Genomic DNA, 95,588 nt, shown 5'->3' on the forward strand with positions numbered 1-95,588 from the left:
GGAAGCTGTAGTACGATGAACAATACCGCAAAAGGCGGTGTGATTGGTGGTGGATCAGGCGCAGCAGCCGGTGCTATCATTGGCGGACTTATCGGTAAAGGTAAGGGCGCAGCTATCGGTGCGGCTGTCGGTGCGGCAGTAGGTACAGGTGCCGGTGTTGCCATTGGCCATAAGATGGATAAGAAAGCTGCCGAAGCTGCCAAAATTGAAGGTGCACAGGTAGAGAAAGTAACCGATACCAACGGACTTGCTGCTGTAAAAGTAACTTTCGAATCAGGCATCCTGTTTGGTTTTAATTCATCAGCATTGAGCAATACATCAAAAGCTTCTTTGCGCGAACTGGCCCAGATTCTGAAGGAAGACCCTACAACGGACATTGCTATCGTAGGACATACAGATAAAGTAGGTACTTATGAAGCAAACATGAAAGTTTCAAAAGACCGTGCATATACTGTAGAAAACTATCTGCAGGATTGCGGCGTTTCTCCTGCACAATTCAAGCAAGTGGAAGGCGTAGGCTACAATCAGTATGATGACAGCATGACAGCCAGTCAAAACCGTCGTGTGGATATCTATATGTATGCCAGCGAACAGATGATTAAGAACGCAGAAGCAGGTAAATAAGCTACAAACTACGAGCTACAAGTTACTGCGCTACCAGTCCGAAAGTACTCGTAGCTTGTAGCTCGTAGCTTGTCGTTACTAACCAACAAAAGCCACGACAATAAATATGAAGAAGATTTTGCGAATCCTACGCAATCTGATACTCTTTTTCTTTATCTCCACTATTCTCACGGTGGTGATTTATCGTTTTATTCCCGTTTACTTCACTCCCCTTATGGTTATCCGTAGTACCCAACAGATTTTTAAAGGCGAAAAACCGGTCTGGCATCACAGTTGGGTTTCTTTTGATAAAATCTCTCCTCACCTGCCGATGGCGGTAATCGCTTCGGAAGACAATCGCTTTGCTACTCACAATGGTTTCGATTTCATAGAAATAAAAAAAGCTATGAAAGAGAATGAAACACGAAAGCGGAAGCGAGGAGCCAGTACCATCAGCCAACAGACTGCAAAAAATGTATTTCTTTGGCCCCAATCTTCATGGACGCGAAAAGGACTTGAAGTTTACTTCACCTGGCTTATTGAACTCTGTTGGTCGAAAGAACGGATCATGGAAGTATATCTTAACTCTATCGAAATGGGAAAAGGTATTTATGGAGCAGAAGCTACCGCCAAATACAAGTTCCACACCACTGCTGCTAAACTGACAGCAGGTCAAAGTGCATTGATTGCAGCAACCCTTCCCAACCCCATACGTTTTGATTCCGCACACCCGTCAGCTTACATCCTGCGCAGACAGTCACAGATATTAAGGTTGATGAAGTTAGTTCCCAAATTTCCTCCGGTAGAAAAAGCAGAAAAGAAATGAAGAAAGCCTTGCCATTGTTCTTAATTTGTATACTTATCTGTTGTGGAGCACACGCCCAACGTACAGAAGTTTATAATCCGCATATACATACGGTGCAGGTCATCGCTAACAACGACTATATGGCTCCTGCCGTCATCCGGTTGGGTGAAGGTGAAACTGTAGAAATCTCATTCGACCACCTCACGCACGATTACCATCGTTATCAGTATGTCCTCACACATTGCAATGCAGACTGGACCCCGTCCGACCTTTCCGAAACAGAATACCTGGATGGTTTCAATGATAATCCGATAGAGGATCACGATATTTCCGTCAACACTACTCTGCCCTACACACACTATCGCCTGACGCTTCCCAATGAACAGGTACGTCCCAAACTTTCCGGTAACTATCGTCTGTTGGTTTATGATGATGCAGAGAGCAAAAATAAACCCGCTTTCAGCACTTGTTTCCGGATATTGGAGAAAGAGGTAAATATATCAGCACAAGTCAGCAGTGACACAGAGATAGATCGTAACAAGACCCATCAGCAAGTCAGCTTCAGTATCCAGCATAAGGGATATCCCATTCGTAACCCTCAGAATGAAATCAGAGTACGCGTTTTACAGGATAATCGTACAGACAACGAAGTTACCAATCTTCAACCTTCTTACGTTGGTCCTGACCAGTTACGCTACGAACATAACCGTGCGCTAATATTTCCAGCAGGAAACGAATACCGCCGTTTCGAAATGGTAAGTACACGATATGCCTCACAAGGTGTGGAAAGTATCCGCTATCATGCCCCTTACTATCACGTCACGCTGCAACCGGACCAGCCACGCCTACTAAATTATAGTTATGACCAGGATCAGAATGGGCGTTTTGTAATACGGTATGATGAAGCAGTGGATAACACTACGGAAGCAGATTACTTCTTTGTACATTTCTCTCTGTTATGGGAGAACCCGCTTACAGAGGGAAAGTTTTATCTGCAAGGAGCTTTCACGTACGATGATTTTAATGAAGAGAATCTGTTGAAATACAACCCGGAGACTCACGCTTATGAGTGTGCCCGATTGCTGAAGCAGGGAGCATATAATTATCAGTATCTGTATGTAGCACCCGGAAGTACGATAGGAAGCACCGCACAGGCAGAGGGGAATTTCTATGAAACGGAGAATGAATATCTGATACTTGTTTACCACCGACCCTTTGGAGAGAGGTATGACCGGCTGATCGGTATGCAACAGGTTAGTTATAAATAAGAAGCTAACTAAACAGGTATTTGCCCAGCTCATTTTGCATCTTTACAGTAAGTCTTATAGAGTGTTGACCTTGGTTAACAGGCTTGTCAACGTAGGTTAACAGAGCCGTCAACCAAGGTTGACAGGCCTGTTAACCAAGGTCAACACCCTGTTATTCCTAAGGGCAAACGTTATATTCATTAGTCCTGAACAAAACAATCCCTTATATAAAACAAATGAATCAATAATCTCTTAGTACGAATGCCCTCCGTCCTTCATCTCTTTCTCATCGATCTTATGTATATCAATGCTTCTCCAAGCATAGAAGATATATGCGAGCACAAACGGAACCAAGAAAGAAACATAGAACATCACCCTCAATGTAAACTCACTGGAACAACTGTTTGCGAGCGTCAGTGAACTTTGCAAATCACTTGTAGAAGGATAATAAGCCGTATTATTGTAGCCCGCAACAAGCAGTAATGCCAACACTGCAAGCACCGTACCGATACCTGTAAACCAAATACCCTTATCAAATTTAGGCTTTAACAAACTCTTCCCAATACCAAAAAGCACCAGTACCACCCCAATAAGGAAAAGCACCAACACCATCGGCATTTCAATAAAGTTCGTCAGATACTTATAAGGCTCCATGAAGATTTCTCCCGTCTCCGGTTTCACAGCATATCCATCCGCCAACAGTGTACGGATAACGAATGACAAAAAGAATACCAGGAACAACACCGAATTTCCTATCAGGGAACGACGGCTACGTGCCACCAAATCTTTATCATCAATATTATTAATGAAATACAGAGCACCCAGAATGCGTGAAAGGAAAAATACAGCCAATCCCAACACTACATTCCACGGGTTAGTCAATGCATCCAGTCCGTGCCAGCCATTTGCCCACTGACTGATAACGGGCATCACCGTATTCGTAATGTTGGCTTTATTGACATAGAACTCCGAACCTGTAAAGAACGTAGCTACTGCACCACCCAGCAGCACCGGCCCTACTACACCGTTAATCACCAGAAAAGTGCGATATGTATTCTTTCCTAACAAATTCCCCGCCTTGCTCTGAAATTCGTAACTGACAGCCTGCAACACAAAGCTGAACAGGATAATCATCCACAACCAGTATGCACCACCGAAACTCGTACTGTAGAACAACGGAAACGATGCAAAAAATGCACCACCAAACGTAACCAACGTCGTAAATGTAAACTCCCATTTCCGTCCTGTGGAGTTAATCATCATCTTCCGGTGTTCTTCCGTCTTACCCAGACAGAAGATAAGCGAATTACCTCCCTGCACAAACAGCAGGAATACAAGAAGGGCCCCCAGCAATGATACCACGAACCACCAATATTGTTGTAGAAATATGTAAGACATGAACTTTAATTTTTAATTATTAATTATTAATTATTCTCCGGTCCTTTCTTTATTGCCTTCAACATAATACCGATTTCTGCTATCAGCATAATAGTAAACAGCACCAGGAAGATAAAGAATGTAGCTTGTACGGAACCGACATCCAGCTTAGAGATAGCCGCATTCACAGGCAACATATCCTGTATGGTCCACGGCTGACGTCCGCACTCAGCAACTACCCATCCGGCTTGTCCGGCCAGATAACCCAACGGAATGGTCAGCAATGCCACCCAATGCATCCACTTCATCTTCGACAAATCACGCTTATACGCCAGAAACAGTATTACAATAAAGAATAATATAAAGTAACCGCCCAGCATTACCATCACACGGAACGCATAGAATGTCAATGGTACATTAGGTACCAGATCATTCACATCTTTAATATATCCATAACCGAAATAAGCTACATTTTCTTTCAACGTTTGGGCCGCTACTTTCGCATCTTCCTCGTTACCTGCCGACTTGGCATCACGATAAGCCTCAAACGCACCAATCGCTATCTTTCCACGCTCTATCTTCTCTTCTGCAGAAAGTGCTTTGGTACCATCTTTCAATTCATATCCACCCTCCAGCAGATCTGCAATACCGGGTACAAACGCATCCATCTTTCTTTCAGCAAGCAAAGAGAGCATCTTTGGTATCTCCATCCTGAACAGGAAAGGATCCTGTCCGTCATTGTATGTCTTCTTTTCAGGGTTCAGCATACCAATTGCTACCAATCCGGCCCCTTGCTGTCCCTCGTAGTAACCTTCCATTGCTGCCAACTTCATCGGCTGCGTTTGTGCCACCTGATAGCCCGAACCATCACCGGTCCATGCGGAAAGCACGGCCGAAACCAAACCTACCCAGGCAGCTATCTTTATGCTTGACAATGCAAATTTCTTATCCCGCTTCTTTAGCAGGAACCAGCAGGCAACACCCACCACAAATACAGCACCCAGTACCCAACCGGACAACACGGTATGGAAGAACTTATTTACCGCTGTAGGTGATAATGCTACTGCCCAGAAATCCACCATTTCATTTCTTCCCGTATCAGGATTGAACTCCATCCCTACCGGATTCTGCATCCATGCATTTGCCACAAGTATCCACCAGGCAGAGATCGTCGCACCAAGTCCTGTCAGCCAGGTAGATGCCAGATGGAACTTTTTACTCACTTTATCCCAGCCGAAAAACATGACCGCAATAAAGGTAGCCTCCATAAAGAAAGCCAGAATTCCCTCAATGGCAAGCGGTGCTCCGAAGATGTCGCCCACAAACCAGCTGTAGTTACTCCAGTTGGTTCCGAACTCAAATTCGAGAATCAGACCCGTGGCTACTCCTATGGCAAAGTTGATGCCAAATAGTTTCATCCAAAACTTGGCGGTGCGTTTCCAAAACTCATCCCCCGTACGATAATACATGGTCTCCATGATACCCATGATGACTGCCAGCCCCAATGTGAGCGGCACAAAAATCCAGTGATAAATGGCGGTCAGTGCGAATTGCGCCCTCGACCAGTCAATCAGAGAAGTGTCGATGTGTTCAAGCATAAGAAATCAAGTTATTAATTATGAAATTATAAGCAATTACCAAGAGCACGGTCAATAAGTTCCCTACTCACATACTCCTCCTTATCTTCGCCTACCGCAGATGAGTTCAGATAATTGGGGAAGAAGAATATACGCAATATGAAAAACATGATGAACAGTTTCACCAGAATAATGAGCCACAGAGTTTTCCCGAGCGTCATACCCCGGAATCCATCGACGTAAAACCGCCAGATTTTCTGGATTGTATTCTTCATAATAGAGAATTTATAATCATTACAAATATAAAACTTTTATATTTTAAATAACAAATAAAAGAGCAAAAAGTTAGTCATCGACACAAAAAAGCATTCTGGCGTCGAAAAAATCCGAACCGTCTATCTATTTTGCAGGGCATTTTACGACACCGTATCTTCGCAATCGTAAAACAATATAGTATAACGAAGATATGAGAAACGTAAGAAGATTGACAGTGATAACACTCAGTGTGGCAAGCGCCTGTGTCGGCAGCACGACACTGCAGGCACAGGATGCGACTCCCACTGCAGCGCAGGAAATCACAGTACAAAGTACTTCATCGCAAGATGATGCGGCGCTCCCCTCTCAGTGGGACTTGCAAACCTGTATTGACTATGCCCTGCAACACAACATCACCCTGAAGCGTAACCGTATCAGTGCGGAAAGCGCCGAAGTGGATGTGAAAACTGCGAAAGCAGCCCTGTTTCCCAGTTTGTCGGCAAGTGTCAGCCAACGTATCGTGAACCGCCCCAACAGCGAGACGAATACGATTATCGATGGTGACAACATCACCAGTAGCACCAGTAAGACGTCGTACAACGGTAGCTATGGTATTGATGCCAGTTGGACCCTCTACAATGGTAGCAAGCGCCTGAACACCATCAAGCAGCAGAAGTTGAACAACCGCATTGCCGAACTCAATGTAGCCGAAAGTGAAAATTCTATCGAAGAGAGCATTGCACAAATATATGTGCAGATACTCTACGCTGCCGAAGCTGTTAAAGTGAATGAGAACACTCTTGCCGTCAGTCAGGCCGAACGTGATCGCGGACAGCAGTTGCTGGAGGCCGGAAGTATCGCCAAGAGCGACCTCGCACAGTTAGAATCACAGGTCAGCACTGATAAATATCAGTTAGTGACAGCACAAGCCACCTTGCAAGATTACAAATTACAACTGAAACAACTTCTGGAGTTGGATGGTGAAAGTGAAATGAATCTCTATCTGCCTGTCTTAGGTGATGAAAATGTACTGACACCCCTGCCCACCAAAACAGATGTGTATCGAGCTGCTCTCACTTTCCGTCCTGAGATAGAATCGGGCAAGCTGAATGTACAGGCTTCCGATTTGGATATCAGCATTGCCAAAGCAGGATATATCCCTACACTGAGCCTCAGTGCCGGTATCGGTACAACGAACGCCAACGGCAATGATTTCTCCTTCTCCGAACAGGTGAAGAATAACTGGAACAACTCATTAGGTCTGACCGTGAGCATTCCTATCTTCAACAACCGTCAAACCAAAAGTGCGGTACAGAAAGCCCGCCTGCAAAAACAGACCAGCGAACTGGACTTGCAGGATCAGCAGAAGACATTATACAAGACTATTGAAAGTTTATGGTTAGATGCCAATAGTGCACAACAACAATATGTCGCAGCTGCCGAGAAACTACGTAGTACACAGACAAGTTACGATCTCATTCAAGAGCAGTTCAACCTGGGCATGAAGAATACAGTAGAACTGCTGACAGAGAAGAATAACCTGCTCAATGCGCAACAGGAAACATTGCAAGCCAAATATATGGCTATACTGAATGCACAGTTATTGCGATTCTACCAGGGAGAAGGAATACAATTATAAGTGATTAGTGATAAATAAAGAAACGATATGAGTAAGAAAAAAATTATCATCGTAGCGGTCGGCATCATCATTGTGGCCGGCATAGCTATCTGGATATTTGGTGGAGATGCCAAAAAACGGAAAGTGGTATACGAGACGGCTACCGTAAGTCGTAGCGACATTTCCAACTCTGTGACTGCCACAGGCACCATTGAACCGGTGACCGAAGTGGAAGTAGGTACACAGGTCAGTGGTATCATTGATAAGCTGTATGCAGATTATAATTCGGTAGTGACCAAAGGGCAACTCATTGCCGAAATGGATAAAGTGACCCTGCAAAGTGAACTTGCTTCACAAAAGGCAACCTATGATGGTGTCAAAGCCGAATATGAATATCAACAGAAGAATTACGAACGCAACAAAGGCCTGCACGAGAAGCAACTCATCAGCGATACGGATTATGAGCAAAGCCTCTACAACTACCAGAAAGCCAAAAGTGCCTATGACAGTAGTAAGGCATCTCTTGCCAAGGCAGAACGTAACTTGTCGTACGCCACCATCACCTCTCCTATCGACGGCGTTGTTATCAGCCGTGATGTAGAAGAAGGACAGACAGTAGCTTCCGGCTTCGAAACTCCGACCCTCTTCACCATTGCTGCGGACTTGACACAAATGCAGGTAGTGGCCGATGTAGATGAAGCTGACATAGGCGATGTAGAAGAAGGACAACGTGTGAGCTTTACAGTAGATGCTTATCCGAATGATGTATTCGAAGGTAAAGTTACACAAATCCGTCTTGGAGCAACCAGCAGTTCAAGCAGTACCACTACATCTACCACTGTGGTAACTTATGAAGTAGTGATCTCCGCCCACAACCCGGATTTGAAATTGAAACCGAGATTGACAGCAAACATTACGATCTATACACTGGATAAGCAAGGAGTACTGAGTGTTCCTGCAAAGGCTTTACGCTTTACACCGGCAGCTCCATTGGTAGGCAAGGATGCCGTAATCAAGGACTGCGAAGGAGAGCATAAGGTGTGGACCCGCGAAGGAGATACGTTTACTGCACATCCGGTCAGCATCGGTATCTCTAACGGAATTATGACGGAAATTACAGGTGGCATCAATGAAAATACGCAAGTCGTAGCAGATGCGGTAATCAGCACAGGCAGCGAACAGGCAACTGTAACCGAAGGACAGGGAGACAACGAAAGAAGTCCCTTCATGCCTGGTCGTCCGGGAGATAACAAGAAGAAAAAGTAATATCAAAACAATATGAGTAAAACAGTCATAGAATTGCAAAATATCCGGCGTGATTTCCAGGTGGGCGAGGAAACGGTACATGCCCTGCGCGGCATCTCCTTTTCCATTGCCGAAGGAGAGTTCGTCACCATCATGGGTACGTCCGGTTCCGGTAAATCGACACTGTTGAATACCCTGGGCTGCCTGGATACTCCCACCAGTGGAGAATACCTGCTGGACGGTATATCCGTACGTACCATGAGTAAGCCTCAACGCGCCATATTACGAAACCGAAAAATCGGTTTCGTATTCCAAAGCTACAATTTGCTGGCAAAGACAACTGCCGTGGAGAATGTAGAATTGCCTTTGATGTATAATGCTTCCGTCTCAGCAGCCGAACGCAGACGCCGAGCCATAGAAGCTCTGCAAGCCGTAGGACTGGGCGACCGTCTGGAACATAAATCGAACCAAATGTCGGGTGGACAGATGCAACGTGTAGCCATTGCCCGTGCCTTGGTAAACAACCCTGCCGTAATCCTTGCCGATGAGGCAACAGGTAATCTGGACACGCGTACTTCTTTTGAGATATTGGTTCTTTTCCAAAAACTACATGCCGAAGGACGCACCATTATATTCGTTACCCACAATCCCGAAATAGCCCAGTACAGCAGCCGGAACATTCGTCTGCGTGACGGGCACGTGACGGAAGACACGGTAAATACGAAAATTCTCTCGGCAGCAGCGGCACTGGCAGCATTGCCGAAAAATGATGAAGACTAAGAAATATAAATTATGAACGGAACAAACCTTTTCAAAATAGCCCTCCGCGCCCTTGCCAACAACAAGCTTCGCGCCTTCCTCACCATGCTGGGTATCATCATTGGTGTGGCCTCCGTTATCACCATGCTTGCCATCGGACAGGGTTCGAAGAAAAGTATCCAGGCACAGATATCGGAAATGGGCTCGAACATGATCATGATTCACCCGGGCGGTGATATGCGTGGTGGTGTCCGTCAAGATGCTTCTTCCATGCAGACTTTAAAACTGACCGATTACGAAGCACTACGGGATGAGACTAACTTCCTGGCAGCTGTCAGTCCAAACGTATCGTCCAGCGGACAGCTTATTGCCGGAAACAACAACTATCCTGCCTCCGTAAATGGTGTAGGTACCGAATACCTCGATATTCGTCAGTTAAGTGTGGAAAGCGGTGAAATGTTCACCGAAGCCGACATTCAGAATGCAGCAAAAGTCTGTATCATAGGTAAGACTATTGTAGACAACCTCTTCCCTGACGGACAGGACCCTATCGGACATATTATCCGCTTCAATCAGGTTCCCCTACGTGTAGTAGGTGTGCTCAAAGCGAAAGGATACAACTCCATGGGTATGGACCAGGATGAAATCGTGCTGGCCCCCTACACCACCGTAATGAAACGTATGCTGGCCGTTACCTATCTTCAAGGTATCTTTGCCTCTGCCCTCTCCGAAGATATGACAGATTATGCCACGGACGAAATTACCACCATCCTGCGCCGTAATCACAAGCTGAAAGAAAGTGATGACGATGACTTCACCATCCGTAGCCAGCAAGAACTCAGTACGATGCTGAATTCTACCACTGACTTGATGACCACACTTTTGGCATGTATTGCCGGTATTTCTTTGGTAGTAGGTGGTATCGGTATCATGAACATTATGTATGTCAGTGTAACCGAACGTACCCGCGAAATCGGTCTGCGTATGTCCGTAGGAGCACGTGGCGTGGATATTCTTTCACAATTCCTGATTGAGGCCATCCTTATTAGTATTACAGGTGGTATCATTGGAGTCGTCATCGGCTGCGGTGCCTCATTCATTGTGAAGAACGTAGCCCACTGGCCCATCTACATCCAGGCATGGAGTGTATTCCTCTCCTTCGCTGTCTGTACCGTCACTGGTGTATTCTTCGGCTGGTATCCGGCTAAGAAAGCAGCTGATCTGGATCCGATAGAGGCAATCAGATACGAGTAACAGTGATTAGTGGTTAGTGATTAGTGAATTTAACTACGCTGCATAGCAATTAATCACTAATCACTAAACGCTAATCACTAAATTTACCTATTTTTGTAATATGATTATGCAAGAGCCCAAAACACGCCGGATTGTAGAAATCCTTATTCATATCATCGGATGGGGCATCGTTTTTGCCTTTCCATTTCTACTGATGAACCGCAGTGGATTCACAGTTAGCTGGGTAGACTACCTGCGTCATGGCAGTGCAGTGCCGGTATCGTTCCTTATCGTGTTTTATATAAACTACTGCTTCTTTATTCCTCGCTTTCTGTTTGAGGGACGAATTAAACAGTATATCATACTGAACTTCCTACTTATACTTTGCACTGCTATTGGTGTACACTTCTGGCAGGATTTCATCTTCCATACCTATGTGAAATCCACTGCTCCCAAGCGTCCCGGACCTCCCAGTTGGATATTTATCCTGCGCGATGTATTCTCAATGGTTCTCACTGTTGGTCTGGCGGCTGCAATCCGCATGAGTGGTCGTTGGGTAAAAGTGGAGGCTGCCCGTCGTGAAGCAGAGAAAAGCCGTACAGAAGCTGAATTGAAAAACTTGCGTAATCAACTGAATCCGCACTTCCTGCTCAATACCCTGAACAATATCTATGCCCTTATCGCTTTCGATAGCGATAAAGCACAAGCTGCTGTCCAGGAGTTGAGCCGTCTTTTGCGCCATGTTCTCTACGATAACCAGCAAAACGTCGTTGCCTTGGGTAAAGAAATGGACTTCATCCGCAACTATATCGAGCTGATGCGTATCCGTCTTGCCTCCAACGTGACTGTAGAGACCCAAATCGATGTCCGTGCCGATAGCCGTACGGAAATAGCCCCACTCATTTTCATCTCCCTCATAGAGAATGCCTTCAAACATGGCATCTCCCCTACTGAGCCCAGCTTTATCCGCATCCATTTCAGCGAAAGTCCCGGTCAGGTGTGCTGTGAAATAACCAACAGCTACCATCCCAAAAGCCAAGCTGATAAAAGTGGAAGTGGTATAGGGCTGGAGCAGGTACGGAAACGTCTGGAACTGACCTATCCCGGTCGGTATGAATGGAAGCAGGGAGTGAGTGACGACGGGAAAGAATATAAATCAATATTGGTGATAGGGTTATAGAGTGATGAAGCAATATCACATTATCACTTTATAGCTCTATCAACCCTAAATATTCAACATTATGAACCTGACTTGTGCCATAGTAGACGATGAACCGTTAGCTTTAGACCTATTGGAAAGCTACGTCAATAAGACCCCGTTCCTGACATTGAACGGAAAATATTCCAGTGCTGTACAGGCTATGAAAGAACTACCGGAGAAGCGAGTTGACTTGCTTTTCCTCGATATACAAATGCCAGAACTTAATGGCCTCGAGTTCTCTAAAATGGTAGATCCGCATACCCGTATCGTATTTAGTACTGCTTTTGAGCAATACGCTATCGATGGTTATAAAGTAAATGCCCTGGATTATCTGTTAAAACCAATCTCCTACGTAGATTTTTTGCAGGCAGCCACCAAAGCAGTGCAATGGTTTGAGCTATTACAGCAACCCAAAGAAGAAATTGAAAGTATATTTGTAAAAAGCGACTATAAGCTAATGCAAATAGAGCTTAAAAAGATACTTTATGTGGAGGGTTTGAAAGATTATGTTAAGATTTATACAGAAGATAGTGCCCGGGCTATATTATCCCTTATGAGCATGAAATCAATGGAGGAATTATTACCAGCTTCCCGTTTCATGCGGGTTCACAGATCTTATATTGTCCAGAAAGAAAAAATAAGAGTTATTGACCGCGGACGAATTGTGTTCGATAAAACGTATATCCCTGTCAGCGATAGTTATAAACAGGTATTTCAGGCATTCCTGGATAAAAGGAGTTAGAATATAACATTCATTTGTCGATAAAATATCCGAATCCGTCGACAAAACATAATTTCCTATTGCATATTAAAAAATGTTTTTTTACCTTTGCATCGAACAGATAAAGGAAGTTGTGAAACTTCCCCCAATAGAATAGTTTAGTTAAGTCTAGTTTAGTTTTTGTGTGAAGCACTTCCTCCGTGAGCGAACGACAGGAAGTGCTTTTGTTTTCCACAATACCCATCTCAAGCAAAGTATCAAATAGTTGATTTACATACTCCTGACACTTTTATTAATAACAACTGAAAATTAAATGAGAATGCTTTTTTATTTAATCATTTAATTTGTTTTCGTTGTTAATAGTCTAAATAGACTGGGAAGATAAAAATTAGGCGTTTATTTTGCGAAAATGCACCTTTAATCAGGGGTGCATTTTCTTTTTGTTCTTTTTAAATTATTTTATCCCTAAGAACTGGAAAGGCTTGGTAGTAACAAACTCTTTAGCAGTATTTCCCGCATACGTCTTACCATCAAGGAGGTTCAACTTCTTGACGGGTGCTTTCTCTGAAAAATCCACATCCTTGAAGTCAACCCAGAATACATTAGGATATAAAGTAGATTCATAGTAATAAACCTTATCCTTTTGATCGGAAACTGTTCTCCAACGTGTTGAAGATATGTTCGGCTGATCAGGAGTACTAATGCCAAACGGAACAGAAGTATTACGTATCACGCTGAAAACACTGGCCAGTGCCGTACGTGTATCTTCGGTCTTAGGAATTGCATTAATATAGAATGAAGCCCTCACAAAACGGTCGGCAGCCCGGTTAGTGCCGGGTAAGAAGGTCGTTCCTCCAATAGTCTTCCAATAATCATCAAGTGCCAGTTGCTGGTCGAAAACGGGTGAATTGGTCATCACCTGATAGGACCTGCTATGATGTATATTCAGCTTTCCATCTATATATTCAAAGATAGCATTATCACCCGTAGCATCTGAAATGGAGAGATGAAGAGTAGCCATACGTGTACCGTCAGGCATCATATCCGATACCACATCGAAAGTATTCTTTTCTATTTCGGAAACCGCTTCATTCACCGTTGCAAAATTATCAAGCATATATTGTACCCAGGCAGCTATGGACAAAGCCGGTTTTTCACCATTCCATTGAGGATAAGACGATTCTGCCAGCCATAATAAATTAGCAACGAGTCCTTTTTCATTCATGCCGTCAGTGCTGCATATATCATAAGCCGAAGTAACGACACTACCATATTTAGATTTCCAATGCATCGGGTCCTTTCCCACTTCTCCATTACGCTCCATGCCTCGTGGAAAGATCCAAATATTACTACGGGTATCTTCCTTCCAGTCCATGGTACGACCTGTTATCACCATATCTTTGTTTCCTTGATAAACTACACGTGTACAAGCTCTTACACGTTTTTGAGGTATTACTGAAAATATAATCACAAGCGCTGTGATTAAAAATACATTTGTCTTACACATAATTATCTAATATTAAGTTGTTAGTAAGTATGAATACTAACAAAAGTACAGGCTACAAAGTTCTTAAAAGAACCGGGAGACTATTTACCGGAAATAAATAAATATTAAAATTGAAAACAAACCACAAGAAATGCTGTTGGAAGGGAAAACTTAAAAACGATAACAGTTATGAATTACGGTATTAGTATCCTTTTCAGGGCTATCCCACTGCTGATGGCCCTCTTCTGTTTTGGCTACGGAGCCTTTGTGCTCGACATGGGGACGGACGTAAACCGATTTGTTGCCGGGCCCGTAGTATTTTCATTAGGAATGATATGCATTGCATTGTTTGCTACTGCAGCTACCATCATCCGGCAACTCATCCACACATACAGTACTGCGGCAAAATACGTATTGCCTATTCTCGGCTATCTGGCTGCAATAGTATGTTTCATCGGTGGAATGACTTATATAAATGACGGTATTACTGCCGCCCATTTCGTAGCAGGACACGTCATCTGTGGAGTAGCATTTATCACCGCATGCGTAGCTACTACTGCCACTGCATCCACCCGTTTCACTCTAATCCCGCAAAATTCAAAACGAACGGATCATACCGTACCGGCAAAAGCTTTCTCATCTGCACAGGGAGATGCGCTGATTATTCTTGCAGTCATCTTTGCTGTAATTACATGGGTATGGACTTTCTGGCTATTAGGACAAAGCAGCACTCATGTTGCTTATTTCGTAGCCGGACATGTTATGGCAGGATTAGCTTGCATATGCACCAGCTTAGTGGCACTTGTGGCTACCATATCACGCCAGATACGGAACACTTATGCCGGTTCGGAACGAAAATGGTGGCCTGCCCTTGTATTGGCAATGGGTACACTTAGTATCCTCTGGGGACTTTGGATACTGACTGACATCGATCCTGATAAGTCCTCCATCGGATATATAATGATAGGTCTGGGTTTGGTTTGTTACAGCATTTCCAGTAAAGTGATCCTACTGGCAGTTATCTGGCGGAATGTCTTCAAACTGGCGAATCGCATTCCACTTATTCCAGTACTCACTGCACTGACCTGCCTTTTCTTATCTGCTTTTATGTTTGAAATGGCGACACTGGACGACGTTTACTTTGTCCCTGCACGTGTATTGGCCGGATTAGGAGGCATCTGCTTCACACTGTTCTCCATCGTCAGCATCCTCGAAAGCGGGACATCCAACTAATAAATCACCCTCTCAATAATTGCTTTTATGGATGGGCTAAGGTTTTGCCAGCTCATCCATAAATACTTCTACATTCCATGCATGATGGGCTACATAGGCAGCCGGACCGGTATCACCCGAGTCCAGAATATCCTGCACGACATTAGCCTTATTTCTGCCTGTAACGAAGAAGATCAGTTGCTTGGCATTGAATAACAAACAGCCCGTCATAGCAATACGCTTCTGACCGTTGTAAGGATTCACACTCACCTCATAAGGATGAAAGGAAGAAAGTAAATACTCCTGTCCTGGAAAAATAGACGAGGTATGACCGTCTTCACCTGCACCGAGCAACACAATGTCGAGAGCCGGGAATCCATGCCAAAGAGATGCATGACAACGCACTACACTGGAGTAACGCTTCGCCTCATCGTCGGGACGGTTACTGCCGTCAATAGGAAAAATATATTCCTCCGGCATATGAACTTTATCCAACAACAAACGGCGCATAGTGCCATAATTACTTTCCGAATCTTCGGCAGGCACACAACGTTCATCCACCCAATAGATGCGCATACGCAACCAAGGAGTGGTATCCTTGAACTCATCCGCCCACAAATCGAACATGAGCGAAGGCGTACTGCCTCCGCTGAATGCTATGTGGAAAATCTTTTGCGGCTCTGCCTCCATCAGACTTATAATGTGTTTGATAAGAGCTCGTGCCGTTTCAACAGCTGTACTATAGATATAAGTTTTCATAACTCACAATATTGATCAGTGTTCGTTAGGTTTTTACACGGATTGGTCCAGTCAGCACCATGTTCGTGCATCATAGCTTCACTCTCCAGAGGTCCCCAGGTTCCGACGGGATAGCCATAGAGAGGTGCATCCGGATATTCGTTCCAATAGCGCAATACCGGGTCGAAGAAACGCCAGGAAGCTTCGACAGCATCACTACGAGTGAAAAGGGTCGGATCACCCTGAATACAATCTTCTATCAGGCGGGCATAAGCATCACCTGTAGCCTTTCCGCCCAATTGGTCATAACTGAAATCCATCATCACCTGCTTCACATCGAATCCCGGACCGGGCACTTTCATACCAAACTTCAGTACGATACCCTCATTGGGTTGCAAGCGAAGGATAAGTTTATTAGCCCGCGGACAGTGTCCACCATGGCAATGAAACATTTGATGCGGAGTCTCACGGAAATGCACTACAATCTCCGTCACCTTCGTAGGCATCTGCTTTCCTGTGCGGATGTAGAAAGGTACACCACTCCAGCGCCAGTTATCTATACCGATTTTCATGGCGATGTAAGTTTCAGTGCGCGAGTCGGCAGGAACGTTCTTTTCTTCACGGTAGCCCTTTTTAGAACCGGAAGCCGTATATTGCCCGCGGACTATATGTTCATTCAAATCTTCATCCGTCAGAGGTTTCAAAGATTCATAGACCTTCACCACCTCATTACGGAAATTGTCAGCCGTAAAAACTGCAGGAGGTTCCATAGCGGTAAGAGCTACCAACTGGATAAGATGGTTCTGAACCATATCCCGCAAAGCTCCTGTTCCATCATAGAAACCGCCACGCTGTTCAATACCCAGATTCTCTACTGCAGTAACTTCTACATAATCGATATAATTACGGTTCCACAGCGGTTCGAAGATGCCGTTGGCAAAACGGAAAGCAAGAATATTTTGAGCTGTTTCTTTACCGAGAAAATGATCGATACGATAAATCTGGTGCTCCTCAAAGACGGAAGCATATATTTTGTTTAGTTCTTGTGCTGACTTCAGGTCGTAACCGAAAGGTTTCTCAACGATGATACGGGTATGTTTACGATTCAATCCGGCTTTTTTCAGATGCAGGGGAATAACTCCATAAAGTGAAGGAGGCGTAGCAAGATAGAACAGCAAATTATCCGGAGCTTTCTCACCTGTGATTTCCTGTAAACGCTTGCCCAACATTTCATAGCCTTCTTCTTTGGCAGGATCTATGCTGAGATAATGTAAATGAGTACAGAACTCCTTCATCCCTACTTCAGCGGGAGTGACAAAATGTTCCAGTTCATTCAATATATAGTCACGGTAAGTATCATCCGCGTAGTCTGTGCGCCCGATTCCTAAAATGCTAAACTCTTCCGGCAACCGATTATCTTTATAAAGAGAGTAGAGTGCCGGCATTAGTTTGCGCTTCGTCAGGTCACCCGAGGCGCCAAATATGATCATTACAAATTTACTCATTTAATTTAGTGATTAGTAGTTAGTGACAAGTGGTTAGTGATAAGTGGTTAGTGATAAGTGATAAGTACCATGCGGTGTGACAGCGCAGCCCACTAATCACTTATCACTAACCCTTAATCACTACTTACACATTATATGTACCTGATTTTGTATCTCCGCCATGTCCGGTCCAGTTCTCATGGAAGAATTGCCCGCGAAGTTCATCAGTACGTTCGAAAGTATGTGCACCAAAGTAATCGCGTTGTGCCTGAATCATATTGGCAGGTAACTTCGCAGATACCAGTGAATAGAAATAGTTCAGTGCAGAAGAGAAAGCAGGAACTGGTAGTTCTTCTTTCATGGCATGAGCCACAAGATGCTTCCAACCCGAAAGAAGTTCTTTAATTTCGTCCCGGAAGTAAGGAGCAAGCAGCAAGTGCTTTGGTTTCTGTAATGCTTCGAAAGCAGCAGCTATGTCATTCAGGAATATACTGCGGATGATACAACCACCACGCCACATACGGGCAATGGATGCCAGATCAAGGTCCCAACCGAAAGTTTCGGATGCCTTTTGCAATACAGCAAAACCTTGTGCATAAGATACCAATTTGGAAGCATACAAGGCCGAATAAATATCCTTCACCAGTTCCGGCTTATTATATACCACTTGTGAACGTTGGCAAACGAATTGCTTGGAAGCCGCTTCACGCAGATTTTTCTGTGCCGAAAGGCTACGCTCAAAAACAGCCGTAGCAATCAGCCCCAAGGGCATTCCCAGTTCCATAGCATTGATAACAGACCATTTACCAGTACCTTTCTGTCCGGCAGTATCCAAAATCTTATCAATCAGATATCCACCTGCCTTATCTTTATGACGCAAAATGTTTGCAGTGATTTCTATCAGATAACTGCGCAATTTGCCCTCATTCCAATGAGCAAATACAGAAGCCATTTCTTCATTATCCAGTTGCAATAGATTCTTCATCACCCAGTAGGCTTCGGCAATCAGCTGCATATCGCCATACTCGATACCATTATGTATCATCTTAACAAAGTGCCCCGAACCAGCCGGACCAATCCAGTCACAGCAAGGAGTGCCATCGGCAGCACGTGCAGCGATACTTTGCAGAATGGGTTTCACTTCATCCCAGGCAGTAACAGAACCACCCGGCATAATAGAAGCACCATTCAGCGCTCCTTCTTCTCCGCCGGAAACACCTGCTCCGACAAAGCGAAAACCTTTCTGTTCGGCCAATGCCACACGGCGATTGGTATCTTCGTAATTTGAATTTCCACCATCTATTAGTATATCTCCCGGAGAAAGATACGGAAAAAGCTGTTCCATCAGCTCATCTACCGCATTACCCGCACGAACCATCATCATGATTTTGCGCGGTGTAGAAACGGACTCCACAAAGTCGGGTATTTCAGTATATCCTTCAATAGTCTTTCCTTTGGCACGACCATTGGTAAAGCGTTCTACTACACCTTCTTCTACTCCCGGAACGGTTCGATTATACACGGATACGTGCCATCCCTTATCTGCCATGTTCAAGGCCAGATTTTCCCCCATTACGGCAAGTCCAATTAAGCCTATGTCTGTCTTTTGTTCTTTTTTGGTCATAACTTGCATTTTTTTTGTTATTGTTTCATTGAAATGGAAACAATATGCCAAGGGCATTTGTTCGTATGAATTTCGAATAAAAATCGTACTTTTGCAAACATGACTACATTTCACCGGAAAAACTTAAATACAGGTTTATGAAAAAACTACATATCGGACTACTGCCGCGTATCATTATTGCTATAGCATTGGGTATTCTTTTGGGTAATTTTCTTCCCGAAGGAATGGTACGCTTTTTTGTTACGTTCAACGGTATTTTCAGTGAGTTCCTGAACTTCTCCATACCACTTATTATTGTAGGGTTAGTGACAGTGGCAATTGCCGATATTGGTAAAGGTGCCGGAAAACTATTATTAATTACAGCACTGATTGCTTACGGGGCAACCTTGTTTTCCGGTTTCTTGTCTTACTTTACCGGTGTAACTGTATTTCCCCACCTGATAGAACCGGGAGTTCCATTAGAAAAAGTCAGTGAAGCGCAAGGTATACTACCTTTCTTTTCAGTAGCCATACCTCCGTTGATGAATGTTATGACAGCCTTGGTATTGGCTTTCACATTAGGACTTGGACTTGCTCAACTAAAAAATGATACGTTGAAGAATGCTGCCCGCGACTTCCAGGATATTATTGTCCGCATGATCAGTGCAGTCATTCTGCCGTTGCTCCCTATTTACATATTCGGTATATTCCTTAATATGACACATTCGGGTCAGGTATTCTCCGTATTAATGGTATTCATAAAGATAATCGGCGTGATCTTCCTGCTGCATATCTTCCTGTTAGTGTTCCAGTATTGCATTGCCGCACTATTCGTCCGTAAGAATCCTTTCAAATTATTGGGACGGATGCTGCCTGCCTATTTTACCGCCTTAGGCACACAGTCTTCTGCTGCCACTATTCCTGTCACATTGGAACAGACTAAGAAAAATGGAGTATCATCTGATATAGCAGGTTTTGTGATTCCACTTTGTGCTACGATACATCTATCCGGAAGTACACTCAAGATAGTTGCCTGTGCCCTTGCCTTGATGATGATGCAAAGCATACCTTTCGACTTTCCGTTATTTGCCGGTTTTATTTTCATGCTGGGAATTACCATGATAGCGGCTCCCGGAGTTCCTGGTGGTGCTATCATGGCATCTTTGGGTATATTACAGTCCATGCTTGGTTTCGATGAATCGGCACAAGCACTGATGATTGCACTCTACATCGCCATGGATAGTTTCGGTACTGCCTGTAATGTGACGGGAGACGGGGCAATTGCGTTAGTAGTAGATAAGATATATAAATGAGAAAAGTTTTGTTTTCTCGTAAAAAACAACGAATTTTGTCCTCTTAAAATCAATTTATAACGAAGCCTACAATATGAAAACAGCTCTAATCTCCGGAATAACAGGTCAGGACGGTTCGTTTCTTGCCGAATTCTTATTACAAAAAGGATATGAAGTTCACGGTATTCTCCGCCGTTCATCCTCATTCAATACAGGACGTATCGAACACCTGTACTTCGACGAATGGGTGCGCGACATGAAACAGAAACGTACTATCAACCTGCATTACGGCGATATGACGGATAGCAGTTCGCTCATTCGAATCATTCAGCAGGTACAACCGGATGAAATCTATAACCTTGCCGCACAAAGTCATGTAAAGGTATCTTTTGATGTACCGGAATACACAGCTGAAGCGGACGCCATTGGTACACTCCGTATGCTGGAAGCTGTCCGCATCCTGGGCATGGAGAAAAAAACAAAGATTTACCAGGCATCTACTTCGGAACTCTACGGAAAAGTACAGGAAGTTCCTCAAACGGAAACAACGCCTTTCTATCCCCGTAGCCCGTACGGAGTAGCCAAACAATATGGTTTCTGGATTACCAAAAACTACCGCGAAAGTTATGGAATGTTTGCCGTAAACGGTATCCTTTTCAATCATGAAAGTGAACGCAGAGGTGAGACATTTGTAACCCGCAAGATTACGCTGGCTGCTGCACGCATAGCACAAGGTTTTCAGGATAAATTGTATTTAGGTAATCTGGATGCACGCCGTGACTGGGGATATGCGAAAGATTATGTAGAGTGTATGTGGCTCATTCTTCAGCATGATACACCGGAAGATTTCGTGATTGCCACAGGAGAAATGCATACTGTTCGTGAATTTGCCACGCTCGCTTTCAAAGAAGTAGGCATTGAACTGCGCTGGGAAGATGAAGGTGTCGAAGAAAAAGGCATTGATGTGAAGACGGGAAAAGTCATTGTAGAAGTAGATTCAAAATACTTCCGTCCTGCCGAAGTTGAACAATTGCTGGGTGATCCTACCAAAGCCAAAACACTTTTGGGCTGGAACCCAAGACAAACCAGCTTTGAAGATCTCGTGAAGATTATGGCAACGCATGACATGAAGTTTGTGAGAAAGCTGTATCTGAGATCTCAAGAGAGTTAATACATAAAACTTAAAATATAATGTTAGACAAAAACGCCAAAATCTACGTAGCAGGTCATCGTGGCCTGGTAGGTTCTGCAATCTGGAAGAACCTGCAAGATAAAGGATATACCAATCTTATTGGCAAAACCCACAAAGAAGTCGACTTACTGGACGCCGTTGCCGTTCGCAGATTCTTTGATGAAGAACAACCGGAATATGTATTCCTTGCTGCCGCATTCGTAGGCGGTATCATGGCAAACAGTATCTATCGTGCCGATTTCATCTACAAGAACCTGCAAATACAACAGAACGTCATCGGAGAAAGCTTCCGCCACAATGTAAAGAAACTCCTCTTCCTGGGCAGCACCTGCATCTATCCACGTGATGCCGAGCAACCCATGAAAGAAGAAGCACTTCTTACCTCTCCTCTGGAATACACCAATGAGCCCTATGCCATAGCTAAGATTGCCGGACTGAAAATGTGCGAAAGCTTCAATCTGCAATACGGTACGAATTATATCGCTGTAATGCCTACCAACCTCTATGGCCCGAACGATAATTTCGATCTGGAACGCAGTCATGTACTTCCTGCCATGATTCGCAAGATACACCTTGCCCACTGTTTGAAACAAGGTGATTGGGATGCCATACGCAAAGACCTGGCTCTTCGTCCCGTAGAAGGTATTGACGGAACTGGCAGCGAAGAGGATATTCTCACCATTCTTGCTAAATATGGTATCAGTGACAATGAAGTGAAACTTTGGGGTACCGGTACACCGCTTCGCGAATTCCTTTGGAGCGAAGAAATGGCAGATGCCAGTGTATTCGTCATGGAACATGTAGACTTCAAAGACACCTATAAACCAGGCGATAAAGATATTCGTAACTGCCACATTAACATAGGTACAGGTAAAGAAATCTCCATCCGCAACCTTGCCGAACTGATTGTTTCTACTGTAGGCTACAAAGGCCAACTGAGTTTCGATAGTAGCAAACCGGACGGCACCATGCGTAAGCTGACCGACCCATCAAAACTACATTCTCTGGGTTGGCACCACAAAGTAGAAATAGAAGAAGGCGTACAACGCATCTATCATTGGTATTTAGAATCGTAAATATTTCAATAGCCCTGGCCATATTTTAATATGCCAGGGCTAAATTATATACATATCCCGCTTTTTTTAGCTAAAAATTTGCTTTCTTTTGATAAAGCCTTATATTTGCACAAATTTCAAATAAATGTGCAATATATAATATCATGGAACAAAGCTTTATCGCCTACATTGAGAATAGTATTAAAGAGAATTGGGACCTTGATGCCCTGACAGATTATAATGGCGCTACCCTACAATACAAAGATGTAGCCCGCAAAATAGAGAAAGTACATTTAATCTTCGAAGCAAGCGGTATTAAAAAAGGCGATAAGATAGCCATCTGTGGACGTAATAGTTCACACTGGGGAGTCACCTTCCTTGCCACACTTACCTATGGAGCGGTTGCAGTTCCTATCCTTCATGAGTTCAAAGCGGACAATGTACACAACATTGTCAATCACTCCGAAGCAAAATTACTCTTTGTGGGCGACCAAGTATGGGAAAACCTCAACGAATCTGCCATGACTATCCTGGAAGGCATCATTCTGATGACGGACTTCTCCATTCTCATCTCACGCACACAGAAACTGGATTACGCCCGTGAACATCTGAACGAACTGTTCGGCAAGAAATACCCCAAGAATTTCCGTAAAGAACACATTGAATATCATAAAGATCAGCCCGAAGAACTGGCAGTCATCAACTATACTTCCGGAACGACGAGTTATTCCAAGGGGGTAATGCTGCCCTACCGCAGCCTATGGTCCAATACTGCATTCGCATTCGAAGTATTGCCATTGAAAGCCGGAGACAAGATTATATCAATGTTGCCAATGGCACACATGTACGGGTTAGCATTCGAATTCCTGTACGAGTTCTCGGCAGGATGTCAGATCTACTTCCTAACCCGCATGCCAAGCCCCAAAATCATTTTCCAGGCATTCTCGGAAGTGAAGCCCCACCTTGTAGTGGCTGTACCGCTCATTATAGAAAAGATCATTAAGAAGAACGTGCTTCCGAAACTGGAAACACCCACCATGAAGCTATTACTGAAAGTTCCCATCATCAATGACAAGATTAAAGCAACTGTACGCGAAGGAGTAGTCAGTGCTTTCGGCGGACGTTTTGCAGAAGTCATCGTAGGCGGTGCCGCTTTCAATCAGGAAGTAGAACAATTCCTGCACATGATAGAATTCCCCTACACGGTAGGTTATGGAATGACAGAATGTGGTCCGATTATCTGTTACGAAGACTGGTCACGCTTCAAACCGGGTTCCTGCGGTAAGGCAGTTCCGCGTATGGAAGTGAAAGTTCTTTCTTCCGACCCGGAAAATATACCGGGGGAAATAGTATGCCGCGGACCGAATGTTATGCTTGGATACTATAAAAATGAAGAAGCCACACGTGAAGCAATCGACCCTGACGGTTGGCTGCATACAGGCGACCTTGCACTAATGGACACCGAAGGGAATATCACCATTAAAGGACGCAGCAAGAATATGTTGCTCGGTTCCAGTGGACAAAATATATACCCCGAAGAAATAGAAGATAAGTTGAATAACATGCCGTACGTTGCCGAAAGTATTATCGTGCAGCAGAATGAAAAGCTTGTCGGACTGGTATATCCGGACTTCGACGATGCCTTTGCACACGGTCTGACTACCGCAGATATAGAACGGGTCATGGAAGAAAACCGTGCCACGCTAAACACCATGCTGCCTGCATACAGCCAGATATTCAAAATGAAAATCTATCCCGAAGAATTTGAGAAAACTCCAAAACGCTCCATTAAACGATTCTTATACCAGGAAGCGAAGGGATAAGATTGTAATTAACTGACTAACCTTTATTAAAGTATTATCTCAAATGAAAAGCGAATTATTAATATCGGCTGCTATGATTCCCATGTGGGGCATGGCAGGAGAAGTGGTTGCAGCATCTCCGGAAAAAGGGGTGCCGAAAGAAAAGCAACGTCCGAACATTGTTTTGTTTCTGGTTGATGACATGGGATGGCAGGATACTTCTCTGCCCTTCTGGACTCAACGGACACACTACAACGACACTTACCACACACCGAACATGGAACGTCTGGCAACACAAGGCAAGATGTTCACACAAGCGTATGCCTGCAGTATCAGTTCCCCTACCCGTGTCAGCCTTTTCACAGGAATGAATGCAGCCCGCCATCGCGTAACCAGTTGGACATTACGTAAAAATACCACTCACGAACAACCCGACTCAATAATGACCTATCCCGAATGGAATGTAAACGGCATTTGCCAGGAACCGGGAATTGAACGTACTACCCAAGTAACTACGTTGGCACAGGTACTTAAAGATAACGGTTACCAGACCATACATTGCGGTAAAGCCCATTTCGGAGCAAATGATACACCCGGAGCCGATCCGTTGACAATGGGGTTCGAAGTGAATATAGCCGGACATGCAGCCGGATCACCTGCCAGTTATTACGGCAAAAACAATTTTGGGAATAAGCCGGATGGCAAAAGTCCGTTAGCTGCCGTTCCCGGATTGGAGCAATATCATGGTACAGATACTTTCCTCAGCGAAGCACTTACATTAGAAGCCATGAAAGCTTTGGATAAGGCACAGCAAAAGGATAAACCATTTTTCCTATACATGGCTCATTATGCCATCCATACTCCCATACAACCCGATTATCGTTTTTACCAGAAATACCTGGATAAAGGGCTTCCTCCTGTAGAAGCAGCTTATGCCACCCTCATCGAAGGCATGGACAAGAGCTTGGGAGACCTGATGGATTATCTGGAGCGTAACCAGCTAACAGACAATACCGTAATCCTATTCATGTCCGACAATGGCGGACTGGCCGCACATACCCGCGCCGGAGAACTCCATACTCAGAACTATCCGCTCAATAGTGGAAAAGGTTCCGCCTATGAAGGAGGTATCCGCGAACCAATGATTGTAAGCTGGCCTGGTGTAGTGGCTCCCGATACGAAATGCGGAGATTATCTTATGATTGAAGACTTTTATCCTACCATCCTCGAAATAGCAGGTATTCAAAAATATACTACCGTACAACAACGGGACGGCATCAGCTTCATGTCATTGCTGACGGGAAAAGGGAAGGTAAAAGACCGCGATATCTATTGGCACTATCCTCATAGCTGGGGACCTTCGGGACCGGGTATCGGAGCAACTTGCTCCATTCGTTCCGGTGACTGGAAACTCGTCTACTACTTTGCAGACGGTAAGCGTGAACTATTCAATGTCCCTGCTGATATCAGCGAGAAAAACGACGTGGCAATGGAAAACCCACGCATTGTAAAGAAATTAGCACAAAAATTAAGTAACTACCTTCGGTCGGTAGATGCACAGCGTCCTACGCTCCGTGCAACCGGTAACTTAGCGCCCTGGCCGGATGAAATTAAAGATTAAAATCAATGAGAAGATTATTTCCATCTATTATTGCATTACTGATAGTTGCAGGAACACTTTCTGCACAGACTACAGACAACAAATCGACTGAAACAACCAAGAAAAACAGAGAACCTGTCGGCATCAATCTCTCCCTGTGGAAGAATATGTCCACACAGCAGACTGATACTGTAGGAAGTACTTGTTTCAACCTCGGTCTATTCTCTTCTATGAACCGTCTGAACGGCGTGGGTATCAATCTACTGGGTAGTGTGGTATACCGTGAGATGAACGGTGTACAGGTTACAGGTCTTGCCAACCTGGTAGGAGGCAGCATGCGCGGTGTTCAGATAGCAGGTATCAGCAATGTGAACGGAGATAATCTCTGTGGTGTATCCTTGTCCGGTTTAGTCGGTATCACAGGAAATCATGCACAAGGTGTTATATTTTCCGGACTTACCAATATTGTAGGAGACAATGCCAGTGGTGTTCTCATTGGTGGCTTGCTGAACATTGCCGGAGAGAATTCTTCGGGAGCACATATTGCGGGATTAGCTAACATTTCAGGCGAAGATTTCATTGGTATCACCGCTTCCGGCTTGCTGAACATTGTAGGCGAAAATCTGCGAGGTGTACAAATCAGCGGTTTGGGTAACATTACAGGGGAAAACATGCAAGGTTTACAGATATCCGGTCTGGGTAATGTGGTAGGTGAACATTTCACAGGAGCACAAGTTGCCCCTTTCAATTTTGCCGGAAAAGGAAAAGGTGTACAGATTGGATTAGTCAACTATTATAAGAATAGTTTCGACGGTTTCCAGTTAGGTCTGGTCAATACCAATCCAGATACTAAAGTGCAGTTAATGCTTTTCGGAGGCAATGCTACAAAACTGAATGTAGGCGCTCGTTTCAAGAACAATCTGTTCTATACCATCTTAGGTGGTGGTACGCACTATCTGGATTTCAGCGATAAGTTTTCAGCCTCTCTCTTCTATCGTGCAGGTCTTGAGCTTCCCCTATATAAACAATTATTTATCAGCGGTGACCTGGGCTTCCAGCACATCGAAAACTTCAAGAACAAAGACTATGGCTTCCCTGCACGCCTTTACGCTCTCCAGGCACGTGTCAATCTGGAATATCGTCTAAATGACCGCTTAGGTGTATTCGTAACAGGTGGTTATGGTGGCAGCCGTTACTACACCAAAGGGGTCACTTATGATAAGGGGGTGATTGTGGAAGGAGGAGTGGTGCTGTTTAAATACTAAATTTAGTGATTAACGGTTAGTGATAAGTGATTAGCACCTTGTAGTATCATAGCGTAGCCTGTTAATCACTTATCACTAACCGTTAATCACTAAAATCACTTTTCCTTTATAAGTCCCGTCCTATACGCCACCAGCAACTTCTTCAAGTCTTGTATCTGCGTCACCAGTACTTTTCCTTTATCCGTATCTTTCACCATCATACGTTGTGAATTGAACTCTACGACAAAGGTATTAGACTTGATATCCTGCCCCTCTTCTATAGCCTTCTGGCGGCTTTGAAACGGTTCGTGTTGCACTAACTGCATGCCATGCGAATGATATACCAATGTATATCCGGCAATACCGGTTTCCGGCTGATATGCCTTAGAAAACCCACCATCAATCACCAGCAACTTGCCATCCGCTTTTATGGGTTTCTCACCCTTAATAATCTTCACGGGCACATGACCATTAATAATGTGTGAATGAGGTCCTGTAACCTCAAACTCCGCAAGAATGCGTTCACAAATATCAGCACGGTTACGCAGAGTATAATAATATCCTTTCGTCTCCTTAGACAAATCTTTGTCTCCAATGAAATAGCGTTCAAAAGTCGCCATCTTATCTTTGTCAAACGATGGAGCATCAGGACCACACCACATATACCACACATAATCCAATGCAAAACTCTTCTCCTCCGTACCGTCTTCATCGAAGTAAGCCGTACGTATCAACTGGTCTGTCTTGCACAATAGTTTCCTGCCCCAATACTCCTTCTTTCCAATACGGACATGTTTGAAACTACCATCCTCATTCAAAGGCATGGAAGCATGGTACAGCAAATTACTGTTACAAACCAGATACATTCCTCCATATGTAAACAAGCAACGCATATGTTTCTTCAACTTCTCACTATTCATGAACGAAGCATGGATTTTATCCATCAGCTCCCGTTCCTCATCAGACAGACGGTATGGATCAGCCGGATCTATGGTCGGGAAGTTTGTATCACGCAATGGATATTCCTTTCCCTCGTATACAAAGACACCATTTTCAAAATCAATCTTATCCAATAACTTCCGGTTCTGCATACCGAACTCCGGACGACGGTCTATAATCTCTGCTTCCAGCTTGAACTGTATCACTGTAATCGCCTTATGCATCTGCGTAATCAACCGTAAAGTCTTCTCATTATAATTACCGTCTGCAAAGTTCATCTTCGGAGCGAAGATTGTACAGGGATCATCCGCATACGTATCCATGGCAAATGTGGCAAGTGGCAACAGATTGATACCATATCCGTCTTCCAGTGTAGCCAGGTTGGCATAACGCATCGACATACGGATCACATTGGCAATACAGGCATCATTACCGGAAGCTGCTCCCATCCACAGAATATCATGATTTCCCCATTGAATATCAAAATTGTGATAATCACAAAGTGTATCCATAATGATGTGTGCTCCCGGACCACGGTCGTAAATATCACCTACAATATGCAGAGAGTCAATCGTTAACCTCTGAATGAGATTACACATTGCAATGATGAAATCATCCGAACGCTTGGTGGAAATGATAGTACTGATAATTACATTGATATAGGCATGCTTGTTTGGCTCTACACTCGATTCATGCAGCAACTCCTGAATAATGTACGAGAATTCTGCCGGAAGCGCCTTACGCACTTTAGAGCGTGTATATTTGGAAGAAACATTCTGGCATACCTTCACCAATTGATTCAGTGTAATCAGATACCAGTCATCCAGATCGGCTTCCTGCTCTTTGATCAACTGCAACTTTTCTTCGGGATAATAAATCAGAGTACATATTTCTTTCTTTTCACTCTCACGCAAAGTATGCCCGAAGATTTCATTCACTTTCCGCTTCACCGCTCCCGAAGCATTCTTCAACACATGTTGAAAAGCTTCATATTCGCCATGAATATCGGTCAGGAAATGCTCTGTCCCTTTCGGGAGGTTCAGAATAGCTTCCAGGTTAATAATTTCTGTACTGGCATCCGCAATCGTCGGAAAACTGCGTGACAGCAACTGCAAATAACGCAAGTCGCTCATGATGCTTTCAGGGGTAATATTACTCATGATATCTAATTACAATTTACAAATTACAAATTATATATGGGCTTGTGTATTCATTTCAAACCTCAACTCTACGTTCCTAATCCTCAACCCTACGTTCCCAATCCTCAACTCTCCACTCTCAACTTAAGAAGAACATCAGCAGCACTTGGGCGATAATCACACGCAGGAACATGCACAAGGGATAAACCGTAGCATAAGAAACTGAAGGATTATCACCGGGAATGGTATCATTAACATAATTCAAAGCCATTGGATTCGCCATACTTCCGCACAGCATTCCGGCTACCGAACCGAAATCGACCTTCATCCAACGGAAAGCAATGACTCCCATTATCAACACAGGAACCACGGTTAGTGCACAGCCGATAGCTATCCACAACAACCCTTCCGGACGGAATACCGTATCAAAGAAATGAGCTCCCGCATCCAGTCCCAAGCAGGCCAAATAGAGTGACAAGCCCAAGGCACGGAGCATCAAGTTAGCACTACGGGTTGTATAGGTCACCATATGCATGCGTGGTCCGAAAGTACCGATAAGAATACCTACGATAATCGGTCCACCCGCCAGGCCCAGCTTTACAGGAGTACTGACACCGGGGATGGCAATAGGTATCGCTCCTAAGGCAAGACCAAGGATAATACCCACGAATACAGCCACTAGGTTAGGTTCCTTCAAACTCTTCACAGCATTTCCCAAAACTCTTTCCACATTTTGTATAGCAGCGGCCTCACCCACCACCGTCAACCGGTCGCCCAATTGCAAGGTAAGTTCCGCCGTAGCCAGCAGCAACACCCCGCTACGATAGACGCGACTGATATTGATGCCATAATGATTACGCAAATGGAGTGAACCGAGTTTCTTTCCATTCAGTTCCGGACGTGTCACCACGATACGCTGGGAGATCAACTGGCTATCAATGGCATTCCAGTCAATATCTTCCTTGTTCCAGTCCGTGTTTTCTTGCTCACCGAACAATACAGTCAAAGCAGGAACATTTCTTTCTGAAGTGATAACAAGCAAGCGGTCGCCTTCTTTAATCACTTTTTCAGAAGTGGGGATGCTGACATTCCCATCCCGCCACAAACGGGAGATCACAAACTTAGGATAACTCAACTGAGCTATATCCTTCACACTCATATTAAAGATTGCCGGATTGTGCACCTGGAATGCAACAATATAGGGTTTATTCACATCGTCTTTCTCCTTGACTTCCAAATCAGCCTTACGTACCAGCACCTTACGTATCATCAGAATACCGAGAATAACTCCCACTACTCCTATCGGATATGCCACCGCACACCCCAGAGCCGGAGTATTCGCTTCGATTCCCATCTGTTTCAGCGTTTGCTGTGCAGCACCCAGAGCCGGTGTATTCGTCGTTGCCCCGCAAAGGATACCTATCATATCCGGCAGAGAGACTCCCAACCCATAACTTCCCAGCAGTGTCATCAGCGTACCGATCAACACCACGCCTACTGCCAGCATATTCAATTGTACACCACCTGTGCGGAACGAACTGAAGAAACCCGGACCTACCTGCAGTCCCAGTGCATATACGAATATCACCAAGCCGAAGCTCTCCGCATAGTTCAGCATCTGCGGGTCTATGGACAATCCGAAATGCCCGGCAAGGATACCTGCAAAGAACACGAACGTCACTCCCAACGATATACCACAGATATGTATCTTTCCCAGTCCCAAACCAATAGCAGAGATCAACGAGAGCACCACAACCGCCTGCAGGGCAGAATGTTCTATGAATAAACTGTATAACCAATCCAATGTATTTACGTTTTATTGATTTCAGTCCGCAAAGATAGGAAGTATTTCCCGGAGTAAGGAAATAATGACACACAAAAAAAGCGGCTGTATACGTTAAACAGCACGCTTGTTAAGTAAAGAAGAAAAAAACTTCTACAATAATAAGATTCTTTTTTTCATAATGCTTCCTATCTGTGTCTTCAGCAGCCGTGCATAAATAGGTTTTGGCATATAGCCATCAAAGCCACTTTCCATTACCCGTTGTTCATCCGAAGCATAGGCAAAAGTTGTGATAGCAATGATCGGAACCCTTGCCGAATATTTCCGTATCTCCTTTGTGGCCTCATAGCCATCCATTACAGGCATATTAATGTCCATCAAGATTATTTGCGGCTCGTATGTTTTAAACATCTCTACCGCCTCCCGTCCATCCCAGGCATGAATCAGTTTATAGTCATTTTTCAAAACCGACATAAACAGCTTGTAGTTACTATCATTATCTTCCGCAATCAATATGGTCAACTTATCTTTTTCTACAATAATAGGCTGATACTGAGGTTCCGGAGTTTCTTCCACTGTCATAGCCTCTTCATATGGAAGCGTAAACCAGAAAGTTGAGCCATGCCCTTCTTCCGATTCCACTCCTATATGCCCGCCCATGTGTTCAACCAGTGTATGGCAGATGGACAATCCCAACCCCGTTCCTTGGGCGAAGCTATTCAGCTTCACGAAACGCCCGAAGATATTTTCCTGCTTGTCCTTTGGAATACCGATTCCTGTATCCGAAACGTAGCAATAGAGTTCTTTTCCATGAAGCTCATAGCCAAAGCGGATACTCCCTTCCGTTGTAAACTTGATCGCATTGGTCACCAAATTAATAAATAGCTGCGAAATTCGGTTTTTCTCTGTACGGACATGGCATACCTCCATTGGCGAAACGAATTCCAACTGCACAGCATCCGTTTTTATCCTTAATTGCAACGTATCCCTCAAATCCTTCAGTAGATGGTTCAATTCAATGTTGGAGTACGTAAACTCGAGCGCTCCTGCTTCTATCTTCGACAAATCAAGGATATCACTGATTAATTGCAGCAATAAAGTATTGTTATTCTCAATGATATTTACATATTCCTGTTTCTCCTGTTCTTCTTCTGTAGATGCCAAGATACCTGAAAAACCGACGATGGCGTTCAATGGCGTACGTATCTCATGGCTCATATTGGCCAGGAAAGCGGATTTAAGCCGGTTCGACTCTTCCGCCCGGTCTTTTGCAGTAATCAGTTCCAACTCCATCTTCTTGCGATTGGTAATGACAAGCGACGACCCGACCAGTGCCAACGGTTTTCCGTTTTCATCACGTTTTTCAACGGCTGCCTGTGCTTCCACCCATTCTATCTTATGTATATGGTTCTCAATACTCACCACCCTGTATTCCTCTTTCACTTTCTCCGAACGCCCTTCCAATAAGTCCTGATAAGCCTGTCTCACCCTTTCACGATCTTCTTTAAATATCTTCTGGAAGTATTGATCATCGGGCACAGCCAGTTGTTCCTCAGTCACATCCCCTCCTTCCATACTTAACTCAATCGGGCGATTGATATCGCAAAGAATGGTTTTATTAGTCAGGTCCCACTTCCAGGGTACAATACTGGCTACATCCAGCGCCATCGCAAGTTTATTGTTAGTAGAGCTCAGTTTCTGCTGCGCCTTATGCAGTTCAGTGCTGTCAAGACAGAACACGTCTATCACGTCATCATCATTGGTTCTGCTCAACACCACATCATAAAAAGTGTCTATCCTTTTGGAATAATATGGAAACGTAATGGTTTTATTTTCACTCAACGCTACCTGTATGAAAGGCAAGAATTCAAACAATGACTCCGGGAAAACTTCACTCGCTTTTCTGTCAATAACTTTTTCTTTAGGAAGAAAATACTTCTCGAATGTAGTATTTACATTCCGGTAGATCAGGTCGACAACCGCCCCGGCTTCATTCCTCACCACCTCTTCCTGCATATAAATGATGGGCATACAGCTAATCAGGTTCTTATACTTAGCCATCGTCTCTATCTCTTTCTGCTGCAACCTCTTATACCGATCAAACATATACATGCGGTACAGAAAGAAAGCGGTAATAAAGATAAAGACAAGTATCCAGACCACATATTTATATTGCTCCCAGAAAGTTGGCGGTTTGTTGATAAACAGAGTATCAGCGGGGCATATCGACAGAGGTATACCTTTTTGAAGCATCACCTTGTAATTAAACACAGGCTCACCGTCCGAAGGCAAATAAAAAGGAATATCACGTGCTTGTTTACCATTAATTATTGCCTTCAATGTTTGTGTCAGTACCTCCTTAAAGTGATCGCCATCATAACTATATCCTCCCAACATACCGGCTTCATCATCCATCGCATCCATCTTCAGGGCAAACAAAGGAGCAGAAGTAGTGGCGATAATCCGGTAAGAGTTTGTCACTAAAGATGTGTTCCCCTCTTCCATCTTAGGTTTGAAGAACCAAGAACCGAAGAGTACACCGGTTGTTTTCGGATCGATAGAATTCAGCGAATCGAGCAACTGGTTTACAGACAAATCTTTAGGTGAGAAAAACTGATATTTTACTTGCGGATGATTCTTCGCCAGTTCTTCTTGTATTTCAGCATCATTCGCCTGATTAACGTACCGCTGATCACCAACGAATATAAACTTTTTCATTTCCGGTATCATCCTGAACATCATTTCCACATTTTTCGGGATGAACAAATCGGCATACAGAAAGGTCATATTATTAGCCTGAGCCAGACTTGCAATCGAAATACGGTCAACAACCGGGATAATTTGTTTTTTAAGATAAGCCTCCTTGGGTCCTGTATAATCTCTCTCAGCACAAAGGACAATGGGAATATCCCCCCACTTGGCTCTGAAATCATCGAGCATCATCAATGGTGAGTTTCCCAACAGCAACAACATACGTGGAGGATGGGCACTATATTTCGCAAATATCCCCTTACTGAGTTTTTCCAAAGCAACGCTGTCTTTCACATCCAGCATATTCATATGTTCAGCATAAATAGAGAGATTAGAAGATTCTCTCACGTAATTGGTGGCTTGTGAAAACCAATAATTGCTCCAGGCGGAGCCCTCCGTATATGTATTGATAACTAAGATATAATCTCTGTTCTTCTCTCTATCTGTTTGTGCCACTGTAAAGACTACAGGTAACAAACAAACAATAAATAACAATCGTAGTTTTGTAACGATTCCATTGCAAAATTTTGCACCAAGCATGACAACCATACTCTTTCCTATTAAGATACGTGAATTACTTTGTTGATATGCGCTGCAAAAGTATTAATAAAAATCAGATAAAATCAAATCAAGTCATTTTTTTATTGAAAAACGTATTTTCTTGAACAAAACTGTTTCCCGATAGGTATAAAAGAAAACTGCTCCCGAAAATCATGAAATGTTTCATTCTTTTCGGGAGCAGTTTTCTTATTCTTCGTACACCCTCAGGGACTCGAACCCTGGACCCATTGATTAAGAGTCAATTGCTCTACCAGCTGAGCTAAGAGTGCATTAAAAATTTTCCGTAGTGGATACGAGAATCGAACTCGTATTACATGCGTGAGAGGCATGTGTCCTAACCGTTAGACGAATCCACCGGCTGTTTGCGGAAGCGGGGGGATTCGAACCCCCGGTACAGTTACCCGTACGTCAGTTTAGCAAACTGGTGGTTTCAGCCACTCACCCACACTTCCTTAAACCTGCATTGTTTCTCAAATGCGGTGCAAATGTATGGGAAACTTTTGGACTATGCAAATCTTTCCATCATATTTTTTTCTGACTTTTTTCATGAAAAGAGGTAATCTGTTAAAAGTCAAAAGCAAAGGTCGAAAAAAAAATAATTTATTTGACTCATATCAATTCTTCCCTCCCTCCCATTCCGTACCTTTGCGCGATTTTTCATCACCGGATTTCAAACACATACGAAATGATACATCAGGAAAGCTTAAAAAAGCGACTTGCCAAACTCGCTGCCCCTATCTTTATAGAGACCTTGCTCATCATGATGCTGGGTGCTGTAGATACTATTATGTTGAGCCGCCACTCAGATAGTAGTGTTGCCGCCGTAGGAGTGGTCAACCAGATCATCATGCTTACTTTCCTTGTATTCGAGGTTATCAACCTTGGCACCTCTGTTCTTTGTTCCCAATACCTCGGTGCACGCCTGCAGAAGAAAGTAGTCCAAGTAGTCGGCGTATCCATCCTTGTGAATATAATGATCGGCGTCTCTGTCAGCTTGTTCCTTTTTTCCTGTGCCGGACCGATACTACGCCTTATGGGACTCACTCCCGACTTGATGACAGACGGTATGGACTATATGCGCATCGTAGGTGCCTTCGCTTTCTTCCAAGCTATCTCCCTAACCCTTTCCGCCTCCCTGCGCAGTGCCAACAAAGCCATCTATCCAATGCTGGTAACCGTCGTTGTCAACATACTTAATATCATAGGTAACTACTCCCTTATCTTCGGTCGCTTCGGCTTCCCGGAACTTGGTGTAGAAGGTGCTGCCATTTCCACAGCTTTCAGCCGCGGAGTTTCCATGGTACTACTATTCATTATCCTGTTCCGCAAGCATATCCACCGTTTCCCTGTCGCTTATTTCCGTCCATTCCCGTGGCCAGAGCTGAAGAACCTGATGAAAGTAGGTCTACCCTCCGCCGGAGAACAACTCTCGTATAGCTCATCACAAGTAGTGATTACCTTTTTTATCAATATGCTAGGAGTCGAAGCACTGGCTACACGCACCTACTGCGTCAATATTATCATGTTCGCCTACCTCTTCAGTATTGCCATGGCACAAGGAGGAGCCATCTGCATCGGACACCTCATCGGAGAAAAGAAACCTCATGCCGCCTTCCTCATGGGAAAGTACGTGATGAAAAAATCCGTAATGATCACCGTCATACTTTCTACGGTTCTTGCCATCTTTGGAAACACCATTTTCCACTGGCTGACCTCCAACGAAGAGATCATCCGGCTGGGCACCACCATCCTCATCATCGACGTTATTCTCGAAATCGGACGACCTATCAATATTTTTGCCACGAACGCCCTACGTGCAGCCGGCGATGTCAACTACCCGTTCTACGTCGGACTGGTGGTTCAGTGGAGCATTGCCGTCGTACTAGGATACATCTTTGGTATTCCTTTGGAATGGGGCATCTGCGGCATGTGGGTTGCCTTCCTACTAGATGAAAATATCCGGGGAGCCATCTTCGTGCGACGCTGGTATAGCATGAAGTGGACGACAAAAGGGTTTGTTAAGATTTGATTTAAATCAAATCTTTCGTACCTTTGTGCCCGGAAACGGTTATAAATACCAGCGAACAATTATGGATACATTATTAAAAGAAACAGTTAATGCCACTGTGAACTCCCGTTATCCGGGTATGGCACCTGAGGGTAGAAAACTGATAGAAGATATTCTGATCCGCAAAGAGCTGGAAAAGGGTGAACTCCTATTCAAGGAAGGGCAAGTCTGCCACCACATGGTATTTGTGGGTAAAGGTATGATGCGTCAGTTCTATTACAAAAACGGTAAAGACGTCACCGAACACTTTTCCTACGAAGGCTGTGTCATCATCTGCATAGAAAGTACATTGAAGCAAGAACCTACCCGCCTGATGGCAGAAGCTCTGGAACCTTGCACGGTATACCTCCTCCCCTACGATAAATTCATGAGATTGACAGAAATCTCCTGGGAAATCAATATGTTCTACCGTAAGATACTGGAGTACTCACTCATCGTATCCCAAGTGAAAGCTGACTCCTGGCGGTTCGAAACAGCACGCGAACGCTACAACATGCTGATGCATACCCATCCGGAAGTCATCAAACGGGCACCATTGTCACATATCGCATCTTATTTGCTGATGACGCCCGAAACCCTCAGCCGGGTACGCTCGGGCATACTGTAAAAAGACAATATGAATCTACATTTTTTTGATTTATATCAAATCATATTCCCCAAGAACTCTCTAACTTTGCACCATCAAAAAAGAAATAGAATTAGTTTTTATAAGGAAAGAGATTAGTTTTTAGGGTATAAATTAAAAAAGAGGTAACAATGTATAGAGGTTGTTACCTCTTTTTTCGTTCACTCCACAAAATTCATTTTAAAAACGTGTAGCAATGCAAAGTTATTCATATATTTGTATTAATGGAAATGAAGCCACACGTAGCACTACTAAAAATAACACTGTTGTTCACACTTATACTGGCGGGATGCCAGGGAAGTCCTGATAAAAAGACCCGCCTGCTGCAATTGCCACAGGAATTATTTCGGGATGGAGATATCGCTTTCAGAAGAGGAACAGGGATTACAAGTAGAGTGGTGCTGGCTGCAGACCGTGAAGGAACGTATTCGCATACCGGCATCCTGAAGAAGAAAGACGGACAATGGTATGTGATACATGCTGTGCCCGGCGAACCGGATTTCAAAGACGATCCGGATCGTGTAAAAATGGAAACTGTTGAAGTGTTTTTTGAAGAAAGAAAAGCTATTAACGGGGCCATTATGCGTATAGCGGAGGATTCTGCAAACGCATACAGAGCAGCAGTACGGGCAGAACGGTTATACCATACCCATGTATTATTCGACCATGATTATAATCTGGCAGATACAACGCGAATGTACTGTACGGAATTGGTTGATTTCGTATATAAAAAACAAGGAATAGACTTGCCTGAGGGACGTATCAGTCACGTGAATATTCCGGGATTCAAAGGAGATTATCTCCTGCCTAACGATATTGCACAGAGTAAGCGCCTCTGTTTGATATACTATTTTTAAATACACATTAATCATTTAAAAAAAAGCGTATGAAAAAGGTATTTTATTTTAGTCTGATAGTTATGGCTATGTTTATGATGGCAGCTTGCTCCTCTTCCAGTGGTCCGGGAGATGCGATGAAGAAGTATAGCAACTATCTTATCAAAGGTGACTATGAAAAGTTTGTAGATGGCATTGCTTTAGGTGACAGCGAAACTGCTGATAAACTGAAAGAGCAAAAAGCAGGATTCGTTGCCTTACTGAGAGATAAAGTGGGCAAAGAGTATGAAAAAATGGGTGGACTGAAAAGTATTGAGATTCTATCGGAAGAAATATCGGAAGATGGAAACACAGCAACTGTAAAAATAAAGCAAACCTACGGAAACGGAGAAACACAAGAAGGTACGCAATCGATGGTGAAAAGAGATGGTAAATGGCTAATGTCAATAGATAAGTAAGCTTTTCATCTCAGTATAAGCAACAAGGCGGTTCAGTTAAGAAAAGTATTTCTTACCGGACCGCCCGTTTTATTTTACTTAATAAAGTTCACCCTGCCCTACTTCCGTGAAGAGCTTGGCAAGCTTTTCAATAATAGGTTTCACATAGCGTTCACCTTTCTCAGCCGAAGCTTTCTTGGGGTTCCCTACCCCGCTATCCACTGTAGCTTTATCCCAATGGCGCGGTGCCCAACCCACCTTTTCGTTCAATGAGGGAATAGCAAAAGGCTTAGAATTCCCATCACCTGCCTCACACAGATTTACCAGCTCCGGATGATAGTGCATCATTACGGAAGTTTCCTGCTCACCGGCATGGTCATCTATTTCAGCTTCAAAATAACCTTTCGTGGGAACAAGGCTAAACCAGTCGGTAGCAATAATCAGGAAGTCCGGATAGCTAAAGGCAAGGTCGCGTATCATACCTTTGAAATTATTCCCGCCATGCCCACTGACAATAATCAGTTTACGCATACCCTGAGCATAAAGAGAAGCGACAATATCTTCCAGAATAGCCTGTTGGGTGGCATAACGGGTATGTATGCAGAAGGGAAGTTCACGCTGCCCGGGGTTGTGGGCACCGAATGGAACAGGAGGCATCACCATACAACGTACACCGAAACGTTCCAGTGCCAGCGTAGCAGCGTCTACAGCAATGTCATGGGGCAAAATGCAATCGGTGAGATACGGAAGATGTAAGTTATGAGGCTCTGTTGCGCCCCAGGGAAGTATGACGGCATCATACTTCACATCCTTCACTTTTCCATAGCAGGAAACAGCAAGGTCAATTTCTCTTTTTTCCATGTTTTCTTATTTTTGGGGGTATTTGATACCTGCAAAAATAAAGAATATTCTGACACTGTGTACTATTGCTTACGATATTCTTTCGGAGACATTCCGGTGTGATGCTTGAAATATTTGCCAAAGAAAGACTGGTTGGCAAAATGCAGTTCATCGGAGATTTCCTGAATACTCATTTCGGAAGATTTCAACAAAGCTTTAGCCTCCAGAATAACAAGACTGTCTATCCACTCTCCGGCAGTCTTTCCACTGACTTCTTTTACAGCTGTAGAAAGATGCTTGGCTGTCAGGAACATTTTGTCGGCATAATAGGCAACACTGCGTTCCTGTTTGTACGACTCTGTAATTGCACGGACAAAACGCTCAAAAAGATCCTCTTTCCTACTTTTTACTTTTCTGACAGTAGGCTCATTGCCTTGATAGATGCTATATATCTCATAGAAAAGAGAAAGTATCAATCCCTGAGTAATCTCTTTACGGAAAGGATTGTCTTTCAGTTTTACCTTCTTTTGAAGGAAAGAATAATACTCCTGCACAGCCTCCATTTGTTCCGGATTGAGGCGCACACAGGGCTGCTCTTTAATCATAAAAAACAGAGGAAATAACTGCTGTACCGTGGGGAGCACATCATCTATAAACTGACCGGAGACAACTATGAAAACACCGGTGAAATCGTCCGAACGCTCCACCTGCTGCAAAATCTGTTCAGGCAAAGTAACTACAAGAACACCTTCGGTAAGTTCATGTTCTTTCAAGTTGATACGTATTTTGCAATGCCCTTTCATGCAGAGTGTCAGACAAGATGCATTCAGGCGTGTAGGATAACCGAACAAAGGGATATCTCCTATATTGTCGAATATGGCAAAATCATTCCCAATAAAATCCATTGCCGGAAAACGGCGAATAGTTGCAATGTCTACGTTTTTTATATTTTTCATCTCCCTTTCTTATTTGCGTGGCAAACTTAAACAATATTTCGCTTAAAACCGTCCGAAATATCCTAAAAAAAAGAAAAAGGGAACATTTATACAAGAAAGAGCTTATGAAATTATGCTCTTGCAATAAATTCATAAGCCCATGCAATAAATTTGCAAACACTTGCAATATTAAATTTAGACCTCAGCCTAATTCATTATTTTAAAGCCGATAAAGAATGTTCTTGGCTGCGTTGGCCCATAAAAATAACCGGAATCACGGAACTCACCTTTATCCAGGTCTTTCTGAAAGCTGTTGAAAATATTCTGTACACCAGCATTGAGTTGCAGCTTGATGTGATCATGCAGAACAAAGGTGTAATTTAACTTCAGATTGAGATCAAAGAAATCAGGAGTATTCTCCATACGGTCTTTCTCTATATTGCAGAACGCACCTTCCGGGGCATCTACCGGAGCATAGTGAGGAACAATCATCTTTCCGGTATAGATGCCTGACAAAGAGAAATCAAAGTTCTTCAGCGGTGCGGAAGAGAAAGTGAAATAGCCATAATAATCCGGTGTACGCATCATTCGTTTGGTAGTTAAATCTTCACCATCCACTTCTGTCCAGACCTCATCCTCCGTATAGCGACTACGTTGTGCAGTAAAACCTAACTGGAACTGTGCTTCTTTGCCATGGGCTAGCTTGGCATCCAGATTAACTCCATATACCTGCGCACCACTACCATTACGACGTTCTTTGATCTTATCCCCATTATCATCTTTACCGATATCTTCCAAGACGAATACATGACGCAGATCAGTATAAAAACCTTCCAGCAAAATATTCGCTTGCCAATGTCCGAGATGTGTGCTCCAGTCCACAGAGCCACTATAACTGTTAGAACGCTCTTCACGGAGGTTATCAGCCAACTTAATCTGGACTCCTTCACCACCTACAGCTGTCACATGCAAATCTTCATCATAAGCTTGCGGTGCACGGAAACCGGTAGAATATGTCAAACGTGCCTGGAAATCCTCAGTCGGTTTATAAAGGAAATTGATACGCGGGCTGAAAATCAACTTGTCTATCAGGTTGTGCTTATCGAGGCGGGCACCCACCAACATAGTGAGTTGACGCATCTTCCATTCATTCTGAACAAAGGTACTGGCTATGCGTACATCCTGCTTCATATCACGATGATAACCAGTCATGACATCATGCAGGGAGTTATTCTGATATTCAAGGCCACCGGTAAAAGTAGCAGGAGCAAAGAAGCAATTGTTCATATTGCCTACATACATTCCACCGGCTACCCAGGTCAGATCGTCCGTCTTACCATAAGCATTCATGTCCTGTTGTGCTCCATAATAACTGTTTCTATCCGTATGCTGAATAGAACCATAAAGAGAAATCTTATGCTTATATTCACGCCAGAATAAATCGTAGCTGGCACCACCACTATTAATAATGTGCTTGGTTTGCTCCGTAATATCCGATTCATGCGGTTGCAGATCAAATTTATTACCACCACGACGGAACTCATTAGTAGTATGGTATTCCAGATTGATACGGCTGAAGTGTGTAGGGCGATAGTAAGCGCGGAAACCGAAAGTATTCATATTCAGTTTACCAAGTTCGGAGAAACCATCATCATCACGGTCATAAGGGTTACGATTACGATAACTTTCATACAGGGCAATACCATAAGAGTTATCTTTTGCAACCAGGGAGACGTTACCACCCATATATTGTTCCCACGATTTTCCATCCATGCACGAAAACAGGCTCGATACCTGGAAAGAATTACTGATAGGGTCTTTAGTAATGATATTGATAGTACCGCCTACTGCATTCGCTCCGAACAGAGCAGAACCACCGCCACGCACTACCTCCACACGCTCTATCATATTCACGGGAATCTGTTCCAGTCCATATACACCGCTAAGGGCACTGATAATAGGACGGCTATTTATTAATATCTGAGAATAGGGGCCTTCCAGACCATTGATACGTACTTGTGGAAAGCCACAGTTCTGACAGTTGTTCTCCACACGCAAGCCAGACTGGTAGTTCAGTGTTTTTGCCAAATCTGTAGAATTCACCATCTCAAAGAGCTTGGCACTCATCACATTGACAACTACCGGAGCTTCCTTACGGCTCACTTCATTACGATTGGCAGATACCACTACCTCATCCGTCATGAAACTCTCTTCCTGCATCTGGAAATGTATGACTGCAGTGAAGTCTTTACTGACAGTTACCTCTTTTTCCTGCGTCTTATAACCTACAGCTGATACGCGAAGCGTGTATTTCCCGACAGGAAGTTGACGGAATTCGAACTGACCTTCTTCATTAGAGACTGTTCCCTGACCGCTTTCTTTGATTAATATAGTTGCATAGGGTATATTTTCTTCTGTTCCTTTCACTATCACGTGACCGGAAATCATGTTACCTTCCTTTATAGGATTTACGGCATAGAGGCTGATGCAAACCATAGTAAGCACCAACGCAAGTATATGTTTTTTCATTAATTTGCGCTCAAAAATGTATGTATTGAAAATATGAGTAACAAGCTACGAGCTACAACCTACAAGTGCCTTTCGGTATATTAATGTAGACTAATAATCTGATAAATATTCAGTTTGTATAGCACAGCAACTTGTAACCTGTAGCTTATCAAGCTAAAAGCCTGATGAATAATCATGCCGCGAGCGCCGGCGGAGCACGAAGAGAAACGATCTGCCCCGACTTCCCCTTCACCAAGGATATTAGTTTTTCTGCTTCCAGCACAGCCAGAAGTATCCGCATGGGGTGCAGTTCTTCATATACATCAACCTCCGGAGATTGGAAAGTTGACAAACGACCTATAACGACAAGTTCACTTTTAGAGTGCGTGTGCTTACCGTAAAATGGATGCGAATGGGTAATCAGCACTCCATTGACGTAATGGACATGAGTAAAGGCTGTAATACTTGTCTGATATGCCACAAACAGCACCAACAAGCATACAGCCCCTATAATTCTCTTTATCTTTTTATTCACGTCCCTACAGTCTATTAAAAATTGCGACTGCAAAGATAGTGATTATTTTTCCACTTTTCCAAACAAGTACTCATAATCCCGTTTAGCAGCGGGCTCTACCCATTCTTCCGGAATAAACTTCCATTGTCCCAACGCATGTGGCTCAATCACACCCTTCCTCTCTATATATTGCATCAGGTAATAACGCAAATCTTTATCTGTGGAGAACAGGATACGGTCTTTCAATTCATCCTGAGAAATACCGGAGCCTTTAGTCAATAATTCTCCTCCACCATTACCACGATAGGAATTCAGTGCTACTTTATACATTTTATCCAAAGAGAAAGGAGTTCCATCCGCCATACTGGATATAGTCACCTTTTCTCCCTTGGGTTTCGTTACATCCACCGTATAAATGATACCGGCAGCCGAATCAAAATTGAAACTGAAGTTCTTGAATGAAGCACGATCCGCTGCTCCTTCACGACGCCTCTCACGAAGCAGTAACAAATGGTCATCAGGAGATTTCATCCGGTTTGTCCATAAATCATATGACATCTCCAATGCATCTTTTATCTCCTTACCGGACAATTTCATAGTATAAAGCATATTTTCATACTTATACAGATTGAACATATCGCTTACAAATACATCCCCCTTGCTAATCTCGGTATCATACGACAGAGGAGCAGCAAAAGAAATTTCTGCATTCGTGATTTCAAGTTGCAACATATGGATTAAATCAATAAAAGCCGAAGAGCCGAAATAGGCAGGACGTGTAGAAATCGTTTCAGTAAAACTACCTATCTTCTTGGACACAAAGTCCTGAACATCACTAAATTGCGGTGCAAAACGAGTCATAAAGTCCTTATTTGCAGTATAGTTCTTCATCTCAGTCAGCACTCCGTCGATATGTTTCTCGACTACTTTTCCCTTACGCAATTTCAAAGTAACATCTGCATTCGCCACAACCACTCCCTTACTCGCCGGATTCATAATCAACACAGAGTCTCCCGCTACATTTTTAATCTTTTTCAACTCACGGGCATGATCATGTCCCATCAAAACAATATCAAAACCAGGAACGTTACGGGCCACTTCCAGTGAAGCATTCTCACGATATTTACCACCCATCAACAGAGCATCTTGTCCGGCATGGAAAATTCCGATTACTAAATCCGGATTTTCTTTTTCACGGATAATCTTCATCCATTTGCGGGCTGTCTCTTCCATATCATCAAAGCGCAGCCCTTTCCACAAGTTTTCCGACAACCACACAGGAATAGCAGGAGTAATCATTCCCAGCACTACAATCTTAACACCATCCCGTTCCAATACTTCATAAGGCTTGAAGTGCGTTTTCCCCGTAGCCGTATCAATGATATTAGCACCTAAAACAGGGAATTTGCAATCATCTGCCCAACGGTCGAACACAGCACGTCCGGTTTCTACATCATGATTTCCCATGTTACCGGTATTATACTTCATGTAATTCAATACTTCGGCAGCCAGATGCGGAGAAATGGTATCAATATAATTATAATAGTAAGCACAAGGCTGACCTTGCAGAATATCTCCATTATCCAATAACAGCAGGTTATCCTTATAAGTCTCACGTTCCTTCTGAACAAACTCATACACACGCGCCAGACTTCCCCCTGCCTCATGTCGAAGTATAAAGTCATAAGGGTAATAGTTACCATGTATATCGCTGGTTTCTATAATTTTCAGCTTTACTATTTTATCCTGAGCCAACACGGCTCCTGTCAGGAAGAATATCCACCCTAAGAAAAAGTAAAATCTCTTCATAGTAATTATTTATTTGGTTGTTCTATCTCAAATGGATGCGTAAATACGAATCTTGCTCCATCTGTATATCCGGGATCTACCCAGATCTCTCCTCCCCACTTTTCTACAGTCAGTTTACAGATGGATAAGCCCAATCCTGTGCCTTGCACATATTCATTCAGTTTCTCAAACCGTTCAAATACCAGTTTCTGTTTTTCCAACGGAATACCTGTACCGGTATCTGATACAGAAAAAGTAGCTACTCTCTTCTCATCATCTACTTCCAGCTTCAATGTGATCTTACCGTTTCTGGTGAACTTATCGGCATTGGAGAGTAAGTTTATAATAACCTGTTGCAAACGCTGGGTATCCGTCCGCAAATCCACACTCTCACGATCACATTCAAAAATATACTTATTTTCCGACTTACGAGCCTGACTGACAGAAGCTAATACCTGCTGGCACAGTGGTACTACATCACACTTCTCAATTGTAAACGTAACCCTATCTGCCTCCAGACGCGAAACATCCAGGATATCATTGATCAGGCGAAGCAACAAGTCCGAATTTGTTTTAATAATATCGACATATCCCTGCTGTTCATCCACCGAAGTACCTCCTGAAGCCAATACATCGGAGAATCCTACAATTGCATTCAACGGAGTACGGATTTCATGGCTCATATTAGCAAGAAAAGCACTCTTCAGACGGCTGGATTCTTCAGCACGGTCCTTCGCTTCTCTCAAAGCACTCTCCGACTCCTGCAGTTCATCTTTCAGTTTCTTGGTATGATAGTAGAAGTACAGAGAAACAAACAATCCACTCAGCAATACGACCAAGATAGTACCAACGGTCCAGATATGATATTTATATTGTTCGTAAAACGATGGAGTTTCATTGACCATTTCTATAGGCTGATGAATGAAAGACAGATCCAAACGCTTATCTTTCACAATCTTGCTATCCATCTGCATCTTATTCGGAATTACCTCTACTTCCACCCGGTCGCTGTCCGGTCCCTGCAACAAACGAACTGCCTGATGCGCCATATCCTTACCCAATGCCCGGTAAGAGGGGATCACTCCACCTACGGCCCAATAACCTATGCCTACAGAAGTTATAGAAAAAGTAGGAACATCGCCGGCAGCCTCCATCATCGTATAAGTCGCATTGCGCATAAAGTATCCGTCATACATATCTACGCGCCAAGTGCCCAATAACAATGCTGTGTTGGGAGGCAATTCATGTAATTTATCGCTTATGGTATAAATCGTATTCGTTCGTCCGTCCAGCAGAATAAGATTCAGTTCCGGGTGTTTTTTCATCTCTGCCACTACATGTGCCTGCAGAGAAACACCTCCATAACTATTATCGGAAACAAAAGCAACATTCCTGGTTGCTGGATACAGCTTCTTTATCAGATTAATATTGGCTTCTACATCATATTCATAAACGAATCCGGCTTTCACAGAAGAATTAGGAAAGTCATTAAAAAAATCCACCGCATCAGGCATCCACGTTTTCAGATCGACTGAATCATCCGGTAGAATAATGGCATTACGGCTTGCCAGTGCAGCCAGCACCGGCACATTTCCACGTATGGAATCTTCTTGTGATAAATAAGCTGTCCAAGCCTCTTGACCAATCAGCACAAGTAGTACAGGCGAACGTTTTCCCCGGTATTTAGCAAGAAGTTCCTCCATTTTATTTTTCCATAAAGGAGCTTCAGAAAAACTTTTGCAGTTCATGTTTTCCAGAGATATCGGAGCCTCCCCTCCCAGTCGCTCAAATTCTTCCATAAAGTCGTAAATATTTCCAGAAGTTTGTCGTGCGTCCGGATTATACGAACTGATAATCAATACCGGGTGTTCTCCAGTCACCGCAAAGGCCGATGAAAACCCAATGTGGGATATCAGTAAGAAAAGCAGAAAGCTATATATTATTTTCCTAAATAAGCCCATTCAGTGAATATAGAATTGTTTCGGCAAATATACAATAAAGTTATAAGAATAGAAAAATAGTTGTAGAATTTAAACTATAATAATACAGCGGGCAGTAAGACATAGTTCATCAAACTATATTCTTACTGCCCGCTTTCAGAAATTATGGCATTTTTATCCGTAAGTATTCTGTGAAGATATTACCAGATATAAACAAAGAAAACAGCCCATAGGGAGCTGTTTTCCGACATTAATATATAATCAATTGATATTAAACCTTTTGATGTAAGCTAAAGTACTTCTTCATAAACCATATATAGATAAAGCTAAGCAATAAAATTACCCCCAGCAAGAATATATAACCATAGTTCAAACATCCTATATATCCAATTATTATTATTGCTTGTACCACCATATAAATCAACGAAACCACAACATGAGGCATCTTCAATTCGTTCGCCATCAACTGATACATATGTTTGCGATGAGGTAAACCAATGTTTTCATGAAGCATCAAGCGATGAATGATAGTGAGAACACTGTCGACACCATAAACAGACAACAGGATAATCCAACTGAAATCATCTGTTTTAATAATGAGTCTCCCTATCAGAAAAAGAAGAATAAAAGCGATACTCACAGAACCGACATCACCGGCAAAACACTTCGCCTTCTTACGAAAGTTGAAGAAACAAAATACGAATACAGAGCAAAGGACGGTATAAATTAAATCAGGCTCAACAAAAGTGATTATCTTAGAATTTATATAAGCTAATGCACCTAAAATAACCAATGAATAGCCACCGGTAATGCCGTTGATACCATCCATGAAATTATAAGCATTAATAATACCTGTGCAAACTATCAATGCGATAATTATCCACCACCACGAAAGAGAAAAGAGCCCCCATTGGTAAAACATCAAAGCCATAGCGGTAAAGTGAAACACTAACCGAAAGCCTTGAGAAGTGGAACGAACGTCATCCACAAAACTGATAAAGGTAATTAGGGTCAATGCCAACATGAACCAGGGATAATCCCATTCATTACTCAAGAAATAAGCCAAAGCGCCAAAATAGAAAATGATTCCGCCACCACGCAAAGTAATCCGGGTATGGGAACTTCTCTCATTGGGTTTATCGATGATATTGTACTTATCAGCTATTCTAAAATAAAAAAGTTCTGCCAGAAATAGCAGAACCAATATAATCAGGTAATACATAACCGTACTTGCCCCCTTAATTTTTAATTGTTAATTCTTAATTTGAAAACGATTTTATCGTTTTCATAATCCCATCAGCAGCACGAACTGGCATTTGTTCAATGCCAAGTGCTGCTTTAATCTTCTCATTACTAACCACGTAATTCTCTGTCAGTTTCCGTAGACGTTCAGTATTCAGCGGCAGATGAAGTAAAGTTCCTAAGCCTGCACAACCTTCCATCATCTTCCGGTTCATCTTCCAGATATGAGGTGTTTTACCCATAGCCTCACACATGAGAGCAATCAATTCATTTGTAGATAGAGCTTCATCATCACCCATATGATAAATGCCACTCGCAACATTCTTCGTCAGTAAACCTTCCACCACATAACATAAGTTATCAATCGAAGTGAATGAACGCTTATTTTCAAAATCTCCCAAAGGCCAGGGAATACCTTTCTTTACCACATTATAAAGCAGATTCAGGTTTCCTTTATTGCCCGGTCCATGAATCATGCAAGGTCTCAATATATATACCTGCTTCCTATCATCATGCAGTTTTAATTTTTCATTTTTATTTTTTAATTTATCGAGAATATAATTCTCTGCCGCTATCTTACTCTCCCCATAAGGTCCTATTGGAGTAGGTATCACATCCTCCCTCAACACATCCCCTACTACACTATCGGCAGCAGCCTTCACTGAACTGAAGAATATGAACTTTTTAGCTGTAGATTCCAGAAAGAAATCAAAGATCTTCTGAGTCAGTCCTGTATTGATATCAAAATATACCTGTGCAACAGACTGGTTCTTTGTATCATGTGCTTTACCGGCCAGATGAATGATGGCATCAAATTGTGGCAAACGCTGCATTGGAAAAGAAGTTGATTCAATATTTTCCCAAGCAAAAGTCTTTACTACTCCCTCCTTTTCAGGAGCGACGATATCAAGACCATAAAGAATATGACTTTTTTTTAAGGCAACAACTAGATTGGAGCCCACAAAACCGTGTATTCCTGTAATAAGTATATTCATGAGAATTATTTATTATGAAGCGGATTACAGAACATCTTATTTTCTATCTAGAAATATAATTAATAAGAATTATCGATACAGTGAATGATAAATATCAAAAGTCTGTTGGACTACTTTATCTATAGAAAATTCCTTTTCTGCCAACAGACGAGAATTCACTCCAAACTCTTTTCTCTTCACATCATTATTTATCAATAATTCAATGGCGTCTGCTAAAGCTTCAATGTCTCTAGGCGGAACCAAATAGCCGTTATATTCTGATTTCACACATTCACGACAACCTGGTACATCAGTTGTAACTATCGGACGACCTACCGCACATGCCTCTATCAATGACTTGGGTAGACCTTCTCGGTATGAAGGAAGAACTACAATATCACTATCTGTATATATAAAGAACATCTTGGACTGATACCCTATCCATTCTATATAATCAGTAACAAGAAGAGCCTTCAGCTTTTCTTCTCCCAAAACTGCAAGATTTTCTTTGTCACAATCACCCGCCAATATGAATTTTACCTTCCCCATGAATTTACCTTGAAGAAGTTTAGCTGCACCAATGAACTCCATCACTCCCTTATCTAATAAGATTCTTGCAGGAAAGAGTATTTTCAATGGCACTCTGTCTGGAGCTTTAGAACAAACAAATTCATTCAAATTCACACCAGATCCCTTAATCAGAAAAATGTGAGATAAAGGAACCAAATCAAACTCTCTAATCATATTCACATCATCTGGATTCTGAAGAATAAAAGAGAAGTACTTGCTTTTAAATGTAATACGTATTAGAACCTTTATCAGTTTTTGTAGACCTCCATTGCGACCATTTATAAAATTATATCCCAATCCACTTATGGCATTCACAACATTATGCTGTTTAGACAGCTTTGCTGCAACAGCTCCCAACAATGCCGCTTTCAAAGTAATATGATGGATTATATTCGGTCTGTACTTTCTATAATTTCTATATAATAGAAGAATACATTTCAACTCATGGACAGGATTACTTCCAGAACGGTCAAAAGGAATATCTATAAAATGAATACCTTTTTCCTGTAAAAACTGTTTTTTTCCAGTATCTCGTGATAATAAATAAACGTCATAACCCTGCCGGATAGCATTTAAAGCAAGAGGTAAACGGTGGGAAATAAAGAACCAATCGACATTGGTAACAAAGAAAAGTCTTTTCATTTTATCACAATCTGCCATCAACAGAATCTTTGGGCAAAAAACCTTTAACATCAAACACAACGGACTGCGTCTTTGATAACTCCTTTATATCAATTCCAGAAAATTTTTGATGAGCAACTGCTAAAACGATAGCATCAAATTTTTCTTTAGGTAATTCATTAATTACTTCAATTCCATACTCATGTTTTACTGCATTTAAATTTGCCCAAGGATCATAAACTGTTATATTCAGATTGTATTCCTTCAAAAACTTATAGATATCTATCACTTTCGTATTACGGACATCCGGACAATTTTCCTTGAAAGTAAAGCCAAGTATCAGTATATTGGAATCTAAAACCTGAATCCCCTTCCTCAACATAAGTTTTACCACTTGACTGGCCACATATTCTCCCATACCGTCATTCATTCGCCGACCAGCCAATATGATTTCAGGGTTATAACTATAGCTTTGTGCACACTGAGCCAGATAATAAGGATCTACACCGATACAATGCCCGCCAACCAGTCCTGGCTTGAAAGGAAGAAAATTCCATTTGGTACTTGCCGCTTCCAGTACATCCTGAGTGTCAATACCCATGCGGGTAAATATCTTGGACAGTTCATTAACAAAGGCTATATTGATATCCCGTTGGGAGTTCTCAATGACCTTTGCAGCTTCTGCCACCTTCATCGTGGGAGCCAAATGCGTTCCCGCAGCTATTACAGAAGCATACACCTCGTTCACTTTCTTGCCAATTTCAAGAGTCGATCCGGAAGTCACCTTCTTAATCTTTTCTACCGTATGCAGTTTGTCACCCGGATTGATGCGTTCAGGAGAATAACCCGCAAAAAAATCTATATTGAATTTCAGGCCTGAAACTTTTTCCACTACCGGAATACATTCATCTTCCGTCACGCCCGGATATACAGTCGACTCATATACCACAATATCACCTTTAGAAATCACTTTCCCCACAGTAGTGCTTGCACCATACAGAGGAGTCAGGTCAGGATTATGATTCGGGTCTACTGGCGTAGGAACTGCCACGACATAGAAATTGCAATCACGTATATCTTCAATGTCAGCCGTACATTTAAAGCCATTGACAATAGCAGACTGTAACAATTCATCACTCACTTCAAGGGTAGCATCATGCCCTGCCATCAAGGCATCCACACGAGCCTTATTCATGTCAAAACCTACTGTTTCATATTTAGTTGAGAACAAACGAGCCAAAGGAAGCCCTACGTAACCAAGACCGATTACGGCAATTTTTACTGTATCCATAAGATTTTCAGTATTTATAAAGATTTTAGTATCAAAAAGAAGAGAAAAAGAAAGAATAGATTAAATATTATGCCAATACCATTTGACAGCTTCTTTCAACCCGTCACGCATACTATATTTCGGATTATAGCCAAGTAACTTTTTAGCTTTGTCAATGCAAGCCAAAGAATGAGGAATGTCACCCAACCGGTTCGGGCCGTGAACAATCTCCACCTTGGCTATTTCCGGATCAAATTCACTCAAATATTCCTTCAAATAATCTACCAACTGATTCAACGTGGTTCTTTCCCCAAAAGCTGTATTATAAACCTGATTAACTGCATTCGGATTAGTCGTTGTCATAGCTAACATATTCATTTGAATTACATTGTCGATGTAAGTAAAATCACGACTATACTCACCATCACCATTAATCACAGGGCTTTCATGTGCCATCAGCTTTTTTACAAACAAAGGAATTACGGCAGCATAAGCACCAAATGGATCCTGGGAACGACCAAATACATTAAAATAGCGTAAGCCAATACACTCCATTCCATAAGTACGAGCAAATACATCTGCATAAAGTTCATTTACATATTTAGTTACTGCATAAGGAGATAAAGGTTTACCTATCACCTCTTCTACTTTTGGCAGTGATTTACTATCACCGTATGTAGATGAACTCGCCGCATACATAAAACGTTTTATCTTAGCATCCCGGGCTGCCACTAACATATTCATGAAACCACCTATATTTACCTCATTTGTAGTAATAGGGTCCTTTATGGAACGAGGCACAGAACCTAAAGCAGCTTCATGAAGTACATAATCTACTCCTTCTACAGCTTTTTGACAATCACATAAATTGCGAATATCACCAACTATCAAATGAAATGTAGTAGGGTATTGACTCAATAAAGGAAGAAGATTTTCAATCTTCCCAGTAGCGAAGTTGTCCAAACATACAACTTCATAATTATGGGCAAGCAAATATTCACAAAGATTGGAGCCAATAAAACCAGCTCCTCCGGTAACTAAAACTTTCATATTCTTAAAGATGTTATCAACATTATTTCTTGATAGATAATTGTTCTACATATAAATTATAGTATTTCTCCATTATCACAGACATATCATGTTTATAAGCAAACTGTATAGATTTCGATGCCATTGAATAATAAAGATTAGAATCATTCAATAGAGCAATAATTCTCTCTGCCAACACTGAAGAATTCTGATATGGAAAATAAATGGCTGCGTCCAACGCTACATCCTTAAGTCCTTCTACCTCAGAAGCAACAAATGGTTTTTGAGAAGCCATAGCCTCAAGCATAGCTATACTAAATCCTTCATGTTCAGAAGATAATACTATAATATCAGAAGCTTTTAAAATTGATACAACATCTTGCCTTAAGCCCAAAAAATGAACTCTATCAGAAATTATATCATTCCTTGTTACATACTCCACTGCCGCATCAAAAAGGAGGCCATTTCCTACACAAACTACATGAACATTATTGGGAAGTAACATTAGTGAATCAAATAAAGTATAATAGTCCTTTCCTTTCACAAACCTTGCAACCATCGTAACAAGAGATACATTTTCTGATAAGGACAATTCCCTTTTTAAATCAAGTTGAGGAGAATCCAATATCTGTTTAACAAATATACCATTATTAATAACTACGATTTTGTTACTCTTAATAGCATTTCTTAAATTATTCTCTACTTGGGATGATATTGCAGCCACCATATTATAACGAGAATAAATAAATCTGTCTATCATCCGGAATATCCATTTAGTTCTTCGTTTATTTTTAGTAGAATGTTCTGTATATACTATAGTTGCATGAGGATTAAAAAGCATTTTAGCAATGGAAATATAGTAGAGAGCAGGAAACAAATGGACATGAATAATATCATAATCATCACACAAATATTCTTTAAGAGCAAATAAATTGCGAAACGATTTCAACCTATTTGAGAGACAGAATGTATTAATCCCATACTTCTTTTTAATTTCTTCTACATATTCTCCATCGGATGGCTTTTGAATACTTAATATAGAGACTTCTATATTAGGATGACATGATAATGCTATAGCTAAATCAAATACAACTTTCTCAGCTCCTCCTCCTCTTGAAAAATTATTAATTACTTGTAAAATTTTCATCTACAGATTATTTAAAGAAAACAAGATTACTTCAACCCTCGCACCTTTCTATAGGTAAAATACATGAACGATAATAATTTACTGGATAAAGACTTACCTTTCACATTACACAAATCTATTTTATCAAAGGAATAAAAGAAATCTCTATTATTATAAATAAACTCATCAAACGTCTTTATATCAGTTTCACTCATCATATTGGGGTGAAAACAAAAAGTCCATGTTCCTGCAAAAGGGATTGCTCTAAAATGTCCCAATTGACAAGGAATAATAATAAAATCATCTTTCCGATAAGCTTCGAAAGCAATCGTGTCACTAATTATCCTAATATTACTTTCTTTCTTTAGCGCAATCAACGTATTATTATCAAAAGTATGACTTGGAGCAAAGAAATATTGAGGATCAATATGATTCTTTTTCATTATATCAATCCCTCTTCTGATTTTTTCTCTTTGTTCATCCAAAGAGAGCCCTGCAAATTCTGAACGATTCCATAATGGATTAATTCCAGCAGCTGTAGAAGAATACACATGGTTGTAGCCATGCAAAGCAATAGCCCAACCTTTATTGCTCCAAGAGAACACTCTCTCCCAAAACGATGGGTCTTCAGCACCTATCATCAATTTCTGGTCTTCACAAGAAGGAACAATTCCTACCAAAGGAGCAATATGATATTTATCCAAAATTTCCTCTATAACTCTCCACCTTGAAAAATTCATAGTAGGACAAGCATCATCCAATCGTATCAAATACTGCTTCATCACATTATAAAATCTAATCCGACAACTATTCTTGGATTCTCCTTGAGAAAATCATTTCCCCAAAAATAGAAGTTCCAATTTTTAATAGTATAATAAAAGCCTAATGCAAGATCTACATCTTGATTAAACTTCCAAGAATGGATTTCACCCAACATAGGAGTAATTCTATGCCCATTATTTAAAGATATCGAATAGCCCAAGTAAAAATATTGATCGATAGTATTTTTACTATCTTTATTAATTCTCCACCAAGTATTACTACACCAAAAGAGTTTGCCATCTTTGGAAATTGTTCCATTTAAATACATTGCAGTTGTTATATAACTAAAATCCATATTCTCAGTTAGATCAAAGGTTGGCGTAGCTTGAAATCCTACATTAAAATACGAATTAATTTTGGTTCCATAACGAAGAAGTACACCAGCATAACTAGCTCCAGCATTACCTGTGTATAAATCAACGCCAGTAGCAAATGAATTTCCTAATCCATATTGGAAAGACGTATAGGTTTCTTGTGCATTTTCTCCAGGTCTAAATTTCAATGAGGTGTAACCGTATAGTTTATTATCGCCAACGGTAGCAGCGAAATAAGGAACTTGTGCATAAACATCTATTATTAGGCTAAGACACATCGTGAATAAAGTAAAGAATTTATTTTTCATAGGTGCAAACGATTTAAGACCTTACCCAACACACCATAATAAAAAGGAGCTTTATCTTTCTTGTTATATAGATATAGTACATCACATTTCTTGAGTTGCTTCATCCATTTAAAAAAACCAACCTGTTTAGTCAGTACCCCCTCTCTTAAATCACCCATTTCATTCATTGCGGTAAATGGTTGAGTCCGGACTTGCACCGAATTATAATCGATGTGACCTTCCAAGGTAGCTTTTGCCCATTGATAAGGCAAATTTAATCCCGCAAATGTATAAGCATAACTCCAAGTAGAGTTACGAAAATTAACTTCCAAGAAAAAAAGATGGTCATTTTCATCAATCAAACATTCCAAAGAAAAAATGCCAGAATAGTGAGTTTTTTTCAAGATATTCTGTATTTTATTTTTCACTTCATCAGCATATGGTTTAATCCACATGTAGTGCCCATACCCTTTTGAAGTAAATCTAATATATTCCGATGTAAAAGGAGCCCATATTTCTGCTCCTTCATTAATACTGATACCATCCACACATAATTCATTCTTCTTAATGATGTATTCCTGTACCAGCAATTGGTTAGCTTTAATTATCTTATAAGCTTTTTTTAGTTCGCTTTCATCTCGACAAATAAATACATCATCCTTCCAAGCCCCTTCTGTGGATTTTATAACCTTAGTAAGTACAGGATATCTAAGCATTTTAGGCATTTCACCACGAGTTAAAACTTCTCCTCTTGGCTTATCAATTCCACATTCCTCAGCCACATTGCAAATATTCTCTTTATTCATATAATGAGAGATAGCGCCTTGCTTTCCCCCATTAAAGAAATAAAATTTATCAATTAGTTCATTATAATGAAGATCTAAGAACATAGTTATATCATCATTGGCAGTAAGTACAAATGGTTTAAATTGTTCTTCTCCATACTCATGAAGCAATAAGTCATACCCTTCTTGTATAGTAGAAACCTGATGTAACTTCTGCACATATTTACAATGATTGAATAAGGTAGGATGATCTGAATGCAGAATCACAATAGGTAAAATACCTTCTTCGCCTAAGCTACGAGCCATACCAAGTGGATTATAATGATCCACCACAAACAAAATGAACTTATGATCTTTCAAATTACTTTTCATTATTTCCTACTATTTTAAAGAAATATATAGAACCTATTAAAACTAAAATTATTACCACAAACCCTAACATGACAGATGCCGACTGAATTAAGGACAATCCTCCACACCAATAAAGTAGCATAGCTGATAAACATTGAACAATGCTCCAAAACATCTTTTCATGTTGTGAAGGTTTTCCTGATTCTGACAAAAGAGTAGATACCACATACGATCCTGAATCGGACGAGGTAATAAAAAATAAGCAAATCATTATGAGTATTAATAACGATAATATTTTGTAGAAAATAGGAGATGTAAGATGCTCTATGAAAATAAATACAGCAGTACTAATGTTAGAGTTCATCGACTGATAAGTCATTTCTTCAAAATTTAACCCTACTTTACTAAAGATTCCGAACCAAAGTATAGTAAATAAAGAAGGGACTAATACCACCCCCATTATAAACTGCCTGATAGTTCTGCCTCGTGAGATTTTTGCCACAAACACCGCCACAAACGCTGACCACGCAGAAAACCATAACCACGTAAAAATGGGATAATTGGCGTTCCATTCTTCTGTAGTAGAATCGAACATATTATTATAATCTAAAAAATTTATCATAAAATTACCTGTTCCTTCAGCAATATACTGAAGAAAGTCATATTGGTGTAAAACGAATACTCCTAAACAAATCATGATAATCATCAAAATAGACACCATGACTATAGAGATATTTGATAACCATTTCACCCCTTTTTTCAAACCAGATGTAACCGACCAAGTAGCTATTACAGCAATGATTGATATCCATACATAGGGATTAAGGTTCGTATGAAACACATAATTCACCCCCCCCATTATTTGCGTTACACCAAGTCCTAACGATGTTGTCAAGCCAGCAATAATACCAAGAGCCATTAATACATCAATACCCCTTTTTACCCATACATTTGTATGAATAGGCAATATGGAGCTTAACTTCAATCTTCTATTCTGATTATAATAGAGATAGGCTATTATTAAGCCTGATAAACCAAACTGAGCCCAACAATTTAAAGTCCAATTACTGATAGTTAATGCATACGCAACAATTTCAGGTGCCCCCACCACATTTCCCACATATGGATTATTATGAAGATGTAATACAGACTCTTGATTATAAAATACTATACCTATACCACAACCTGACATAAAAAGACAAGATAGCCACGAAAAGGTACTAAACTCCGGTTTTGCATTTTTTCCTCCCAAACGAATATTACCATATTTTGAACATGAAAAGTAGAGTAATACTATCAAGCAATATAAACAAAACAAATGAACTATCACCCTAAATTCCAAACAAGATCTGGACAATATTTTCTTATAAATCAACTCATCATGAGGAAACAACAATAATAATACATAAATTATAAGTAAAGTAGAAAGTGCAATTAGTGCGCTTGGCTTGTTTCTAAAAAAAGATTTCACATCCTCCATGCTTCAATATTTTATTTAATTATATGCCTTTTATAGAGAATTACCGTTCTAAATATTCTATTTTTCCTCTCATCTTTAAAAGATTAGGATGTACTGTAGTTCCCATGAAGTGAATATTGGCTTTATATGGAAGAACAAGAGCTGCTGTAGAAAATACGGTATAAACATCTGTAAATCTCACACCAAACAATGATAATAATTCCATCGGAATTTTCTTAGTGAAGATATAAGCTTTAGGAAATAAAGACGAATAATCCATGGTGTCGCGAGGATGTACTTTAATTACCAAGTTTTCCATATCACAATCAGACAGCAATTGATTGTACAAGGAAATTTCCTCTTCTTTTTCTATAAGACCATCTTCCCACATTGGTTGAGTAAATAATACAGTTTTTTTTGATTTAATATCATCTAAATCAGATATTGAAAAATCAAATACATACTGAATAAGTTTCTTATAAGAATCTGTCAAACTATTCCATTTGTTTTCTATGGAAATAATCTCCACTTTGTCTTTTATAGCAGTAGGTATTGGCATCAAACCAGTCAAACAGATTTTGTAAACATTAGGAGAAACACCACCACATCCATAAGCAGCAATGTTCCCCATAAGGAACTTTTTCAAAAAGAAAACTCTCCTATCAGAGGGTAATAGAGAATAATTACTGGCTCCATCTTCTATTAGGGTCATTTTATTTTCTCTCACTACACCTGAACTAAACAAATAGTTATCACTACCATAAATTCTACAATGCTTAATAAATGGCCAACGGAACATTGATGTCCAATACAACTGTATCCTAAAGAGCCATTTCATATAGCGCTTTTGAGGTATGTGAAAACAATGGGAATAAGACATTTTTTTTATTATGGAATAAGGAAGAGATTCAGACACAAAAAAGAATGTTTTTTTTAGATCTTCTTCTTTTACCAAAAGCATATATATCATTAATGAATATACAGTCTCTGCAAGGCAAACATGGGTAATCTCAATATTTTTTTTCATTTGGGTAAAATAAAATTCTTAATACTACGAATAGATTTCAGAAAATCATAAGCAACTTTGTACATACGATAATGAAGAAAAAAAAGAAACAACCTATTAGTTAATGGCATATAGGGGATTTTCCAAATAAAGGCATCATCATCAGGATAGGGCCAATTAAAATTCTTAAGTCGTTCTAGAGAAGAATGTGATGTTATAGAGTATCGGGCATTCAAACGGAAAGTGATGAGAGGAAAAATGATATTTTTTATTTCAGCACTTCTTGAAGTAATTAGATTCGTTACTTCCACCATATTACTTAAAGACTTATCACTCCGCACTTGCGTATAAGCATTCTCATTACATTGGTTATAGTGATAGCCAACAAAAGGAGTAAAAGATACCGTCTGAACGTAATGAAGAGCCAACGTCATATTCATCAGCACATCTTCCCACATATTTATATCCGGCTTATATAATTCCGTAAGATTATTCAAAAGTAAGTTGCGTTTATAAATCCTTATGCAAGAAAAGTTGGGAAGGATTCCATTTAACAAAGACAATAGATACCCTTCTTTTGTTGTTTCTGCCCTTAAGCTAGATTGCACTGTTTTTGATTTATACTCCACATAATAATTGCAATAAGTTACATCACTATCAGTTTCGACTGCCCTATCATACATTTTCTCGTACATATTAGCTTCTACCCAGTCATCGGAATCGCAAAAAGCAATATATGTACCCTGTGCAGCTTTTATACCTGTAATCCTTGTAGTAGCCAATCCGAAATTTCGCTCGTGTTCCAATAATTTTATATTACTTTTTAAAAACGAATATCTTTTGCAAATATTCTTCAAAATCTCCATACTGCAATCAGGAGTTTTATCATTAATAAAAATAAATTCCACATTTTGCAAAGTCTGTTCAAAAAGTGAAACAGCACAACGTTCAATATACCTTTCCACGTTATAAACGGGAATAATAACAGATAATTTATACATGAGAAATGCTACTTATTAGTGAAGTTTTCTTGTAATTCCTAAATACAATATAGAAATAAATGAAAAGAGAAACCACATAGGGAGCCCACTGCATTGAAATGAATTCAAATAGATTAGCCCGAGGTATAAATGTAAATATAGTCAGAGCATGAAAGGCCCAAAAACGTCGTAAAAAATTTGAAGAGCGGAGATTATCATTTAAAAAGCAAGCTATATATCCTACGAAAATGCCACCTGTCACTTGAGCGAATTCCTTTCCCACGGCATACAGTTGAGCTACATACGAACTACCTAACCCCATACCTTCATAAAACATACTCTTATTGGCAATACTCGATATGTATTGTCCATACCATTTAAATTCATAGGCTTGCATTGTAAGCGCATCAATTGGAACCGGATCTTGGAGAGTGATTTTATTCCAATAATATTCAATCAGATAACGAATATGTCCAAATAAATCCCCAAAAGAATAATCAATTTGAGAATCATAGTCAATTGTAGTTACAATAACTGTAAGAGAAACCGCTTGAGTATAAAAAAAGTCAAAAAAAGATCTGAATATATCTCCAATATTTGAATCTGTACCTCCTCGTATATTACTCATCAGCATTGAAATGAAGAACAAAACAAACACCATACTTACAAGTACTTTCATTGGTAACTTTATTTTCCCCAAACGGTACAAATAAAACAATATAAAGACAATAGAAAGCATGGCTAATCCACGCTGCCCAGTAGCTAATGACATAATTATATAAAAAAGAAGAGCTAATTTATCCCAAGCTCTCATCTTCCTTTCTCTACTTATGATGATAAATAATGATATCTCATAAAATGTTTCCAAAAACATCATCAACAGATTACGATTAATATCATACCCTTCTTTAAACAAAGCATAATAACCATCAGACAACATTGCAAAGAATATCTGATAAGAAAAATATGCCTTAGCAATAAATCCGATAACAAGCATTGTATAAACTACTCGATCGGACAAAGTATCAGTCTTTGTTAAGCAATTTATAGGATAATCAGTCCTCTTTCTATTTTTTTTACGTTGTCGCCACAACAGAGAGCCAAGGTTATAACTGAGTAAAGCTATTATTAGGTTTAGAATAGCCTCATTAAGGATATTTACAGAAACAGATCTGGATAGAAAAAAACCAAAATAGCATACATCCCATTCATCTGTAAATAAATCAAATAATAATCTATTACCTAAAAAGAACACAAAGAATCCGATAAATAGATTATCGAAATTTTTCCATGTGCCATGAAAGTAAGTATGCATACATATTGATTCTACTACTACTAATAGAAATATCACTTCAAGAATTGTTTTCGCCTCAAAGGTATATACATCTAAATTGTAATAGCATACTCCGACTAACAAAAGTATACATGTCTGCAAACAGACAGCTACCACATGCGCCCTATCAGATATTAGAACCATCTACAAATACTTACTATATCAGGAGTTCAATAAACTCTCTCACACAACCTTCCCCACCTTTCTTTTTCATCTGATAGATGCCATCTATTCCTTTCACCATCTCACAAGCATCTGCCGGACAAGCCCTAATACCTACTGCACTTAACAATTCATAGCAGTTTCTATCATCACCAATATAGGCAACCTCATTGAGTAAGATTCCTTCTTTATCGCAAATGTCTTTTGCTGCTTCTAATTTTCCTCCATCACGTTTACCTTGAATCAGAAAATCAATTTTCAGTTTTTTAGCCCTATTTGCAACGATATGAGTATTTTCACTCGTAATAATACCTGTCTTAATACCTGATTCATGTAGAAGTTGAAAGCCCATGCCATCACGTGTATTAAACTTTTTCAGCTCATCTCCCAATTCAGAATAATACATACCACTATCTGTAAGCGTTCCGTCCACATCGCTGATAAACAGTTTTATCTTCTTGGAGAGTTTCTCAACTTTTGAAAGGATATGTTTTCGCATCAGATTCTCTAATACAATCCAATCATCAGGTTCATCAATCTCCGTCGCTGTATACTCAGGCATTTCATAAATACCTATATGACCACTCAAACGGTTCTTATTTTCGAGGATATTTTTTACCGTATTGATATAGAATGCACCATTCTCCATCAACATACCAGCAAAATCCTGACGACGAGGTCGATTGCAATAGTCATAATTCAGACTGGTGCCATCCTCATTCCAGAAAAAGCGGAAGTTACGCACACAAGTAAGCAAGGAATCGTATTCTTTTTGAGAATAAAGAGTTAGTGCTTCAGTGAAATGTTTAGACTCCGTCAAAGGTGAAGTAGCTTGCACGAGCATAAAAACATTTGTCTCATTAAGATGAGCATAATTTATGTACTCCAACATAACACTTTCTGTACTAGCCGTATCGCAAGCATTCTCAGCAGAGCGACGATAAATAGTTGTTTTTTTATATGACTGAGAAAGTATCACATTCTCTATTTCATAGCTATCAGTAGCTATGACAATTTCATCAACCAACGGACAGTTTTCCAAAGCTTCAATATTCCAACAGACCAATGGTTTACCACAAAAAGACTTTATGTTTTTAAAAGGAATAGATTTACTCCCTCCTCTTACAGGTATAAATGCAATAGTTTTCATTTGACATTATAATTAAACTGCTTTCCAAACAAGAAAAAAGCTACATATCGATTCTTTTTCATGAATTTAGCGAGTATTATGTATAATACCACAATGCAGAAAAAGAAAGTTGGAGCAAAAAACTCTCTCTTCTTATTATAGTTGTTGCAAAAAAGCCACTTATCATCATAAATAGTGATAAGCTTACGAACATTAATCCAACAACCTTACCATTATTTACCATTTAATCTGATTCTTTTTCAGTTTATTGCGCTGTACCTCTTCAATATCAAGTACATCTTTTTCTTTATACATAAGGGCTTTTGCTACAGCACGACAATCACGAGCCAATTTTCTAACCCCATCAGGTTCCAAAGAAGCAGCATGATCCGTTCCTTTCCAGGTACGATCCAAGGTATAGTGGCGCTCTATCCATTCGGCACCCAAAGCCACAGCGGCTGAATCTACAGCTATGCCTAAATGATGACCGGAAAAACCTATAGCTTTCACGCGATTAGAATATAGTTCACGTAAACGAGACAACTCAAGTAAACAAATATCTTCAAATGGAACTGGATAACCTGAAGTACAATCATATATGATGAGATCTTTGTTACGCCCCTTTCTTTCAAAAAAAGCAATAATTCGTTCCTCTTCCTCGCGTGTTGTCATACCAAAAGAAAGGTGTATTTCGCCTCCAAAATTATCACACAAGTATTCCAATAATCCTTTGTTCAGATTACAAGCAGAAGGAACCTTTATTAAACTAGGATGTAATGTACATATTTCTTTAGCAGATGTAATATCCCAGACAGAAGTAGAATACTCTATTCCAAACTCGTTGCACCACTCTTGCAATTGAGAATGTTGCTCTAATGAGAATTCCAAGAATTCTCTATGTGCACCATAAGTTGGACCATAGGAATTTCCTGGATGGGGATGTGGGGCATTGTATTCTTCAGAAGTCAACAATTCCTTATTACATCTTTTCTGGAACTTTACCACATCAGCTTTACAATAAGTAGCTGCAGTCATAATCATCTCTTTAGCAATTTCCATATCGCCCTTATGATTACAGCCTATTTCTGCAATAATTTTAGGTGCTTTCATTGAAATAATATTTTTAATGAGTATTTATTATAAATGAAGTTTATCACGGAGTAATCGGATACAAAATGACTTCTCAATATTGTCTAAGCCAATGAGCCAAACTATGAACGGAATTAGAAATATAGAAAGTAAACATGTACACAAAACTCTATATAATGAAGGTGACATTAGCGTCGAAATGCTATATATGCACAAAAAAGCTACTCCAAACACAAGACAAAGTTTAATAATTACTTGCTTTATGTATTTATTAAGTTCCAATTGAATTTCGACTTTTGCCTGCCAAAGAATTGATCCTGCATATAAAACTGAAAGCAAAATGGAGACAAAGTATGGCACCAGTGGAACATCACCCAAGATTCTCAAAAGCCAATAGGTAATAGGTATATTGCAAAGCAAAATAGTACTGGAATATAATTGATATCTCTTAATTTTATTCGCTGCTTGAAAAGCTGCTATAATCTGGTTCACCTGAGTCTCTATAAGCATAGATATAATCATTAATATAGAGATTTCCACAGTATATTGAGGGACATCACCCAACCATAACATTAATATGGTATTCATTTCAATAATGAGAGGGATACTGATTAACATTAATAAGTAAAAAGCCAACTTAGCACTGCGAAATACCAAATTCCACATTTCTACTGTATCGCCTACTGCGTAAAACTTTGTAATCTGAGGGCGAGTAGCCATATAAAGATTATTAACAAATTGCATTAATACTCCATATATCTGCTGAGCAATGGAATGAGCAGCATTCAGAATAGTTCCAAAAAACAAATTTAGCAGTACATTCAAGCCTTGCTGCCTCGATATGATTGCCAAAGACCCCACAACATTCCACCCTGAATAAGTCAGCAACTCTTTTCCTGTCTTAGAACTCCATGAGAAACTATAATTCTTACACTCTGCAAACTGAAATCTACAATACAACCAATATACGGCCTGAACTAATACCGCAACTACAAATATTAAAATCGCATAAACAATTAACTTATCCTTTAAGATGTATTGTAAAGCTATTGCTACACCTAATTTTAATACACATTCTAAAATACTAAGATAAGCAAAAAGAGACATCCTTTCGTGCGCTATCACAGTAGCCATATAAGGAATAACCATCAGATTAATAACGAAAGCCAATAACGAAAATTGATAACACCAATTAGCTGCTATAAGTCTATCTGCCGGAATATTCATTTGGTAATTTAAAAACCATATCCCCCCTATTTCCAATACAATAAAAGAAATTATAGCAAATACAATATATATACTAACAGTTGTATCAAATGTTCGTTTAAGTAGCTTAATATCCCTTTTACCTAAGGCATAGGCTATAAATCTTTGCGAACCCGAAGAAAGAGAACCACCGATAAAGGAGAACATCGCTACTATTCCCCCCACTACATAATAAAGACCGTAATCAGATGCACCAAGAGTCCTTAAAACTATAGGTACTGTATATAGTTGTACTATAATCAACAGAAACATTCTAAAGTACAACAGAAGAGTATTCTTGGCAATTCTCGTATTAGTACTCACTACAAGAAAAATTATGAAAGTCTATATACTCCGACATAAATACTATCTACGACAATTGCAGAAATATGATTGGTGTATTTCACAAATCCACAATACTCCCCAAGCATATCATCACAAATTCTATTTCCCAATAGAATCATTATCCTTTCACTTCCTCAAACGGATACGGATTTTCCTCAAAATTTTGCAATTCTTTAATAATTTCCAACTGTTCCGAAGTAAACTCTGCTTTATTCCAAGTATTAATAATTTCATGAGCCTCCTTCGCTAAACTCTCATCATAAAACTCACTATAACAATACGTCAATAGCCTAACTTTTAACAACGAAGGAGAAAGTTTTGGAAGCACCTCCCAGCTACGATCCAACACATTCTGAACATATTCCTGCTTACTACCATTATCATAGATAGTAGCAGCAAAAGCTACCAACAAGCCAAGACAGAGTTCAGCCTCCTCCTCGACCGTAGTTCCACGAGTATTATAAAGTTCAATAGCTCGTTCGTAGACATCACGATTCAAACATGTAAATTGGTCCGCATAAACGGGGCTTCCATCTAGCCCATAAGTTAGAAGATGATGGGCTAAAGAAAATAATGATGAAGAATTAGAATCCATATTATAAATTGTTTTATTTCAAAAAGAGAATTTCCCTTAACAGACTTAAGATGATAATAGTATTATCAACCAATAGCTACTATCAATACTATTATCAATCAATAGCCACCGGTTCAACAAGTGAAGGCGGTATAAAAGTAGTAGCAATAGCCATGACACCTTCAATATTAACGACCACACGGCGATCATGCCTGATGCGAACAAACTCGCCGATAACGCCTTTAAAGACACCATCTGTGATACGAACTTTCTGACCTTTCACCAGGTTCAATTCAGCTGACTCAATATAAAGAACTGCTTCGTCGTAACTACCCGCCACGAGAATAAAGTTACGCATCTGCGCATCAGGAATAACGACCGGACGACAATATTCACGATTCATAATGAAACGTATAGGCATTTTTCCCTCGAGTTCATCCTTCAAAGCATCTATACGCTTACGAGTAGAATGAATAAAGACAAGATTATGTATGGCAGGAACCAACTTACGTACACGCTTACCACCTTTCATTACTATTCCATAACGCATAGGGATAAAACTCTCTATGTTTTCCTCGTCCAAAATAGCTTTCAAAGCCAATTCACGACTATAGGAAACACGAACAGCAAACCAGTGGAGTAATTGAGAGTTAGGAGTAGAAAGTTGAGAGTCAGCACTTTCGTTCATGAAATTTTCGCGAAGTTACTTCGCGTCAGGATATTTTTTAGGGACACCGGAGTAGTGAAATACCTACCGGTCAAGTTATGTAATGCGATTATTTTAAGTAGCCTAACTTGCATTCATTTTATTCCAGCGCTTCCTACCGTCGCGGAAAAAGAAGCAATGAAACAGTTATGTGGAACTTTTTATAGATAAAAAGCTATAAACGAATAGATTAGAAAGAAAAATCGTTTTTTAATCGTTCGTTTAATATGTGTAAATATTTACGAAAGAGGAGTCGTTATCAGGATAATAATCTGAATAGATATTAATGATATTTATTTTGAGAATAATAACTTGTTTATTAGGTATTTATAGAAATAGAAAAGTGCTCGTAAGATTATTTTTATTAAACATCTTGCACATTCCAAAAATACCTTTTATCTTTGCGCCATTAAACGAACGTTTTTTGCACACCCACAAAACAAGAATCTATCCCCCTATATACCAACCTATTAAGCAACATAGAGAAAAGTTTCAAATTCACATTAATCCCGATATTCTTGCCCATTCTTCTTTTTACACTTACCTTCGCAACTTACAACATATTTTTCCATCACTAATTCCAACATTAAAAAACATCTGAAATATGGAAAAGAATAAAGTAAATACAGCAGCAAAAAAAAACTGCAAAAAAGAACAAGAATAACAGTAATCAATCTATAAAACAAGGTATTAAAGCCAAAAGAGGGCCCAAACCCGGAGCTACGATTACAAAAATAATCGACCGTCGGGACATTATAGAAAAAGCATTTTTAGAGCTCTACATGATAAATTGTCTGAACGCGTCTCCAGAAAACGGATTGGCAACGCTTGCACGTTTTTTACACAAAAGAGAAAAGTTTCAGAAAAAAAACGGTAAACGAATATCAGTCAACACAATAAGGCAGGATTTGATTGATTTACTTAAAGAGTCTAAGTACACAAATCCGAGAAATAGAAAGAGAAAATAACAACAAAAAACAGGTATGAATTAGTGTTGAACAACATGTTGTAAAAAGACTTAATTTTGCCCCCGCTTTGGCAAAGATTAAGCCCTGCAGATGAGAAGATGCCGCTTTATCCAAAAGTGACATCTTCTTTTTTTGCCCGACACAAACCCTTACTAAAGAATTAAAAATGAAAGAATTAAAAAAAATAAAATGTAATGGAAAACGTTTTCAAAATGTCACTATTCATGCCCCCTATCTCGCCGATAAAGGACAAAACAACCGGAAGAACTATAAAGAGCGCCACACTTACTCCGCTACGGACAATAAATCTGGAAGAAATATATAAACTGATAACCTCCAACGAGAAACTCACTGCACTGACTCTCGAAGTGCGAAACGCCGCACTGTGGGGTGACGAAAACACCAGCCGTCTCCTGAAGCAGCAAACACTGCCCTACGTGACTCCCTGCGGAGTCTTCACCCGTCGCCGAAGCGACTGCCTGGAAGAGGCGTCCGGACTGGTAGTAGTGGACATCGACCATCTCGAATCAACCGAAGAAGCCGAAATCCTGAGACAGGAATTATTTGATGACCCGTATCTGTGTCCTGCACTGACATTCATCAGTCCCAGTGGACTGGGCGTGAAAGCTTTCATTCCTCATACCTCGGGACAAAACGCCACAGATGGAATCCGCTGGGCTATGAACTATGTACACTGCATGTACGACAGCAACTACCGCCAACCCGGAAAAGGAGTGGATACATCGGGAAAAGACCTCGTACGCTCCTGCTTCCTCTGCCATGACGAAGGGGCACTTTTGAGAATTAAAAAATAAACGTCGAAGATTAAGATCACGAATCAATATCGCAAATTATAATTCAAATTACTCAGAACCAATGGAACAATTATCTTCATTGCACCGCCTGACCGAAGCCGTCAGAAATGCAGGAGCCGACATCGCTCCCACTTATCAGGAGTACATACAACTGGCATTTGCCATCGCTACTGACTGCAGTGAAGCGGGCCGCCAAGATTTCCTGACCTTATGCAGTTTCTCACCAAAGTACGATCCACGAGCAGCCGACAAACTATTCAGCAATGCACTGAAAAACGGACACAACGACGTACACATAGGCACCGCCTTCCATCTGGCCGAACTTTGCGGCGTAAAAGTCCAATCCGAAATCCCACACGGGTTTGGTACACTTGGTACACAAGATTCACACTCCTCTTCCGCCTCACACACGCACGCACGTGAAGAAGATGTATCCGCACATGAGGAAGAAAACCTACTGGACAGCAGTCCACTCTCTCCCCTGCCCACTTTCGACGAACACACCCATTGGCCTTATCCCTTGAACCGCATCGTTAGCTACGGCACTTCCCGTGCCCAATACGACGTGCTGCTACTGGGAACCGTCACCGTACTGGGTGCCAGCATGGGACGACACGTGCGATGTGCCTACGGAGGAAAAATGATCTCGCCCTGTCTGCAGACTTTCATCACAGCACTGCCCGCATCAGGCAAAGGCGTGCTATCGCTGGTACGCCTACTGGTAGAACCCCTTCACGATGAAATCCGCAAACAGGTGGCCGAAAGTATGGCATCCTACCGCCGCGAAAAAGCAAAGTACGAGACACTTGGCAAAGAACGTGCAAAGGCCGAGGCTCCCGTAATCCCGCCCAACAAGATGTTCCTCATCTCCGGCAACAACACCGGAACGGGTATCCTACAGAACCTGATGGATTCTGACGGCACCGGCCTGATATGCGAAAGTGAGGCCGACACCATCTCCACCGCCATAGGATCGGAGTATGGCCACTGGAGCGACACCATGCGCAAGGCCTTCGACCACGACAGCCTCTCCTACAACCGCCGCACCGACCGGGAATACCGCGAAGTGAAAAAGAGCTATCTTGCCGTACTTCTTTCCGGCACCCCCGCACAAGTGAAGTCCCTGATACCCAGTGCCGAAAACGGGCTCTTTTCCCGGCAAATATTCTACTATATGCCCGCCATACACCAGTGGCTGAGCCAGTTCGACCGAAACGACAACAATCTCGAAGAGATATTCACCGCACTGGGCATGGAATGGAAAGAAAAACAGAAGGCCATCGTCATGAACGGAATTTTCACCCTGCGCCTCACCGACGGGCAGAAAGAGGAATTCAACCGGTTATTCTCCAGTCTATTCGTACGCTCCGGACTGACCAACGGTGACGAAATGTCGAGCAGTGTGGCGCGTCTGGCCATCAACATCTGCCGCATCATGGAAGTGGTGGCCATGCTCCGCGTATTGGAGCATGGAGAGATAGCCGATTCACCCAATGTATCGCCCGACCCGAATACCTCTCCGGACAATCTGAAGGATCACATCATCAGTTTATGGAACCTCATCATCACTCCCGACGATTTCCACGCCGTGCTTTCGCTGGCCGAAAGCCTCTACCGACACACCACCCATATCCTCTCCTTCCTACCTGCCACCGAAGTCACCAGCCGGGGCAATGCTGACCGGGATGCACTGGTGCAATGCATGGAAGAGAAATTTACACGGGCCGAATTCATAAAAAAAGCCGAAGAGATGGGCATTAAGCCCGGAACAGCCTCTACCTGGCTCAAACGCTTGCAGAAGCACGGTTTGGTGGAGAGTGTGGATGGAAACGGAACTTATCAAAAGCCCTAACCATAAATACGCACGTGTGTGCGAAACGAACGGAAACAGTGAACCTCTGTACCAAGTGTACCAACCTCAACTTTACGCCGCTCAACCTCAACTTTAAGGTTCGCCAAGTGCAGCCGCTATCAGGCTCACCTGGGCGGACGTATAGGTGCGGGAGTGAGAGGACGTCCCCACAGCGGCCAAGTCATCACACAGGCCGGGATAAAGTTCAATCCAATGCTTCAACTTGCGGTAAGCGGATTCGGGACAAAGATTGGGACAATAAAGCTGGGCAAGTTCGGTGCGCCCATAGGTACGGATTTCAAAAGTATTCATATCTGACATTCATGTGTTATATTTCATCAAATATAGCTATAAATCATGACATTGGCAACTATACGCATATAAATAACAGACAGAAACCGTCCATAATCGACCGTAACAATCCAAAAGTGACAAACGCCTGTATACACGGTATTATCTTTGCATCGTTGAGTTCAACACCGTGAATATTTAATTATTAATTCTTAATTTTTTTATCAAACTATGATTCGTTACAAAAAGTATCAAGTGACGGGCGAAAACAGCCCGCTGAAAGGTCTCTGGTATGCACGTCCCGTAATTGAGGAGACTTTCGACATTGAGAAGCTTGCCAAGCACATGTCCAACCACAACACCCCCTACTCGTCCGGCGTCATCAAAGGAGTGCTGACTGACATGGTCTCTTGCACCAAGGAGCTGATTCTGGACGGAAAGAATGTAAAAATGGACGACCTCGCCATTTTCTCCGTGGGAATTGTCAGTAAGAAAGGCGCGCAATCCGCTGCCGACTTCTCACTGGCCAACAACGTGAAGGGGCTGAAACTCCGTGCCCGTGCCACGGGAGAACTGAGCAATGCACAGATTAACCTGGAAGGGCAGATGAAGGAGTCTTCCATGTACACCGTAGAAGGCAAACCGTCCGGTAATAAGCCCGACGGAAGCGACGGAGGAAACGATGGGGGAATTGAAGATGACCCGTTGGGATAATCTAATTAAAAAATTTCCAAGTGTTCAATTTTTCAGGTTCTAATTATTAACTTATCTACTCATCATGAATGAAGAAAAAAAGTCAAAATCCGTATGGGGTATTGTCCTCAAAGTAATCATCACCGTAGCCACCGCCATAGTGGGAGCTTTAGGTTTAGGCGCCTGCAAGTAGCCATGCGTACGATTACCCTCCTCATTATTCATTGCTCGGCCACGCCTCAGGGCGTGCGCCTGAGCCTTGAGGATTGTCGTCGCGAACACATCCGCCACCGTGGCTTCAGCGACATCGGATACCATTTCTACGTGACCCGCGACGGGGAGATTCATCGTGGCCGTCCAACGGAAAAAACCGGTGCGCATTGCCTCAACCATAACCGCCACTCCATCGGCATCTGTTACGAAGGAGGACTGGATGCCGAAGGCCGACCGTCCGACACCCGCACGTTGGAACAAAAAGCTTCACTATTGGCCCTTCTGCGTGAGTTGAAACGTATTTTTCCACGCGCACTGATTGTGGGGCATCATGATTTGAATCCGATAAAACCTTGTCCGTGCTTCAATGCGGAAAGGGAATATAGGGGGCTGTAACAGGCTCCCTTTTTTCAAATAAAGACTTTCCAGGAATTTAGTGCCTGTTTTTATTTAAGTTTCGTAAGCTTTATATAAAGCTTATAAATGATAATTTATCGGTGGGAATAGCTGAGACCAAGACAGGCTGAAAGCCTGGTATTACATAGCGTAGGGCAACGCCCTACGTGATTATGTATATCTCTATTTAAGCCCTGAAAGGGCGCAATTAAGCATCAACCTTTATATCGCCCTTTCAGGGCTCAGAAAAAGGGATGCACATTACGTAGGGCGATGCCCTACGCTATATAATGCAAGCCTTTCAGGCTTAAAATTCGCTTCGATAAATTTTCATTTATAAGCCTTATCAAAGCTTGCGAAACTTGAGTTTTTTATAATTCTTTTGTACCTTTGACGCTCATTATTCAAAAAACGATTCAACATGATACAGTTATTTCACCGGATGATCTCTGCCGCCCTCAGTATTTCTGAGAAACAAATCGGCCATACGCTCGATTTATTGGCGGACGGAGCTACGATTCCCTTCATCAGTCGTTACCGTAAAGAAGTTACCGGAGGATTGGATGAAGTGCAAATTGAAGCAATCAAAACCCAATATGAGAAGCTGAATGAACTGGCTAAACGAAAAGAAACCATCGTCAGCACTATCAACGAACAGGGGAAAATGACTCCTGAACTACAAAAGCGTATTGATGAAACCTGGGATAGTACCATTCTTGAAGATATTTACCTACCCTACAAACCCAAACGCCGTACGCGTGCAGAAGTAGCCCGTCAGAAAGGTCTGGAACCCTTGGCAACTCTACTGATGTTGCAGCGGGAACCGAACCCGGAGAAGCGTGCAGAAGCATACGTCAAAGGAGAAGTGAAAGATACGGAAGATGCATTAAAGGGAGCACGGGATATTATTGCCGAGCAGGTCAGTGAAGACGAACAGGCACGTAATACTGTACGTTTCGCCTTCTCCCGGCAAGCTGTCATCACGGCTAAAGTGGTGAAAGGAAAAGAGAGTGAAGCTGATAAATACCGGGATTACTTTGAATTCAGTAAGCCACTGAGAAAATGCACCTCACACCAATTGCTGGCTATTCGCCGTGCCGAAGCCGAAGGGCTGCTGAAAGTCAGCATAAGCCCTGATGATGAAGAGTGTGTGGAACGTCTGGAACGCCGTTTCGTCCGTAGCAACAATGCTTGCGGAGAACAAGTGGCGGAAGCCGTACAGGATGCCTATAAACGTCTGCTGAAATCTTCTATCGAAACGGAATTTGCCGCACAAAGTAAAGAGCAGGCGGATGAAGAAGCCATCCGGGTATTCGTTCAGAACCTGCGCCAATTATTACTTGCTTCTCCATTGGGACAAAAGCGGGTAATGGGCATCGATCCGGGATTCCGTACAGGTTGCAAAGTGGTATGCCTGGATGCGCAAGGCAATTTACTGCACAATGAAAATATCTACCCGCATGCTCCGGTACACAAAACCGCAGAGGCTGTGTCTAAAATACAAAAGATGATAGAAGCTTACCGGATAGAAGCCATAGCGGTAGGAAACGGAACAGCAAGTCGTGAAACAGAAGAGTTTCTGAAACACCAGACTTTCAGGCAGGAAATTCAGGTATTTGTTGTAAGCGAGCAAGGGGCTTCCATTTACTCTGCATCCAAGATTGCCCGTGATGAATTTCCGGAATACGACGTCACAGTGCGCGGAGCTGTATCCATCGCCCGCCGACTGATGGACCCGTTGGCTGAGTTGGTTAAAATCGATCCGAAATCCATCGGTGTAGGTCAATACCAGCATGATGTAGACCAGACGAAATTAAAGAAATCACTGGACCTGACCGTAGAAAGTTGTGTAAACCTGGTGGGAGTAAACCTAAATACGGCAAGCAGCCACCTGTTGACTTATATTTCGGGTTTAGGCCCTCAACTGGCACAGAACATAGTAAATTACCGTGCTGAAAATGGTGCATTCACTTCGCGTAAACAACTGATGAAAGTGCCGCGCATGGGAGCCAAAGCTTTTGAGCAATGCGCCGGTTTCCTTCGTATCCCGCAAGCCAAAAATCCTTTGGATAACACAGCCGTCCACCCGGAGAGCTATTGTATAGTAGAACAAATGGCCAAAGACTTGGGATGCAGCGTAGCAGAGCTTATTACCAGCAAGGAACTTCGCCTGAAAATCCAACCGGAAAAGTACCTCACTCCTACCGTGGGCATGCCTACCTTAAAGGATATCCTGCAGGAATTGGAAAAACCGGGACGTGACCCGCGAGGACCGATCCAAATTTTCGAATTTGATAAAAACGTACGTACCATCAATGACCTGCATGAAGGTATGGAACTTCCCGGCATTGTAGGTAATATAACCAACTTCGGTGCTTTCGTGGATATAGGCATTAAAGAAAACGGCCTGATTCATCTTTCACAACTTGCCGACCGTTTTGTTTCCGATCCGAATGAAATTGTATCTATTCACCAGCATGTCCGGGTTCGGGTATTGAGTGTGGACATGGATCGCAAACGAATCGCTTTGAAGTTAATTTCAGAGTAATCACAATAGCAATAATCATCAACGCGGTGCACAGAATGGAACCCTCGAAACCGAATGTACCGCCGTTGATGATATTCTCTTCCGGTAATTCCAAAGACAATAAAGTACCACCCAATCTTCCTCCACTTACTTCGAAACCGAGAATCGGACCTTGCAGCCAATTCCAGAAAAGATGAAGAGCGATAGCAAACCATAAATTACGCGTATATATATAGGTAGAACCAATTAAAATTCCCGCCAACAATATATTCAGAAAAGCAATCAGAGAAAAGTTGGGATTAAAAATATGCATCAGGGAAAATAATGCAGAAGAAAGAAACAATGCCACAAAGCGATTGACACCTGCGGTCAGCAAATGCCCCAGGACAAAACCACGAAAAGCAATCTCTTCTGTAAGAGCAACCAGCAACATTAATATCCAGGACAGCAGTAAATCGTACGCGCTAAAGTGCACAGCAGCAATTTCAACCTCTCCTATCGCATATAATATTCCAAATCCGACAGCATAGATTGCCAGAGCAACGAATGTACCCCAAAAGATATCTTTTGCACGCCCTTTCAGGGATAATCCCAAATTTGCAATCGGAAGGTGATCCCAATTCTTCAGCAAAAACCAAGCCGCCAAAAAACTCCCAGCCAGAAAAGCACTCTGCATCACAACTTCTTCCAAGATTCCACTTATCTTAAAAAAAGAGAGCGTTTTTATGCAAACAGCTGCCAATATTCCGGTAAATCCCAGCATCAAAAATATATAAACGGTAATCTTGATCGAAACAACCAGATAAGTGACAAGTTTTGACGGTTCCTTTACAGTATTTGCATCTTCATTCATTGATTCCATATCCTTCGTTTCTTTATGTTAATACCCTGGCAAAAATACCTATAAAATTAAAAATAGAAAGCTATTTACTGTAAAAACCGTATATTTGTCTAAACATATATGTAACAGCCATGAAGATAAAACGAATATTCGCCACTATAATGCTGGCTGCATGTACTTATGTAGCAGTTGCACAAAATACAGGGAACCCAGCCAATAACAAAACATTTTTCGTTGCCAAGCCCGGTACTTTAGTATCCATGCTCACAGAAGATGAAGCCAATAACGTCACTCATCTTACATTGACCGGGAAACTGAACGCTATTGATTTCAAACACCTGCGGGATGAATTCAAAAATTTGCAGGTACTGGATATCTCCAATGCGTCAATCAGTACTTATGCCGGGAAAAGCGGTACTTTTCCTGATCGCTTCTATATATATCCACCTAATTGTGTACCTGCTTATGCATTCTGCCAGCAGACCAATGACAGTACCTTTACCGGAAAATCAACGCTCCGGAAAATTATTCTCTCAGAGAAAATCAAGAATATAGAAGATGCTGCATTCAAGGGATGTACAAATCTGCAAGTATGCCAACTACGAAAAAAGACCGCTCCCAATCTGATGTCTGAAGCCTTGGCAGATAGTATTACGGCCATTTTTGTGCCTCTGGGTAGCAGCGACTCTTACCGTGGCAAGAAACATTGGGATACCTTTGCCGTGATAGAAGGTGAGCCTGTAGAAGTATCTGTACAGATAGGATTAATGGGAAGCCTTGCCAGTGAATTGGTAGAAGCCGGTTTGCAACCTAAGGATGTAAACTTCCTGACTGTAGAAGGTAAACTGGATGAAGCGGATTTTATCCTGATCCGGGATTATATGCCTAATCTCGTTGCTGCAGATCTTAGTAAATGTAGCGCCACAGCTATTCCCGAATATACATTCACACAGAAGAAATACTTACTGCGTATTCAGCTTCCCAAAGGTTTGAAAAGTATCGGGCAACGTGCTTTCAGTGGCTGCGGACGTTTATGCGGTACATTGGAATTACCTGCCGGAGTGACGGCTATTGAATACGGCGCATTTATGGGATGTGATAACCTGCGTTATGTAGTAGCTACAGGGAACAAGATTACGACCTTGGGAGATAATCTGTTTGGAGAGGACGGAAAGAACAAATTGATTTATAAATAAGCATGGTGAAAGTGAATGGGGAAAAGATATGATAGGACTATTATACAATCTGCCCCAAGTTGGGGCAGAGTCACGGTGTTCAGCATGAAAGCAGGTCGTAGCTTTAAAGGCTCTGCAAACTTACATGATAGGTTTTACGATTTCTATTTTAAGTCCCAGTGCATCAATAATACGAAAAAACAAACCAACCCCCGGCTCTATAACTCCTTTTTCTATTCTTGATATATAGGTCTTATTAGTTCCTACTTTTTCAGCCAGTTCGGATTGTGTCATTTTTTCTTGCTTCCGTGCATCACTAATTATTTGCCCTACACAGTAAGAATATGCTTCTTTGCGAAACTCTTCTCTTTCAGGTGAGCCCACTTTGCCATATAATTTATCTAATACGGCATCCATACTTCCAATCTTAGGTTTTGCTTGCATAATATTCATTTTTAAGTTTTAATGCTTTTTCAATTTCGTTATCAGGCGTTTTCTGTGTCTTTTTCAGAAATCCATTGAACAACATAACAATATTGCCATCATCAAAAATGAAGAAAGCCCGATAAATATTTCCATTATGGCTTGCTCTCAACTCGTAAACACCTTCACGAATTAACTTCACAAAGTTTTTATTAAGTCGTTCTTGTGTTTTAAGCATATCGAGCACATAAGAGACTTTTTTCCTTGCACCATCATCTAATGACTCAAAGAAATCTATGAAGTAATTCTCATAGTATAATATTTCTCTTTCTTTTCTCATGGTGCAAATATAGACAAAGTTTACATATATAACAACCTTTTAGGCTTTTTTCCTCAATCTTTATAAGAACGACTCATCACTTAAAAAATATCGCCTTACAATAACTGAATATTGCAAGGCGATATTTTTTATTCAAAGAGCAGATATTTACTGTGCGTACATCTTAGCTCTTAATTCCTTGATATGATCCGAAGTGATATATTCATCATATTCCATCATCTTATCAATGATGCCATTCGGAGTCAGTTCGATAATACGGTTGGCAACCGTTTGTATAAACTCATGGTCATGTGAGGAGAACAAGATATTACCTCTATAAGTTTTCAGGTTATTATTAAATGCCTGGATAGATTCCAAGTCAAGGTGGTTGGTAGGAGTATCCAGAATCAGACAGTTGGCATTACGCAACTGCATACGGGCAATCATACAACGCATCTTTTCACCTCCCGATAATACACTTGCTTTTTTCAGTACCTCTTCACCGGAGAACAACATACGACCCAGGAAGCTCTTCATATACACTTCATTACCCTCGCCAAACTGGCCCAACCAGTCCACCAGGTTCAGATCCGTATTGAAATATTTAGTATTATCCAATGGCAGGTATGCAGTAGTAATAGTGACACCCCAGTTGAAAGTTCCGGCATCCGGTTTCGCTTCTTCATTGATAATTTCGAAGAATGAGGTCATGGCACGGGGATCACGGGAAAGGAATACAATCTTATCTCCCTTCTCAACGTTGAAATTAACATCGCGGAAAAGTATTGTACCGTCATCCAGTGTCTTGGTCAGCCCGGAAACCTCCAGTATCTGATTACCCGGTTCACGCTCGGGAGTAAAGATAATGCCCGGATATTTACGTGAAGAAGGTTTGATTTCTTCTACATTCAGTTTCTCCAACATCTTCTTACGGCTGGTAGTCTGCTTGCTCTTTGCCACATTGGCACTAAAGCGGCGGATAAACTCTTCCAGTTCTTTCTTCTTCTCCTCTGCCTTTGCCTTCTGGTTCTGTTGCTGACGCAAAGCCAACTGACTTGACTCATACCAGAAACTATAGTTACCGGCAAAGAGATTGATCTTACCATAATCGATATCGACCGTATGCGTACAAACAGAATCGAGGAAGTGACGGTCGTGACTTACAACCAACACTGTATGTTCAAAGTTAGCCAGATAATCTTCCAGCCACATCACTGTTTCCATATCAAGGTCATTGGTAGGCTCATCCAGCAACAAGTTATCCGGATTACCGAAAAGTGCCTGTGCCAGCATGACACGTACCTTCTCCTTACCACTCAAATCACCCATCAACAAATAATGCTTATCTTCCTTAATGCCCAGGCCACTCAACAAAGCGGCAGCATCACTTTCTGCATTCCAACCATCCAGTTCCGCAAATTTCTCTTCCAACTCAGAAACTTTCAAGCCATCTTCATCCGTGAAATCTTCTTTGGCATAAAGTACTTCACGCTGCTTCATGATATCCCACAAAACGGTATGCCCCATCATTACGGTATCCATTACCGTAAGCGCATCCCACTTGAAGTGGTCCTGACTTAAAACGGAGAGGCGTTCGCCCGGACCTAACATAATAGAACCGGTCGTAGGGTCCAAGTCACCGGATATGGCACGCAGGAAAGTAGATTTTCCGGCACCATTAGCACCGATAATACCATAGCAGTTACCACTTGTAAACTTCAGGTTTACATCATTAAACAACACCCTTTTTCCAAACTGTACGGAAACGTTCGAGACTGTAATCATTGATCTATTTTCTTATTTTAGCGATTTACAATTTACTACCTAATACCTATTACTCTGTATTTTGCGGGTGCAAAGATAGACATTTTTCTATGAATACTCGTAGAAATGCGCTGTCAATCTGACATAAAAGTATTACCTTTGCGGCGTTTTAGACAAATGCTGCCTATTTGGCAAAGTTTTTGTTGGTACAGTGATATACTAACTTAAACCCTTGACAGTAATGAAAACAAATCCTTTTTACAAGAATAATAAGAATAGAAATATGGACCCGAAAGAAAAAGAAAACATCAACGAAGAAGAGTTAATGTCCGAAGCTGCCCAGAAGGAAGCTGCGGAAAATGAAGAATCCCAAACGGAAGATGTACAGGATGAAGCTGCCCTGACAGAAGAGGAAAAGCTTGCCAAAGAGCTGGAAGAAGCAAACAAAGTGATAGAAGACCAGAAGGATAAGTATCTGCGCCTTTCTGCCGAGTTTGACAACTACCGTAAACGCACGATGAAAGAAAAAGCGGAGCTGATCCTGAACGGTGGCGAAAAGACCATCAGCAGTATACTTCCAATCGTGGATGACTTTGAACGCGCTCTGAAAAACATGGAAACTGCCACAGACGTAGCAGCCGTGAAGGAAGGAGTGGAATTGATTTATAACAAGTTCATGTCTGTATTGGCACAGGACGGCGTAAAAGTGATCGAGACTAAGGAAAAGCCTCTTGACACTGATTTCCACGAAGCAGTGGCCGTCATTCCCGCACCGGATAAAGCTTTGAAGGGCAAGATTCTAGACTGTGTACAGACCGGATACATGCTAAACGACAAAGTAATCCGCCATGCCAAAGTGGTGGTAGGAGAATAACATAATATATATGGAAAAAAGAGATTACTACGAAGTACTGGAAGTCGAAAAGACAGCAACGGTAGAGGAAATAAAGAAAGCCTACCGCAAAAAAGCCATTCAATATCACCCTGACAAGAATCCGGGTGACAAAGTGGCGGAAGAAAAATTCAAAGAAGCGGCAGAAGCATACGACGTACTAAGCAATGCGGACAAGCGTGCCCGTTATGATCAATTCGGTCATGCAGGAATGAGTGGTGCTGCCGGAAACGGTGGTCCGTTCGGTGGCTTCAGTGGCGGTATGTCTATGGATGATATCTTCTCTATGTTCGGAGATATCTTCGGTGGACATAGTGGTGGCTTCGGAGGAGGTTTCAGCGGTTTCGGGGGAGGATTCGGAGGCGGAAGTTCGCAACGTGCGCGTTTTCGCGGTTCGGACTTGCGCGTAAAGGTCAAACTGAACCTGAAAGAAATCTCTACCGGTGTAGAAAAGAAATTCAAACTGAAAAAGTACGTTCCTTGTGACCATTGTCATGGTTCGGGTGCTGAAGGTGACGGCGGTTCGGAAACTTGCCCGACCTGTAAAGGTAGCGGTTCGGTGATTCGCAACCAGCAGACAATCCTCGGTACGATGCAGACTCGTACTACCTGCCCTACTTGTGGTGGCGAAGGAAAAATAATCAAGAATAAATGCAAAGTGTGTGCCGGAGAAGGTATTGTTTACGGTGAAGAAGTAGTAAGCGTGAATATACCTAAAGGTGTAATGGAGGGTATGCAGCTCTCTATGAGCGGCAAAGGAAATGCCGGTAAACACAATGGTGTTCCGGGTGACTTATTGATTCTTGTAGAGGAAGAGCAGGATAAAGAACTAATCCGCGACGAAAACGACTTGATTTACAACCTGCTTCTCAGCTTCCCGACAGCTGCTTTAGGTGGCGCGGTAGAAATACCCACCATCGACGGCAAGGTGAAAGTGAAGATTGAGTCGGGCACCCAACCGGGTAAAGTACTCCGGCTTCGCGGAAAGGGACTGCCAAGTGTGAACGGATACGGTACGGGAGATTTATTAGTAAATGTTAGCGTATATGTACCGGAAGCTCTTAACAAAGACGAGAAAAAAGCACTCGAAGAAATGGAAGGCTCAGACAACTTTAAACCGAATACTTCAATTAAAGAAAAGATTTTCAAGAAGTTCAAGAGTTTATTTGACTAAGCCGACTTTAAACTGAAAATAGATTATTAACAGTATCAGTTAAAGAATGAGCATAAACTCTAACTGATACTGTTTTTTTATAATTGAAAGACTCTTTGAGTTATAAAAGAAAAAACGTCAAAACTAATTGCAGCTATCTGTTCATATAGATAGTTTTACTATCTTTGTCGTCCCCTATTCTATAGAGTAGAGAGGGGGCATGATGATAATTGATAATAACTGATGAAACTTAAAACAATTTTGCTGACTACAGTGGCTACAGGCGCTTTCATGTGTGAGCCTGTTATAGTGCATGCTGTAAATTCTACGCCCGATTCTATGGGATGGTTCCGAAAGAAAAAGAAAAGTGAACCTAACGACAGTGTTAAATCAAAAAACGAGTACGAGAAACTGACCGGAGACGGTAGCACCATTCGCCGTGGTATGTTCAATGTGTACCAGAAAAAGAACGATTACTATTTTGAGGTACCGACGAACCTGCTGGGTAGAGACATGCTGGTAGTGAACAAGCTCCAACGTGTCCCTTCCGAACTGAATGAGGCCGGAGTGAACCGCGGCACCAATTATGAAAACCAAATGGTGCGCTTCGAACTGGATAAAGCAACAAACAAGTTGCTGATTCGTCAAAGCCGCCCTCTTCCCCTCGCTCCTGCCGAAGATGCCATCAGCCAGTCGGTACGTGATAATTATATTTCTCCATTGATAGCCGGCTTCAAGATCGAGGCATTCAATAATGACTCTACCACCATGGTTATCAAAGTGAATGATATTTATGATGGCACAGAGACAAGCATTAACAATGTATTTACCAATATAAATCTGGGAACCTCTTCCATCAAGAATCTGTCACGCATTCTCTCAATCAAGTCATTCGAGAATAATGTGGTGGCTACGTCCGAACTGACAACGAAGGTGACTGAAGGAACGACTTCCATCTATGTAACTGTCGAAGTAAGTTCGTCACTGATGTTACTGCCGGAAACACCGATGACCGGTCGCCTGGATAATGCCCGTGTAGGCTACTTCACCAATCCTTTGCTTAGCTATAGCGACGGACAACAACGGGTTAGCAAACAGCAGTTCATCACCCGCTGGCGTCTGGAACCGAAACCGGAAGATCGCGAGCGCTATCTGCGTGGAGAGTTGGTGGAACCGGCTAAACCGATTGTATTCTACATAGAGAATTCCACACCGTATCGTTGGCGCAAATACATCAAACAAGGTATCGAAGACTGGCAGGTTGCCTTTGAACGTGCCGGTTTCAAGAACGCCATCATCGCCAAAGATATTACGGACAGCATGACGGTAGACATGGACGACGTGAACTATTCCGTACTGACTTATGCAGCCTCAACCAAGGCAAACGCGATGGGTCCTTCCATTCTGGATCCTCGTTCAGGAGAAATTCTGGAAGCGGACATCATGTGGTGGCACAATGTACTGAATATGCTTCAGGAATGGATTACCGTACAGACAGGTACTGTGCGTCCGGAAGCACGCGGCATCAAGTTATCCGATGAACTGATGGGTGACGCCATGCGTTTTGTAGCCTGCCATGAAGTAGGCCACTCTTTAGGATTGCGTCATAACATGATGGGGTCATGGGCATTTCCCACGGATTCACTCCGTTCCAAGTCATTTACCGACCGGATGAACTCTACCTCTTCTTCCATCATGGATTATGCCCGTTTCAACTACGTGGCACAACCCGGTGACGGAATAACTGCACTCTCACCGCATATCGGTCCTTACGATCTTTTTGCCATTGAATACGGTTATCGCTGGTATGGCAAAGAAACTCCGGAGGAAGAAAAAGATTTGCTTTATGATTTCCTGAGCCGCCATACAGACCGTCTTTATAAATACAGTGAGGCGCAGGATGTACGTGATGCCGTAGATCCGCGTGCACAGAATGAAGACCTGGGTGATGATGCCGTACGTTCTTCCCAGTATGGCATTGCAAACCTGAAACGGATTGTTCCCGAAATTATCAAATGGACAACTACCGGAGAGAAGGGACAAACGTATGAAGAAGCTTCACGTTTATATTATGCAGTGATCAACCAATGGAATAATTATCTATACCATGTACTTGCCAACATAGGGGGTATCTATATGGAAAATACAGTGGTAGGTGACGGTCAGAAAACTTACACTTTTGTAGAGAAGGAAAAGCAGCAGGCCGCTTTGAAATTCTTGCTTGATGAAGTATTGACTTACCCGAAGTGGTTATTCGACACAGAAGTGGGTGAATATACCTATTTGCTTCGCAACACTCCGCTGGGCATAGTAGAAAATGCACCGACACAAGTATTGAAGAATGCCCAATCTTATATTCTTTGGGACCTCTTATCCAATAACCGCCTGGTACGTATGCTCGAAAACGAAGCAGTGAATGGTAAAAAGGCTTTCACAGCCGTAGAATTGATGGACGGTTTACACCGCAGTATCTTCGCAACCACGGAGCGGGGTGCACTACCTGATGTCATGACACGTACCTTACAGAAAAACTTTGTAGATGCCTTGATTACAGCTGCTGCCGAAAGCGAAGGAGTCAAAATCAACAAAAAATTAATGGATAACCACTTCCTGCTGGATAACCAAATCCCCCTTTGCAGTTGTGACGAGCATGCCCACCGCGCACTGGATTCAGATCGTATGGGTGCCCGCCGCGAATTGAACTTTTACGGTTCCCAGCTGAATCGCATCTCAGATGCCATTTCCGTGAAACGAGGGGAATTGCTCCGCATCAAGGATTTACTCCAGAGTCGTCTGGGAACATCGGATGTGGCAACCAAATATCATTATAAAGATATGATTCTCCGTATCAACACAGCATTAGGGCTTTAAAACCAGTTTTCAATTTAAGTATTAATTTTATTATTTTAACGGATGAAAAGACGCTTATCTGTCGTGTTCCTATTACTAATAGGAACACTCACTTACGCCCTTGCCGCAGAGCGACAAGTAGAGGGTGTAGTAATTTCTTCTGAGGATAACTTGCCTCTCATAGGCGCTTCTGTCTATGTGACGGCTGATGATCTGAAGAAAAACGGGAATAATCAATCGACTATTGGTGTCATTACGGATATCGACGGTAAATTCTCTATTTCAATTCCGGATGGCATTACCCGCTTTTATTGCAGCTACGTTGGTTATGATGTAGTGGAAATAAAACTCATTCCGGGCAAAAAACAATATGACATCACTCTTCAACCTTCCGCTCATATGCTTGACGCGGTAGTTGTAACGGGATATCAGACAGTAGAACGCCGTAAACTGACGGCTGCTGTGTCAAAAATCGACATCTCGGACCAGATGATGGGTGCAACCAAGAGTATAGACCAGGCATTGGCCGGACAGATTGCCGGACTTTCCGTAAGCAACATTTCCGGTACTCCGGGTGCTCCTGCCAAAATCCGTATTCGTGGTACATCCTCTCTGAATGGTACGCAAGATCCTTTGTGGGTGTTGGACGGTATTCCATTGGAAGGAACGAACATTCCCAATATGGAAGTATTGAAAGACATCGATAACATAGGTCAAACCGCTATTGCCGGTCTGAATCCTGCCGATATCGATAATATCACCGTTCTGAAAGATGCTGCCGCAACTGCCATCTATGGTGCCCGTGCAGCTAACGGTGTAATTGTGATTACCACAAAGAAAGGTAAAGTCGGAAAACCGGTTATTAACTTCTCCTCCAAGCTGACATATTCTCCTAAGTTGAATATAGACCGCTTGAATCTACTTAATTCAGAAGAAAAAGTTGGTCTGGAACTTGACTTGCTGGAATCCGGATACCCTTACAGAGAGACCAAAGGTGAGGTATATCGCATTATCTCAGGACTGGGAGAACTCAAAAACTTCAAAGATGGAGGTTGGAACGCTTTGTCTTCCAATGCTCAAGGTGCAATCAATAGACTAAAGGCAACAAATACGGACTGGAGTGATATCCTCTTCCGTGATGCATTTACACAGGAGTATAACTTGTCTCTTTCCGGTGGTAGCGAAAAGGCAACTTATTACACTTCCTTCGGATATATGAAAGAAAACGGTAATATTCCCAATGTATCTGCCGAACGTTTGAATTTAGTGATGAAGACCAGCTATAAGGTGAACAGCATATTGAAAGTCGGTGCTTCCATGTTTGCCAATCGCCGTAAGAACTCTACTTATTTGCCGGATACAGATGGTTTAACTAATCCATTGTTCTATTCTCGCCTGGCTAATCCTTATTTCACACCCTTTGATGCAAACGGCAACTATAACTACGATATTGATGTAGAGAATGATGTAGACATGGACTTTGGTTTCAATCCTTTTGAAGAACGGAGAAATGTAACTAATGAAACCACCATCAACGGACTTTCTTCTATCTTTGATGCTGAATTACGATTTGATGACCGCTTCAAGATCACTACCCAACTCGGTCTGCAACTCGACAAGACATCTATCGAAAAAATAGCCGATGGGGAATCTTTTGCTATGCGTAAGGAAAAGAAGAACCATCGTCAGAATGGTGTGACCTATCTGCCGGAAGGTGGTTTTCATAAAGCCAATGAGAATTCTCTTTCCCAAGTCACTTGGAAAGCAATGGGAGAATATCGCGATACATACAAGGATATCCATGAGTTTGAAATGATGGTAGGAACAGAGATCCGTAAGACTTGGGAAGACAAACTGTACAGTGCCGGTTATGGTTTCGACCGTAAAACAATGACTACAAAACCGATTATTTTCCCTGAAGAGAGTAAAGCCTTTAAATTGCATGAAAAGGCTCACATTGAAAATGCATACGTATCTGCTTTCTCAACCCTATCATATTCATTACTGAATCGTTATACAGTAGGAGGTAGTATCCGTTTTGACGGTTCCGACCTTTTTGGTGTAGACAAGAAATACCGTTATCTGCCATTATATTCAGTCAGTGGTTTGTGGCGTATCTCTCAGGAACCTTTTATGGCAAATGCCAAATGGATAGACAATCTGGTAGTCCGTGCATCTTACGGTTTGCAGGGAAACATTGACAAGAACACCTCTCCTTACCTTCTGGGTAACTACAGAATTGAAAATATCCTACCGGGAGGATCAGAAGATATGATTGACGTTTCCGGTGCACCGAACAAGAAACTGCGTTGGGAGAAAACCCATTCAGTAAATGCCGGATTCGACTTTGCAGTATTGAATCAGGCTATCAATCTGAGCGTAGACTATTATTATCGTAAGGGCGTAGACTTGATTGGAACCCAAATGCTTCCACTGGAAACAGGTTTTGAAATGTTGACCGTCAACTGGGCCAGTATGCAGAACCAAGGTGTTGAAATCGGACTGAGTACACGTAACATTCATACAAAGAACTTTATGTGGACTACCAACTTCAACTTTGCATACAATAACAATAAGGTACTTAAAGAAGCACTACGTGAAGACGCCATAGAGCCAGGTCGCGAGGGATACCCCGTAGGAGCATTGTTCGCATTGAAAACAGCCGGTCTGGACGAAGAAGGATACCCCATGTTCCAAAACAAGGAAGGTGAAACCGTATCAGCCATGGAGTTCTTTAAATTGCAGGAATGGGGATTCGGAGCAACTGACCTGACAGCCCGCGAACGCCGTGAACTTTACACTTATGTAGGTACAGCCGACTGCCCTTATACCGGTGGTTTCAATAATACTTTCACATACAAAGCATTTGAACTGGGTGTCAACTTCAGCTTCGACTTCGGTGGAAAAGTGCGCAGCCAACCCACCTACTCTATCGTTGACTTTGATAAAGGACGTAATACAAACCGCGATATCCTGAACCGATGGACTCCGGAAAACACGGAAACAATCTTTCCTGTTCTGCTGAGCCAGAATGAACGCCTGGATGAATATATGTGGTATTCAAACCAAAATGAAATATACCGTAACCTGGATATCTGGATCAGAGACCTGAACTACGTGCGACTCCAAAACATCCGTTTAGGGTATACATTGCCTACTAATTTCAGCCGCAAATTAGGTATGACTTCCGCTACAATTGCCATCGAAGGACGTAACTTATTAGTATTCGGTTCAAGTTACAAGAATTATCTTGATCCGGAAACGATGTCCAACGCGTATGCAACCCCGGCTCCGAAGTCTGTTACACTAAGCCTGAACCTGAATTTTTAATTTTATAGAGAGTTAAAACAATGAGAAAGATATATATAATGTTATTGATGAGCAGCGTAGTATTGCTGACTGCTTGTGATATGCTTGACATTCAACCTACGGGAAAGGTGATCCCCCAGACTTTAGCTGAGTACAGAGCACTGATTGCCACAGCCTATAAGACCGTTCCCGATGCCAGAGGACTCGCCTGTTTTCGTTCGGACGAACTGTATGTGAAAGATGATAGTTGGGAACAGGATCGTTATGGAAAAATTGAGTGCTGGGATGACTTCAGCGCACCGGGACAAACCACTGCCTTTGAGTGGAAAAACTTCTATAGCATCATGTTCACTGTCAACTATACCATAGAAGAGTGGAAATCCATCAATGAAGGGAGCGAAGAGGACATCGACCAATTGATTGGTGAATGTTATCTGCTCCGTGCTTACATGCATTTCCTGTTGGTGAATCTTTACGGACAGCCCTATACCCGACCGGGAGCATTAGAAACAAAAGCTGTGCCGCTTAAGCTGAATAGCGATATCAATGAAATCTTGAAGAAGAATACCGTTGCACAGATTTATGAAGCGGTCATTGCAGACATCAACGAGGCTGAGAAACTGATTAACAAAGAATCCTGGGAACAGAAATTTTCTTATCGTTTCACAACCTTATCTGTAAAAGCTCTCCGTGCCCGCTTATATTTATATATGGGACAATGGGACAGTGCATATCAGGCAGCCGAAGCGATACTTGCTGAAAAGAATACATTGGAAGATTTCAATGCAGAAACTTATACCCTGCCCAACAACTATCAGTCTGTAGAAAATATTACTGCATTAGAACGCGGTATGTCCTCTAACTACACACAGGCTGCTGTTCTATCAGAAGCTTTAGCTTCTTTATACAAAGAAGGCGATTTACGTCTGGACGCTTATTTCAAACCTGCCGACAAGAATGGTTATCGCTTCAGCCAAAAAAGCGGAAAAGATGATTTCCGTTGTTCTTTCCGGGTGGGAGAAATGTACCTGAATTCGGCAGAAGCAGCAGCCCAATCGGATAAATTGCCTCAGGCACGCACCCGATTGCTGGAGTTAATGCAGAAGCGCTATACACCAGAAGCATATACAGTAAAAGCAACTGCCGTGAACGCAATGAACAAGGAAGCCCTGATACAGGAGATTCTGGATGAACGTGCGCGTGAATTAGCTTTTGAAGGACATCGCTGGTTCGACTTACGCCGTACCACCCGCCCCCGTATTGAGAAAGTGCTCAAGGGAGGAACCTATGTATTGGAACAGGATGATTCGCGTTATACAATTCAAATTCCAAGAGAAGCGATAGCCGCTAATCCGGAGTTGTCGAACTGATAAATAAGTAGAATTGATAAATAAGAAAACCTCCTTTCTCATCCTGTTATGGTAATTGAGAAAGGAGGTTTTTATTGTGAGTTATCTATCCTTTTAAAGCGTATCTTCAATAGCCTTTTTGATAATTGGTTCCATTATATCATACCCTTCACTTGTCGGATGTACTCCATCTTTCGTATATTGAGGATTTAATGCTCCATTTTCATCCAACACCATCGCCTGGTAATAATCCACGTAAGGAATCTTATTTGCTTTTGCATACGCTGCTACACGGGCATTTAATGATTGAATTTTCTGAGAAGCATCCTTTATTTCCGGTCTCCATTTAAAGGTTGCTGCCGGTAGCACAGAAGTTAAAATCACTTTTATCTTATTTGCTTTAGCCAACTCTACCATAGAAATAATATTTCCAAATGTATACTCTTCATTGTAGGGACCTACATTTTCAGCAACATCATTAGTTCCGGCATTTATGACTACTAAAGCCGGAGAAAGATTAATAACATCCTCACGGAAACGCAATAAGAATTGATAAGAGGTTTGTCCACTGATGCCGCGGCCTATATAGCCATTTGTTTTAAAGAAGTCCGGATGAGTTCTCACCCACCCTTCCGTAATGGAATTCCCCATGAAGACAACTCTTTTCTCTTTCTTTACGGGCTTTGGAAGTGCAGCGTTTTCTTTTGCATAACGAGCTAAATTGGCAAAATTGTTCTTTTGAGCATATGCCTCACTGATTGATAATCCTCCCAGAATAGTAATTAACAACAAATACTGTTTTAATCTTTTCATTTTCATACTTAGATATTAATTATTAGGATATGCAAAGATAAAAAGATTCCTGCAAAGAAATTGTTTCTTTCACCACTTTACTTCCATTTCTTCACAGCCTTTTTATCTACTGCCATAGCCTCAATCAAACTCAAAGCAAATCCACCACTACATGCCATCTTTACAGATATTTTAGTCTTATTGGTTACAATGCCTTTCTTTATCTGATATGCAGTAGGATTCTTTTCATAATCAGCATCTTTAGCATCAGCATACAGCGTTGCCACGTACTCTTTTCCGGGTTCCAGAAAGTCTAGGGTAAAAGTAGAGACACGGGCATTTTCATCCGTAATGCCACCCACAAACCAGTTGCCTGTACCTTTAGCTTTACGAGCTACGGTTATATAATCGCCCGGTTCAGCTTCAAGATACTTACTGTCATCCCAATCAACAGCAACATCTTTAATGAATTGGAAAGCATCCAAATGACGTTCGTAACTTTCCGGCAGGTCAGCCGCCATCTGCAACGGACTGTAAAGAGTGACATACAAAGCCAGTTGCTTAGCCAGAGTCGTATGAATCTGACCATGATTCTCACGATTCAGGAATGTCAGGCAGATATCAAAAATACCGGGAGTATAATCCATCGGGCCACCTATTAGACGGGTAAAAGGAAGCAATGTAGTATGAAAGGGTTTATTCCCATCATAAGGTTCAAACTCAGTACCACGAGCAGACTCATTACCTATCAGATTCGGATAAGTACGGCACAAGCCGGTAGGACGTACTGCCTCATGGGCATTTACACAGATTTTATACTCAGCAGCTTTCTTCACTGCATATAGATAATGATTATTCATCCATTGCCCGTAATGATGCTCACCACGAGGAATGATATCACCAACATATCCACTTTTCACGGAATTATAACCATGATCTGCCATAAATTGATAAGCTTTATCCAGATGACGTTCATAGTTACGAACGGAAGCCGACGTTTCATGATGCATCATCAATCTTACTCCTTTACTCCGGGCATAATCATTCAGCATCTTTACATCAAAATCAGGATAAGGAGTAACAAAGTCAAAGACAAAATCTCTGGAACTTCCTCCCCAACTTTCCCAACCTTCATTCCAACCTTCCACCAAGACCTGATCCATGCCATGTTCGGCTGCAAAATCGATATATCTTTTCACATTCTCATTATTGGCAGCATGACGGCCGTTTGGCTTGATCTTCGTATAATCGTTTTCACCGAATCTCATAGCAAGCAACTCATCTGTATAGCTCCATGACTTCATGCCTGTAATCATCTCCCACCAGACGCCGATATACTTCACCGGTTTAATCCAAGAGACATCCTTATAAGCACAAGGTTCATTTAGATTCAAAGTCAGTTTTGAAGCCAGAATATCCCGTGCATCATCACTGACTATAATAGTACGCCAGGGAGTTTTAGAAGGAGCTTGCATATAAGCTTTGTTACCCAAGACATCAGGTGTCAACCAGGACTCAAATATCAGATTATTATCGTCCAAGTTGAGGTGCATACAGGAGTAATCGACCAAAGCGGCTTCATGCAAATTGATATAGATACCATCATCCGTCTTCATCTGTAAGGAGGTTTGAACCCCTGTAGGAGAAAATACGAATTGTGAAGCATTTACCGTTACGGCACTTTCCATTAAACCCCGTATTTCCGATAATTTAGACTCAGTATAGTCATACTCCTGTGTATCATAGTCACCCGGTATCCAAAAGGCAAGATGATCGCCAGTCATGGCAAACTGGGTATGTTCTTCTTTCACTATAAAATAGTTCAGATTTCTTTGCAAGGGGAATTCATACCGGAATCCTAAACCATCATTGTAAAGCCGGAAACGAATAATCATATTACGATTCTGAACTTTCTGTTCCAGAGTCACAGCCAGTTCATTATAGTGATTACGAATCTGCGCTACTTCTCCCCACACCGGCTTCCAGGTTTCATCAAAAGTTGAAGTCTCAGTGCCGGTTAATGTAAAATTACTCATCAGTCCGGGATCATCTTTCAATTCCAAGCCCAATTTTGAAGGTTTCACTACAGCCTTACCTTTATAGAAAAGCTGATATACCGGTTCTCCCTGTGTATTTACAGTAAAATCTAAATGAAGATTTCCATTCGGTGAAGTAATACTTTCAGCCATCATTGCTCCACACACCCATACAAACAATAAGAAACTAAAAAAACTTTTTGATACAAAACTCATGCTATTCATAGATTTAAAGTAAAATGATTCACTACTTTGCCATAATAGAAATTTTATCTATCACCTCTCCATTCATATTCCTCACTTCCATATTCAGTTGATTCCCTTCTATTACTCCTTTAAGTACTGTATTTGAGGAATTATCAATAACCGGAAAGTGAACTTTATCAGTCGGCTTATTATTAAAATATTGATGCAGATGCCCACTTAACATAACATCCACCTGCGCATCATTCAGGATGGGGACAAACTTTTCCAAAACTTCTCCTTGTCCATGCCACAAGTCCTGATCAGGCAGGGGTGGCATATGGGCGATGACCACTTTGAACTTCGCATCCAAAAAATCAGGAGATTTCACAATTTCAGAAAGCCATTTAGCTTGTTCAGTACGGTAATTATCATAGTCTGTAATGCCGTGATACTCTATATCAGAATCGGGCTTATCCTCACCTGTATCCAGAAAAATGAAACAAACCGGACCTTGTCTCAACAAGAAATACAAGTGCGGTTCCTTAGGGGAGAAATAGTGCTGAAAAGAAGCAGCAAACAAGCCACGTGTTTCATGGTTTCCACGGGCGTAATACATAGGTTTATGAGTAGCAAACAAATCTACGGTAACATCCATAAAGCCTTTGAACAGGTCTTCTTCATCCATCAGCCAATTCATCATATCACCATTATAGATGATCATATCCGTCTCTTTAAAACCGGCATTGTTCAGCAGTTTCGGAATATAATCCGTATTACCATGAATATCATTCAACATAATAAATGAGGTTGCCGGCTTATTACGATCATTTGTCGTAAATTTCAATGAACGCTTATCATAAATACTGGGAGCTGCAACATTGCCATAAACGATTTCTTCTCCTTTACGTTCCAGAACCTCCTGGGAGTAAATACGATAGCGATAGCTGGTTTCAGGTTTAAGACCGGTGATACGAACTGCATGCAATTCCGAAACATTCTTCACCCCATTCGTAGAATCAAAAAACCTGGAACGTTCAAAGCGGTAATAGCTTGTACCATCATCGGGTGCCACTTCCACCCAACCAACAGAAGCTTTATTAGCCACCCATACAATAGTAGTTTCCGTCTCTTTCAGGTTCTGAAGATACGGGCCATGTTTTATCGCGATTTGTTCCTGGGCAAATCCGGCAAAAGCCAAAAGCATACATATTACACTGAATAAAAATCTTTTCATCACAATCATTTTTTATCTATATTCATTTTTTATTTTTAGGAGCCAACTTTACCAATACAACGCCATGTGCAGGAACCTTGAAACTTAGATTATCGCTGGAAGTTCCAAGATATTTATTCTTGTTCCAGATATCGTATACATCATATTCCAATTCCCAGAGTCTGATATCTGCAAAGTGAAGGTGAGATTTGTCTTTTCCAAATTTATACTCAAATGTCCATGGTTGCTCATCACGATTGAAAAAGCATACAGCAGCTTCTCCATTAGACAACTGTTTTACCCAGATTTCATATTGTTCTATTTTCATGTAACGACGTCCTTGTATACCCAACTTATCCTGATTCACAGCTATCACGTCTTTATTCATCAGGATAGCCTGTGTTTCTTTATCCATGGTCCGCAAATCATTCCCAGCCAACAGTGGAGCCGCCAACATACACCACATGGTGAAGTGTGAACGATTCTCCTCAGTAGTGAGTACCCCATTACCTACCTGCAACATATCAGGATCATTCCAATGTCCCGGACCGGCATAAGGATATAAGTCTGCATTCTTATCAATGATATCCACTACACTACATCCTCCCCAGTGTACCGTACCTTTAAAAGCATTGATAATATCCCCCGTAGTTCTCCACAAATGTCCTACTCCTTTTGCCCATGTCCACGGTTTGCTACTTCCCCACTCACAAATAGAGAATACAATGGGACGACCGCTGGCTTTCAAAGCATCACGCATAGTACGATAAGCTCCCTGAGGACTTTGAGCCTCATCAAAACACCAGTCATACTTCAGGAAATCCACTTCCCACTCAGCATAGGTACGGGCATCCTGAAACTGATAGCCACGACTTCCCGGACGTCCGGCACAAGTCAATGACCCTGCACAAGAATAAATACCAAACTTCAATCCTTTGGAATGTATATAATCTGCCAATGCTTTTATACCGGAAGGAAAACGTACTGAATCAACCACAATATTCCCATCCGCATCGCGACCCACTTGCCAGCAGTCATCAACATTCACATAGGTATAGCCTGCATCTCTCATACCATTCGCAACAATCAGATCTGCCATATCCCGTATCTGCTGTTCATTGACATCGCAACTAAAACAGTTCCAGCTATTCCATCCCATAGGAGGAGTCAAGGCCAGTGAATCGGCACCATCAGCACGAACAATAATGAACGTACACACAAGAAACAAAAAACACAAAATCCTTTTCTTCATAATACGATCGGTTTTTATTAAAAAATCATTGTTATATATTTACATTATTCATTATAATATTAGGTCTTATCATCTAATACAAGGATATTCAATAATGTACTTTTCCCACATCCTGAAGACCTCATTATAGATGCAAACTCGGAGTCTTGTGTTTCTATGTTTACATTACACAAAGCATGGGTTTCGATCTCCTGAGTGCGAAAAGTTTTATTTATGTCTCCCATTTCTATTATCACAAATAAATGTAATAAATATTATTCAACTTTGAACTGAAGAATACTATTGTTAGACAAACTCCTCACCTTTAAATAAACTGCAGACAAATCCAATATTTCATAAACTAAAACTCTTTTCTTTTCATTTTTAGGAGTTATAAGTGTAATAATATATTTACCGCATTCACATTTACCAACTTTTGTGGAATCAAAGTTACTAGCAACTTCATCTGACAAATAATAAGGCACTTTATCTACATACCCACCGTCACGATAAATAAAAGTATAAGTTTGTGTATGTGTGTCATATGTTAATTTATAAGAGAAATTTTGTTTCTCAGGAAACTGCATAATCCATTCTTTATTTGCCAAAAGACTGAGAGTAGTTCGTTCTTGTCCAAAAGCCTTTCCTGTATATACAAATAGGTATACACAAATAAATGAAATTATCATTTTTAATTTAAATTCATTCATAACTATAGTTTTAAATAATTATTTTACTCCAGTAATAACAATGTTATAGTTTTTAACCAAAGATGATTCAGATACAACATTCCATTCTCCTTTTTCTGGATCCATATAAATTAAATTCCTGCCAGACCGATACCCTACAATAAGAATATTATGTGTAGAATTTGATATTGAGCTATATATATCAGTCATCACTACATAACCTGCATCTATAGCAGACCTATAAGTAAGAAAATCTGTAGTTCTAAAAAAACAATCAACGAGCCCATCTATTTTATCTAAATCAACCCCGATATTATAAATATTTAAGCCATGTTGTGTATAATAATATTGCAACAAATCACCCTGATTTAACTTCCCATTAAAAACCTTATTATCAACATATTCCATTACAGCAATAACACAACCATTAGGCAGTTGAGTAGTCATAGTTGTTGGTAACTTTTTCTTTGCCAGATGGTCACTACTACTCGGCGTATATTTAATAGGAGTTACATAAGTAGGTTCAACCACTGGTTTATTAGGATCTTCCGGATTTCCTGCTCCACCCGGCGGATAAGGATTATTGGGATCCACTTTACCATCATCCACAAATTCACATTCCCGATAACACCTTTCATATGGAACAAGATCACAATATGTAACTGTATCATAAATAAGCCCAGTTTCCATATCACCCCCAACCAATACATATTCATCATGACAATTATAGCTATATTCTGTGGTACAAATATCGTGACACACCTGTTGCACACCACGCGTAGAAACGAAAGATTCTGCCTGCGTATTGCAGGAAGGCGAAAGATAGCCTACTATTTTACCATCAGAATATCTCCAGCCATTGATAAAGAAACCATTAATAGCATAAAATAAAACCAAGCCATCATAATCAGGCTCACGATATAAATAGCTATTCTTTATCATGTTTCTAGTATTTTTCAGATAAGCGTAGGAACCTACGAATATCATCACAAAACTACGCATTTTACCGGTTATTTTATCTTTCAGCACCACCATTCTTGTCGTATTACAGATATAATCAACCTTTGTACAAGGATCCCAATGTAAAGCTGTTTCCGAATCGAGAATCAAGTGTACTCCATTCGTCAGAATAGGAGTTTCCACGGTTTCAAATCGCCCCCAGGAACTCGTTTTAGCTCC

The 95,588-nt window shown here is 41.5% G+C and carries 77 protein-coding genes and 3 tRNA genes (1 of these 80 only partly in view); 32 read left to right on the plus strand and 48 right to left on the minus strand.

Features of this window, described 5'->3' with window-relative positions; genetic code table 11:
* The 3 genes from DW036_RS18720 to DW036_RS18730 form a co-directional block, all read left to right on the plus strand.
* Positions 1-624 carry the 3' portion of an OmpA family protein gene (locus DW036_RS18720; RefSeq protein WP_007663451.1) on the plus strand. It extends 51 nt beyond the left edge of the window, so 624 of the gene's 675 nt are visible here — the last part of the coding sequence; the start codon falls outside the window, past its left edge; the stop codon is at positions 622-624.
* A 106-nt stretch (positions 625-730) separates the two neighbouring features.
* A complete protein-coding gene (gene mtgA / locus DW036_RS18725; protein WP_118465732.1) occupies positions 731-1,429 on the plus strand; it encodes a monofunctional biosynthetic peptidoglycan transglycosylase in 699 nt (232 codons plus the stop codon).
* Entirely contained in the window at positions 1,426-2,676 is a 1,251-nt protein-coding gene (locus DW036_RS18730) for a DUF5103 domain-containing protein (protein WP_118465733.1), read from the plus strand. Before mtgA ends, DW036_RS18730 begins: the two co-directional genes overlap by 4 nt.
* A gap of 231 nt (positions 2,677-2,907) precedes the next feature.
* Here the strand turns inward: DW036_RS18730 and DW036_RS18735 are convergent, their stop codons facing one another.
* The 3 genes from DW036_RS18735 to DW036_RS18745 are packed head-to-tail and all read right to left on the minus strand — an operon-like array spanning position 2,908 to position 5,884.
* Positions 2,908-4,053, minus strand: coding sequence for a cytochrome d ubiquinol oxidase subunit II (locus DW036_RS18735; protein WP_118465734.1), 1,146 nt, complete (start codon positions 4,051-4,053; stop codon positions 2,908-2,910).
* Positions 4,054-4,079: 26 nt separating this feature from the next.
* Complete coding sequence (locus tag DW036_RS18740; RefSeq protein WP_118465735.1) at positions 4,080-5,630, minus strand: cytochrome ubiquinol oxidase subunit I; 1,551 nt, start codon at positions 5,628-5,630, stop codon at positions 4,080-4,082.
* Between the two features lie 26 nt (positions 5,631-5,656).
* On the minus strand, positions 5,657-5,884 hold the full coding sequence (locus tag DW036_RS18745; RefSeq protein ID WP_118465736.1) for a DUF4492 domain-containing protein: 228 nt from the start codon (positions 5,882-5,884) through the stop codon (positions 5,657-5,659).
* A 191-nt stretch (positions 5,885-6,075) separates the two neighbouring features.
* On the opposite strand from DW036_RS18745, the gene DW036_RS18750 reads away from it, so the two are divergent.
* The 6 genes from DW036_RS18750 to DW036_RS18775 all read left to right on the plus strand — a co-directional run bounded on the left by DW036_RS18750 (position 6,076) and on the right by DW036_RS18775 (position 12,662).
* Positions 6,076-7,503 carry a TolC family protein gene (locus tag DW036_RS18750; RefSeq protein WP_118465737.1) on the plus strand — a complete coding sequence of 476 codons (1,428 nt, stop codon included), beginning with the start codon at positions 6,076-6,078 and terminating at the stop codon, positions 7,501-7,503.
* Positions 7,504-7,530: 27 nt separating this feature from the next.
* Positions 7,531-8,748 (plus strand): efflux RND transporter periplasmic adaptor subunit, encoded by a 1,218-nt coding sequence (locus tag DW036_RS18755; protein WP_118465738.1) that lies wholly within the window; start codon positions 7,531-7,533, stop codon positions 8,746-8,748.
* Between the two features lie 12 nt (positions 8,749-8,760).
* On the plus strand, positions 8,761-9,507 hold the full coding sequence (locus DW036_RS18760; RefSeq protein WP_007663465.1) for an ABC transporter ATP-binding protein: 747 nt from the start codon (positions 8,761-8,763) through the stop codon (positions 9,505-9,507).
* A 12-nt stretch (positions 9,508-9,519) separates the two neighbouring features.
* A complete protein-coding gene (locus DW036_RS18765; protein WP_118220503.1) occupies positions 9,520-10,740 on the plus strand; it encodes an ABC transporter permease in 1,221 nt (406 codons plus the stop codon).
* 100 nt (positions 10,741-10,840) lie between these two features.
* Positions 10,841-11,899, plus strand: coding sequence for a sensor histidine kinase (locus DW036_RS18770; protein WP_118465739.1), 1,059 nt, complete (start codon positions 10,841-10,843; stop codon positions 11,897-11,899).
* 61 nt (positions 11,900-11,960) lie between these two features.
* The gene (locus tag DW036_RS18775) at positions 11,961-12,662 is read left to right on the plus strand and encodes a LytTR family DNA-binding domain-containing protein (protein WP_118465740.1); all 702 of its coding nucleotides are present in this window, start codon (positions 11,961-11,963) and stop codon (positions 12,660-12,662) included.
* A gap of 433 nt (positions 12,663-13,095) precedes the next feature.
* Here DW036_RS18775 and DW036_RS18785 read toward each other — a convergent pair whose 3' ends face one another.
* A complete protein-coding gene (locus DW036_RS18785; RefSeq protein WP_187374638.1) occupies positions 13,096-14,148 on the minus strand; it encodes a linear amide C-N hydrolase in 1,053 nt (350 codons plus the stop codon).
* Positions 14,149-14,316: 168 nt separating this feature from the next.
* On the opposite strand from DW036_RS18785, the gene DW036_RS18790 reads away from it, so the two are divergent.
* Entirely contained in the window at positions 14,317-15,360 is a 1,044-nt protein-coding gene (locus DW036_RS18790; RefSeq protein ID WP_118220506.1) for a DUF2776 family protein, read from the plus strand.
* Between the two features lie 36 nt (positions 15,361-15,396).
* Here DW036_RS18790 and pgl read toward each other — a convergent pair whose 3' ends face one another.
* The 3 genes from pgl to gnd form a co-directional block, all read right to left on the minus strand.
* Positions 15,397-16,098 carry a 6-phosphogluconolactonase gene (gene pgl, locus DW036_RS18795; protein ID WP_118465742.1) on the minus strand — a complete coding sequence of 234 codons (702 nt, stop codon included), beginning with the start codon at positions 16,096-16,098 and terminating at the stop codon, positions 15,397-15,399.
* Positions 16,095-17,582 carry a glucose-6-phosphate dehydrogenase gene (zwf, locus tag DW036_RS18800; RefSeq protein ID WP_117692619.1) on the minus strand — a complete coding sequence of 496 codons (1,488 nt, stop codon included), beginning with the start codon at positions 17,580-17,582 and terminating at the stop codon, positions 16,095-16,097. The genes pgl and zwf overlap by 4 nt, the downstream gene beginning before the upstream one ends.
* Before the next feature lie 124 nt (positions 17,583-17,706).
* Entirely contained in the window at positions 17,707-19,194 is a 1,488-nt protein-coding gene (gene gnd / locus DW036_RS18805) for a decarboxylating NADP(+)-dependent phosphogluconate dehydrogenase (RefSeq protein ID WP_118465803.1), read from the minus strand.
* Positions 19,195-19,322: 128 nt separating this feature from the next.
* Here gnd and DW036_RS18810 point away from each other — a divergent pair, with 128 nt between their 5' ends.
* The 6 genes from DW036_RS18810 (at position 19,323) to DW036_RS18835 (ending at position 27,370) form a co-directional block, all read left to right on the plus strand.
* Entirely contained in the window at positions 19,323-20,477 is a 1,155-nt protein-coding gene (locus DW036_RS18810) for a dicarboxylate/amino acid:cation symporter (RefSeq protein ID WP_118465743.1), read from the plus strand.
* 73 nt (positions 20,478-20,550) lie between these two features.
* A complete protein-coding gene (gene gmd / locus DW036_RS18815) occupies positions 20,551-21,627 on the plus strand; it encodes a GDP-mannose 4,6-dehydratase (protein ID WP_118465744.1) in 1,077 nt (358 codons plus the stop codon).
* Positions 21,628-21,647: 20 nt separating this feature from the next.
* Positions 21,648-22,724 (plus strand): GDP-L-fucose synthase, encoded by a 1,077-nt coding sequence (locus tag DW036_RS18820; protein ID WP_118465745.1) that lies wholly within the window; start codon positions 21,648-21,650, stop codon positions 22,722-22,724.
* A 143-nt stretch (positions 22,725-22,867) separates the two neighbouring features.
* Positions 22,868-24,526, plus strand: coding sequence for an AMP-binding protein (locus tag DW036_RS18825; protein WP_118465746.1), 1,659 nt, complete (start codon positions 22,868-22,870; stop codon positions 24,524-24,526).
* A gap of 43 nt (positions 24,527-24,569) precedes the next feature.
* On the plus strand, positions 24,570-26,126 hold the full coding sequence (locus DW036_RS18830) for a sulfatase (protein WP_118465747.1): 1,557 nt from the start codon (positions 24,570-24,572) through the stop codon (positions 26,124-26,126).
* A gap of 5 nt (positions 26,127-26,131) precedes the next feature.
* Positions 26,132-27,370: an LA_2272 family surface repeat-containing protein gene (locus DW036_RS18835; protein ID WP_118465748.1), complete on the plus strand. Its 1,239-nt coding sequence runs from the start codon at positions 26,132-26,134 to the stop codon at positions 27,368-27,370.
* A 95-nt stretch (positions 27,371-27,465) separates the two neighbouring features.
* Here DW036_RS18835 and DW036_RS18840 read toward each other — a convergent pair whose 3' ends face one another.
* From DW036_RS18840 to DW036_RS18865, 6 genes are all read right to left on the minus strand, one after another.
* Entirely contained in the window at positions 27,466-29,448 is a 1,983-nt protein-coding gene (locus DW036_RS18840; RefSeq protein WP_118465749.1) for a fructose-1,6-bisphosphatase, read from the minus strand.
* Positions 29,449-29,566: 118 nt separating this feature from the next.
* Positions 29,567-31,231: a putative transporter gene (locus tag DW036_RS18845; protein ID WP_118465750.1), complete on the minus strand. Its 1,665-nt coding sequence runs from the start codon at positions 31,229-31,231 to the stop codon at positions 29,567-29,569.
* 132 nt (positions 31,232-31,363) lie between these two features.
* Complete coding sequence (locus DW036_RS18850) at positions 31,364-34,510, minus strand: ATP-binding protein (RefSeq protein ID WP_187374639.1); 3,147 nt, start codon at positions 34,508-34,510, stop codon at positions 31,364-31,366.
* 208 nt (positions 34,511-34,718) lie between these two features.
* Positions 34,719-34,791: transfer RNA gene (locus DW036_RS18855), tRNA-Lys, on the minus strand.
* Positions 34,792-34,806: 15 nt separating this feature from the next.
* A tRNA-Glu gene (locus tag DW036_RS18860) sits at positions 34,807-34,878 on the minus strand.
* A 9-nt stretch (positions 34,879-34,887) separates the two neighbouring features.
* Positions 34,888-34,974: transfer RNA gene (locus tag DW036_RS18865), tRNA-Ser, on the minus strand.
* A 233-nt stretch (positions 34,975-35,207) separates the two neighbouring features.
* Here DW036_RS18865 and DW036_RS18870 point away from each other — a divergent pair.
* From DW036_RS18870 to DW036_RS18885, 4 genes are all read left to right on the plus strand, one after another.
* On the plus strand, positions 35,208-36,551 hold the full coding sequence (locus DW036_RS18870; protein ID WP_118465751.1) for an MATE family efflux transporter: 1,344 nt from the start codon (positions 35,208-35,210) through the stop codon (positions 36,549-36,551).
* A gap of 61 nt (positions 36,552-36,612) precedes the next feature.
* Complete coding sequence (locus DW036_RS18875; protein WP_007663511.1) at positions 36,613-37,197, plus strand: Crp/Fnr family transcriptional regulator; 585 nt, start codon at positions 36,613-36,615, stop codon at positions 37,195-37,197.
* 242 nt (positions 37,198-37,439) lie between these two features.
* Positions 37,440-38,072 (plus strand): YiiX/YebB-like N1pC/P60 family cysteine hydrolase, encoded by a 633-nt coding sequence (locus DW036_RS18880; RefSeq protein ID WP_118465752.1) that lies wholly within the window; start codon positions 37,440-37,442, stop codon positions 38,070-38,072.
* Positions 38,073-38,101: 29 nt separating this feature from the next.
* The gene (locus DW036_RS18885; protein WP_118465753.1) at positions 38,102-38,509 is read left to right on the plus strand and encodes a DUF4878 domain-containing protein; all 408 of its coding nucleotides are present in this window, start codon (positions 38,102-38,104) and stop codon (positions 38,507-38,509) included.
* Between the two features lie 78 nt (positions 38,510-38,587).
* Here DW036_RS18885 and DW036_RS18890 read toward each other — a convergent pair whose 3' ends face one another.
* From DW036_RS18890 to DW036_RS19005, 24 genes are all read right to left on the minus strand, one after another.
* Complete coding sequence (locus DW036_RS18890; protein ID WP_118465754.1) at positions 38,588-39,349, minus strand: creatininase family protein; 762 nt, start codon at positions 39,347-39,349, stop codon at positions 38,588-38,590.
* 62 nt (positions 39,350-39,411) lie between these two features.
* Complete coding sequence (locus DW036_RS18895; RefSeq protein ID WP_115501775.1) at positions 39,412-40,284, minus strand: helix-turn-helix domain-containing protein; 873 nt, start codon at positions 40,282-40,284, stop codon at positions 39,412-39,414.
* A 186-nt stretch (positions 40,285-40,470) separates the two neighbouring features.
* Positions 40,471-42,792, minus strand: a complete 2,322-nt coding sequence (locus DW036_RS18900; protein WP_118465755.1) for a TonB-dependent receptor — start codon at positions 42,790-42,792, stop codon at positions 40,471-40,473.
* A 172-nt stretch (positions 42,793-42,964) separates the two neighbouring features.
* Positions 42,965-43,306: a hypothetical protein gene (locus tag DW036_RS18905; protein ID WP_118465805.1), complete on the minus strand. Its 342-nt coding sequence runs from the start codon at positions 43,304-43,306 to the stop codon at positions 42,965-42,967.
* Positions 43,307-43,348: 42 nt separating this feature from the next.
* Positions 43,349-45,094 (minus strand): bifunctional UDP-sugar hydrolase/5'-nucleotidase, encoded by a 1,746-nt coding sequence (locus tag DW036_RS18910; protein WP_118465756.1) that lies wholly within the window; start codon positions 45,092-45,094, stop codon positions 43,349-43,351.
* 5 nt (positions 45,095-45,099) lie between these two features.
* Positions 45,100-47,034, minus strand: coding sequence for a HAMP domain-containing sensor histidine kinase (locus DW036_RS18915; RefSeq protein WP_118465757.1), 1,935 nt, complete (start codon positions 47,032-47,034; stop codon positions 45,100-45,102).
* 250 nt (positions 47,035-47,284) lie between these two features.
* Complete coding sequence (locus DW036_RS18920; RefSeq protein WP_118465758.1) at positions 47,285-48,235, minus strand: glycosyltransferase family 4 protein; 951 nt, start codon at positions 48,233-48,235, stop codon at positions 47,285-47,287.
* A 37-nt stretch (positions 48,236-48,272) separates the two neighbouring features.
* Positions 48,273-49,250: an NAD-dependent epimerase/dehydratase family protein gene (locus DW036_RS18925; protein ID WP_118465759.1), complete on the minus strand. Its 978-nt coding sequence runs from the start codon at positions 49,248-49,250 to the stop codon at positions 48,273-48,275.
* Between the two features lie 69 nt (positions 49,251-49,319).
* Positions 49,320-50,459, minus strand: coding sequence for a glycosyltransferase family 4 protein (locus tag DW036_RS18930; RefSeq protein ID WP_233560492.1), 1,140 nt, complete (start codon positions 50,457-50,459; stop codon positions 49,320-49,322).
* Positions 50,446-51,711 (minus strand): nucleotide sugar dehydrogenase, encoded by a 1,266-nt coding sequence (locus DW036_RS18935; RefSeq protein ID WP_118465761.1) that lies wholly within the window; start codon positions 51,709-51,711, stop codon positions 50,446-50,448. The genes DW036_RS18930 and DW036_RS18935 overlap by 14 nt, the downstream gene beginning before the upstream one ends.
* Before the next feature lie 60 nt (positions 51,712-51,771).
* The gene (locus DW036_RS18940; RefSeq protein ID WP_118465762.1) at positions 51,772-52,740 is read right to left on the minus strand and encodes an SDR family oxidoreductase; all 969 of its coding nucleotides are present in this window, start codon (positions 52,738-52,740) and stop codon (positions 51,772-51,774) included.
* A 22-nt stretch (positions 52,741-52,762) separates the two neighbouring features.
* Positions 52,763-53,866, minus strand: a complete 1,104-nt coding sequence (locus tag DW036_RS18945) for a glycosyltransferase (RefSeq protein ID WP_118465763.1) — start codon at positions 53,864-53,866, stop codon at positions 52,763-52,765.
* 26 nt (positions 53,867-53,892) lie between these two features.
* Positions 53,893-54,627 carry a DUF2334 domain-containing protein gene (locus DW036_RS18950; protein ID WP_118465764.1) on the minus strand — a complete coding sequence of 245 codons (735 nt, stop codon included), beginning with the start codon at positions 54,625-54,627 and terminating at the stop codon, positions 53,893-53,895.
* Positions 54,627-55,289: a hypothetical protein gene (locus tag DW036_RS18955; RefSeq protein ID WP_118465765.1), complete on the minus strand. Its 663-nt coding sequence runs from the start codon at positions 55,287-55,289 to the stop codon at positions 54,627-54,629. The genes DW036_RS18950 and DW036_RS18955 overlap by 1 nt, the downstream gene beginning before the upstream one ends.
* Entirely contained in the window at positions 55,286-56,425 is a 1,140-nt protein-coding gene (locus DW036_RS18960; protein WP_118465766.1) for an ATP-grasp domain-containing protein, read from the minus strand. Before DW036_RS18960 ends, DW036_RS18955 begins: the two co-directional genes overlap by 4 nt.
* Positions 56,415-57,884 carry a BCCT family transporter gene (locus DW036_RS18965; RefSeq protein WP_118465767.1) on the minus strand — a complete coding sequence of 490 codons (1,470 nt, stop codon included), beginning with the start codon at positions 57,882-57,884 and terminating at the stop codon, positions 56,415-56,417. The genes DW036_RS18960 and DW036_RS18965 overlap by 11 nt, the downstream gene beginning before the upstream one ends.
* 40 nt (positions 57,885-57,924) lie before the next feature.
* Positions 57,925-58,890: a glycosyltransferase family 52 gene (locus DW036_RS18970; protein WP_118465768.1), complete on the minus strand. Its 966-nt coding sequence runs from the start codon at positions 58,888-58,890 to the stop codon at positions 57,925-57,927.
* A complete protein-coding gene (locus tag DW036_RS18975) occupies positions 58,887-59,870 on the minus strand; it encodes a glycosyltransferase family 2 protein (RefSeq protein ID WP_118465769.1) in 984 nt (327 codons plus the stop codon). The genes DW036_RS18970 and DW036_RS18975 overlap by 4 nt, the downstream gene beginning before the upstream one ends.
* Entirely contained in the window at positions 59,863-61,326 is a 1,464-nt protein-coding gene (wzy, locus tag DW036_RS18980; protein ID WP_118465770.1) for an O-antigen polysaccharide polymerase Wzy, read from the minus strand. Before wzy ends, DW036_RS18975 begins: the two co-directional genes overlap by 8 nt.
* Positions 61,327-61,339: 13 nt before the next feature.
* Positions 61,340-62,494, minus strand: a complete 1,155-nt coding sequence (locus DW036_RS18985; RefSeq protein WP_118465771.1) for an N-acylneuraminate cytidylyltransferase — start codon at positions 62,492-62,494, stop codon at positions 61,340-61,342.
* Between the two features lie 216 nt (positions 62,495-62,710).
* Positions 62,711-63,583, minus strand: coding sequence for an N-acetylneuraminate synthase family protein (locus DW036_RS18990; protein ID WP_118465772.1), 873 nt, complete (start codon positions 63,581-63,583; stop codon positions 62,711-62,713).
* A 27-nt stretch (positions 63,584-63,610) separates the two neighbouring features.
* The gene (locus DW036_RS18995; RefSeq protein WP_255421319.1) at positions 63,611-65,131 is read right to left on the minus strand and encodes a lipopolysaccharide biosynthesis protein; all 1,521 of its coding nucleotides are present in this window, start codon (positions 65,129-65,131) and stop codon (positions 63,611-63,613) included.
* Between the two features lie 139 nt (positions 65,132-65,270).
* The gene (locus DW036_RS19000; protein ID WP_118465774.1) at positions 65,271-65,747 is read right to left on the minus strand and encodes a UpxZ family transcription anti-terminator antagonist; all 477 of its coding nucleotides are present in this window, start codon (positions 65,745-65,747) and stop codon (positions 65,271-65,273) included.
* A gap of 94 nt (positions 65,748-65,841) precedes the next feature.
* Entirely contained in the window at positions 65,842-66,414 is a 573-nt protein-coding gene (locus DW036_RS19005) for a UpxY family transcription antiterminator (protein WP_118465775.1), read from the minus strand.
* A 1,180-nt stretch (positions 66,415-67,594) separates the two neighbouring features.
* On the opposite strand from DW036_RS19005, the gene DW036_RS19015 reads away from it, so the two are divergent.
* Together DW036_RS19015 and DW036_RS19020 are read left to right on the plus strand one after the other, a co-directional pair.
* On the plus strand, positions 67,595-68,215 hold the full coding sequence (locus tag DW036_RS19015; RefSeq protein ID WP_118465776.1) for a BT4734/BF3469 family protein: 621 nt from the start codon (positions 67,595-67,597) through the stop codon (positions 68,213-68,215).
* A gap of 61 nt (positions 68,216-68,276) precedes the next feature.
* Complete coding sequence (locus DW036_RS19020; RefSeq protein ID WP_118465777.1) at positions 68,277-70,067, plus strand: DUF3987 domain-containing protein; 1,791 nt, start codon at positions 68,277-68,279, stop codon at positions 70,065-70,067.
* A gap of 93 nt (positions 70,068-70,160) precedes the next feature.
* On the opposite strand, the gene DW036_RS19025 is transcribed toward DW036_RS19020, so the two are convergent.
* Entirely contained in the window at positions 70,161-70,379 is a 219-nt protein-coding gene (locus DW036_RS19025; RefSeq protein WP_044155233.1) for a DUF4248 domain-containing protein, read from the minus strand.
* Positions 70,380-70,589: 210 nt separating this feature from the next.
* Between DW036_RS19025 and DW036_RS19030 the strand changes: the two genes are divergently transcribed.
* The 4 genes from DW036_RS19030 to DW036_RS19040 all read left to right on the plus strand — a co-directional run bounded on the left by DW036_RS19030 (position 70,590) and on the right by DW036_RS19040 (position 74,208).
* A complete protein-coding gene (locus DW036_RS19030) occupies positions 70,590-71,072 on the plus strand; it encodes a DNA-binding protein (protein WP_118465778.1) in 483 nt (160 codons plus the stop codon).
* A gap of 64 nt (positions 71,073-71,136) precedes the next feature.
* Positions 71,137-71,244 (plus strand): smalltalk protein, encoded by a 108-nt coding sequence (locus DW036_RS25585; RefSeq protein WP_158585972.1) that lies wholly within the window; start codon positions 71,137-71,139, stop codon positions 71,242-71,244.
* 2 nt (positions 71,245-71,246) lie between these two features.
* The gene (locus DW036_RS19035) at positions 71,247-71,660 is read left to right on the plus strand and encodes an N-acetylmuramoyl-L-alanine amidase (protein WP_118465779.1); all 414 of its coding nucleotides are present in this window, start codon (positions 71,247-71,249) and stop codon (positions 71,658-71,660) included.
* A 421-nt stretch (positions 71,661-72,081) separates the two neighbouring features.
* Entirely contained in the window at positions 72,082-74,208 is a 2,127-nt protein-coding gene (locus DW036_RS19040) for a Tex family protein (protein ID WP_118465780.1), read from the plus strand.
* Here DW036_RS19040 and DW036_RS19045 read toward each other — a convergent pair.
* On the minus strand, positions 74,126-75,049 hold the full coding sequence (locus DW036_RS19045; RefSeq protein ID WP_233560493.1) for a CPBP family intramembrane glutamic endopeptidase: 924 nt from the start codon (positions 75,047-75,049) through the stop codon (positions 74,126-74,128). The two genes, DW036_RS19040 and DW036_RS19045, sit on opposite strands and share 83 nt — an antisense overlap.
* 110 nt (positions 75,050-75,159) lie before the next feature.
* Here DW036_RS19045 and DW036_RS19050 point away from each other — a divergent pair, with 110 nt between their 5' ends.
* A complete protein-coding gene (locus tag DW036_RS19050) occupies positions 75,160-76,224 on the plus strand; it encodes a leucine-rich repeat domain-containing protein (protein WP_118465781.1) in 1,065 nt (354 codons plus the stop codon).
* A gap of 120 nt (positions 76,225-76,344) precedes the next feature.
* On the opposite strand, the gene DW036_RS19055 is transcribed toward DW036_RS19050, so the two are convergent.
* The 3 genes from DW036_RS19055 to DW036_RS19065 form a co-directional block, all read right to left on the minus strand.
* Positions 76,345-76,647, minus strand: a complete 303-nt coding sequence (locus tag DW036_RS19055; protein ID WP_118465807.1) for a helix-turn-helix domain-containing protein — start codon at positions 76,645-76,647, stop codon at positions 76,345-76,347.
* Positions 76,631-76,966 carry a type II toxin-antitoxin system RelE/ParE family toxin gene (locus tag DW036_RS19060; RefSeq protein WP_118465782.1) on the minus strand — a complete coding sequence of 112 codons (336 nt, stop codon included), beginning with the start codon at positions 76,964-76,966 and terminating at the stop codon, positions 76,631-76,633. Before DW036_RS19060 ends, DW036_RS19055 begins: the two co-directional genes overlap by 17 nt.
* A 147-nt stretch (positions 76,967-77,113) precedes the next feature.
* Positions 77,114-78,730, minus strand: coding sequence for an ABC-F family ATP-binding cassette domain-containing protein (locus tag DW036_RS19065; protein ID WP_118465783.1), 1,617 nt, complete (start codon positions 78,728-78,730; stop codon positions 77,114-77,116).
* A gap of 220 nt (positions 78,731-78,950) precedes the next feature.
* Between DW036_RS19065 and DW036_RS19070 the strand changes: the two genes are divergently transcribed.
* The 5 genes from DW036_RS19070 to DW036_RS19090 all read left to right on the plus strand — a co-directional run bounded on the left by DW036_RS19070 (position 78,951) and on the right by DW036_RS19090 (position 88,283).
* Complete coding sequence (locus tag DW036_RS19070; protein ID WP_118465784.1) at positions 78,951-79,583, plus strand: nucleotide exchange factor GrpE; 633 nt, start codon at positions 78,951-78,953, stop codon at positions 79,581-79,583.
* A gap of 10 nt (positions 79,584-79,593) precedes the next feature.
* Entirely contained in the window at positions 79,594-80,775 is a 1,182-nt protein-coding gene (gene dnaJ / locus DW036_RS19075; RefSeq protein ID WP_007663659.1) for a molecular chaperone DnaJ, read from the plus strand.
* Between the two features lie 222 nt (positions 80,776-80,997).
* The gene (locus DW036_RS19080) at positions 80,998-83,625 is read left to right on the plus strand and encodes a zinc-dependent metalloprotease (protein WP_118465785.1); all 2,628 of its coding nucleotides are present in this window, start codon (positions 80,998-81,000) and stop codon (positions 83,623-83,625) included.
* A gap of 42 nt (positions 83,626-83,667) precedes the next feature.
* On the plus strand, positions 83,668-86,934 hold the full coding sequence (locus DW036_RS19085) for a SusC/RagA family TonB-linked outer membrane protein (RefSeq protein WP_118465786.1): 3,267 nt from the start codon (positions 83,668-83,670) through the stop codon (positions 86,932-86,934).
* A 20-nt stretch (positions 86,935-86,954) separates the two neighbouring features.
* Positions 86,955-88,283, plus strand: coding sequence for a RagB/SusD family nutrient uptake outer membrane protein (locus DW036_RS19090; RefSeq protein ID WP_118465787.1), 1,329 nt, complete (start codon positions 86,955-86,957; stop codon positions 88,281-88,283).
* 93 nt (positions 88,284-88,376) lie between these two features.
* On the opposite strand, the gene DW036_RS19095 is transcribed toward DW036_RS19090, so the two are convergent.
* From DW036_RS19095 to DW036_RS19120, 6 genes are all read right to left on the minus strand, one after another.
* Entirely contained in the window at positions 88,377-89,081 is a 705-nt protein-coding gene (locus DW036_RS19095) for an SGNH/GDSL hydrolase family protein (RefSeq protein WP_118465788.1), read from the minus strand.
* 71 nt (positions 89,082-89,152) lie between these two features.
* The gene (locus tag DW036_RS19100; RefSeq protein ID WP_118465808.1) at positions 89,153-91,306 is read right to left on the minus strand and encodes a glycoside hydrolase family 97 protein; all 2,154 of its coding nucleotides are present in this window, start codon (positions 91,304-91,306) and stop codon (positions 89,153-89,155) included.
* A gap of 31 nt (positions 91,307-91,337) precedes the next feature.
* Complete coding sequence (locus DW036_RS19105) at positions 91,338-92,510, minus strand: FN3 domain-containing metallophosphoesterase family protein (protein ID WP_118465809.1); 1,173 nt, start codon at positions 92,508-92,510, stop codon at positions 91,338-91,340.
* 22 nt (positions 92,511-92,532) lie between these two features.
* Positions 92,533-93,741 carry a glycoside hydrolase family 27 protein gene (locus DW036_RS19110; protein WP_118465789.1) on the minus strand — a complete coding sequence of 403 codons (1,209 nt, stop codon included), beginning with the start codon at positions 93,739-93,741 and terminating at the stop codon, positions 92,533-92,535.
* Between the two features lie 254 nt (positions 93,742-93,995).
* Positions 93,996-94,430, minus strand: coding sequence for a hypothetical protein (locus tag DW036_RS19115; RefSeq protein WP_118465790.1), 435 nt, complete (start codon positions 94,428-94,430; stop codon positions 93,996-93,998).
* 18 nt (positions 94,431-94,448) lie between these two features.
* On the minus strand, positions 94,449-95,588 hold a 1,140-nt coding region (locus DW036_RS19120; protein ID WP_187374641.1), incomplete at its 5' end, for a C39 family peptidase.

The sequence above is a fragment of the Bacteroides sp. AF39-11AC genome, assembly GCF_003474285.1.
Classification (GTDB): Bacteria; Bacteroidota; Bacteroidia; order Bacteroidales; family Bacteroidaceae; genus Bacteroides.

Excerpts from the sequence above, each read along its gene's own strand:
- DW036_RS18825 (WP_118465746.1), top strand. The coding sequence starts at position 22,868 with ATGGAACAAAGCTTTATCGCCTACATTGAGAATAGTATTAAAGAGAAT.
- DW036_RS18895 (WP_115501775.1), bottom strand. The coding sequence starts at position 40,284 with ATGAAAAATATAAAAAACGTAGACATTGCAACTATTCGCCGTTTTCCG.
- DW036_RS18850 (WP_187374639.1), bottom strand. The coding sequence starts at position 34,510 with ATGGTTGTCATGCTTGGTGCAAAATTTTGCAATGGAATCGTTACAAAA.
- wzy (WP_118465770.1), bottom strand. The coding sequence starts at position 61,326 with ATGGTTCTAATATCTGATAGGGCGCATGTGGTAGCTGTCTGTTTGCAG.
- DW036_RS18830 (WP_118465747.1), top strand. The coding sequence starts at position 24,570 with ATGAAAAGCGAATTATTAATATCGGCTGCTATGATTCCCATGTGGGGC.
- DW036_RS18755 (WP_118465738.1), top strand. The coding sequence starts at position 7,531 with ATGAGTAAGAAAAAAATTATCATCGTAGCGGTCGGCATCATCATTGTG.
- DW036_RS19100 (WP_118465808.1), bottom strand. The coding sequence starts at position 91,306 with ATGAGTTTTGTATCAAAAAGTTTTTTTAGTTTCTTATTGTTTGTATGG.
- DW036_RS18890 (WP_118465754.1), bottom strand. The coding sequence starts at position 39,349 with ATGGAAAAAAGAGAAATTGACCTTGCTGTTTCCTGCTATGGAAAAGTG.
- DW036_RS19020 (WP_118465777.1), top strand. The coding sequence starts at position 68,277 with ATGGAACAATTATCTTCATTGCACCGCCTGACCGAAGCCGTCAGAAAT.
- DW036_RS18740 (WP_118465735.1), bottom strand. The coding sequence starts at position 5,630 with ATGCTTGAACACATCGACACTTCTCTGATTGACTGGTCGAGGGCGCAA.
- DW036_RS19040 (WP_118465780.1), top strand. The coding sequence starts at position 72,082 with ATGATACAGTTATTTCACCGGATGATCTCTGCCGCCCTCAGTATTTCT.
- DW036_RS18960 (WP_118465766.1), bottom strand. The coding sequence starts at position 56,425 with ATGAAAAGTAATTTGAAAGATCATAAGTTCATTTTGTTTGTGGTGGAT.
- DW036_RS19105 (WP_118465809.1), bottom strand. The coding sequence starts at position 92,510 with ATGAAAAGATTTTTATTCAGTGTAATATGTATGCTTTTGGCTTTTGCC.
- DW036_RS18790 (WP_118220506.1), top strand. The coding sequence starts at position 14,317 with ATGAATTACGGTATTAGTATCCTTTTCAGGGCTATCCCACTGCTGATG.
- DW036_RS18990 (WP_118465772.1), bottom strand. The coding sequence starts at position 63,583 with ATGAAAGCACCTAAAATTATTGCAGAAATAGGCTGTAATCATAAGGGC.
- DW036_RS18955 (WP_118465765.1), bottom strand. The coding sequence starts at position 55,289 with ATGAAAAATAAATTCTTTACTTTATTCACGATGTGTCTTAGCCTAATA.
- DW036_RS18835 (WP_118465748.1), top strand. The coding sequence starts at position 26,132 with ATGAGAAGATTATTTCCATCTATTATTGCATTACTGATAGTTGCAGGA.
- DW036_RS19025 (WP_044155233.1), bottom strand. The coding sequence starts at position 70,379 with ATGAATACTTTTGAAATCCGTACCTATGGGCGCACCGAACTTGCCCAG.
- DW036_RS18770 (WP_118465739.1), top strand. The coding sequence starts at position 10,841 with ATGATTATGCAAGAGCCCAAAACACGCCGGATTGTAGAAATCCTTATT.
- DW036_RS18745 (WP_118465736.1), bottom strand. The coding sequence starts at position 5,884 with ATGAAGAATACAATCCAGAAAATCTGGCGGTTTTACGTCGATGGATTC.
- DW036_RS19045 (WP_233560493.1), bottom strand. The coding sequence starts at position 75,049 with ATGGAATCAATGAATGAAGATGCAAATACTGTAAAGGAACCGTCAAAA.
- DW036_RS18730 (WP_118465733.1), top strand. The coding sequence starts at position 1,426 with ATGAAGAAAGCCTTGCCATTGTTCTTAATTTGTATACTTATCTGTTGT.
- DW036_RS18945 (WP_118465763.1), bottom strand. The coding sequence starts at position 53,866 with ATGAAAATTTTACAAGTAATTAATAATTTTTCAAGAGGAGGAGGAGCT.
- DW036_RS18925 (WP_118465759.1), bottom strand. The coding sequence starts at position 49,250 with ATGAATATACTTATTACAGGAATACACGGTTTTGTGGGCTCCAATCTA.
- DW036_RS18940 (WP_118465762.1), bottom strand. The coding sequence starts at position 52,740 with ATGAAAGTTTTAGTTACCGGAGGAGCTGGTTTTATTGGCTCCAATCTT.
- DW036_RS18750 (WP_118465737.1), top strand. The coding sequence starts at position 6,076 with ATGAGAAACGTAAGAAGATTGACAGTGATAACACTCAGTGTGGCAAGC.
- DW036_RS18975 (WP_118465769.1), bottom strand. The coding sequence starts at position 59,870 with ATGTATAAATTATCTGTTATTATTCCCGTTTATAACGTGGAAAGGTAT.
- DW036_RS18785 (WP_187374638.1), bottom strand. The coding sequence starts at position 14,148 with ATGTGTAAGACAAATGTATTTTTAATCACAGCGCTTGTGATTATATTT.
- DW036_RS18900 (WP_118465755.1), bottom strand. The coding sequence starts at position 42,792 with ATGAAAAAACATATACTTGCGTTGGTGCTTACTATGGTTTGCATCAGC.
- DW036_RS19035 (WP_118465779.1), top strand. The coding sequence starts at position 71,247 with ATGCGTACGATTACCCTCCTCATTATTCATTGCTCGGCCACGCCTCAG.
- DW036_RS18920 (WP_118465758.1), bottom strand. The coding sequence starts at position 48,235 with ATGTATTACCTGATTATATTGGTTCTGCTATTTCTGGCAGAACTTTTT.
- DW036_RS18935 (WP_118465761.1), bottom strand. The coding sequence starts at position 51,711 with ATGGATACAGTAAAAATTGCCGTAATCGGTCTTGGTTACGTAGGGCTT.
- DW036_RS18875 (WP_007663511.1), top strand. The coding sequence starts at position 36,613 with ATGGATACATTATTAAAAGAAACAGTTAATGCCACTGTGAACTCCCGT.
- DW036_RS18985 (WP_118465771.1), bottom strand. The coding sequence starts at position 62,494 with ATGAAAACTATTGCATTTATACCTGTAAGAGGAGGGAGTAAATCTATT.
- DW036_RS18810 (WP_118465743.1), top strand. The coding sequence starts at position 19,323 with ATGAAAAAACTACATATCGGACTACTGCCGCGTATCATTATTGCTATA.
- DW036_RS19110 (WP_118465789.1), bottom strand. The coding sequence starts at position 93,741 with ATGAAGAAAAGGATTTTGTGTTTTTTGTTTCTTGTGTGTACGTTCATT.
- DW036_RS19095 (WP_118465788.1), bottom strand. The coding sequence starts at position 89,081 with ATGAAAATGAAAAGATTAAAACAGTATTTGTTGTTAATTACTATTCTG.
- DW036_RS18765 (WP_118220503.1), top strand. The coding sequence starts at position 9,520 with ATGAACGGAACAAACCTTTTCAAAATAGCCCTCCGCGCCCTTGCCAAC.
- DW036_RS18760 (WP_007663465.1), top strand. The coding sequence starts at position 8,761 with ATGAGTAAAACAGTCATAGAATTGCAAAATATCCGGCGTGATTTCCAG.
- DW036_RS19050 (WP_118465781.1), top strand. The coding sequence starts at position 75,160 with ATGAAGATAAAACGAATATTCGCCACTATAATGCTGGCTGCATGTACT.
- DW036_RS18775 (WP_118465740.1), top strand. The coding sequence starts at position 11,961 with ATGAACCTGACTTGTGCCATAGTAGACGATGAACCGTTAGCTTTAGAC.
- pgl (WP_118465742.1), bottom strand. The coding sequence starts at position 16,098 with ATGAAAACTTATATCTATAGTACAGCTGTTGAAACGGCACGAGCTCTT.
- DW036_RS18880 (WP_118465752.1), top strand. The coding sequence starts at position 37,440 with ATGGAAATGAAGCCACACGTAGCACTACTAAAAATAACACTGTTGTTC.
- DW036_RS18910 (WP_118465756.1), bottom strand. The coding sequence starts at position 45,094 with ATGAAGAGATTTTACTTTTTCTTAGGGTGGATATTCTTCCTGACAGGA.
- gmd (WP_118465744.1), top strand. The coding sequence starts at position 20,551 with ATGAAAACAGCTCTAATCTCCGGAATAACAGGTCAGGACGGTTCGTTT.
- DW036_RS19030 (WP_118465778.1), top strand. The coding sequence starts at position 70,590 with ATGATTCGTTACAAAAAGTATCAAGTGACGGGCGAAAACAGCCCGCTG.
- zwf (WP_117692619.1), bottom strand. The coding sequence starts at position 17,582 with ATGAGTAAATTTGTAATGATCATATTTGGCGCCTCGGGTGACCTGACG.
- DW036_RS18930 (WP_233560492.1), bottom strand. The coding sequence starts at position 50,459 with ATGGCAGATTGTGATAAAATGAAAAGACTTTTCTTTGTTACCAATGTC.
- DW036_RS18870 (WP_118465751.1), top strand. The coding sequence starts at position 35,208 with ATGATACATCAGGAAAGCTTAAAAAAGCGACTTGCCAAACTCGCTGCC.
- gnd (WP_118465803.1), bottom strand. The coding sequence starts at position 19,194 with ATGCAAGTTATGACCAAAAAAGAACAAAAGACAGACATAGGCTTAATT.
- DW036_RS19015 (WP_118465776.1), top strand. The coding sequence starts at position 67,595 with ATGGAAAACGTTTTCAAAATGTCACTATTCATGCCCCCTATCTCGCCG.
- DW036_RS19080 (WP_118465785.1), top strand. The coding sequence starts at position 80,998 with ATGAAACTTAAAACAATTTTGCTGACTACAGTGGCTACAGGCGCTTTC.
- DW036_RS19085 (WP_118465786.1), top strand. The coding sequence starts at position 83,668 with ATGAAAAGACGCTTATCTGTCGTGTTCCTATTACTAATAGGAACACTC.
- DW036_RS19000 (WP_118465774.1), bottom strand. The coding sequence starts at position 65,747 with ATGGATTCTAATTCTTCATCATTATTTTCTTTAGCCCATCATCTTCTA.
- DW036_RS18820 (WP_118465745.1), top strand. The coding sequence starts at position 21,648 with ATGTTAGACAAAAACGCCAAAATCTACGTAGCAGGTCATCGTGGCCTG.
- DW036_RS19005 (WP_118465775.1), bottom strand. The coding sequence starts at position 66,414 with ATGAACGAAAGTGCTGACTCTCAACTTTCTACTCCTAACTCTCAATTA.
- DW036_RS25585 (WP_158585972.1), top strand. The coding sequence starts at position 71,137 with ATGAATGAAGAAAAAAAGTCAAAATCCGTATGGGGTATTGTCCTCAAA.
- DW036_RS19090 (WP_118465787.1), top strand. The coding sequence starts at position 86,955 with ATGAGAAAGATATATATAATGTTATTGATGAGCAGCGTAGTATTGCTG.
- DW036_RS18950 (WP_118465764.1), bottom strand. The coding sequence starts at position 54,627 with ATGAAGCAGTATTTGATACGATTGGATGATGCTTGTCCTACTATGAAT.
- DW036_RS19065 (WP_118465783.1), bottom strand. The coding sequence starts at position 78,730 with ATGATTACAGTCTCGAACGTTTCCGTACAGTTTGGAAAAAGGGTGTTG.
- DW036_RS19055 (WP_118465807.1), bottom strand. The coding sequence starts at position 76,647 with ATGCAAGCAAAACCTAAGATTGGAAGTATGGATGCCGTATTAGATAAA.
- DW036_RS19060 (WP_118465782.1), bottom strand. The coding sequence starts at position 76,966 with ATGAGAAAAGAAAGAGAAATATTATACTATGAGAATTACTTCATAGAT.
- DW036_RS18970 (WP_118465768.1), bottom strand. The coding sequence starts at position 58,890 with ATGAAAAAAAATATTGAGATTACCCATGTTTGCCTTGCAGAGACTGTA.
- DW036_RS18735 (WP_118465734.1), bottom strand. The coding sequence starts at position 4,053 with ATGTCTTACATATTTCTACAACAATATTGGTGGTTCGTGGTATCATTG.
- DW036_RS18885 (WP_118465753.1), top strand. The coding sequence starts at position 38,102 with ATGAAAAAGGTATTTTATTTTAGTCTGATAGTTATGGCTATGTTTATG.
- dnaJ (WP_007663659.1), top strand. The coding sequence starts at position 79,594 with ATGGAAAAAAGAGATTACTACGAAGTACTGGAAGTCGAAAAGACAGCA.
- mtgA (WP_118465732.1), top strand. The coding sequence starts at position 731 with ATGAAGAAGATTTTGCGAATCCTACGCAATCTGATACTCTTTTTCTTT.
- DW036_RS18965 (WP_118465767.1), bottom strand. The coding sequence starts at position 57,884 with ATGGAGGATGTGAAATCTTTTTTTAGAAACAAGCCAAGCGCACTAATT.
- DW036_RS18915 (WP_118465757.1), bottom strand. The coding sequence starts at position 47,034 with ATGGGCTTATTTAGGAAAATAATATATAGCTTTCTGCTTTTCTTACTG.
- DW036_RS19115 (WP_118465790.1), bottom strand. The coding sequence starts at position 94,430 with ATGAATGAATTTAAATTAAAAATGATAATTTCATTTATTTGTGTATAC.
- DW036_RS19070 (WP_118465784.1), top strand. The coding sequence starts at position 78,951 with ATGAAAACAAATCCTTTTTACAAGAATAATAAGAATAGAAATATGGAC.
- DW036_RS18840 (WP_118465749.1), bottom strand. The coding sequence starts at position 29,448 with ATGAGTAATATTACCCCTGAAAGCATCATGAGCGACTTGCGTTATTTG.